Raw genomic sequence first — 107,591 nt, 5'->3', positions numbered from 1 at the left:
GCTTTGTTGTAGGTGGGCCAGTTGGTGATTTTGAACTTTTGCTTTGCCACGGAACGGTCTGTGTTGTCGGGAGGATGCGTGATCTGATCCTTCAACTCAGCAAAAGTTCGATTTATTCAACAAAGCCAGAGGATAACTATCGCTCCAGCGTTTGTTACTGCTATGCCATTTGCGGGCAAACGTTCCAAACGTGTAGGTCCCGGACGTTTGTGCCTGCGCTTCTTTTTGCTCTGCCTTTGGATCTATCTTCTGCCCTAACAGCTTCTTCGCTTCGTCATGCTTAGCGCGGACTTCAGCCAGTTTGACTGAAGGCCAGGCGCCGAAAGCCAGACGATCTTCTTTTTTGTCAGCGGGACGGCGATATTTCATACATAAGTATTGGGAGCCTTTAGGCGTGACCTCAAGATACAGCCCGCCGCCATCAGCGATTTGATAGGTTTAGGTTTGGCTGTTTCGATCTGGCGGGCGTTGAGCTTCATTTTATGAGCACAATTTCTATCGGAGTGGAAATACCTCTAATTCTGCTCACCGATAACCGGATTATAACGGATATGCTCGGACGGATTTGAGCCAAAAAAAAGCCTTTCGGCTTTAATTTTAGAAACTTGCGGACTGTTATGGAAGTTATCGTATCTTTAAATGGTGCCGAAGGCCGGACTCGAACCGGCACGTATTTCTACGGTTGATTTTGAATCAACTGCGTCTACCGATTTCGCCACTTCGGCACAGAAGAGGATGCGGAAAACGTGGTGGATTATACCGTTACATGCGCAGCGCGCAACCCCCTTTCACCGGGTTATGCGCTAAGCGGTGAAAAAAACAGCGGAGCATATTGCCTGTCCCGTAAAAATAACAAGACCAGCCGTCGAGCTGGTCTTGTTCGATGTAACAAAATGAAATTTAAGCCACTCTGAGCCTACGCTCTGGTGTAAAGCTTATCACTTACAGTTTGCTTCCCAGTTTGTCTTTCGCCGCGCTGAGTTTATCTTCTGCCTTCTCAGTCAGCCCTGGTTTATGTTCACCGGTCTGAGAATTAAAGGCGTTACCGGTTGTATTCTCATCTTTCGCTGAGACTGCAGCCGCTGGGCTAGCTCCGGGGCTATTTACCGTATTGGCACCACCCGCAGGCGATAATGCTCGTTCGTGTGAGTCAGCCGTATTTTTGTCAATATCTACTTCCTGACGGCGAACAGAATCATTGATGGTTTCAGTACGATCGCTACCGTCAGTACGTACCACCACCTCTTCTTTTACATTAGCCGTTTTGTTAACGACAGGCTGCTCGTGCGATTCGGCGACTTCAACCGTTTTCTCTGACCAGTCAACATCACCGGTTAGCGCTGGTTCGTTTATTGAACGGCGGAAAATATCGGCATGTTGCTCATGCAGTGAAATATCTTCTGATACTTCATCCGTCACGGTATAACGTCGTACGCGTGTCGAACCTTCACTGACCAGACGTTTGCCCACTTCTATTTGCTCTTCAGCCAGACGCAGAATCTCTTCCTCAGATTCATCGCCCGTTAAAGAAGTACGCAATGGCTCACGACTACGATCATCGGTTTCACCCGCAAAATCACGTCCTGCCGTTGGGTTAACTGTCTGACCGACATTCTGCTGCGGCGTATCCGTTAGCGAGCTTTTTATGCGTGACGGCACATCCACTGAATCATGTGAATGAAGAATCGTCATTGCTTTAGCCAGCTCCTCTTCTTCAGCCTGTAGCGTTAACACTACGCCGCCAGTATCCATCGCTTTGGTATAAACATCCGCCTGATCTTCATCAACCGTATGTCCAAACAAACGCTGCCAAATGCTCGGATGTCGAATCGCTTTGCCTTCAGACTGCAGGCGTTCACCACTGATCAAACTAATATCCCGATCAGCAAAGCCTGCTTTCATGAGATTTCTTTTCGCGGCATCGGCCTGAGTTACAGAATCGAACAGTGTTACGATTTTTTCGTGTGCCATGATCATTCCTCTCTTGTGAGCTTTTCATTTACCGATCGTCTTCTTTCTCTATTTTGACCCGCTGTTTACGGCGTGTTACCACCTCCTGAAAAGGCGCGGTCTCCTGCACCTTTCGAATGTGGATCTCTTCCTTAAGCACCAGCTTTCTGACGATTTCAATCTCTTCTTCAACGACCGGCACAATAAGTACGCCATTCTCTTCCCTGATTTCTGGCATCGACTCAACGCGTTGCGCTTTAGCCACATGCTCAACTTCAACCGTTTCCTTATTGAGTAGCGTACTAACCATTTCGTCATGTTCAGTTGTGGAACGGGTTATGCGAACATGACCATCCACAACCTTCTGCTTAGTCACATCAACTTGCTCTTCAGCAAGCTTCAAAGTGATCTCGGCATCTTTATTGTGTTCCGGCTGTTCAGCCATATTCTCTCCCGTTTACCGTTTCAATAAATAAATATTCATCACTTCTTATGAATATTCACCGCAACGACCTGACATAGTTATTAAGCCTAGACAATAAATTTGAGTTAGAAAGTAAAAAGGATATTTTTTATTTAGAAGAGGAATAAAAAGGAATTTTTACAGTTTGATTAAACATATATAAAGCGCAGCGGTTACTCTCCGTTTCATATCCTAAGTTTTTGATAAATATTAGCATTAATCACAACCTATGTCATTGATAAATACTCATCCTCATTGCTTTATCTATTATAAACGCAGCGCGAAATTTACGTTTCCCAGGAATAAACCAGCCCACAGCCAACCAAAAAATGAAGAGATGTTTATTTATATTTCAGAGGTGACACACTTAATAAACTGCGCTACTCCAGTTGAATTGATTTAAATACACTTAATAAGCGTAGCGCTATTGCCTGAAATACCATCAGTTCTTTACAGATTAATCTCAAAAACATTTTTAGTCACAATTTGTTGGAACTTTTATTGTTCAGCTTTCTCTTAACAAGCCAGTAGTAGCAAAAATAATTAAATGTCTGAGGTTGATATGAAAAAAACACAAAATAGCGTTTGGGGATGGGGCTTAGCAGCACTTTTTGTGGCCGGTAGTGCATCGGCGGCAAGCTGGCAGGATCAACTGAGTAGCGCAGCATCGCAACTCAGCCAGCAAAACAGCAGTAATTCCACCAATACAAGTCAGAATAGCGGCCTGTCGCTTTCATCTATTACCGGGCTGCTGAATGGTGGCGATAAAGCGGTCAGCGCCAATAGTATGACCAATGCGGCGGGCGTGATGCAGTACTGTGTCGAACATAATGTAGTGAAAAATAATGTGCAGTCGGTGAAGGATCAGGTTCTCAGTAAGTTAGGGCTGAACACGTCAACGGCACAAGAGCAGAAAACAGATTATCAGCAAGGTGTGGCTGGGCTGTTGAATACTGGCAACGGCCAGCAGCTGAATCTGCAAAGCCTGAGCAACTCTACCATGGGCGAGAAGCTCAAGACTAAAGCTTGTGATGTGGTACTGAAGCAGGGTAAGAACTTTATTTCATAATCTCTGGGTGAGGCAGGCGTACCTGTGTACGCTTCCCTCACCTTTCAGGTAATCTGACCAACGGTCAGTGGCATAAAGCTTCCCGTTTGAGTCAGCAACAGGGCATGTCAGACGGTACGTTTGCAGGCATTCCGGCGTACTTCTGCAGGTCTGCCTGATCAATCCCGTGTATTCTGGAACAGATAACATCCTCTCAGCTGGCGATCTGCCTGCGCTGATGCTCCACCGGTTTGCCGACAAACGACTTACCCGTAATGGCGTTTCCGTTTAACTGACGCCCCGATAAAATCCGTTAAATTTATATGGGATAATGCACCATAACAGCCAGGTAACGAGCCTACTTAATCCGCTGCAAGATGGTGTATCACGTCCACCTCTGAATTGAGCTGTATATCCGGGTAATGCTCCTGCATACCGGTCAGCAGAACCGTATCTGGCCACGCTTCTGACTTACCGAGATAACGTGCCACGGAGAAGAGCGGCATGGTTTTTACCTCAGTCACCCGCACCACCAACGTATCAGAGGCGTTTTCCGCGTTCACATATCGCATCAGGCCGGGCACAATTTTGCGCTCACGCCAGCGGATAGTGTGTCGTTTTCTGCCGGAACGGACTTCAGGAAGCAGACGGGGAACGATCTCAAGGCTCTGCATAATTACTCTCCTGTAAATCTGGTATCAGCGGAATTTATCATAACATCAGGCAACGGACTGACTTATCGCGGGGAATATCAGGCTAGATAAACTGGCAACGCGGTGACAGACCGCTTACTATCCAACGCCTATGGAAATCAACCTCATCGGCTTTATGCCTGCACGACTACCTGTAGCGCTCTCGCCGGGAGCCAGCTTCAAGCTTGTCATGAGTAGCGCTCTGGCAGACGGACGTAAAGGGCTTTTCAGCACCCTGGCCGGCACAGCTCTGGGCATATATACACATGCGCTTTTTATCGGATTCGGTATAACCGCTGTCATTGTCTCGTCTCCCACCGTTTTTGGCAGCTTGAAAATGGCAGGAACGCTTTATCTCCTTTGGTTAGGTGTGATGCTTATCCGCAGCGGCCTGAAAACAAAGCGTATCGAACTTAACAGCAGCCTGTCTTCGGTTACGGTAAGCAAGGCGTGGCTGGCGAATGTTCTGAACCCTAAAGCCATCATGTTCTATCTGACGGTCATTCCACAGTTTGCTGGAAACCAGGGAGGCGTTAGCAATTATTTGACCCTGGCCTCTGTTCACGTAGCAGTGATGAGCCTCTGGCTTATCGCCATCAGTCATGCCCTGATTTTTTAGCCAAAAATATCGATCCACTGCGGCTGAAAAAATATGTCAACTGTGTGGGAGGGCTTCTGCTCATTATTTTTTCTCTGTTCAGCCTAATTGAGTCATTTTCTCCGTTGCTGTATCAGTTATAAATCTTCCCTGATACATCGCTCATCGATCCTTCGGTATAACGTTTACCTGAAGGAGAACATCCTAAGGATCAATCAAAAGAAAGGAATAATAATGATTAAACTGACTGGGCGTTTAGTATGCACAAATAGAGAAGAATCGGAAATTGTCCGTCATTACCTTCCAGAACATAAAAGGCTGACGCATGAAGAGGCCGGATGTATCTCTTTCGACGTAACAGAAACAGCAGATCCGTTGATCTGGCAGGTCGAAGAATGTTTCACGGATAAAGATGCCTTCGATACTCACCAAAAAAGAACGAAGGTTTCAGTTTGGGGTAAAGAAACCGGCGCGATTGCCAGAGAGTATAAAATATTCGACGTTGAGTAGCTGTTAGCAGTCAGGAACCTTCATAGCGGATTATGTATTTTATTTCGCTAATCTGACTGTCGATCATTTCCTTATAGTCGCACGCGCTATATCACTGCGGCGGGCGAGTGAATCGTGCGGACATCATGCAACGCAACCCGTCATTAACACCTGACGTTTCCTAACTGTCCATCCAGCGTTATAGTGAGTTTTTGAATCACACAGGACAGCACGTATGAAAGGCTTCAACATTGCGATTTACTTTGATCCCGATCTCATTAAAGCCTGCGTACATGATCCGGATGGCAGCTATTTCAACAAAAAATTCGAGTACGACGACGGCGTCATTGAAGAGATTTACCAGTGGCTCGATCAGTATGATCCGCACAAAACCCATATCTGCCTGATCGAAAATGAAACCGCAGAATTGCTCGCCGATGAGTTAGTCGACAGCGGCTACCATGTGCATCAAATCACTATGCATCAGTTACTGAGCTGGTTCGCTGCCGAGCCGCCCACAGCACCAGATGGCACACCGATGCGCGCCATGCTGCGTTTTCTTGAGGATGAACATCCACACGAATATCAGTCACGCACGCCACAGACCGAAGCGCTGATGGAGATGTTTGATGAGCTGGATGCGCTGGAAATGGCTGACGATGCGGATGATGAGGACAGCCTGCCCGACGCAATGTTGCGTATCATGAAGAAGCAAAAGGTCAGTGCTACCCGCGCTGCACAGCTTTTGATCCCCGACGTCAACGAACGCATCCGTGAACATTTGATGCAATATCCTGAATTAATGACCCCTGAGATCCTGCAAGACTTCTTCCCGGAACTGCTGGAAGCGCTGGAACGTCCGAAACATTAAACGCATCGCTTTGATTGCTGCGCGTCAGTATCCTGCTGGCGCGCTATTCTCCTGGAGCAGCAAAATGCTGGAGTTATTTAAAGCCATCGGATTGGGGCTGGTGGTTATTTTGCCGCTGGCAAATCCACTCACCACCGTGGCGTTATTTCTTGGCCTTGCGGGCGATATGAGCTATAGCGAGCGCAATCATCAGGCGCTGCAAGCCTCCGTATATGTGTTCGCCATTATGATCGTGGCATGGTACGCCGGTAACGCAGTGCTGCATACTTTCGGTATCTCAATTCCGGGTTTGCGCATCGCCGGGGGCCTGATCGTCGCCTTTATTGGTTTTCGCATGTTGTTCCCGGTTAAACCGGCGGGTCAATCGGTTGAAGCCAAACATAAACAGGATGAACTGGAGGCGAAAAAAGAAAGCGTTAACATCGCCTTTGTTCCTCTGGCGATGCCCAGCACAGCCGGGCCCGGCACTATTGCAATGATTATCAGCTCGGCCTCTACGGTCAGGAGCGGCGTGGATTTTCCTGACTGGGTGCTGACCGTGGCCCCTGTCATCACCTTCTTTCTGGTCAGCGTCATTTTATGGATATCGCTGCGCAGCTCAGGCGGGATTATGAAGCTGGTCGGCAAAGGCGGCATCGAAGCCATTTCGCGTTTGATGGGATTTTTGCTGGTGTGTATGGGCGTGCAGTTTGTAATAAATGGTGTGCTGGAAGTGGCTCACGGCCTGCACGGATAAAAACGGGGCGCTAATGACGCCCCGTTTTCCGTTAAGTACTCAGTATTTAGTGCTCAAATGACTTACGTACTTCCGCTACCTGCTCTTTGCTTACCGCAGGGGCTTTGTTGCTCCAGCCTTGACGAACGAAAGTTGCAAGCTTCGCGACTTCATCATCGCTCAGACGATTGCCGAAGCCCGGCATCGCCAGTTTCGAAGGGGCTTTCTCAGTTGATGGCTGTTGTGCTCCCACCAGAATAGTGTGGATCAACCCGGTTGGATCCTTCGCATTGACAAGAGTCGCCTGATCCAGCTCCGGGAAAATGCCTGCCGCGCCTTTACCGGTGACAAAGTGGCAAGCGCCACAGTTGTCGAGGTACAGACGTTCACCTTCAGTCAGGTTTTTCGCCGTCGTCAGCCTGGCCTCGGTTGCCTGTTGCGCCTGCACGTTATAAGCCTGCAGCGGCGGGTTGCCACCGATAAATTTCAGGTAGGCGGCGATAGCTTTCAGGTCTGCATCGGTCATGTGTGAGCTGCTGTGCTCAATCACCGACTTCATCTCGCCCCCTACTGCGGCTTTGTCGTTACGACCGGTTTGCAGATAATCAACGATCTCCTGCTCGCTCCAGCGCGGCAAGCCACGCAGTGACGGCACATCCCAGTTATTCAGGCTGCCGCCTGCCAGGAATTGATCATCCCTGCTGTCGAGCGCTTTCTCGTTCATGCCAAACCCGCGTGGTGTATGACAGCTACCACAGTGCCCCAGCCCTTCGACAATATACGCACCGCGATTCACTTCTTCAGACGCGCCATCAATCGGCTGGAAGGGCTTATCGGAAGTGAATGCCCAGTTCCAGAAACGCATACCCCAGCGCTGGCTGAACGGAAAGCTCAGCTTGGTTTCCGGCGGCTGCTCAGCGCCTGGCTTCACGCCTTTCATAAAATAGACGTACAGCGCGTGCATATCAGCATCGCTGATCCTGGCGTAATCCGGGTACGGCATCGCCGGATATAAACGCGAACCATCCGGCAGTATGCCTTTACGTACCGCGTCAGAAAACTGCTGTTCGGTGTAATTACCGATACCGTGTTGTTTATCTGGCGTGATATTGGTGGAGAAAATGGTGCCAAGGTTCGACTCAATCGCCAGGCCGCCCGCGTAATCTGGCTTACCCGCAACCGAGTGACATGCCATACAGTCGCCAAGGCGCGATAAATACTCGCCCTGTTTGATCAGTTGAGTTTCATCTTCTGCGTGCGCCTGAACTGCAAAACCGCTGGCCAGCAGTACGGCGTTGGCGAGTAACAATGATTTAAAATTCAGCTTGTTCATGCGCTTATGCCTGTACCAGTGGACCGGGATTTTTCAGATACTGATCTTTGATCGCCTGTGCCGCCATCAGGGTAATCGCACCGATGGTATCGGTCGGGTTTGCCTGGAAGTTTTGCGGGAAAGCGTTGCCGCCCGGCACAAACACGTTGTGCACGTCCCAGCTCTGTAAATATTTATTCAGTGCTGAGGTTTTCGGGTTATCGCCCATTACCGCTCCGCCCACGTTGTGAGTGGAAACGTATTTGGTCAGATCAAAGTCAGCGCCCATTGGCAGGAAGCTCATGCTCATACTGTCTGGATTCAGTTCTTTCGCGATATTGCCCACAATTCCTTTCAGATATTGCTGCAGTTTCAACTCGTTCTCTTTCCAGTTGAACGTCATACGCAGCAGCGGCAAACCGTGGTGATCGTTATAGTTCGGATCCAGATCCAGATAGATGTCACGGTACGACTGGCAGGTCGTCGTGATACTGATCTTCATTGAATGGCCATACCACTCTTCCAGGCCCTCTTTCCAGCCTGCTCCCCAGGTCGGCGTGCCTTTTGGCAGAGCCGCGCTGATTGGCGTTCCCGTGGCCTGTGAACTATGGATCTTCGCACCGCCAAGGAAACCGAGTGAAGGACCATCGAAATTGCCCGGCGAGATGTCGTTGAACATCTGGCCCGTTGCTCCCGCAGTCGCATACGGGTTGAAGTGCTTATCTTTGAAGAATAGCGTCGCGCCGCCGTTCGACAGGAACGCATAGTTACGCCCTACCACACCTTCTTCGGTAATAGGGTTGTACGGCTTGCCAATGCCAGACAGCAACATCAAACGCACGTTATAAAGCTGGAAGCTACTCAGCACCACAATCTTCGCTGGCTGGAAGCATTCATTGCCCTGACCGTCGATATAGATCACACCTTTAGCGGTTTTCTTGTCGTCGTTCAGCACCACTTTGATCACTTCCGCGTTCACTTCATAAGAGAAGTTCGGCATACGCTTCAGGGCATCCATCACGGCCGTTTGCGGTGAGGCTTTAGAGTAGTTCAGGCAGGGATATTTACTGCAATAGCCGCAGTAGTTACACGGTGCGATCTGGTTGCCGTATGGGTTTTTCCATGCGCGAGAAACACACGCTGACGGGTTCGGGAACGGATGATACCCAAGCTTAGCCGCCGCTTCTTTGAACATCACGTTGTTTAACGTATCATCCAGCGCGGGCAGCGGATAAGGCTCAGAGCGCGGGCCTTCAAACGGATCCCCGCCTTCAAGAATGTTGCCGCGCAGGTTGCCGGTATTACCGGACTGACCGCAAATCAGTTCAAATTTATAGAAATATGGTTCGATTTCATCCCAGGTAAACGGGAAATCCATCACACGCATATCTTCCTGCAGGATGCCTGGCTTGTATGCCTCGTCCACGTAAGTTTTCAGCTTGATGTCGGTTGGGGTTGGACGCAGCAGAACTGCCGTCCAGTGCAGACCGGAGCCGCCCACGCCAGTGCCCGGCGCAAACGCGCCCCATTTACGGGTTGGCAGTGCCGTCTGGCTGGTGTTATAGCGAACCGTTACCGCAGCTTCCGCTGGGGTAGCAAATACTTTATTACGTACCGCATACGCATACTCATCCGCCGGTTTTGGATAGGCGAACTCATCATAATCGCGATCGCCGCCGCGCTCTAATGCGCGCACTTCAAGCCCTGCCAGCGCCAGCTCAATGCTCATCAGCGAGCCGGCCCAGCCGAGTCCGCAGACGACGACATCGACTTCTTTTTTAGTAACCTGTGCCATGATAATCCTGTTTCAAATACCTGATTCGGAATGCGCGGTTAAGCGCGTTCGCCCTTCACACTAACCGGGCCTAGCGGATACGGAACGTTGTGCTGTTTCACCCATTCGGTGAAGCTGGCACGCGCACCGGGGAAGCCGATGGCAATCCAGGCTTTCATACCTTTATTGCCGCCGTACATCGGATCGGCGAGGTAACCGTGTTTGGTATCGGAAAGCAGTTGGTTAAAGAATTGCGACGCTTTCAGGTTGGCTTCACCCAACGCTGCGAAGTCGACAGTATTTTTGTTGATCCCGGTCAGCGCGTCGTCTTTCTCTTTCTCAGAAAGCTCATGGAAGGGTTTTTGATAGGTGCTCTGCGCCCACTGATTAACCAGTTTGATGCCCGTCTGGTACATCTGCTGTGGCCGGAAAGGAATCTGGTAACCCATCGTAGCAGGTGCGTGCACGTTAAACGGCCCCTGTAGATAGATTTCGCTGCCAAATTCTTCGCTGTGCAGCTGCTGATCGATAAAAATGGGTACGTTGGTTTCCAGTGCGCCCGGCGCTTTACCTTTGCCGCCCGCCGGAATCAAACGATCGGTGGCCGCTAAAATAAATTGCCACTCTTCAGCACTGAAGAATATGGGTTTGTAATCAGCTAATTCCGGTGCTGCCATTTCTGCGGCCTGCGCTGCAGTTATTCCTTTAAATACCAGGTCACTTAATGGCAAAGCCAATAATGAACCCAGCAGAAATTTACGTCTGGTGGTGGGTTTTTGAAGAAGCATAGCCGCACGACTCTCATCTGCCAGATACCCAAACAGTCACCTTTTTACAAAAAAGTATCATTTTGTGCCCCATAACCTTACTGAAGTAAGACGCAGGGAAAACAGAATAAGCCAACCCATTGCAATCAGGATAATGCCGGATAAAAGTAATAATTATGTGAATGACGAAATATATCGGTTAATAAGCTGGCAATATTAGGGATATAGGCATTTCTAAATGTAAAAAATAAATACTATTTATTTTATAGTGAAATTTAATCAACTGTTGCGCTTAGGTTACAGCGAGGTAACGGACTATCGAGGCAGGAATTTAACTAAAAACCGCACAAACATCGGGGAACAAGACAATATTGTATAAATAACACCCGCAATTATTTCCGTAATGTAATAATCGCGAAAAATAACCGATAAATAAAAATCATACTTCCATACAAGATAACTATTCTCATTAGCAACATTATATTTACTTTTATCGCCTGGCAAACGGTAAATAATCGGGTTGTGATCTAAACCGGAATAAACCGCTTATTCCCTTTCGATTAAAACGCCAGGCAATAACGTTGCTGAGCCTGACGCTTAGAACCTATCCCAAAAGGATTTTATTCCAGACAATGATGCTGCAAGCAAAATGCAGCATCGCCTCGTAGTTTTCGACTTTCTTCTCCCATCGCGTCAGTATGCGGCGAAAGCGATTCATCCAGCTATGCGTTCTTTCCACAACCCAACGATGAGCCCTGAACTCGCTGTTTTTAATTGCCTCAGACTCCTCTTTCCCCGACTGGATATGAGGTTCATAACGACGAGCTTTCAAACAAATTTCCACCCATTCAGCCTCATAGCCTTTGTCCATACACAGATGCAGCCTGCGACCCGGCCTGCCGGTCTGTAGCGCGTCCAGCGTATCTTCAACCAGTTTTATGTCGTGGGTATTTGCCCCTGCGACAGCCAGCGAGAGCGGAAGCCCGTTCCCGTCGGTCATCAGGCTCCGCTTTACTCCCTGCTTCCCCCTGTCAGTCGGGTTGCGACCTGTTTTTTTGAGCCTGCAAGGGGCGATTTTGTCATGCAGCCATCCATCGACAACCATGACCAGTCAATGGCATCCCGCTTCTCGCAGGCAAGCAGCCCGTTTTGCCAGAAGCGTTCAAATACTCCAGCATCCCGCCATTCCTGAAAGCGGCGGTGGGCTGAGCTGGATGAGCAAATATCCGTGGCATTCAGGGCATTCCATTGGCAACCGGTTCTGAGCACAAAGAAAATGGCGTTCATTGCGGCACGATTATCAACACGTCTACGATGCGTGCCCAGCGGATGGTGGGTTTTATGTTCCGGGAGAAGTGGAGCCATTTTCTCCCAGAGTTCATCGCTGATCTGCCACTTGTTGCCCGCCATACTTCGCCCTCAAAAATTGCCATTATTTACGATCTGACAATTCCTTTTGGGATAGGTTCTAAGAATCGACCATTTTGTTATTGGGTCTGTGTTTTGAGATTGTAGCTATGGGCAGATACTGGTATCGCTGACAACTTTGATCTAACCACTGATATATCTACAATCGCCGAAATGGTTTATTAATGAGAAACACTCATGACAGTATGGGAATTACATCTGAAGATCTCATCACCCGGGCTTAGATTACAAGGTGAAGCCCTCTTTGCGTTGACACTATTGCCGGAGATGAAGGAATTGTGTACGATTAATTCGCTAACCGTTGTCATCATGACAACTGCCAATGTTCCGGTGATTTGAGAGGAACGCCTTCGGGTAATCACATGCCAATGTCATCACAACCTGAGAGATGGCGCTTTCGGGCGGTTCAAACCTGTTAACCTTTGCAAACAGGGACCTAATAACCAGGTTAAGGTCCATTCAACTCATCTTCCAGATTTTCATCCCACGGGAAAACGCTTCCCGTACAGGGTGGTTGTTTCCCTGAATCCCGGAGAAGCAACCATGCATTTACTCGATATTATTCATTTTTTTTTCATCGTTACTGAACGCACACTGCATTCATGTGCACCCCGCTCGCGACTGTCAGATTGGTTTTTCCGGTTCAGAGCAGACGCAGAGGCGTTGTGCCTGATTGCTGATGAGCTGAAGCGTGCCAGAGCTTTTATTCCGGCTGAAGATGAAGCGGAAGCAAAGATGCTCACTGAGTGCAGCGTTTACCAGGCCGCCTATTTCTTCTGAGACCGTCAGTACCACGGTATGAAGAAACGCTGTCCCCGTGCATTACTCAGGTATTTAACCAGAACCGGACTGGAGTTTGATGCCACCCGGTGGCAGGAAGGATGCCATGACGGTTTCCGGGAAGCGCGGAAGTCTCAGGCAGATGCGTTTGTACCCTGCTGATCAACCTTTGATTACGTCTGACTGAGTCAGGCATTCATCTCACCCTTAAGGGAACTCAGTTCCCGTCAGGGATGGGTTCCGTCATTCTCTGTCAATACCGATCGAATTCTGACCCACCCTGCCAAAGTAAAACTGACCCACCCCCTTTGAATCATTCGAGCGTTGTTGCTTTCGTTTTCTTCTGGAGTTGACCGCTTTTCAGCTTATCTTTCAGTCGATAGCTTTGGCCGCTGATTTGGGCGATATGCGCATGGTGAAGCAGCCGATCCAGCATCGCTGCCGTCAGTGTCTCGTCATCACCAAACGTTCCGGACCACTGCGTAAACGGCAGGTTGCTGGTCAGGATCACGCTGCCTGACTCATACCGTTTAGCGACTACCTGGAAGAACAGGTTCGCCTCCATTTTACCGAACGGCAGATATCCCACTTCGTCGATGATCAACAGCTTAGGTTTACCTACGACGCGGTTCAGGTAGCCCTTCAGGTCACCCTGACGATGTGACGCCATCAGTTGCAGCATCATGTCGGCGGCGGTAATGAACCGAATGCTTAAACCCGCCATCGCGGCCTTATAGCCAATGGCGGTCGCCAGGTGCGTTTTGCCGACGCCAGAAGGCCCGAGCAGGACAACGTTCTCCTGACGTTCGATAAATGTCAGACCCGCCAACTCCTGGATCTGACTTCGTGGAACGCCACTGGCATAGGCGTAATCGAACTGCTCCAGTGTTTTTATCACCGGCAGGCCTGATAACCGCAAAATGGTCTGGCGACGCCGTTCGTTCTGGCCATCATGCTGGAGCTGCAAAACGGCTTCCAGGAAGTCGGCATGCGTGCCGCTGTTGTCGATGGTCGCCTGTGCCACACCCGGCCACTCTGCCGGCAGGCGGTCGAGCTTGAGTTGCTCGCAGAGCGCGGCAATACGATCATGTTGAAGGTTCATGCTGGCACCTCGAGCAAGGCCTGGTACGTTGCCAGAGGATGTTGCAGGCTCTCGGTCGGCACCGGACGCTGGCTGAGCGCTGGGACAGGTGCAGGCAATGCCAACGTGACCTTCGGTAACGGCAATAGCGCAGCACGCTCGCGCGGCATGCGCTGCTCAGGCGGTACGCCTGTGGTGCCATGCACTCGTGTGTTCGCGACGGTGACCAGCCACTCGCCGATGCGTGTGTTGGCAGCAGGTACATCCAGTACCAGCCCGGCCTGCCGGAAGGTCGCGGTAAGAGGCACGATAAAGCTGTTCTTGAGGTAATGGTTAAACCGCTCAACCTTACCCTTGGTCTTGGCGCGATAGGGTCGGCAGACCTTGGGAGTAAAGGCATACTTCTCGGCGACGTGCATCAACTGCGGGTTCCAGCGATGCTTACCGGGGCCGTAGACATCGCGCTCAATGATGATGGCCTTGGCGTTGTCGAACAGCAGCTGATGCGGCGTCCCGCCGAAGAACCTGAGCGCAGACTCAATGCCGTCACACCAGGCAGCGGAGTCCTGGTTGCTGTAAAACTTGACGAAAGTCGCGCGGCTCCAGCCCAGCGTGGCGACAAAGGCCAGCAATGGGTTATGACCGAGTCTGATGATGGTGAAATCAACTTGCATCTGAAAGCCAGGCTCGGTCTCGAAGCGTGTTACCTCTTCAGTGACGGGCTGCTTAATGGGGTGCAGGAAAGCGGTCAGCATGCTGTAACCACCCTCGTAACCACGCTGACGGATCTCGCGCAGCAGCACACTGGCGGGTATCCAGAGGGGCCTGGCAGCGGCCACGCGCTCAAGGATATAGGTCTTGAACGGGTCAAGCTTGCAGGGGCTGGGTGCGCGAGGCTTGTAGCGCATATCCGCTACGGGCAGCGGGCTACGAATATATCTGCGAACGGTCTCACGAGAGCATGAAAGCTGGCGCGCGATGGCGCGTATCGACATGCCCTGACGGTGTAAAACACTAATCTCCACTCTGGTCTCCAATGTCATCATTGGCAGTGCCTTAAAACTGCCATTTTTACCCTAGGTGGGTCAGATTTACATCGGCAGGTGGGCCAGTTTTACATCGGTAGCGACAATTCTCAAAGGAATCCACCATGAAAGACTCATTTACCAAAGAAGAACTGTTCCACATTTTAGCTAACGAGCGGACTTCTCATCGCATCGAACTGGCCAGAGCGGAAGGTAATCTCATGATGATCGATGCCCTTCAGCGTCTTGGCCTTGTTGACGAATCGGACGATGACAGTTTCCGGAGCATAGACTGGAAACTGGGCGATGTGGCAGCGCAGCTCGCAGAGCTGTCGGTGCGCGGCGAGGTTCCGCCTTCATGGCAGGAGATGTTTGACCGTCTCTGTGAGAAGGGACGGAAACTGAACGAAGCCGTCTGGACGTACTTTTACAACCGGGCGGTTGAAGACGAAGAGTGGCTTATTATGATGGAAAACAGCGAAGCTGCTTTCTGAGTAAAGCCAGCTTATCACTGGTGTACCAACCCATGCGGGGATAAACCTCCCTGCATCTGCGGTGATGGTTTTCTCCGCATTCATCAAGGAGAAAACCATGAGCAGTATAATACTGTTACTTATCAACCGTTCCACGCATGCTCTCAGTCGCCTTTCAGAGGCAATGCGGCAGCAGCAGGCCGAATGGTTCACCAACCGCAGCGGTTACAGCAGTTTCCGCGCCGGTGTCGTTGAGTCTGAAGGCGGTTTTACCGCCATAATTACACGCAGAACGGGCTACAGTTCGCGTGACTGGCAGTACCAGCAACAGGCCAGCACCGGTCAGTTTGCCTCCGCCCGTAAGGCTTTACGGGCAGGCCGGCAGATGGCGCAGCAGATGGCCGGGCTGCGTTACCGCTTCGACTGAATCAGTTCTGACTGATTAACACTTCCCGGAGGGACCTTCCCTCCAGGGGAGGTTTCCTCCTTTTTCTCCGGAGGAAATATGATCCGTTTTACTTCTTATGAGCTTCGTCCGCTGTTTACACAGAACCTGGGTATGAAGCGCCCGCTGATACTTGAAAAGAACCAGGGGATTTATATCCGCGTACCGGATGACAAACGTCCGGGAGAGTGGATGAAAGCCTGGGCTGCAGGCTGCAATTCGTCAAAGGATGCAGACTGGTCTGCACTTGCCGACACACTGATACCCGAACGGGAATTTTCCTTTCAGACCTTTATGGCGCAGAGCATGTTTGATGCCGTGCTGGATGACCATCATGACCTGCTCATTAAGCCCGTTATCAGTGACCTGAATAACGCGCTGACACTTCGTAAAGAAACCCGGCCGCCACTGAAAGTGTATGTGCCGGTGGGCGAATACCGTGACCGGATAGAGTGGCTTTATGACCAGTCGTTACGCCACTACCATGCCTGCGTGGGTGATGCTGAACGTCTCAGCTGGCGTTCACAGGCATGGCGTGTTCTGGACCAGGTGATACGCCTGGACTCAAAACGGGCGAAACCCGCTGACCGGGAGAGGTTTGACCGTGCGGTCGCGAGCGTACGTGACCGTATCCGTTCGGTGATGTCCGACGGGTCCTTACGTTATTACTGATTTTTTTCACTCACCGGTGGCGCATCGTCCGCCACCGGGTGGTGACTCTGTGTACGCCTTCGAGGAACCAGCCCTTCGTGAAGACAAACGCGCGATTTTCCGTGCTTGTCGTTTCGCCCGGGAAGCCTCGGAATATTTACCTGAGCCCCTGAACCGGAATACGGAACAGGCGGCATAACCTGACCCGGTGGCTCCGGCCGCCATCATCCCCCTGAGGGCATCTTCCTCAGGGAGATGTCCTCTTTTCGTTTTAACCGACAAGAGGAGTTTCACAATGTTTTCATGGTGCCATAACCGTCTGGAAATCACTGGTAAATCCGTCTGCCTCGATGTGATGCAGCCCTGGATTGCCGGCACGGAAAAACCGCTCTATCGGCATGCCATCCGGCAGGCCATAAAGCTGTTCCTCGCCGGCTGTGCCGGCATACTTAAGCCCGTAAGGGCGGTGGAGTACGCACCGTATCCGATGCTGACCGCATCCGGCACGGGCGCGCAGATTTCTACCAACCAGGCGTTTCAGCACTTTCTCGAACTGCTGGAACAGGATGCCTGGCTTGATACCAGGACGATCTCCCGCATGGATAAAATCTGGCTGCAGTCCGGCATCGATGCATTGAAATGGGAAGCGATTCCCTTTTCAGCGCGGCAGATAATGGTGCAGCTGATGGTTGTGCACTATGCCGACTGGTTTGGCGTTGCCGGTGCAGGCGGTCAGTTTGATCCGCAGGAGCTCTGGGAATGGCTGAGCATTATGCCTGATACAACCTGTCCCTGTGACATGCTGATGGTGATGCCGTCACGTCTGGCCACGGAGCTGAATGGCGAAAGTGGCCTGTTCACCGGGCTCAGTTCGTCGTCAGAACTTTACATGCAGCTCTTTGGCATGGAGTTCACGGCAGGCCATCAGGCCAACTGGAGCCGCGATGACGTGAGTTCACTTTCGCTGAGCTTTACGTCCCCCTGGTATCCACCGTCAGGTGAGGTCATGGGCGAGCTGTCACAGCTGTTTGACTGTGAAATCCGACACTACTGGATTTCACCGGATGCCGGCACGTCAGGTTACAACTGCTTTGATCGTGGTGACCATGTTGACAGTGGTCCATACCCGACAGAGGAACTGCGGCAGACAGCATCCGGAGACGGGGCACGCATGTACTTGGTGACGCCGGAAACGGCTGTTGTGCCCGCTGCAACAGTAGCGCACTACGGCAGTATCCGCGCATAACACAGACCAGAGCCGGTTTATCCGGCTTCACTGACCGGCCGCAGCGAAAGCTGTGGCCGTTTTTTCACCCTGAAGGGAACATCGTTTCCCTCCGGGAGCGTGTTCCCTTTGCCTGAGGAAGCAGCACGCATGAAAAAAATCATAAATCACGAAAAGGCCTTTCTTTCACTCTTCAGCCGGACGGCACGTTACCACCGCCGGCCCCAAGTGTTTGAAGATTTCATCAGTTGCAGCGTCATCGCACTGGAAAATCGCCTTCAGTTCTGCGAAAAGCGCGAACAGAAGTATTTGCGCATCGTGTCCCGGTATAAAAAGCCTGACGTGGAGAACATGGCGCATCTGCTGGCCCATGTTGTTCATGGCCTTGAGCAGGAGCCAAGTGATTTTCTTGGCCGGATCTTTATGCAGCTGGAGATGGGCGATAAATACCGTGGTCAGTTTTTTACCCCCTGGAGCATCGGTGTGATGATGGCCAGAATGCAGCTCGGCAATGTCGAAGAAAATTTCAGAGACAAGCCATTTATCACACTTTCTGAACCAGCCTGTGGCGCCGGCTGTATGGCGCTGGCACTTGCCTCTGTTTTGCGTGAGGCAGGCTACTCTCCTCATCGTTATTTATGGGTGTCTGCAACCGATATCGATCCGCTGGCAGCAGGGATGGCGTACATACAGTTATCACTGTGCGGGGTTGCTGGCGAAGTAGTAATCGGAAACGCTCTGAGTGACGAGCGCCGCCGGGTACTCAGGACGCCAACCCATTACTGGGCAGGCTGGTCAAGGAGGCTGCAACACCGTAGTCAGGCTAAAAAAATAAACCATGTTCCTGCAACCTGTTAGCACAACCAGACAGACCCTTTCAGGGTCTGTTTTAGCGGGGGCAACTCCAGGTCAGACCGTCAATAGATTTATAGGTACTCTTTGTTTGCATAAGATAGTGATATAAACCTTACCCCTTCTCAATCCAAGAATTATCTGATTGAACTATTGAAAGGAACGTAAAATAAGGTAACATATCCATTCTTTCCCCAAGTCTGATTTGAGTTAATGAATCTGAGGGCGGTAGCGTGCATAAAAGAAAATAGCGTAAATATATTACCATAATAACTCTTTCTTTTTTTGAAACACCATATGTATATCCCCACCCCGATAAAGATGGTCTCTGTATTCTCACTCTGCAGAGTGAATATATGCTAATAATGCCGCGCTTCTGGCTATAATTCACCTCAATCTTACGCACCTCCGCCTGCTTGGAATAATTCAGTGGAAACTGATTTGTATTACAATTATTTATTCCTGAATTAATGTTCATTAGCCATTAATTAATACTGAAGTTAAAATAAGATGTTATTTCGATGTAATATGGGTAGCATTCATCACTATAGTTAATGAATGGTTTATCTGGTCATCATCAATGAGACTTAATAGTAAGAAGATTAAGTCTTGAACTTTAAGTTACATGAAAGAGTTTTTTAGAGTGTATTCACCATGCATAATTCACTGAAAACTGGTCAATACTCATTACATTATCACCACCCATAAAAAATACCAGAAAAAATGAAAGAAGAATATAGTATTGCATTCGAGCACGCCTGGAAGTATTTCGAGTTACATTCTCAGCAGAGAATGACAGTGTTTAATTTTTACATTACAGTCACCACACTTTTAGTAGCTGGAGGGGGGGCGTGCTTACAACAAAGTGGAAAGTTAGTTTATCTCACATCAGTATTTGGTTTTTTTATTTCATTCATGACTCTTATTTTTTACAAATTAGATGCCAGGGTTTCATTTTTAATAAAGAATGCCGAGTTAGCTTTAAAGGAAATAGAAGCTTGCTTTGACAAACCAGCAGTGAAAATATTTACTCAAGATGCAACCTCCCCTCATCTAAATGTAAATATTTTTTCCATGTGGAGCTATGGCAAGTGCTTCAGACTGGCATTCTACATCCTTACCAATGTTGGCTTTATATTTATAATTTCACCACTCGCGGTTAAAGCATTTCAGTAGCCGATTATATGAAACTGTAAAACCTCATAATGGAATAAAAAGATGAATTATACATACTGGCAAAAAAAATCCGATAACCGCTCGAAAGTTTTGAATATAATTTCAAGAGTGAAAAACAAGCAGAAAAGGAACCTTTTGAGGGGATATATTAATAAAGGGAATTTGAATAACCATGAGCTTGATAAGTTGAGAAAAAATAACAGCCTGTCTGACTGCCTGGTCATCGGTTCTGCAATCAAAGGATTATATGGTATTCTGAAAACTGATGAGAAGCCTACAAGCAGTGAATTATACACTATGATTTCATGCTCACCATTATCATGGCAAGAAGAGCTTAGAACCTATCCCAAAAGGAATTGTCAGATCGTAAATAATGGCAATTTTTGAGGGCGAAGTATGGCGGGCAACAAGTGGCAGATCAGCGATGAACTCTGGGAGAAAATGGCTCCACTTCTCCCGGAACATAAAACCCACCATCCGCTGGGCACGCATCGTAGACGTGTTGATAATCGTGCCGCAATGAACGCCATTTTCTTTGTGCTCAGAACCGGTTGCCAATGGAATGCCCTGAATGCCACGGATATTTGCTCATCCAGCTCAGCCCACCGCCGCTTTCAGGAATGGCGGGATGCTGGAGTATTTGAACGCTTCTGGCAAAACGGGCTGCTTGCCTGCGAGAAGCGGGATGCCATTGACTGGTCATGGTTGTCGATGGATGGCTGCATGACAAAATCGCCCCTTGCAGGCTCAAAAAAACAGGTCGCAACCCGACTGACAGGGGGAAGCAGGGAGTAAAGCGGAGCCTGATGACCGACGGGAACGGGCTTCCGCTCTCGCTGGCTGTCGCAGGGGCAAATACCCACGACATAAAACTGGTTGAAGATACGCTGGACGCGCTACAGACCGGCAGGCCGGGTCGCAGGCTGCATCTGTGTATGGACAAAGGCTATGAGGCTGAATGGGTGGAAATTTGTTTGAAAGCTCGTCGTTATGAACCTCATATCCAGTCGGGGAAAGAGGAGTCTGAGGCAATTAAAAACAGCGAGTTCAGGGCTCATCGTTGGGTTGTGGAAAGAACGCATAGCTGGATGAATCGCTTTCGCCGCATACTGACGCGATGGGAGAAGAAAGTCGAAAACTACGAGGCGATGCTGCATTTTGCTTGCAGCATCATTGTCTGGAATAAAATCCTTTTGGGATAGGTTCTTAGTTATATGGTTGGATAGGCTTTGTTGAATAAATCAGCTTCAGGACGAGTGACTCTGTAGCTGACCGGGTTTTCAGGCAATACGCACGCTTTCTGGCATACCAGCCTTCGTTATTTTATTCAGCGCACGCACCATGCCCAAAGCCTCTGCTACCTGACCATCGTAATCACGCAGCGTCAGTGAACCTCCGAACAGTTGCTTTACCCTGTACATGGCCGTCTCCGCTATCGAGCGACGGTTGTAATCTGTTGTCCATTTCCACCGGGCATTACTCCCGGTCAGCCGCTGATTCGCTACTGCACGGTTACGGTCTGCGTACTCTACGGGCCAGTAACCCGCTCCTTTTCGGGGCGGGATGAGGGCACTGATTTTCTTGCGCCGCAGTTCATCGTGACAGAGTCGGGTGTCGTAAGCGCCGTCTGCTGCGGCTGCCCTGATTTTTCTGTGTGTCTGCCGGATAAGACCCGGGAAAGCTTCTGAGTCCGTGACGTTGTTCAGAGACAGGTCCGCGCAGATGACTTCATGTGTTCTGCTGTCAACGGCCAGATGCAGCTTCCGCCAGGTACGACGGCGCTCTTTGCCGTGATTTTTGACTTTCCATTCGCCTTCACCAAAAACCTTCAGCCCGGTGGAATCAATCACCAGGTGTGCGATTTCACCCCGGGTGGGTGTTTTGAAACAGACATTAACCGACTTTGCCCGCTTGCTGACACTGCTGTAATCCGGGCAGCGCAACGGAACGTTCATCAGGGCAAAAATGGAATCATTAAAACCCTGCGCAGCCCGCAGGGTCAGCCGGAACAGGCGTTTAATCATCAGGACGGTGGTGATGGCAAGGTCAGAATAGCGCTGAGGTCTTCCCCGTGATGAAGGCGTTGCCGACTCATACCAGGCATGAGTCGCTTCATCGTCCAGCCAGAAAGTGAGGGAGCCACGGTTGATGAGGGCTTTGTTGTAGGTGGGCCAGTTGGTGATTTTGAACTTTTGCTTTGCCACGGAACGGTCTGTGTTGTCGGGAGGATGCGTGATCTGATCCTTCAACTCAGCAAAAGTTCGATTTATTCAACAAAGCCGGTTGGATATGTTAATTCAGTAGAAAAGTCAGCGATTGAGGCTTTGGGAATTATAAAGTCCCTGTCATCCATTAACCAACTTGATACAATTACCGCTCTTAATTTGATGTTGAAATATGGTGAGGAACATGGAGCTTCAAACTTCCTATCATATAAGCTAGCGTATTTGAGAAGCGCAAGGGAATTATCATCTTCAGAACTAAAAATAGCAACGCAAATAGAAGATGAATTTAAGCACAGAGAAAGGCCAGGATTTCATTTCAGTGCTCTTGAAAACTTAAATTCAAGAATATCATTATTTGTAGTTGCAAGGAGAAGAGTTAGTGCATTGATCGGGAAAGTAAATGGAAATATACGCAAAGCAATCTCACTAAATAACTTTATACCTACTCCAGTATCAATGGGTGATTTATCAGATTACTTACTTAGAGCATCGGAGTCCGCCCTCCTGGATACGATTTATTCAATTATAGTAATATTTAATTTGGATGATGAATTTGAAGATGCAAAAAATGAGTTAAGAAATAGACTTAGCGCCGAATTTCAAAATTGCCTGCATGAATTACTATCATTCACCGCCACAATAGAAAAAACTTCAATAGTAACTGATTACTATCATTCACTTAATGAGGATGGTGATTTTTCTTTGGATTTATATAGAAATGCTGCGGCATTCCTTGAGAGAAAAGATCTAGCGTTATATAGAAACAAACTGGATAAGGTTATTGGCAATAGACTTTTGAGTGAAATAGAAAACAAGCAATGCTCCTTTCTGGATGATTTTCACGAGGAGAAAAAATTACTATTATCTGATGACGGTGAAGAGGTAAAAGGTTCAATTACAATTTCGCTAGATACATTCTATAGAACTTACTTGTTTTTAAAGATCATAAAAAATAAAAGTAACTTATTGTTACTCTCAGGTGAAAACATCAAGTTTATATTCGAGCACACTTTAAGACTTGATACATTACTAACCGAAGATGAGATAACTACTATATATTTAACTGCTCCAGAGGAAACCAAGAGCCTGGTTACTGTTCTTACTCTAGCGTTGTATAGAAAAAAATCAGCAGATCCCGATGTTGACTTCGAGTTTCGAGGGGATTTTATTTCCTATGTTAAGGAAAAATTCAACGGTTCAATTGTAAGTTTCATATCTGATTTACTAGAGAAAAGTCCAGCGATTGCTAGTTATATAGTTGTATCACTCGATGAGGTTACTCTCGAGAAAATGTATGGTTTAGTTTTAAATGCTTCAGATGCCTCTAGCATAAGATGTGATATTTTGAAACTGGTTGGAAAAAAGCTCAATCAAATTGAATACATTATCGAAGCAGAGTCAATTATCACTAGAGAAAAAGTATCGATACTTCAAAAGTATTTTGACAGCAGCAGAATATATGTCGATAGTGTTTCAATGAAAAAGTGGTTAGACAGCAACCCGACTATGTCGACCGAGCAATATCGTTCACTCTACAGTCAATCTGAAGCAATAATATCAACACCTTCAACTAAAGATGGTATTGAATCAAATGTTTTGTACATACAATTAATTAACAGAGGCGATTATCTAATCCCTCAAATTGCAAAGGATGCTTTCGAGCAATTTTGCTTAAATAATGAATTTGGCATTCAGTCATATTTAGGAAGGCGAATTAGACACAACACTTTAGATGGTGTAACTACAGACACTGTTGATTCTGTATTACGAAAACCTGAGCACAGGATAGTATTAGCTAATCTGCAAATGCAGAGAACTGTCGCGTCATGGCTTTCTTCATATAAAGCTATTGTGGATAAATTAAGAAGAGAATACCTTCAGTTTAGAGCAAGCAACTCTTTATTTAATGCAGTAATAGATATCGATGATCCTGCTACAATCGAAAATATACGCCTTTTAACTAATACGTTGCGTTCTACTGGCAGAAGTGAGTTGCTTAACGACCTTATTATTGCATTCTGCTGGAAACAAATAACTCCTCAACTGGAGAATGCAGCTCGATTCATTAGAACAACTCTTCTTCAAGAAGCAAAAGATTCTATTGATAAACATTTTACAGTAAATCATAGCGCTGGAGAGTCACAGATAGTGGCTGAATTGCACGAGGCTGTTAATGAGGTTTTTGTTAAAGTATCTGATTGGTTTCAAGTCCCAGAGACAGGTTTCATTTCTGCTTCAATCAGAAACCTTTGCACAATTATTCTTCTTGAACTCAACAGGAAGAATAAAATCGATTTTAATGGTGAGGCAGTCGATAATAAATATACTGGGATTAGTGTACATCGCCTCTATGATTGTCTTGCTGTGCTGCTTCAAAATGCACATAAGCATGGAGAGGATGACACTATTATAAAGGTAAATGTAAATGCTAAAAAGAATGATTCCGAATCTGTGTTAGAGTCAGTGACAATAGATATAACATCTAAAGTATCACAAGAAAAAATGGAGAAATCTAAGGATAGAATTGAAAAAGCAATCAGTGCCGAAGAGGATGGTAAGGATATGGTTACTGAAGGTTACTCTGGAATAAAGAAAATAAAATTTATTACAAGGGTGAGCGAGGGAGTTCAAACCATGATATTTAAATGTAATAAGTCTGAAAATGAATTAACATTAGGGTTTACAATTCATGCTGAATTAGCAACTGATGATAATCCAACTAATAGTGGTGTGGCAGAATGAGAATACTTCTGGTCGAAGATGAGATTCATAAGAGGGACGAGTTAGTACAATGCATCAAGAGTGTCTATGACATTGAACCCAAAATTGTAGATTGTGTTAATGATGCAGTTCTAACGGTTAGGTCAAATGATAATGATTTAATTATATTGGATATGGCTTTGTCAACTTTTAGTGATCACTCTACCGATAAGAAAAAAGGCCATGACCAAGCTCAAGGCGGGATTGAGGTTTTAAGAGCATTAAAGGCTAGTCGAAAAAAGACTAAAGTAATGATTGTTACTCAATATCCTGATTTTTATATAGGTGGAGTAAAAGTCAAGCTACAAAACTCCCCTAAAGTAGTTGAAGAGAAATACAATCAAATAATGATTGGTGCTGTTTTGTATACATATAAATCAAAGCCAATTTTACAGAGAATAATTTCAATCCTGAGAAAGCATGCATGAAGATAATGCTTATTGAAGATGATAAATCGAAAAAAAGAAATATTTTTGAATTTCTTATTTCTAAAGGGGTTATTGAAAAAGATATAGTTATTGCAGAAAGCATGACGGATTTCACGACAAATCTAAATAAAGATATTGGATTATTCATTATTGATCTAAAACTTCCCAACTTTGACAAAGGAGAAGCCTCTCAAAATGGAAGGGCCATTTTAGAAACAATAATAAAATCGAGTAAGCATGAGTCTCTTCTTTTGGCAATAAGTTCTTACCCTGATGAATTCCCATTACTTAGAGAGTATTATGAATCCCACGGCTGTATTTTATCTGATTATTCAAATAAAAAAGGTTGGCAATCCACATTAGAGCATTTATTAATTCAACTGAAGAAAAACATCACCTTTGACTTTTTGATTTTTTGCGCATTAAGAGAAGAACGCAATCCATACATTACCTTACTAAGCGGTAAAAAGGTTAATCGGAGAGGCATTGATTTTTACGATGTTGATATTGATGGCCTTAAAGGATCTGTTATCCTCCTGCCCGAAATGGGACTGGTAAATGCTTCAATTATTTCTGGTGTTTGCATTGATAGATATAAACCATCAGTAGTTGGGATGAGTGGTATATGTGGGGGGTTTTCTGATAATGCAGAGTTAGGTCAGTTATTAGTTTCAAAAATGGCTTATGAATACCAAGCAGGCAAATGGACTGATGATGGATTTAGACAAGAAGCTTATCAGGTACCGACTGACAACAATACGCTGACAAACCTTGGTATATTGATTGATAGAGACGACTTTCTAGTTGAACTCGAAAGTGGATCTAACTTAAAAGGTCCAACTGAGAGTCATAAACCAAAACTATCAGTTTTTACAAGTGGTTCAGCTGTTATCTCACAAGAAAGCAAATTAACAGAGATACAGTCGTTCCATAGAAAATCTAGTGGTCTGGATATGGAAGTATTTGGCGTTCATCGTGCAGCAGAACTATCTATTACTAAACCATCATGTATTTGTGCAAAAACTGTTGTTGACCTTTGTGATTCAAATAAGTCAGATGACCTTCATTTATATGGATGCTATATTTCCGCAAAGTTCATGATCTTGGCAATAAAGAACCATTTTTTGTCACAGTAATATTGATGCAATTTTTTAACTTTCTGGCTTACCCAACATTCCCATCTCCTAGTGTAAACTTCAGGCTATCGCTGCAAACCTTCGGATACGGTGCTATTTCAGGTAAGAAATCATTATTGCGCAAGCATTGTAACCTTTCTCGAAGTGATAATTTTGATATCCGGATTTTTAGTGCATTGGCTAATTTCAATTACACGGGGGGCATCGCTTCTAGATTGCGTTATGTTTTAATTCCACCGATACCACTTCTCATTAAAGGAAAAAACAGAATGAAGTCCCTTCATTGTGGCGAGGTTCAGAGGGGCTTCTGTACAGAAACTGACGATTGATTCTGAGCTACGGCAGAATATATTTAGCGTGACTGCATCAATGATTGGTAGTTTAATTGTACAGCCAGCGGTCAGGCATACTTCCCGGGTGCATCACGCCTGTTCTGCCGAGTTATAGGAACGGTTCCGGCCCAGCCATGAACTTTACAATGACATTCATCATCCCCCATCTATCTGTTAAATCGGTAACATTTATGATGCGTGGTTCATACATGAAAAAAAGTAATCACCTATGCTAAAACGGGGAGCATGTCGTATTGTCTGCCATAAAATCAGAACCTGAGTACTTCACTTCAATTAAGATCCCCCGTTCTCCCAAAAACCTGCCTGTTGAATTTCTGATACGGTCGATATCATCCCCAACCTGACAAATTGCCTGTGTTTTTGTGAGCCGAACTTGGACATAGCAAGCCATTCAGTACCAAAACTGGTCATGTATTTTTCAACCAGATCTCGGATTTTAAATTTATCCCTCCTAACAATCCTTAATAAAACGTGAGCGCAGCCACAGTAAAATGAGCGTAATTACAAACATGCCTGCCGATACAACCGGTGTCAGCCATGTCTCGGGGACCCGCATAAACTCAGTCAGTTCGGCAGGCAACAGATCAAAGTATGATAAAGCCGATACCAGTGGTGCCATGATGGCCCCCACCGCACCGGCTTCCCCAAATTCAGAGAGAGGGGCCAGCATCATTAATGTGATACAGGTCAGCCATACACTTGCGAGGAAATAAAGAGATTCAGCTTCTGACATGATTACTCCTGTTACTGAGAATGATTTTTTAATCAGAGTTATTTAATATTTTTGCCTCTGGCAACGTCAGGAATTTGTTTCCACAGACGTGATGTCCAGGTTTTCTTAAGATGCTCCGGGTTGGAAGATATATAGGTCGCTGTGATAGCGCTTTGTTGACTGTTCCCCCGAACTTCGAGCGTCAGGCGGTCATTTCCGGCCCAGTTCCGGCTCATGCGGTAGTAGCTGCCCGGCTGTGCCTCCCAACTGGAGCCCTCTGAAATGGCTGATGCTGACCAGCCAGCATTTCCCTGACCGCTGTTGCGCGCGGCGGCGACATCGGTGTCCGATACAAACCCGTAATGCTGTTTCAGACGCATGGCAGCCGTATCCACAGGAACAGAAACAGTGCCTGACGTCCAGGTCACAAAGTCACGCGGTGTCGATTCTTCATTTTCAGTTACTGGTTGCTGACTGGCTGGATTAAGCAACGAATTCAGGCTGCTGAGGCTGAGATCATTTAAGGGGGTATTGCCGCTGCAGCCGGTCAGCATTAATAACAGAGTTGTAAAGGAGACAGCAGAGCGCATTTTTTTCATGGTATTACCCTTTCAGTGACGGGCTGCACGTAGCAGCCCGGAATTATCAGAATGTGAAGGTGAGCTGAGCTGCCGCACCATAAGTGCGGTCGGTGCCGGCCATACCGGTCAGGTCGAGATGGACCACGTTAAAGGGGGAAATGCCGATACCGGCGGTAAACACGTTGTTGTCGCTGTTGCGCATGTCTGCCCGATAGCCCGCGCGCAGCTGGGCCCAGTCCCATGCGTTGAGTTCGGCACCCACACCCGCAAACTGAGCTTTTTCATCAGAGGCAAAGCCGCTGGTAGGGGTCAGATCAACATCAGTCGCCAGCGTGATGAAGCCGTTGCTCCATGATGTACCGACAGTGGCCTGTGGGCGGATTTGAAAAGTGTCCTTCAGACCGTTGATCTCACGGGTCTCCACATTCCGTGAGATCAGATTCTGCCCGGTCAGCCCCAGCATCCATTCCGGCGTCAGCTGTGCGGCGAAGCCGATATCCACGTTGCCGCCAGTTTCGGAGCGCTTCCACTCACCGCTGTGAAAGTCGGAGGTACTGTAGTTATTGATGGAGACGTTGTAGTTCCAGGTATCCACACGCTGGAATTTTGGTGTAATCCCCACCGATACCGGCGTGCCGGCCAGCGTGAACTGATGAGCCATAGCAAGTCCGTATTCACTGACCAGCACCGCCACACCCTCCGCACGCGAAGTCAGCTGGTTAAGGTCGTCCTGGCTGGGTGAGAAAATGCCGGTCTGTACAGCATCGAGGTACGCCAGATCGTGTCCGGTAACCACTGCACTGGCTTTTGCCTGACCCCAGCCTTTGACCACCAGAGCAAAGGGCAGCGTGTCATTCGGAATGGCAATAACTGCCGACACCCCTGCGCTGGCCCGGCCGCTGTTCCCCGAAACATCCTGCAGGGCTTTCTTGAGCTCTGATGCCTGCGCTGCGCTGTTTCCGCTGCCGGCAGCGTCACTCAGGCGATCCCAACTGTCTTTAACGCGGTCAAATCCGTCCTGCAGATTATCCGGATCGCTGACCTGCGCGCCGATATCCGGAAGGATAATGCCAATGTCATCGCTGGCAGCATGGCGCGTCATCAGGGCGGGGTTAACCAGGGCCGCCGCTGCGTAACCGGATGAGGCCACACCCGTGCCGCCCATTGCGTCATTACGCGCTTCGGTCCAGGTGCCGGCTGCATGCGCAGCAGGCATGGCAGTGACCAGCAGCGCCAGCGTGATCCCGTGTGTAATCATCGATAATTTCATCATTTATTTCCTTTCATCAGTTGGTAATGCTCCCAACTTACTGATTTAGTGTATGATGGTGATTTTGAGGTGCTTGCGTGGCTTCCATTTCCATCAGATGTCCTTCCTGCTCCGCTACTGAAAGCGTGGTGCGTAACGGCAAAAGCACTGCCGGACATCAGCGCTATCTCTGCTCTCATTGCCGTAAAACATGGCAACTACAGTTCACTTACACCGCCTCTCAGCCCGGTACGCACCAGACAATCATTGATATGGCCATGAATGGCGTCGGATGTCGCGCCAGTGCACGCATTATGGGCATTGGCCTCAACACGGTTTTACGTCACTTAAAAAACTCAGGCCGCAGTCGGTAACCTCGCGCATACAACCGGGCAGTGATGTGATTGTCTGCGCTGAAATGGACGAACAGTGGGGCTACGTCGGTGCTAAATCACGTCAGCGCTGGCTGTTTTACGCGTATGACAGGATACGGAGGACGGTTGTGGCACACGTCTTCGGTGAACGCACTCTGGCCACACTGGAGCGTCTTCTGAGCCTGCTGTCGGCCTTTGAGGTCGTGGTATGGATGACGGATGGCTGGCCGCTGTATGAATCACGCCTGAAGGGAAAGCTGCACGTTATCAGCAAGCGTTACACTCAGCGCATTGAGCGACATAACCTGAATCTGAGACAACATCTGGCAAGGCTGGGACGGAAGTCACTGTCGTTCTCAAAATCGGTGGAGCTGCATGACAAGGTCATCGGACATTATCTGAACATAAAACACTATCAGTAAGTTGGAGTCATTACCGACAACCCGGGGAGAACAGGCCGGTGCATTATTTCTGGAGTGGGTCAGGGACAGCGTTGAGGACGGCACGCTCAGCGTCAATGAAAAGGACAGTCTGCTGCACGTTCTGGCGCAATTTGTTTTTCTGGTGTCACCGGCCTGTTTTTACCGTCACACCTCAACAGTGGGTGGCGGAGGTACAGATAAGGACAGGCTGCAGAAAAGTTTTGAGGCGCTGAACGTACACCATTCACGAAATGGTAGGGGGTTATTCCATTACCATCAATACGACACGCCGGATAAAAGCGGTCGTTTTACCAAAGTGTCAGGCTACATGATTAACGCTGACATTATTTTTAAAAAAGGGAGCTGTCCTGCGGACAGTATATGGCTTTCAGCGAAGAAATAATCTGCTGAGGTTAATTTAATATTACGAGGTCATTATGGCAGACATTATGACATTTGAAAAAATTCTCGATGACTATTTTTTCAATAAAGTTCTTCGTCGTGCAACTGAATGGAGCTACAAAAAGGTTGTGAGAACGTTCCGGGAATTTTACGGCGATAATATGCTTCCGGAAAATGTAACGCGAATGGATGTTCTGAAATGGCGACGGTATGTTCTGAACGAACAGATGTCCAGCAAGCGGACATGGAATAACAAGGTTGCCCATATGCGGGCAGTATTTAATCATGCCATCACGAACAAACTTATTTCAGCCAGAGAGAATCCGTTTAACCAGGTGATTGTTAAACCCGACATTAAACGCAAAAAAACACTCTCCGGGGAGCAGATGAAGAAAATTGATTTAATCATGGAAAGGAAAATTGAGCTGGAGCAGACGGGTATTCATGATCCGCGGCCAAACGCCCTTGAGCCCGCCTGGTTCTGGATGACGGTCATTGAGACACTGAAGTTCACTGGTATGCGTCAGAATCAGTTGCTGCACATACGGCTGTGTGATGTGGATCTGAAACTGGGCGTCATTGAATTACAGGCTGAAGGCTCTAAAAATCACCGGGAGCATCGTGTGCCGATCACCGCACGGCTGATGCCACGCCTTGAGCATCTGTATCTTATGTCTGTCCAGAAGGGAGCCAAAAAAGGGGAACAGTTATTCAACATCAACCGGTTTACCCCCAAGAAGAAAAGGATTATCCGGGCGAAAAACATGGATCACCTCCCGATGAGGGCTTTTTTCAGGAGACTGTCTAGGGAGTGCCAGTGTGATGTCAGCCCACACAGGTTCAGGCATACAATAGCGACAGACCTGATGAAACGGCCAGAGAGAAGTCTGAATGATGTCCAGATGCTGCTGGGTCATTCCAGCGTCGCGGTAACCCTGGAATATGTCGAAGCAAACATGGATAACCTGAGGCGAAACCTTGAAGCCGCGTATGCAGCTTAGGAGTAATCCTAAGTCAAATTTATAAAGGTTTGATATCTAAAAGGGAAAAAAAGGCCGGTTTTCCTTTACAGATCGTTGACATAGCAGCGATGAGAAGGTAAATACCTGTAACTGAAATTATTGGGATGTGAGAAATCCGGATGGTGCGCTAACACCATCCGGATTCTTAATCCCTAAACCCTCAGATGCAGAACGAAGTGCCTCATGCTGCATGGTGACGGTCAGGGACATTGTCATGCCTGTTAAAGATCTCATCCCTTAACAGACAGGCTCTGAAGTTTGGTGCCCGAACCCGGAATCGAACCAGGGACACGGGGATTTTCAATCCCCTGCTCTACCGACTGAGCTATTCGGGCAACGGGCCGCATTAAACCTTAACTCCCTTGTAGCGTCAAACGCTTTTCACAAAAATAAATTCGACTGACGCCTTTTCCATCAATCACCGGCTGCCACTGAAATATTGCGATCGTTGCCCGGTATATTTTCAGTGCATAAAGACGTTAACCTGATTACCGAACCTCTCCTTAACCAACACAATAAGGTGCGATTCTGGCCTGGCTTAACGTCTGGCGACTTGTCACCCCGTGCCGCGACCGGCGGCAGATTTGCAGTGTGCAGAGCAATACTGATGCCACGGCTAAAAAGCCTGGCCGCCGCGCTGATCAGGGTTTCTGCTGCGCCACCTGTACCGGTGCAGGCGTGGCCGGTGGCAGGAAAATATGGTCAAGGATTTGTCGCATAACCGGGGCTGCCGTGACGCCTTCGCTGCCACCGTTTTCCAGAATCAAAGCTATCGCTACTTTAGGGTCGTTAAAGGGCGCAAACGCGGTATAAAAGATATGGTCGCGTAAGCGAACTGGAATCATTTTGGCGTTATAAGTTTGATTTTGCTTCAGGCTAAATACTTGCGAAGTCCCGCTTTTCGCCGCAATGCCGTATGGCGCAGTGTGAAAATATTTATAGCCGGTGCCGTTTGGCGCATTCGCCATGCCGAACATCGCATGACGCACCAGCGACCAGTAAGGCGATTTAGCATCGCCAACTTGTGCCTGTGGCAGTTTCGGTTGATAGTTCTCCACCAGCTTGCCACGCTGGGTTTTCTCCAGCAGATGCGGGGCAATAACCCGGCCATTGTTAATCAACGTGACCATCGCTTTTACCATCTGGATCGGCGTGGCAACCCAGTATCCTTGCCCAATGCCCACCGATATAGTATCCCCCTGATACCAGGGTTTTTTATGCACCTTCTGCTTCCAGTCACGACTCGGCAACAAGCCGTTGTACTCTTCATGCAAGTCGATGCCGGTGGATTTGCCATAGCCAAACTGGCTGAGCATGGTATGAATGCGATCAATCCCCATCATAAACGCCACCTGATAAAAGAAGGTATCGGCAGATTCCTCAATGGCTTTGGTGACGTCCAGCATACCGTGGCCAGATTTTTTCCAGTCACGATAACGACGATCCGTGCCCGGTAAAGTCCAGGTTGGCGCACCGAAAAAGGTCGTTTGGGGAGTAATGACTTTCGTCAGTAACGCTGACATCGCCATATAGGGTTTCACCGTTGAAGCAGGCGGATACAGGCCCTGCGTCACACGGTTTATCAGCGGCAGACTTTTATCCTGCAATAGCGTTTCGTAGGCTTTGTAGCTAATGCCTTTTACGAATGGATTGGGATCGTAGCTGGGACTGGACACCATCGCCAACACCGAGCCATCGTGGGGATCTTCAACCAACAGCGCGGCACGTTGACCCGCCAGCAAACTTTCAATGTACTGTTGCAGATGAAGATCCAGCGTCAGCGTAATATTCTTACCGGCAACCGGCGGCACCTCTTTTAACACCCGCACGATGCGTCCGTGATTATCGACTTCTACTTCCTGATACCCTGGCTTACCGTGCAGCACCGACTCGTAATAGCCCTCAATCCCCTGCTTTCCGATGTTGTGGTCGGCGGCGTAGTTTTCAGCGATGCCCGCTTTATTTAATCTTTTGGCATCGTTATCGTTAATTTTCGAGACATAACCGACCACGTGCGCCAGATCGGCACCATAAGGATATTGGCGATCCTGATAGGTATCAATACTGACGCCCGTGAAGTTAAACTGATTTACCGAGAAGCGAGCAACCTGTTCATCCGTAAGTTCTTCTTTAAGGATCAGGGGCTTGTAGCGGCTGCTCTGTTTTAGCATGCGCTGAAAGCTGTCTATTTCGTCTGGCGTGAGATCGATCAGCGGCGTCAGCGCCTTGAGCGTGGCCTGCATATTCTCAATTTTATAGGGCGTCAACGTGATGTCGTACCAGGTGACGTTGCGCACTAATGGGATGCCGTTACGATCGTAAATCAGCCCACGCGTCGGCGCAATTGGAATCATTTTGATGTCGTTCTGGTTAGATCGCGTCTGATAATAACTGTGATCGCGCACCTGTAGGCGATAAAGATTAACGCCCAAAATAGTGAAACAGATAACAACCAGAATAAAAGCCACCGCTGCACGGCGAACAAACAGCTTTTCTTCAGCTTCGAAATTACGAAAATTCATCAGGAGGTATTAATTATTGGCGGTTTATGTTTATTTTTAATTGTCGACTTAATGATAAAGGGCATGAAAGCCAGTGCCAGTACGAAGATGCACAAGCCTGGGCAAAAGTGTGTCATTTAGTGAAGATGTTACTGAAGAAACGTAAACGCGAAAGAGAAATGCAGGCACCTCAGGAGAAATGCCTGCGCCCTGCGGCGCAGACACTCATTAAGCTCAATCGCCCAGCAAGACAGATTCCAGCGCGATTTTAATCATGTCGTTAAACGTGGTTTGTCGCTCAGCCGCCGTCGTCTGTTCATGGGTACGGATATGGTCCGACACGGTGCAGATAGTCAGCGCTTTCGCCCCAAATTCCGCGGCTACGCCATAGATGCCTGCCGCTTCCATCTCCACGCCAAGAATGCCGTATTTCTCCATAACGTCGAACATCTGCGGGTCTGGCGTATAAAACAGATCGGCAGAGAAGATGTTACCGACGCGTGCCTCAACGCCCAGCGTTTTCGCCGCATCCACAGCGTTACGCACCAGATCAAAATCAGCAATAGCCGCAAAGTCATGGTCTTTAAAACGCATGCGATTCACTTTCGAATCGGTACATGCTCCCATGCCAATGACGATGTCACGCAGTTTTACATCCGCCCGCACCGCGCCGCATGAGCCCACACGAATAATTTTTTTCACGCCGAAATCGGTGATCAGTTCTTTGGTGTAGATCGAGCAGGATGGGATGCCCATACCGTGACCCATCACCGAGATTTTGCGCCCTTTGTAGGTGCCAGTATAACCCAGCATACCGCGCACATTATTCACTTCAACCGGATTGTCCAGAAAGGTTTCAGCGATGTGCTTAGCACGCAGCGGATCGCCGGGCATCAGTACGACGTCTGCGAAATCACCCATTTCTGCATTAATGTGAGGCGTTGCCATTGTTCATATCCTTTTTAAAATGGTCGATGTTTTTATAGCATGTTCTTGCCGTAGTCCATGCTGGACAGGCCAAAATAGTGCGCAATGGTTTGACCAATATCAGCAAACGTTTCGCGGTAGCCGAGCGAGCCGGGTTCCACTTTCGGGCCGTAGATCAAAACTGGAATGTGCTCACGCGTATGTTCGGTGCCTTGCCAGGTGGGATCGCAACCGTGATCGGCGGTTAAAATCAGAATGTCATCTTCGCCTACCAGCGCCATCAGCTCCGGCAAACGTCGATCAAACAGCTCCAGCCCTCCGGCATAGCCAGCGACATCGCGACGGTGACCCCAGGTTGAGTCGAAATCAACAAAATTAGTGAAAACAATGGATTGATCCGGCGCGTGCTTCATTTCTTCAATCGTGGCATCAAACAGCGCGTCGAGGCCGGTGGCTTTGACTTTTTTGGTGATACCCTGTTCGGCGTAAATATCCGCGATTTTACCAACAGAAATCACGTGGCCGCCCTTCTCATCCACCAACTTTTTCAGCATGGTGGATGACGGCGGTTCCACGGCTAAATCGTGGCGGTTGCCAGTACGTTCAAAATGACCCGCTTTATCACCCACAAACGGACGGGCAATGACACGACCAATGTTATAGCCGCCTTCCGTTAACTCCTCACGTGCAATTTCACACAGCGCATACAGCCGATCCAGCCCAAAGGTCTCTTCATGGCAGGCGATCTGGAACACGGAATCTGCGGAGGTGTAGAAAATCGGTTTGCCCGATTTCATGTGCTCTTCGCCCAACTGGTCGAGGATCACCGTACCCGAGGAGTGGCAGTTGCCAAGGTAGCCAGGCAAATCGGCACGCTCTACCAGTTTATCCAGCAGTTCCTGTGGAAAGCTGTTTTCTTTGTCGCTGAAATAGCCCCAGTCGAACAAGGCTGGCACACCGGCAATTTCCCAGTGACCAGACGGTGTATCTTTACCCGACGAGATTTCGCTGGCGTAAGCATACGCGCCGGTGATTTTTGCCTCAGGATCGAGGCCTGGCGGGAAGCGGCCGGTAGATAACTCTGCCGCTTTACCCAGGCCTAATGCCGTCAGGTTTGGCAGATGAAGCGGGCCTTTGCGACCTTTGTCAGCTTCACCGTTAAAGCAGGCTTCGGCGATATGACCTAACGTGTCCGAACCTGCGTCACCGAATTTGTCGGCGTCCTTGCTGGAGCCGATTCCGAAAGAATCGAGAACCATTATAAATGCACGTTTCATGCAAGCCTCCTGCGCTTGTGCGCGTGACAAGTCAAAAAAAGCGATCAGATCAGTATACCTGAATGTTTTGTGACTGGCACCGGTTGTAATCTTTAACCTGCTTCAGTCACGCGGCGATAAACCACCGGCGTGGCTGCGGGTGCGCTGTCGCTAAGGGTGATGGCGGCTTTCACTGCTTTCGCTGCCTGTTGCCAACAGGCTTCGCTGCTGGCATGAATCACCGCCAGCGGTCGCTGCGTATCAGCGCGTTCGCCAAGCCTAATCATATCGCTCAGACCAACGCTGTAATCGATGCTGTCACTGGCGCGTTGCCGCCCGCCGCCCATCGCGACAACAGCCAGGCCAAGCGCCCGCGTATCCATGCTGCTGACAATGCCTGGCTCATCGGCATATACCGCTTTGCTCAGCATGGATGCAGGAAGGTAAGTATCATGGCGCTCGACAAAATCACTGGGGCCATTCTGCGCCGCCACCATGCGAGCAAACACCTCGGCAGCTTTGCCATTATCCAGTACCTGCATCAATTTTTGGCGGGCCTGTGCATCGTCTGTTGCCAGCTTGCCGGAAATCAGCATCTCGCTGCATAGCGCCAGTGTCACTTCAAGCAAGCGCGGATTACGCTGCTGACCGGTCAGGAAACGCACCGCTTCGCGCACTTCCAGCGCATTTCCGGCACTGGAGGCTAACACCTGGTTCATATCGGTAAGCAGCGCGGTGGTTTGACAACCTGCACCGTTTGCCACACCAACAATCGCCTGCGCGAGATTTTCTGAAGCTTCCCAGGTCGGCATAAAAGCACCAGAGCCGACTTTCACATCCATGACCAGCGCATCCAGCCCTTCAGCAAGCTTCTTCGCCAGAATCGAGGCGGTGATCAGCGGAATGGAGTCAACCGTGGCGGTAATATCCCGCGTGGCATAGAAACGCTTGTCAGCCGGTGCCAGTGAATGAGTCTGGCCGATAATCGCGACACCCACGTCTTTGATGATTTGGCGGAAACGATCCTCGCCTGGAAAGATGTCAAGACCAGGGATGGCTTCCAGTTTGTCCAGCGTACCGCCGGTATGGCCCAGACCGCGTCCGGAAATCATCGGAATGTAACCGCCGCACGCGGCTACCATTGGGCCTAGCATCAGCGAGGTGACATCGCCAACGCCGCCGGTTGAGTGTTTGTCTACGACTGGTCCGTTCAGATTCAGCGATTTCCAGTTCAGCACCGTGCCGGAATCGCGCATTGCCATGGTCAATGCGACACGTTCGGGCAACGACATATCATGGAAATAGATCGTCATCGCCAGCGCGGCAATCTGACCTTCAGAAACGCTGTTATCGCGCACCCCATTAATAAAGAAGCGGATTTCTTCTTCATTCAGCGTATGGCCGTCACGTTTTTTACGAATAATTTCTTGTGGCAAGAACAAGGTAAGCCCCCTTACGCAGGGAAGTGTCGGTGTTGAAAAGGCGGTCAGCGACCGCCTGAAAATGTTAGTAACCGGACTGGCTGGTTTCGCTGTTGTAACCCAGCGTATTTAACAGGTTCGACAGCAGGCTGGAGGCACCGAAACGGAAATGACGCGCATCGGCCCAGTCTGCACTTAAAATATCTTCCGCCAGTTGCAGATAAATCGCAGCATCTTCCGCCGTACGCACACCACCAGCCGGTTTAAAACCAACCTGCTGCTGCACGCCTTTATCACGGATGACGCTCATCATGATTTTCGCGACTTCCGGGGTGGCGTTGACCGGCACTTTGCCGGTTGAGGTTTTAATGAAGTCAGCGCCCGCATCAATCGCTATTTCTGACGCCTGACGGATCAATGCTTCTTCTTTTAACTCACCGGTTTCGATAATAACTTTCAGCAGCACGTTCGCTGCCGCACAGGCTTCTTTACAGGCGCTAACCAGGTCAAAACCGACCTGCGAATTACCGCCGATCAGAGCGCGATAAGGGAATACCACATCCACTTCGTCTGCGCCGTAAGCGATGGCAGCGCGCGTTTCAGCCAGCGCAATTTCAATATCGTCATTACCATGCGGAAAGTTGGTGACAGTGGCAATGCGAATTTCAGGCGTGCCCTGTTCACGCAGGGTTTTGCGCGCGATGGGAATAAAACGGGGATAGATGCAAATCGCCGCTGTGTTTCCAGCGGGGGATTTTGCCTGATGACAAAGCGCAGTCACTTTTGCGTCGGTGTCATCGTCATTCAATGTCGTTAAATCCATCAGTTTCAACGCACGCAGTGCTTGCGCTTTAATCTCGGTCATGATGCTCTCCAACAGGCTCGGATGCGGCCTACAGGCAGGCCGACTGAATGTGATAATAATAACAATTGCTGCCTAATCTTTATGTGTTACAAGTCACATCAAAGTAAAGAATGGCTGCAATGGTATTATCAATGTAGTGAGTTAAATCACAAATGTTGCGATAACAGCACAATTATACGCCAGTGCGGGCAGTGTTACTATTATCACATTTATGGCGTAACTATACTGCTGTAACTATGCCGTTAATGCCGCGAATGCTCTTTAGCACAGCGCATTACCCGACCGAGGCAGGCAATCAGGGATTAGCGGGAGAAGCGAAACACCGTTTGGCTGTTCTGCCACAGCGCATCGGCAATTTGCCGGGGCGATTCAGAACGCAGGTTGCATAGCGCTTCCCATACCAAACGCGCACGTTCAGGGCGATTCGGCTGCCCCTGAAAACCGTGCAGCGGCATATCTGGCGCGTCGGTTTCCAGTAATAGTGATTCGAGCGGTAGCTGAGCGATCGTCTGACGGGTTTTGCTGGCGCGTTCATAAGTAATAGTGCCACCCACGCCAATCGCATAACCGAGTTTGATAAATGCCTGCGCCTGTTGCAGGCTACCGGCGAAACCATGCACTACCCCGCGACGGGGTAAATCGTGCCGACGCAGATGCTGCGCCAGTTTGTCATGGGTACGACGCGAATGCAGGATGACCGGCAAATCGTAATGTTTCGCCAGTTTTAACTGGCTATCAAGCAAACGCTCCTGCCTGTCAAACTGCGGATCGTCGCGATAGAGATCCAAACCGATTTCTCCGATCGCCACCAGTTTTTCAGGCGACTGCCTGAGATAATCTTCCAGCGCCTCCAGATGAATGTCCTGATGCGCCTCAATCGCGATGGGATGCAGTCCAAGCGCCGCATACAGCGCCGGATGATCGGCGGCGAGCTGGCAAATTATGCCGAAACGGCTGGCGTCCACCGCTGGCACAATGATTTTCTCAACCCCCGCCTCGGCGGCACGCGCAATGCTTGGTCCGGTCTCGTCAAGAAAGGGGGGAAAATCAAAGTGGCAATGGGTGTCGATAAATCTCATGCTAATGAACCTTTATCGTAATCGGCGTCGTTACCGGCCAACGGCGGCGTGATGATGAGACGCGTATCAGGCGCATTCGCCACTGGCGCGGGTGGCGTGACGGTGGCGTAACGCATAAACGGTTCGGCATCGCTCAGCCACTGGCCCAGCGTGGCAAGAAAGTAACGTCCGCAGCGACGTCCTAAATGGTAATCCTGATTCAGCGCTGACACGCGACTGCCCAATGCATTACTGGCCAGCGCGCGCGGTGGGAATATTTCAATGATACGTAAATTGCCAGGCGGTTGCTCAATGTATTGCTGAATCTCCTGATAACTCTGCTCATGCTGGTGCAGTATGTTAATCATCGGTTGCAACGCACTGTCGCTCAGCCAGCGTTCCATACGCTTAATCCATTTGGGCGTATAGGTCATTTGCGACGGTACGGTGCGAATCACCACAATGGTATCAGCCCCGCGCTTAGCCGCTTCACGCACCGGAATCGCATCGCTAATGCCGCCGTCCAGATAGCTGATCCCTTCAAGATCCACACCAGGCCGGTAGAAGCCGGGAATCGCGCTTGATGCTTTAATAATGTCCAGCCAGTTATCATTCGTTGGAGCAAAGTAGCTGGGCGAGTAATCGTCAGTGCGGCAGGCGCACATGTAAAATTCGCGACCGCTGGTAAACAGCGTTTGCGCTGTGGCCATTTCAAGCGGAAATTCACTGCGGGTGATGTCAATTAACCAGTCGAGATCGATCAGATGACCGCCGCGAACAAAACGCAGCGGGTCGAAGAACAGTTTGTTGGTGGTATAACGCGTGATAACGCGACGGGCATAGCCGGGTTGGGCACAGACAAAAGCAGACAGATTTTGCGCCCCCGCCGAGGTGCCTAGCATTAAATGAAAGGGATTAAAGTTAGCGCGCTGGAATTCATCCAATACGCCAGCGGTAAAGATACCGCGCTGGCCGCCACCTTCACACACTAACGCTATTTTTTTAGCTTTGAACGGCGTCAGCGCCAGGGGTTCGATCGCCCCGAGTGTAACTGGAACGCGTATACCCAATGTCTGAACCTCTGATGAATTTCTCTATCGGGTATGCAGGATGTCTTTCCGTTGACGTTCAGCAGCATCCCGGAGAACCAGTCATGTTGTCCTTTGACCGGGTAGAATGCTTTACGCCTTCTCCCCTCTGTAGCACCGTGTTCGCTATCCTTACGCTGCGTGTCACGCTACAGATGACTGGCCTCCGCTGTATGCTATTGCATTATGCCACCGGACTCATCGGTCAAAGTTTTTTACGGCCAGTAAACAGGCTGATGAGGAACAGGATAATACCAACGACGAAGACAACTTTAGCTGCCCATGCTGCGGTACCGGCTAAGCCACCAAAACCTAAAGCTGCGGCAATCAGCGCGATAACCAGAAAAATAATGCCCCAACGAAACATAAGCCTCTCCTTTACCATAGTGAAAATCGAACTGCTTATTTCATCCCATGACGGGTGATTTTTATCTGTGCGGCACCCGAAGGTGTCGCACATTTACCATTAAGATTTAACCGCCAGGTCATTCTTAACGCTTTTCACGCCTTCAATTGCTTTTGCAATGCTTTCAGCGCGATCCGACTGTGCCTTATTCGCTACCGTGCCTGAAAGCTGAACCACGCCGTCGGTGGTTTCAACTTTCACGTTACGCGACGGCACGATGTCGTCTGCTAATAGCTTAGCTTTAATTTCGCTGGTGGTTGCTGCATCACCCGCATAACCTTTCAGTGACTGAGATTTGCTGTCCCGAACGTGTAGTTTATCGCTGACGGATTTAACACCTTCTACCTTCTGCACCACGGCCACAGCCTTTTCGGCCTGATCCTGTGAAGTGACAAAACCGCTTAACGTCACCACGCCCTGATGCGTCTTGACTGAAATATCCGTACTTTTAATCGCTTCGTCATCCACCAGTGCTGCTTTCGCCTTGGCGGTCACGCCACTGTCATCCATATAACCATCGACTTTTTTCATAGAACTATCGATCTTAGAACCCGCACTATCTGTAGTTTGCTGTGCTTTTTGCGACAGCGACTCGTCAGCCAGCGCGCTGCCACTCAGCAGAGCAGAACCCACCATTGCGGCAATAAAGGTTTTAGCAATCTTAGTTTTGTTCATCGATATATTCCTTCTATCCGTTAATTCACTCACAACCGTGAGCGCGACAGTAGCAAACGGCGCTACTGCAATGCTGGGCGAAGGCAAAAAAAGTATTCTTCGCCGCCCGACAGAATAATGATAGTTGATATTTTGTGCTTTGCTGGAGTAACTGGTTGATAGCGCGCCAAAATAGGCAAAAAGAAGGATTTTTAGGAGGAGTCTGTAGCAGCAAAAACAGGGCCATTCACAGATAGAATGGCCCAACATCAGTCGATTAATGCTCGCGTGTTTTACGGAATTTAACCTCGGGATAACGTTCCTGAGTGATATTTAAATTCACCATAGTGGGGGCGATATAAGTCAGATTATCGCCGCCATCAAGAGCGAGATTGGCCTCATTTTTACGCTGAAATTCGTCGAATTTCTTCGCATCGCTGCATTCAACCCAACGCGCGGTTGACACATTGATCGCTTCATACAGCGCTTCAACGTTATATTCACTTTTCAGGCGCGCTACCACCACGTCGAATTGCAGCACACCAACAGCGCCTACGATCAGATCGTTATTATGCACCGGGCGGAACACCTGTACCGCGCCCTCTTCCGACAGCTGGACCAGCCCTTTCAGCAGCTGTTTCTGCCTGAGAGGATCGCGCAGACGAATACGGCGGAACAGCTCTGGCGCAAAGTTCGGTATTCCGGTGAACTTCATATTTTCACCCTGGGTAAAGGTGTCGCCAATCTGAATAGTGCCGTGGTTATGCAAACCGATAATATCGCCCGGATAGGCTTCTTCGACGTGAGAACGGTCGCCCGCCATAAAGGTCAACGCATCCGCAATGACCACATCTTTTCCGGTACGGACCTGGCGCAGCTTCATGCCTTTTTCATATTTGCCGGATACCACACGCATAAACGCCACACGGTCACGGTGTTTCGGGTCCATATTGGCCTGGATCTTAAACACAAAGCCAGTGAACTTCTCTTCTTTGGCTTCTACGGTGCGGCTGTCGGTTTGGCGTGGCAATGGCGTCGGTGCCCAGGAAACCAGGCCATCCAGCATATGATCTACACCAAAGTTACCCAGCGCGGTGCCGAAAAATACTGGCGATAATTCACCATTCAGAAAAGCTTCACGCTCGAATTCGTGCGACGCGCCTTGCACCAGTTCGAGTTCATCACGTAACTGGGCCGCTAACTCTTCACCGACCGCCGCATCCAGCTCTGGGTTAGCCAGGCCTTTCACTACGCGCACGTCCTGAATAGTGTGACCTTTACCGCTCTGATACAGATAGGTTTCGTCGTTATAAAGGTGGTAAACGCCTTTGAACAGCTTGCCACAGCCAATCGGCCAGGTAATCGGTGCGCAGGCAATCTTCAGCTCGTTTTCAACTTCATCCAGCAACTCCATGGGATCGCGAATATCACGGTCGAGTTTATTCATGAAGGTCAGGATCGGCGTATCACGCAGCCGTGTTACTTCCATCAGTTTGCGGGTACGATCTTCAACGCCTTTTGCGGCGTCAATGACCATCAAACAGCAGTCAACCGCCGTCAGCGTACGATAAGTATCTTCAGAGAAGTCTTCGTGTCCTGGTGTATCCAGCAGATTAACCAGGCTTTCACGATACGGGAACTGCATCACCGAGGTGGTAATAGAGATCCCGCGCTGCTTCTCCATTTCCATCCAGTCGGATTTAGCGTGCTGGTTTGAACCACGGCCTTTTACCGTACCAGCCGTCTGGATAGCCTGTCCAAATAGCAATACTTTTTCGGTAATCGTCGTTTTACCGGCATCGGGGTGCGAGATGATCGCGAAGGTGCGGCGGCGTGCCACCTCTTCTAAAAAGGGATTAGACATGGAATTCTTCTCAACGGAGCAGTGCGGTGGCAGTTTGCCAGGCGCTGCAGGTAAATCACGATGGCCGGCAGAACTTTACCGGCAGGTAATCGGTGCCGAATGCGACTATTTTTCGTCGGCGTTTAAGCACGAAGTTACATTGGCGGCGATCCCGGTTACCCAGTCAGCATTTAGGCGGCATAGCATACAATATTTTGTCCGTGCGGCCTACAGGTGGTGACATCGCTTGTTTGCCCTTACGTTAACCTTCGGTTTGCGAATAAAGAGAAGGATAAGAACAGCACGGTGGCACGACAAGGGGCCAGCAAAGAAGAGGTTAAAAACGGACAAAAATGATAATCGCTCGCATTCAATTCCCGAAATAATTCTTTTTAAATCAAAGAGATAATATTTAATTTTTAAAGAAAAAAGCTTCACTTCACTCACCGCTTTGATGCATACTTTATCGTCTCTCACCTGCTTAATTCGCCTATTAAAAGGACGCGACCATGCTGACCGCTGAAATGACTGGACGTTTAAACGACCAGCTAAACCTGGAATTTTTCTCTGCCAATCTTTATCTGCAAATGAGCGCCTGGTGCAGCGACAAAGGCTTTGAGGGTGCTGCCGCCTTCCTGAAAGAACACTCTCGCGAAGAAATGCAGCATATGCAGCGTCTGTTCGATTATCTGAGCGATACCGGCGCGATGCCCGTTCTCGGCACCATCGCCGCCCCGCCGGTGGCCTACAACTCGCTGACCGAGCTGTTTCAACAAACGCTGGAGCACGAGCAGCTGATCACCGCAAAAATTAACGAGCTGGCACACGCAGCGATGTCTACCCAGGATTACTCCACCTTTAACTTCCTGCAATGGTATGTTTCCGAGCAGCATGAAGAAGAAAAACTGTTCAAAACCGTGCTGGATAAACTGGCACTGGTGGGTGACAGCGGTAACGCTCTGTTCCTGATCGATAAGGATCTGGCCCGCATGAACGCTGAAAGTCACCACGACGCGTAAAAACCCGAAGCCCGCCTTACGAGGTGGGCTTGTGATTATTACGTTTGCAACACAACATAATGCAGTGAAAAAAGCTGCGTTCTGGCAGTCGCCAGTTTTTATGAATGCTTACCCGCAGCCGTAAAAAATGCGCTAAACGGCGTCTTCTCCCGCTGACGGAGGAAGATAAGGACGAGAATAAGCCCGGCACCGCCTGTGCCTTACTGGTGCGCCGACAGCTTCGCAATCGGTGTCCAGATTGCCGTCATAGCCCCCTCATTACCGGTAAACGGATCGCGCGTTGGTAGCGGAACCTGATTTACCTGCTCCAGCGACTGTCGGAGCCTGTCTGGTTCATCTCGCCGTGTTTCAGGCGACATCCCTTCCGGATAGGCGCCCACAGCAATAAAATCGTCGCTGGCATGAATTTGTTTATGACCGACACCCGCTGGAATTAATACTGCATCCCCCGCCCGTAACGTCACCATGCGTCCGCTGTCGCCACCAAACAGCACTTCCGCCCAGCCTGCTGCTACGCCAAGTAATTCATGTGTATTCGGATGATAATGCGTATAGGGGAAGATCGGATAACGCCATGCCGGCGGCCAGCCGTTTTGCGCAAACGTTTTTTCAAACCATGCGGTAATATCTTGCTGATCTTCTGGCACCACGCGTGGCCAGATAATTAGCGGTAAGGGGTTATTAGGGACGCCGCCCGACGGGTTGGATAACAACAGATGCTGAGGATTAGCAGACGCCCCGGCCGAAAAAGTGCCTGCAGCAAAGGACATCAGTAACATCAGACTGGAGGTTTTAGCACTCATACATGTTCTCCGGTTTTTGCTTAAGTGTGACAAAGAGCGGGAATAAAGCAATGTGCTCAAACCGACAAAAATTACATAATCCCCTGAATTAATTTACTAAAGCTAAATATCTTATTATCTTTCCTGTCACGCTGACGTTAATACAAGCAACATCCCCAACCCTGTCAGGCAAACTGTTATATAAAAAATGTTCAAATCTGTGTCTGCTCGCCTTGACTGTTATCTGTTTTAATCGTTAACAGATGACAGTGAGGTGAAAAATGCACGACATAAAACAAATCCTGATTGACGAGATCGCTCTGCTAAATCGCGAAGAACGTCGCGACAATTTGCCGCGGTTTAGCCTGTCTTTTTTAAAAAATCATCCAGGTCTTTGGGCGGTGATGTATCTGTGCTACGGCTTATGCGTTGCGTTGATTTTCTCTACCGAAATGCTCGGCTGGCCGGCGTTTTGGTTTGCCACCGCCTTTGTGCTGGTGATGAGTTTTTTGATGTTGCTGGATATTAATCCGAAGTATCGCTTTGAGGATATTGATGCGCTGGATCTGCGCGTTTGCTACAACGGTGAATGGTATTATGTGCAGCCGGTACGCGAGCAAGCGGTGTCGCGCATCTTATCCCTGCCCGAAACGCCAGAGCGGGTGAAAAGCGGTATCCAGCGCCTGCTGAAGCAAAAAGGCGAAGTGGATTTTTATGACATTTATTACCTGACATGGGGAAACAAGGAAGCGGCGAGCGTTTAAGGCTGCACCATTTCTGCCATTAACTTACCCAGTGTGACGATTGCCGCCTCGGCCCGAACATCCCACGGCCAGGCGGTATTCAGGCGAAAACAGTGACTAAACTGTTTCTCCGCCGAAAATAACTCCCCTGGGGCAATGCTAATCCGTACCGATAACGCACGTTGATAAAGCTGCGTTGTATTGATGCTGTCCGGCAACGTCACCCATAAAAAATAGCCACCAGCCGCTTCGCTTACCGTTGAATGCGCCGGTAACACCTTCAATAAAGCCTGTCGCACCATCTGCTGGCGCTTTGCCAGCGTCTGACGTAAACGCTTTAAATGCGTGTCGTAGCGGCGGGTTGCCAGAAAATCTGCCAGCGCCAGTTGCATCGGCGCGCTGGTAGAAAGGGTGCTCATTAGCTGTAAGCGCTGAATGCGCTGCGCATGTTGTCCTGCCGCCACCCACCCTACGCGGAATCCTGCCACCAGTGACTTGGAAAACGAGCCGCAGTGTAAAACATTGCCCTGCCGATCCCAGGCTTTAGCGGGCAGCGGTGGAGTAGTGCCACTCCAGAGTTCAGCATACACATCATCCTCAATCAGCGGCACCTGATGACGGGCAAGCAGTGCCACCAGCTGCTGCTTACGCTCAGAGGTTAAGGTTACGCCAAGCGGATTCTGTAGTGACGTCATCAACCAGCAAGCTTTTACCGGCCAGCGCTGTAAGGCGTCCTCCAGCTGCTCCAGATTGATGCCGCGTTGCGTATCAACTGGAATCGCCAACGCTTTCAGCTTCAGCCTTTCAATCGCCTGTAGCGCGCCATAAAAGCTGGGCTGTTCGATTACGACATAATCACCCGGTTCCGTTAACGATTGCAGACTGAGATTCAGGGCTTCCAGCGCGCCGCTGGTAATGACGATCTCATCGGGGGAGAGCGTAATGCCTTGCCGGGCATAACGTTGTGCTAACAGCTGACGCAAGCTGGCATTGCCAGGCGGTAAATTATGCAGCGCATCGGTCGGCGTAAGCTGGTGCGAAACATTTGCCAGCGAGCGCATCAACTGACGTTGCGGGAACAGGGCAGGATCGGGGAAAGCCGATCCAAACGGCACAATGTGGGGATCACGGGTCGCCTGTAATACATCAAATACGAAATCGTTAATATCGACTTTTTCGCTGATGGCCACGCGCAGTGGTTTGGCAGCCAGCGCACGTGGCGCAACGTAATAACCCGACTGCGGGCGCGAAATAATCCAGCCCTGGCTTTCCAGTAATTCGTAAGCGTGCAGCACAGTCATCAGGCTCAGACCTTGCTGCGCAACCTGCTGACGCAGTGACGGCAAACGCGTACCGGGGGGCCAGATACCGGCCTCGATTTGCTGCTGAACGTCCTCTATTAATCGCTGGTATTTCGCCACAGGCACGGCTCCTTTTTTATCTGCCTGATTCTACCTTGCATGACATCAGAAGCCAGCCGTTAACCCATTATTCTCATCCACAAAGTTATTTAGCTCTCCGATTTTTTCCGGTGGGATCGGTTTACCCAGCAAATATCCCTGCAATGTATTACAACCCAGACCAGTTAAAAACGCTTGCTGCTCGGCGGTTTCCACCCCTTCTGCCACCACTTTTAGCTGTAGCGACTGTGCCAGCGCAACAATAGCGGACACAATGGTTGCCCCCTCGGTTTGATGTTGCAGTTCATGGACAAACGCCCGATCAATTTTTAACTCACTAGCCGGTAAACGCTTCAAATACAGCAGACTGGAATAACCCGTACCAAAGTCATCAATGGAAGCTTTTACCCCGAATTGCGTCAGTTCCGTCAGGATGCGCACACTCTCATCCGGGTCGCGCATGGCGGTGGTTTCGGTCACTTCCAGCGTCAGTAATTCTGGTGGAATTTCGTATTTTGCCAGCGCGTCGATAACCGTTTCCACCAGGGCGCTCTGCTCGAATTGCAGCGCCGACAAATTCACCGCCACCGACCAGTGCGGGTGGCCTTGCAGATGCCACTGGCGTAGCTGACGACAGGCTTCGTTAATCACCCAATGGCCAATATTGACGATCATACCGGTCTTTTCTGCCATCGGCAGGAAGTGATCCGGCATCAGCAGTCCGCGTGTCGGATGCTGCCAGCGCAATAAAGCTTCGAAGCCGAGAATCGGCCCGCGTGGCGCGCAATACTTCGGCTGATAGAACAGCCGCAGCTCGTTATTATCCATGGCCTGCCACAGATCGTTATTCAACTGTAGCTGGCTCTGCGCCTGGGTATTCATTGACGGCTGGAAGAAAGTGTAACCATTGCGACCGTTATTCTTGGTATGGTACATCGCGGCATCGGCATTGAACATTAACTCACGCTCATCAATACCATCGTCTGGATACACCGCTATACCGATACTCAGGGACACCGTCAGCTCATAGCGAGAAATAGTGAACGGGCGGTCAATCGCCTTCACCAGCTTGTCGGCCATCGCTGCCGCGTCGTTAGGGTCATCAATCTCAAGCAGCAACACAAATTCATCGCCTCCAGGACGCGCCAGCGTGTAATAACCGTTCATCTGCTGATTCATACGTTCCGTCACGCCGATCAGCAGATTGTCGCCAATATGGTGACCAAAGGCGTCATTAACGGCCTTGAAACCATCCAAATCCATAAACATCAGCGCAAAATGGCTACGCTCACGACTGGCCTTGTTGATCGCCTGCTCCAGTCGATCTTCCAGCAAAATGCGATTCGGCAAACGCGTCAGGTTATCGTGCAATGCCAGCTGAGCCAGTTCCCGGTTCGCTTCAGCCAGCGAACTGGCAAGCATGAAGGTTCGCGCCTGCATACGTGCATCCAGCATCGACACCACTAACATGATGCCGAGAATAGTGATTGCGACGACGGTGACCAAAATCATCAGCCAGTTACCGTTTACGCCCGCCTGGGTTGAATGGCTGTGCAACGGAAATTCAGCGGCCATCATGCCGGTATAATGCATGCCGGCAATGGCTAATCCCATTACCCCCGATGCGCCAAAGCGCAGCACGATAACGCGGCTGGAGGTGCTATCGCGTAAATTAAACGCCAGCCATAACGCCACGCCGGAAGCCACTAATGCAATCACGACAGAAGCCGCAACCCAGCCCCAGAGCCAGACGATACCATGCGTAAACATTAGCGCCGCCATGCCGGTATAGTGCATTGCCGCCACGCCTGTCCCCATAATGAGCGCCCCCCCCATTAAGCGGCGCAGCGGCAACTCGCCCTGACAAACCAGCCATAAGGCAAAAATAGAGGCGCATACCGCAATCGCCGCCGAAATCACAGTCAGCGCTGGGCTGTAGTACATCACCCTACTCATGCTCATCGATAGCATGCCAATAAAGTGCATAGCCCAGATACCGATACCCATGGCAAAACCGCCGCCCAACAACCAGAATTTGGCTGTTTTGCCGGTCGATATTGCCACTCGCCCCGCCATATCCAGCGCGGTAAACGAAGCCAGCATCGCGACCAGAATCGAAACCATAACGATAAAAGCGTTGTATGAAATTACTATCATACTGATTTCCCGGATAAAGACGCGCAAACAGCTGTGGCGTTGGTCGTTAAAAGTGATACAAAGATTGCTTTGTTGTACATGTTATCGGCAATGCTAAGCACTTCATTAGACAGCTACAATGAAAGAGTTTGATGTCGGGAGCAGCTAACGACCCTCACCGGACTTCGGTTAAAGACGTCAGACAGGTGGGCAGCAAGCCGGGGAGAAGAGTGGAGATCATAAATTCACCGACACGGTCAGCGGGTGTGGGTTTACCCAGAAAGTAACCCTGCATGGCGTCGAAGCCCAGCCCCGTTAACAATCGCTGCTGTTCTTCGGTTTCGACACCTTCTGCCACCATGCGCAAATTCAGGCTCTGCGCCAGCGTGAGCATTGCGCTGACTACGGTGGCATCCTCGCTATCCGCCCGCAGACAGTTAATAAAGTTGCGATCGATTTTTAGTTCGCTGGCTTCGAGATGTTTCAGGTGCAGCAGGTTGGCGTAGCCGATACCAAAATTATCAATGGCTATTTTGACGCCCAACTGTTGCAGCTCACGGATGCGTTGCTGGCTAAACTGCGGATCGCGCATCACGATGGCTTCGGTGATTTCCAACATAAGCGCGCCACGCGGCAAATGATGATGCGCCAGAGTCTGCGTTACGGTATCGAGCAGATCGCGTTGATGAAACTGCAGCGCCGACAGATTTACCGATACCGTCCAGTTGCTGTTGCCCTCATTGTGCCATTGTCTGAGCTGACGACAGGCTTCATTAATTACCCAGTTGCCCAGCGCCACAATCTGGCCGGTTTTCTCGGCTCTTGGCAGAAACAGATCCGGCATTAGCAACCCACGCGTCGGATGCTGCCAGCGCAGCAACGCTTCAAAACCGATCAGCTCGCTGCCGCTGGCACGAAACTTCGGTTGATAAAACAGGCGCATTTCCTGGCGTTCAATCGCTTTCCACAGATCGTTCGCCAGCTCCAGCTGATGCTGCGCGCTGGTGCTCATTGCGGGCTCAAACAGGCTCCAGCCGTTGCGGCCTCTGTGTTTAGTGTGATACATCGCGGAGTCAGCATTGAACATCAGCTCTTGCCTGTTGCGGCCGTGCTGTGGGAATACGGCAATGCCGACACTCAACGAAACGTTCAGCAAATAGCAGTCCAGCTCAAACGATGCCTCAATCACTTTCACAAGTTTCTGCGCCAGTTCGCTGGCACGTTGTTCATTACCGTTCTCGAACATCAGTACAAATTCATCGCCGCCTAATCGCGCCAGCATCATCCTGTCCGTGAGCTGACTGCATAGACGTTCTGCCACCGCAATCAATAAACGGTCGCCGACATGATGTCCCCACGTGTCGTTTACCGCCTTAAACCCATCGAGATCCATGTACATCACTGCAAAGTTGCCATCGTGCAGCGTTGCCTGTTTAATCGCGTTCTGCAGTTGCTGCTCAAGCATTACGCGATTGGGTAAAGCAGTAAGGTTGTCGTGCATTGCCCGCTGGTGAAGTTCGCGATTAGCCCGATTAAGTTTGGCTGCAAGGCGGGCAGCCCGCAGTTGCGCATCCAGCATTGAACTCAATAAGGTCACGCCGAGAATCGAGAGCGTAATGACGGTCACCCATACTGCCAGCTCCTCGTTGCTGACGCCGTGCCTGTGCATACTGCTGGCGCTATTAAATTCTGCCGCCGCCATGCCGACGTAATGCATTCCGGCAATAGCCACGCCCATCACCAGCGATGCCAGCCCACGCATCAGGAACAGATTTTTTTCTCCCTGACGCAGATGAAAAGCCAGCCACAGCGCCGCGCCCGAAGCGATAAATGCAATCAATACGGATAACGCCACCAGCGAATAATTCCAGTGCGGAGCGGGATCGATTAATAGCGCATGCATGCCAAGGTAATGCATTGTTACCACGCCTGTGCCAAGGATCAGGCTGCCACGCAGTTGACGACGGCGCGTTAAGTGATTTCCATTAACCGTCTGGCCGAAAGCCAGTATCGAGGCCACAATAGCTATCGCCAGCGAAATTGCCGTAAGCCGCACGTCATAGTGCATATCCATGGGCATCATCATCGCCAGCATACCAATGAAGTGCATTGCCCAGATGCCAATCCCCATTGCCGTACCACTCACCACCAGCCATAAGCGCGCCAGCCAACCGCGCGAAACGGCTACGCGTCCCGCCGTATCAAGGGCTGTAAAAGAGGCAATAAAAGCGACGATCAGCGAAACGCAAATCAGAACGCCGTCCCAGGTGACTAGCAACATATGCAACTCCTCACCACCTGCTACGCGCAGGTGCTGTGTATGTCTTAAACGGTCAAACTAAAAAAACACCGCGAAGGTGAAAATGTTTCGCTTCCGGGTGATAAGCGCTTACAGGCCAGTCAAAGCTGTCCTTCGATTGCAGGACTTTTTATTTACATTGCTTATGGCCACTCAGGCAAATTGTAAAAATGTCTGATAGGTATACGAACATATCACCGAAGCCGTCAGGGCGGTAGTAGGCTAAATAATTCTGACTTTACTTTTCTTTCCTCCTTGCAATACCCTGTGATTACTGAGTTATCAGCGGCAACGCGTAAGAGATTAACGAAAAAGCCTCACTGAATTTCACATGTGCGATTTCACTGATATATAGTTAATAAAATTGATGTAAACTAATCAACCCATGACTAAGAATTTTTTTATCGCAACAGCGCCATCCAGGAAAGTTAACACGGATTTCTCATTTTCTTTTGGTTTTTATTATTAAGCAGCATAGGGTAAAAAAATCATCGGCACTGGATAATCAATAAGGACTAATGATGAAATTCAAGCGCTTTCTACTGGCTGCTACTCTGGCCACAGCCACTCCGTCGGTGGCATTAGCGGCCACCACTACCGGCACCATCAACGCTACGCTGACTTTAACCACCGGTTGCCTGGTGAATGGCCAGTCGGCCACCACTGGCGTTAACTTCGGTACGTTAGACTTCGGGAGTAGGGCGGCCACCTTTGATACGCTGAATGCCACCCTGGTTGGTGCATCGGGAAACGGTATTTACGTGCGTTGCACAACCGGTCAAACCTATAACGTTCAGGTAACCAGCAGCAATACCGCGCCGGATACTGTGTATGGCACGGTTTCAGCATCGCCCCGCTATCTACTACTCGGGTCGGATAATACCCAGGGCATCGCTTACACTTTGTACAGCGATGCCGCGCTCAGCACCGCTATCGCTGATAATACTGACATCGCTCCCAGCGGAACCATCGATGCCACGCTTGGCACGAATTATGCCATTTACGGACAGGTGGTCGGCGGCGACTTTAACCCGGTTATTCCAGCGGGAACCTATACCGATACGATTAATGTCGCTGTGAATTACTGAGCCGCACTTTGAGTATGGTTAGGTGACCGCCTTTGCGATCGCACGTGGTTTGTCGCTGTTGTTGTGGAGTGCTGGAGCCTGGGGCATTACCACCAGCTCAACCACATTTCAGGTCTCTGCGTCTATTGTGGCAGGCTGCGTGATTTCTGGTACGACGACCGGCGAATTTGGCACGCTTGATTTCGGTACGCAACCCGGCGTAGCGACCAACAGCGTTAGCGCCAGTTATGTTCAAAGTAGTACCCTTAAACTTGCCTGTACGCCGGGTACCGCGCTGAGTATGTCCCTCAATGGCGGCAACAATTACACCTCTACACGTAACATGAAGCTCACCAACAGCACCAGTACCGTGCCCTATTACCTCTACACCAATGCGGCTCATACCAATGCCATTCCGGTTGGGCAAGCCGTGGCACTGACCTATGACGACTCCAACAACATAATCTTACCGATTTACGGCTTACTGCAATTGCCTGGCCCGACGCGCGCCGGGTTGTATACCGATACGCTCACCGTCACGCTGACCTGGTGATGCAAAGTGCTAAGGAGCTTTATCATGCGTTTACCACGCGCCCTGTTTTTGTTATTCACCTTAATGCTGATCCCACAAACGCAGGCAGCCAATTCAGTGATGATTTGGCCAATCGATCCCACGATCAATCCCGATGATAAAGCCAGTGAGCTGTGGCTGGAAAATCGCGGCAACGCCACCACGCTGATGCAGGTCCGTATCTTCGAATGGCAGCAAGTCAATCATAAGGAACAGTATCAAACCCAGCAGCAGGTCGTTGCCAGTCCACCGCTGGTGCGCATTGAGCCAGGGCAAAGGCAGTTAATTCGCCTGATCAAACAAACGCCTCCTGCCGCCGGTAAAGAGCAGGCATATCGCGTGGTGTTAGATGAAATTCCTACCCCGCGCTCCGCAGGGGATAACCAGGCCGGGCTGAATTTTCAAATGCGCTATTCAGTGCCCCTTTTTGTGTATGGTAATGGCATAGACCGCGACAGTACCAAACCAGACCTTAGCTGGCAGGTGGTGACTGTGGGTAAAGAGCGCTATCTGCAATTAACCAATCGCGGCAACGGCCACGCGCGGCTCAGCAATCTGGCTATTGGTGGACGCAAACTCGGTCACGGCTTGTTTGGTTATGTACTCGCGAACAGCAGTAACCGCTGGCCGCTTAACACAGCTGTCAGCGGCGAACTGACAGCCGGGATGAATAAAGGCCAATGGCGTAGCGCTGCCAGCCGCTAAAAAAGCTGACAATGCGTTTTTCACCTCATCCGCTCGCGCTGGCTATTAGCCTGTTTTACCTGACACCCGGTTCACTTCGGGCGGAGACGTTTTCGTCTCTACCGCCGCCGCCCAGCCTGAATAACAGCGCCAGCGGTCAGCAGTACATGCTGGAATTAATCGTTAATCAGCAAGCACGCGGGGATATTGTGCCGGTCGAACAGCGTAACAATCATTTCTATTTGCGGGCCGGGGATTTACAGCGCGCGGGCATTCCCGCTGAAAAATTCCGGGGCCAGCAACAGATCGATGTGAATCAGATGACAGAGGTGAAAGTCGAATACGACGCAAACCGCCAGCGCCTGCTGCTCAGCGTACCGCCCGGTTGGCTACCGAGTCAGACTCTTGGCGAATCCCGTAATAGCCCACGTTATCCGGGCCGCACCAGCACCGGCGCGCTAATGAATTACGATCTCTACGTCACACGCACGGATTCCTCCGGCACGCGGCTTTCCGCCTGGAACGAATGGCGTTTTTTTGGCAGCGCTGGCCAGTTTTCCAGCAACGGCGTCTGGCAACAGCAGATTGAAGGTGGGAAGCGCTATCAGAATGACGGTTATATCCGCTACGACACCTGGTGGAGCAACGAATATGAAAACGCCATTGTGAGCTGGCGGGCAGGCGATTTGGTAACCGACGCGCTGTCGTGGAGCAGCAGCGTGCGTCTTGGCGGATTGCAGGCTGGTCGTGATTTCAGCGTGCGTCCCGACTTAATCACCTATCCGCTACCCGCCTTTTCCGGTCAGGCGGCAGTGCCTTCCACCGTCGATCTGTTCGTGAACGGTTATCGCTCCAGCCAGGCCAATGTCCAGCCGGGTCCATGGTCACTGACTAATGTACCTTTTGTGAATGGTGCAGGCGATGCGGTCATTACCACCACCGACGCCGTAGGCCGCCAGGTTGTCACTACCCTGCCTTTTTATGTCTCCAGCAGCCTTTTGAAATCGGGCCTGACTGATTATTCGTTCTCGGCGGGTGCGGTGCGTGAAAACTACGGTATCAAAAATTTCGATTATGGCGCAGCGGCGGCAAGCGGCTCATATCGCTACGGTTTGACTGACTGGCTGACACTGGAAAGCCACGCCGAAGGCGGTGACAATCTGGCGATGGGCGGCATAGGTACGCTGTTTAAAACCGGTAGCTGGGGCGTGGTAAACAGTGCGGTTGCACAAAGCCAGTATGAAGGCAGGCCGGGCACACAATATAGCTGGGGGTATCAGTACAACAACCGCTGGTTTAGCCTCGGCACCCAGCACATCATTCGCAATGCAGACTTCGGGAATCTGGCGTTATTAAGTAATCAGAGCGGTAGCAATACGCAAACCCGTTACAGCCTGGCGCGCCGCACTTCACAATACAGCGCCAGCCTGTCGCTCAAACGCTATGGCAGCATTGGGGCGGCTTATATCGACATCGCCAGTGGCGATGATGAACGCACGCGCCTGTGGAATCTGTCGTGGAGTAAAACCTTGTGGGAAAACGCCAGCCTGTATGTTTCGGCCAGCCGCGATCAGGAGCAAGGCGAATGGAGCGGCGCGGTATCGCTGGTGATCCCGTTTGGTGAGCACAGCAGTGCTTCGGTCAGTATGGAGCGCGATCAGCAAGGGCAAAACAGCCAGCGCGTTTATCTGTCACGTGCGATGCCGAGCGATGGAGGAATGGCATGGGATGCCTCCTGGGCTAATCAGGGCGGTGACAGCGGCGATTATCGTCAGGGCAGCCTGCGCTATCGCAACAATAAAATCGATACCTCCGCCGGGTTTTATGGCGATGAGGACAACACGACGCAATGGGCAGATTTAACGGGCTCGCTGGTGTTAATGGATAAGCAGGTCTTTGCCGCAAACACCATTAATGATGCCTTTGTGGTGGTGAAAACCAATTATCCTGACGTCAACGTGCGTTACGAAAATCAGTCAATGGGACGCACCGACAAAAATGGCTATCTGCTGGTGCCCTCAATCAGCAGTTATTACCCGGCCAAATATGACATCGACACCCTGGATTTACCTGCCGATATGACCACGCCAAAAGTAGAACAACGCTTTGCCGTGAAGCGTCAGAGCGGCTTTGTGCTCGATTTTCCTGTTGAGCGTTTACGCGCCGCCAGCGTGATCCTCCATGACAGCGCGGGTAATGCTATTCCTGTATCCAGCCAGGTGCTACGCAAAGGGCAAGCCACGGGCTATGTCGGTTTTGACGGCATCGCGTGGATGGAAAATTTAACCGCTAATAATCCTGTCCGCATTGAAACACCCGATGGCCGCACCTGTGATACCAACCTGATTATTGCTGACGGACAACCGCAGGCGTTGAAAACTTATGGCCCGCTGACCTGTCCGCTCCTCCCTGCGCCATCGGGTACGCCGGTGGCTAATCCTGATAACGCTACCTCTGGAATTACGCCATGAAAAAAATACTGTTACTGCTGGGATGGCTGCTGTTTCCCTGGTGGGGATACGCAGCCTGTAATTTGCCCGCCTCTTCTGCCAGTTTTGGTTCGGTAACAACGTTTGTAGCAAACACCACGGTGAGCTCGACCTCGACTAACGCTAACGTTAACTGCGGCGCCGGTGCGGCACTGTCGTTGTTATCCGGTAACCAAATCACTTTTCAGCTAACCGGCGCGAGCAACAACAATGGTACACGCGGCACGTTGAAGCGCAGCGGTGACGCCGGCACCGATAACATCCCTGTACGTCTGTGTACCGATAGCGCCTGTGCCAGTGAGTTAACCCTTGGTGGCGCCGCTTATGCTTATAACTCTACCACCCTGATTAACCTGGCGGGTTTGCTGGGAAGTTTAAACTTCGCTATTCCGGTTTATCTGCGCACCGTGGCTGGACAAACGGTTGCTGCCGGAACCTACACGCTGACGCTGAACATGGCGGTAACCTATAACGTTTGTACCAGCATTGGGCTGCTTGGCGCCTGTCTGACGCCGCAAACTGGCAGTGGCGTCATCCCCATCACCGTAACGGCGATTCTGAGCAACGACTGTACCGCCATCACCGCGCCAAATATCAGTTTCGGCAGCGCACCGCTGGTAGGCAGTTTCTCCGCCGTATCTCAGACGATTAATGTGCTTTGCAGCAAAGGCAGTACCTATACGGTAGGATTAAGCAATGGCAACTACGCATCAGGTAGCATAAGGAATATGGCGAGTGGCACTCAACGGCTGAGCTATGAGATTTATAAAGGTTCCACCAGCGATCGCTGGGGACCGAGTGGCTCTGAACGCTGGAGCAGTGACGCTTCAACCAGCGTGACGAGCGATGGATTAACGCGCGGTTTCAATTACACCGCGCGCGTTTTAACTACGCAAAGCACGCCGCCAGCGGGCGACTACACCGACAGCGTGGTGGTGGATCTCGCCTTCTAAGCGTTAACGGGCGCGCCGCTGTGGCGCGTCTGATATTGCTTCACCATCCGCCCAATCAGCAATGTCCCGATCAATCCGCACACTGCCGCAAACGTCAGCCAAACGCCGGGCATGGCTTTATTGCCAGTTGCGTGGATCAGGTAGCTAGAAACCGCGGGCGTGAAGCCACCAAACAGCGCGGTCGCCAGACTGTACGCCAGCGAGAAACCCGCCGCGCGTACCTCAGCAGGCATGATTTCTGCCAGATAAACCACCATCGCCCCGTTATAGCTGGCATACAGAAACGACAGCCACAGTTCGGTTTCCAGTAAATGGGCGAAGCTGGCAGAACCCACTAACCAATGCAGCACTGGCCAGGTTGTCACAATCATCAAAATAGTGAAAAGGATTAACAAAGGGCGACGGCCTACCCGGTCCGACAGCGCCCCCATCAGCGGCAGCCAAATCAGGTTAGAAATGCCGACGCACAGCGTCACGAGGAAGCTCTGCTTGTCAGTCATCATTAATACGGTTTTACCGAAAGTTGGGGTAAAAGCGGTAATCATGTAAAACATCACGGTCGTGGTCACGGCCATGAGCATCCCGGCCAGTACCAGCGCCCAGTTACTGGCGACCGAACGCATAATTTCGCTCATGCTGGGATGGTGTTTGCGCTGGCTGAAAGCTTCAGTTTCTTCCAGCAGACGACGAATCCAGAACAGGAACGGCACGATCATACAGCCTATAACGAACGGGATACGCCAGCCCCATTCGGTTACGACCTCTTTGCCAAACAGATGATTAAGCAGCAAACCAAGCAGCGCAGCAAAGATCACCGCCACCTGCTGACTGCCGGATTGCCAACTGACAAAGAAGCCTTTGCGCCCTTTTGGCGCCACTTCCGCCAGATAAACCGACACACCACCCAGCTCGACCCCCGCCGAGAAGCCCTGCAATAAGCGCCCCAGCAAAATGAGTACCGGAGATAGCGCGCCTAACGTAGCATATCCCGGCACCAGCGCAATGGTTAATGTACCGAACGCCATCAGACCCAGCGTCAGCAGTAAACCTTTACGGCGTCCATGATGGTCAATGTAAGCGCCGAGAATAATTGCGCCAAGTGGACGCATCAGAAAACCCGCGCCAAACGTCATTAGTGTGAGCATTAATGAGGTAAAGGGGTTATCGCCAGGAAAGAAGGTTTTGGCGATCGCGCTAGCATAGTAGCCGAAAACCATAAAATCATACATTTCGAGGAAATTACCGCTGGTCACGGTAAAGATGGTGCGTGCTGCACCTTTAGGTTTTTGTAAAGACTGGCTCCGACTCATATTCGCTTCCTGGGTTTTTTATCCCTTTTTAGCGCAGTTACCGGCTATTTAACGTGACCTAACTCACCATTCCAATTTACAAAAGTGTGTTTATAAGTAACAAAAAATTAACACGAAAAAATTTATGCCGATGAATCGCCGTGTTGGATTAAAACAAAAAAGGGTGCCCAGCGGCACCCTTTCCTTACGTTTCGAAACGTTACTTCTTCATAGTTTCCATACCCATCAAGCCAATCTTTAAATAACCCGCGGTACGCAATTGATCCATCACGCTCATCAGTGTCTCGTAATCCACGCTTTTATCGGCCTGGAAGAAGATGGTGGTCTCCTTGTTACCTTCCGTCTGGCTGGTCAATACGCTCACCAAATTTTCTGGCGTGACCTGATCGTTACCGACATACAGCTGTTTATCCGCTTTAATTGACAGGTAAACGGGTTTCTCCGGACGCGGCTGCGGGGCACTGGTGGAAGCAGGCAAATTGACCCGCACATCCACGGTTGCCAGCGGCGCGGCGACCATAAAGATAATCAACAAAACCAGCATCACGTCGATAAACGGCGTCACGTTGATTTCATGCATTTCACCGTCGGTGTCCAGGTCGTCATTTAATCGCATCGCCATAAGAACTTATCCTAAGCGCAGTTTCTGAGCAGCAGCAGGACGAGCAACCTCAGGCTGAGTAGTCACGTTTCCCAGATCAATATCGCGGCTTTGCAACAGCATGATTTGTGCAGCAACGTCACCCAGCGAGGCTTTATAGCTGGCAATCATACGCGCAAAGACGTTATAAATCACAACGGCAGGAATAGCGGCGATCAGGCCAATTGCCGTTGCCAGCAGCGCTTCTGCGATGCCCGGCGCAACCACCGCCAGATTAGTCGTTTGAGTTTTAGCAATGCCGATGAAACTGTTCATAATGCCCCAGACGGTACCGAACAGGCCGATAAACGGCGATACCGAACCGATAGTGGCGAGGAATCCATTACCGCGTCCCGCGTGACGGCTGAAGGCGGCAACGCGACGCTCCAGGCGAAAGCTGGTGCGATCTTTAATACCGTTGGTATCATCGGTGCCGGCGGAAAGCGCTAATTCGTTTTGCGCATCATTCAGCAACACGCCGCTGTGGCTGTTGCTATTGAACTGTTGAGCTGCCTGCGCGGCGTCATGAAGATTCCGGGCTTCGCCCAGCGCTAATTGTTCGCGTTTCAGACGACGTTTTGCAGCGCTCAGTTCGGCGAATTTACCGAAGAAGATAGCCCACGTCACAACTGAGGCCAACAACAGGCCGATCATCACTACCTTTACCACGACATCGGCATGTTGATACATGCCCCAAACGGAGAGATCCGTTTGCATCAAATCACTGGCTACCACGCTGCTTCTCCAACTCATGTGCACGGATGCGGAACAAGGGCGAATAATAGCAAAAAACAAGCGAATTGATAGTAGTTCTCATTACTATTTACAAATGAGAGGAGATTTTTTTCATTTCAGGCTGTTCGCTTTCACACCGGTTTAGGCAATTGTTTTAAAATTGTGATATTGGATATGAATTTATTAAAACAACGTTTTAAAATGTGAGCTAATTCATCCAATCGTAATCGTTTCGTTTTCCCCCGCCGCAATTTCTCTATGCTGGCTCCACGCGGCTACTTCTTCCTGCCCCTGATAATCAATGCGCCGCCCCTTCCTGCCCCTAATTTGCTGGAGAAACAGAATGACGCTGAAAAAATTATTACTCGCAGTTTCGTTATCTTCCGCTGCGGCTTTTTGCCCTGCGGTGGTTTCCGCCAAAGTGATTAAAGTGGCTGAAGTTCAGCCAGCAGGTTATCCCACAGTAGTTGCGCTTGAACATATGGGCGAGAAACTTAAAAAAGCAACCGACGGGCGCTTAGAGATGAAAGTTTATGCGGGCGGGGTGCTGGGTGATGAAGATCAAACCCTACAGCAAGTCCAGCTCGGCGCGATCGATATGATCCGCGTCTCGCTCGCTCCCGTCACCACTATCGCGCCAGAGACCAGCGTTTTAACTTTACCGTATGTGTTCCGCGACGAAGATCATATGCATAAAGTTCTGGACGGCGCTATTGGCAAGCAGATCGTCAATAACTTCGACAACGATCCCAACGCGCGCATGATCTTCCTGGGCTGGACCGATGCGGGTGTGCGCAACATGATTACCAAAAAGCCCATTAAGAAACCTGAAGATCTGAAAGGCATGAAGATCCGCGTACAAAACAGCGCGATTTCACTGGCCACGCTAAAAGCGATGGGAGCAAATCCGGTCGCGATGGGCGTGAGCGAAGTATTCAGCGCCATGCAAACCGGCGTGGTTGATGGCACCGAAAACAACCCGCCAACCTTTGTCGCCCATAACTATCTGCCGGTTGCTAAAAATTACACGTTGACGGGCCACTTCATTCAGCCGGAAATGATCCTGTATTCCAAACCGTTATGGGATCGTCTGTCTGCTGATGATCAGGCGCTGCTGAAAAAGTTAGGTAAAGAGGCGCAGGATGAAGAGCGTCAGCTATGGGCAACTTATACCCAGCAGTCGATAGAAAAAATGAAAGCGGGCGGCGTGACGTTTCAGGAAACCGATCGTGATTACTTTATCAAAGCCACGCAGCCGGTACGTGATCAGTTTGCCGGTAAGTATCAGGATCTAATGAAGCAGATCGCCGATGTGAAATAACCCTTCCCGTGTCATGCTGAACCATGACGCCTTAATTCAGGTATCGATAATGACTGCATATTCTCGTCTGATGGATGGGCTCTATCTGCTGTGCATGACAATCGCCGCCATCGCGCTGATGATCATGGTGACGGTGATCCCAATCGGCATTTTTGCCCGCTACGTATTAAATAGCGCCCTTTCCTGGCCCGAACCGGTGGCCATCATTTGCATGATTATTTTTACCTTTATTGGGGCGCCGGTTGGTTTTCGCGCGGGGACGCATATCTGCGTATCGATGATGACCGATCGCCTGTCGCCTGCAGCGCAGCGCCTGCTGTTACGGGTTTGCGATCTGCTGATGATCGCGACTTGCGTCATCATCTTCCGCGCCAGCTACAACCTGTGTGAAGCGATGTGGGTGCAATCGCTCGCCTCTTTTCCCACAGTGACTTACGGCGAAATGTATCTGCCCATTCCCATTGGCGCGATCTTCACGTTGTTATTTGTGGTGGAGCGACTGATTAATGGCGATCAACGTCAGCGCCCTATCGTGATCCTTGGCGGCACACACTAAGCGGAGCATAAAATGGATGCACTGATTTTAATCGGCAGCCTGGTGGCGTTGCTGTTGCTGGGCTTTCCGGTGGCGTTTGCCGTCGGCCTGAGCGCATTTATCGGCGCATGGTGGATCGATCTGCCACTGGAAGCCGTAGTGATTCAAATCACCAATGGCATTAATAAATTTTCTCTGCTGACCATTCCGTTCTTTATTCTTGCGGGAGCGATTATGGCGGAAGGCGGCATCGCCCGACGGCTGGTGAATTTCGCCTATATTTTTGTGGGCTTTATTCGCGGTGGCTTGTCGCTGGTGAATATTGTCGCTTCAACCTTTTTTGGCGCAATTTCGGGATCGTCGGTCGCCGACACGGCCTCCATTGGTTCGGTGATGGTTCCGCAGATGGAGGAGAAAGGCTATCCGCGTGATTTTGCCGCCGCCGTGACGGCCAGCGGTTCGGTGCAGGCAGTATTAATCCCGCCAAGCCACAACTCGGTAATTTATTCGTTAGCCACTGGCGGCGTGGTGACCATTTCGTCATTGTTTGTCGCCGGTATCATTCCGGCTCTGATGCTGGGTTTGTGCCTGATGATCATGTGCCTCTGCTTTGCACATAAACGGGGCTACCCCAAAGGCGAGCGTATTGCTTTTAAACAGGCGCTAAGCATTTTCTTCGACGCATTCTGGGGCCTGTTTACCATTGTCATTATTCTTGGCGGCATTTTATCGGGTATTTTTACCGCTTCGGAATCGGCGGCCATTGCCTGCTTATGGGCGTTCTTCGTCACCATGTTTATTTACCGCGACTTTAAATGGAGTCAGTTACATATCCTGCTGTTCCGTACCATCAAAACAGTGACCATCGTTATGGTGCTGATTGCTTTTGCTGCCGGATTTGGTGCGGTAATGACCTTTATGCAATTACCGACCCTTATCACTGAAGCTTTTACCAGCTTCTCCAGTAATAAATACGTCATCCTGATGTGCGTTAATTTTCTGCTGCTGGTGGTTGGCACGCTGATGGATATGGCCCCCCTGATTCTGATCCTGACGCCGGTGCTGCTGCCAGTGGCAACCGAGTTAGGCATTAATCCGATACATTTCGGTATGATCATGCTAACCAACCTTGGCATCGGCTTAATCACACCGCCGGTTGGCACAGTATTATTCGTTGCCAGTGCGGTCAGTAAACAGAAGATTGAACAAGTGGTCAGCGCCATGCTGCCGTTCTACGGCATGCTGTTTGTGGTGCTGATGTTAATCACCTATATCCCGGCAATATCACTTTGGTTACCGCGACTGATGGGCATGATGTAGTGCGATAAAAAACAGGCTGGGCGGGCCTGTTTTTTGCTATACCGCCTGCTGATAATCATTATTCAGGCTCAACCTAGCAGACAGTTTCATGTTAACGTGAAACCTTTGTTGGACGCGGCAAGGCAGACCTTAATGACAACCAAAAAGATTGATACCACGCTGGTTAGCGCAGGACGCAGCAAGCGGTACACTCAAGGCGCGGTAAACAGCGTCATTCAACGTGCTTCTTCATTGGTTTTTGACACTGTAGCGGATAAGAAAAACGCCACCGCCGGACGTGCCAAAGGCGAGCTGTTTTATGGCCGTCGCGGCACCCTGACGCATTTCGCGTTACAGGATGCGATGACCGAACTGGAAGGCGGCGCAGGATGTGCACTGTATCCGTGCGGCGCGGCCGCCGTTTCAAACGCTATCCTGGCATTTGTCGAAGCCGGTGATCATGTATTGATGAGCGGCGCGGTGTACGAGCCGACACAAGATTTTTGCGACAAAATTCTCAGTAAGCTCCAGGTATCTACTACCTATTTTGATCACTGCATCGGCAGTGAAATAGGCGCGTTAGTGCAGCCTAATACACGCGTGGTGTTCCTCGAATCTCCGGCCTCGATCACCATGGAAGTGCAAGATGTTCCTTCAATCGTTGCTGCGGTTCGCGCCAAAGCACCCGACGCTATTATCATCATCGACAATACCTGGGCGGCGGGAATTTTGTTTAACGCGCTGGCGCACGGTGTGGATATATCTATTCAGGCGGGGACTAAATATCTTATTGGTCACAGCGACGCGATGATTGGTACGGCAGTCGCCAATGCACGCTGCTGGGATCAGCTTCGTGAGAATTCATATTTAATGGGCCAGATGATTGATGCAGATACCGCTTATCTGGCTAGCCGCGGACTGCGTACGCTGGGTACGCGTTTGCGCCAGCATGAGGACAGCGGCATTCAGGTGGCTGAATGGCTGGCGGCGCGCCCTGAAGTAGCACGCGTTAATCATCCGGCGCTGGCACAATGCAAAGGCCATGAATTCTGGCAACGTGATTTTACCGGCAGTAGCGGACTGTTTTCGTTTGTAATGAAAGAGAAACTGAGCAGAGAGCAGCTGGCGCGTTATCTCGATCACTTCCATCATTTCAGCATGGCGTATTCATGGGGCGGCTATGAATCGCTGATTCTGGCGAACCAGCCCGAAGAGCTGGCTGCGATTCGCCCGGCTGGTGGCGTGGATTTTGCTGGCACGCTGGTGCGTCTACATATTGGTCTGGAACATGTCGATGACTTGCTTGCCGACCTTGCGGCGGGCTTTGCGCGCCTGGCGCGATAATTAACCTCAACAAAAACTAAACCACGCGGTGGCAACCGGCTGAGATAAACCTTGTCCGGCGGGTTAACCGCTAAAATAGAAGCCTTGTGACTCGATGGGATAGCAGATGGGTGTTTTACACGAGATTGTCCACGCGCTCTGGCATCAGGACTTTGCCGCGCTGGCTAATCCAGATGTGGTATGGGTAGTTTACGGCGTGATGTTTCTGACGCTGTTTTTGGAAAATGGTCTGTTACCCGCTTCGTTTCTTCCGGGCGATAGCCTGCTGCTGTTGGCTGGGGCTATGGTCGCCAAAGGCGTGATGGATTTTGTGCCTACTCTGGTGATTTTAACCACCGCCGCCAGTCTTGGCTGCTGGCTGAGTTATCTCCAGGGCCGCTGGCTGGGAAACACCAGAATTGTTAAAAGCTGGTTATTGCATCTACCCGCCCAGTATCACCAGCGCGCCTGGAATATGTTTAATCGTCACGGTCTGATGGCATTGCTGGTTGGTCGTTTTCTCGCTTTCGTTCGCACCATTTTACCTACCATGGCGGGCATTTCCGGCCTGAAAAATGGGCGTTTTCAACTTTTTAACTGGCTGAGCGGGGTACTGTGGGTGGGCATCGTAGTAGCGTTCGGTTATGGTATTAGCCAGGTACCGTTTATAAAGCGTCATGAAGATCAGGTCATGGCCGTTTTGATGATTTTGCCAATGGTTTTGTTGTTTCTTGGCCTGGCGGGCAGCATTGTGGTTATCTGGAAAAAACGCCGCCAGAGCAAAGCCTGACATCCTGTCAGGCAGGATGCGTCAGACAGACGGTTCTGCCACCGTCTGGCGCACACGATTTACCTCTTCCCCCGGCGTCACGCCAAAATAGCGCTTAAACTCCCGCGAAAACTGTGAGGGGCTTTCATAGCCAACCCGCACCGCCGCCACGCTGGCCTTCAGGCCATCGTGCAACATCAATAAGCGCGCCTGATGTAGCCGATAGCGTTTCAGATACTGCAAAGGTGAAGTCTGTGTTACCGCCTTGAAGTTGTGGTGAAACGCCGACACGCTCATATTTACTTCGGCCGCCAGGGTGTCAACGCTGAGGTTATCGCGGTAATGATTTTCGATGCGGCGCAGCGCCCGCGCAATCTGGCTGAACTGCGTCTGACGACTGACCAGCGACAGCAGCGCGCCGCCACACGGGCCGGTCAGCACGTAATAAATGATTTCTCGCACAATTTGCGGGCCGAGCACCCTGGCGTCTCGCGGCTGCACCATAATATCCAGCAGGCGTTCTGCGGCGCACAGCATCGGCTCGGTCAGCCACGCTGAATGGATGCCAGAGGTTTGCGGCTGCGGCTGGAAACTCTCATCGTCGCCAATTTCAATCAACAGATCCTGTAGGCTGGCAGTATCAACATTCAGGCAAATGCCAGCTATCGGCTGTTCAGGCGAGGCCCAGGTTTCGCATTCTACCGGTAGCGGCACGGTCAGCATCAAATATTTCGTTGCGTCGTACTGAAAAACGGTGCTGCCGAGGTAGCCGGTTTTACTGCCCTGAAACAAGATAACGATGCCGGGCTGGTACATCATCGGTGTACGCGGGCGATACTGACTGGCATAGATCAGAGAAACATTTTCCACCGGGCACAAACGGTTGCGATTGTGCGTCATTAACGCCACCACCTGTTGCGCCAGCTGATGGCAAAGAGCGTCGTGCGCCATACACTTGCCTTAATCATAAAAGCATTTAGTCTGCCGCCAGTCTGCCTGAATCGCCAGCAAAAAAGAGGATCAGGCAAGAAGCAAACAGAATCAGGCAGTGCAAAAGCGCTATTTACCTGGCAGGCTAAAAAGCAGCCTCTAAATTGTTGACTAGACTTAAGCACATTGAAAGACACAGGTTAACTGCAACAGATAGGAGCGTTTATGGCAGATCAACCCATTATCAAACTGCACGACGGTAGCATGATGCCGCAACTGGGACTCGGCGTGTGGCAGGCCAGCATGGAAGATGCACGCAAAGCGGTGCTTAAAGCGCTGGATGTCGGCTACCGCTCCATTGATACCGCCGCCGCCTATAAAAATGAAGAAGCCATTGGGCAGGCGTTGCAGGAAACTGACGTGACGCGTGAGGACATTTTTGTCACCACCAAGCTGTGAAATGACGATCAACAAAACGTACAGCAGGCGATAGAAACCAGCCTTAAAAAGCTTCAGTTAGATCAGGTTGATCTCTATTTGATGCACTGGCCGTGCCCGGAAAAAGATCACTATGTTGATGCCTGGAAACAGATGATCGAACTGCAACAGCAAGGCCTGACCACGAGCATCGGCGTATGTAATTTTCATGAGGCTCATCTTAAACGCTTGCTGGATGAAACGGGCGTGACGCCGGTGGTGAACCAGATTGAGCTGCATCCGATGCTGCAACAGCGCACGCTGCATGCATGGAACGCCATGCATCAAATTCAGACTGAATCCTGGAGCCCGCTGGCACAGGGCGGTAAAGGCGTATTTGATCAAGCGATTATTAAAGAGCTGGCGAAGAAGTACGGAAAAACGGCGGCACAAATTGTGATTCGCTGGCATCTCGACAGCGGTCTGGTGGTGATCCCGAAATCCGTGACGCCTGAACGTATCGAAGAGAACTTTAAGGTGTTTGATTTCCGGCTGGACAAGCATGAAGTGAGCGAGATTGCCAGACTGGACAGCGGCAATCGTTTGGGTCCGAACCCCGACTCTTTCAACGGCTAAATCTGACGCCCCGGCTTATATTTTGCCGGGGCGGATTTAATTTGTTGCCTGTACCAGCAACTGCCCCGCTGTACCGCGATCGGCAAGTTCCAGCGTCTGGCTGTAATAGACAAACGGAAAGTGCTCTGACGAACTTTGCGGGAAACTCACCATCAGTTCCACTTCGCCATCTACCCAGACCGTATCTTTCCAGCCACGATCTTCGCCCATCGGCTGTGCGCCGTTGACGCGTTTAATCAGAAACATCACGCCCTGAATATGTAACGCCTGTGGACGATCGGCATGCAGAAACCAGCGCTCAAAGGTGCCCTGCTGCGTGGCGGTATCGATGCGGTTCATGTCCCATATCGCGCCATTAATACCGGGCATGCTGTCGCCAAGGCGGAATTCACGCGTGCGTACCGCAACCCCATCAATAATTTGGTCAGCCAGCAGCCGCATCGGCAGATTATCGGTGACTAGCGGCAATAAACCGGTTGGACGTAGCGTTAAAATCAGCGTTGAGGTCAGGATCGAGGAAGGTTCAAAGAAACCCCGCAGTCGGTCCATAATACCCGCCGCCGCGCCTGCCGTGATCGACACGTCATCGCCTTGTGACATATCTACCAATACTTCACGCCGTTCACCCGGCGCAAGCGTCAACCGTTGCACCGCCACCGGAGCAGGCAAGAAACCCTGATCGCTGGCAATTACGGTAAAGGGGCGATTATCACTCAGGCTCATGTCATAACGGCGCGCATTAGAGGCATTGAGTAAACGCAGGCGTACCCAGCCACGCGACACCTCCACAAACGGATTGCGCACCCCATTCACTAACAGCGTATCCCCCAGGAAACCACCCTCCTGCGGCGGATCGTAAACGGGCGTAGCGAAGTTATCGAGGCGCTTGTCCTGAATAATCACCGGAAAATCATCCACGCCGTAATGCTTCGGCAACGGTAATTGCTTACTCAGCTCGTCTTCGATCAGCCACATGCCCGCTAAGCCGTTATACACATGCGCTGCCATATGATTTGGCGTGTTGGCGTGATACCAGCAGGTTGCAGCCCCCTGACGAACTGGCAATACCGGCGCCCAGTCAGCACCCGCCGACATCATGCGCGGTGCGCCTCCCATCAGTGCGCCCGGTAATTGCAAGCCACTCACGGTCATTGCCACCGGTTCGTTGAGGCGGTTGCTGTAAATCAGCTTGACGGCATCGCCACTGTAAACGCGCACCGTCGGCCCGAGATACATGCCGTTAATGCCCCATACCGGCGCTTTATTATTGTTGCCGTTAAATGACCAATGACTGCGCTGCAAAGTCAGAAACAGCGGCTGACCACGACGCGATTCAATCAACGGTGGAACAGGGAGGGGTGTTTCTCCACTGTCATTTGAGGCGGCACGAGCCGCGTGAGGTATAGCACCGGCGCTAAGCGCCACTCCAGCAGAAAGCTGGATGAACTGACGTCTGCTGAAAGACATAAAACTTCTGACCTTTTACGCGTGGCGCTAAAACGCCAACCCTGTTTTTATTGCTGTATTTGCTGTGCTGCATTCATGGCAGCGGGAACAATCGCGCTGCCGTTGGCATCCCTGCAGGATAGTCGGCAATTGATGCGCCGGTCAGTTTTTACCGTTTTTTTCGCGTTCTTCGACTTCGGCGTTAAGCTCTTCCAGCTTCGCCGCCATCAATTCACTGCAATGCGTTGCCAGCTTGCGCACCGACGTGGCTTCAAATTGCTTCACATCGACCGGCGGCAGCATTTCAACGATCACCAGACCGTTTTTCAGACGGTTGAGGTTAATCTTTCCATGCGTGTTGGAAACCACAATCGGAATGACTGGCACGCCTGCGGCAACGGCTGCATGAAACGCCCCCGTTTTAAACGGCAGCAGACCGCGCCCCCGGCTACGGGTTCCTTCCGGGAACATCCAGAACGAAATACGCTTTTTGTTAAACTGATCCACCAGCTTTCCGATGGTGCCGTGCGCTTTGGCGCGGTTGTCACGATCGATAAGCAGGTTACCGGCCAGCCAGTAAAGCAGGCCAAAAAACGGCACCCACAGCAGGCTTTTTTTGCCTACCGTTACCGTCGTTGGCTGCACAATTTTGGCGGCAGTAATCATGTCGTAGTTATTCTGATGGTTGGCGATGTAAATCGCGTTACCGTAATTTTCCGCTCCCTGCGGCTTTCTTAATTCAACTTTAACACCAAATACTGTCGACAATTTGCCGAACAGATGACCAAAGGTGGCGACATGGCGCGGATTGCGTGGCGAAAACAGGCACCAGATACAACCGAAAACACACACCAGTATTGAGTAAATAACCACGAAAATAGTACGCAGTATTAGTAACATAGCTTCCTCATTGTCCCGTAACTGACGCCAGTGTCAGTCCGGTTGCTTATTCTTCGCTATCCGTATTACCCGGACGCGCCGGGGTATCCAGCTCCACGCGATCAATTTTTTGCAGGCCGCGTGGCAACAGCGTGCCCCGACGACCGCGATCGGCGCGGAATTTTTGCAGTTCTGCACTGCGCAACGGCAATTTACGCTTACCAACATACAGCGTGACGTTGCTGCCTGGCGGCAAAATCATTAGCCACGCCAGCCTGTCCTGACCCGCTGCGGCTTCTGCTGACGGAATTGAGATAATCTTGTTGCCTTTGCCTTTCGACATTTGCGGCAGCTCGCCGACCGGGAACATCAGCATCCGTCCCGCCTGGGTGATCGCCAGCAGCATGTCATCTTCATGATGAACCGCCATAGGCGTCATCACACGCGCATTATCTGGCAGCGTCAGTAACGCTTTACCGGCACGATTACGCGACACCAGATCGCTGAAAGTACAGATGAAACCGTAGCCCGCATCTGAAGCCATTAACAATTTTTGATCGTCGGGCTCCATCAGCACCTGCTCCACCACCGCGCCCGGCGGCGGCGTCAGCTTGCCCGTTAACGGCTCGCCCTGACCGCGTGCGGAAGGCAACGATGTCGGATCCAGCGTGTAACTGCGGCCAGTTGAATCGATAAACGCCACGGGCTGATTGCTCTTGCCGCGCGCCGCTGCCAGATAACTGTCGCCCGCTTTGTAACTCAAACCATTAGGATCGATGTCATGACCTTTGGCGCTGCGTACCCAGCCCATCTGCGACAGCACAATGGTGACAGGCTCAGACGGCACCAGCTCCGTTTCGCTCAATGCTTTGGCTTCTGCACGCTCACGCAGCGGTGAACGGCGATCGTCGCCGTAACGGGCGCTGTCGGCCTGCAACTCTTTCTTCAGTAGCGTATTCATCTTACGTTCGGAAGCCAGAATCGCCTGCAGCTGATCGCGCTCTTTTTCCAGCTCGCTCTGCTCGCCACGAATCTTCGTCTCTTCTAACTTCGCCAAATGGCGCAGTTTCAGCTCAAGGATCGCTTCGGCCTGCGTTTCGCTAATATCAAAACGTGACATCAATACCGGTTTCGGCTCATCCTCGCTACGAATAATATGGATGACTTCATCAATATTGAGGAACGCGACCAGCAAACCTTCAAGGATATGCAAACGACGCAGCACACGCTCTAAACGATGATTCAGACGACGGCGCACGGTATCGCGGCGGAACACCAGCCATTCGGAGAGGATTTCCAGCAGGTTTTTCACCGCCGGACGGTTATCCAGCCCGATCATGTTTAGGTTAACGCGATAACTTTTTTCCAGATCGGTAGTGGCGAACAGATGGTTCATTACCTGATCAAGATCGACACGATTGGATCGCGGCACGATCACCAGACGCGTTGGGTTCTCATGATCGGATTCGTCACGAAGATCCTCAACCATCGGCAGCTTTTTGTTGCGCATCTGACTGGCAATCTGTTCCAGCACGCGCGCCCCTGAAACCTGATGCGGCAGGGCGCTGATCACAACTTCGCCCTCTTCTTTCTTATACACGGCACGCTGACGAATGGAACCACGACCGTTCTGGTAAATTTTACGGATTTCGTCGCGCGGGGTGATGATCTCCGCTTCGGTCGGAAAATCAGGCCCCTGTACAATACCCAGCAGCTCGTCAAGCGTGGTTTTGGGGTTATCAATCAGGGTGATGGCCGCCTGGGCGACTTCTCGTAAATTATGTGGCGGGATGTCGGTCGCCATGCCGACAGCAATGCCGGTGGTGCCGTTTAACAGGATATTTGGCAGACGCGCCGGCAACATTTTCGGCTCTTGCATCGTGCCGTCAAAGTTAGGCGTGTAATCTACCGTGCCCTGACCTAGCTCACTTAGCAGTACTTCGGCATATTTCGACAGGCGCGATTCGGTATAACGCATCGCGGCGAATGATTTAGGATCGTCCGGTGCGCCCCAGTTACCTTGCCCATCCACCAGCGGATAGCGATAAGAGAACGGCTGCGCCATTAATACCATCGCTTCATAGCAGGCGCTGTCGCCGTGCGGATGGTATTTACCCAGCACGTCACCCACGGTACGCGCGGATTTTTTAAACTTCGCGCTGGCGTTCAGCCCCAGTTCCGACATGGCGTAAACAATGCGCCGCTGCACCGGCTTTAAACCGTCACCAATATAAGGTAAGGCTCGGTCCATAATGACGTACATCGAATAGTTTAAGTACGCATTCTCGGTAAACGTGTGCAAGGCAAGACGCTCTGCACCATCCTGCGTCAATTCACTCATTAAGCTCTCATCCTCACATCGTGTCTTACAACGGCAAGACACCCGGCGGTTGTTTGGCGAGGATAGTACCTTATTCGTCAGATTTAGTCACAGGGGAAGCATGATGCAGCACGCTAAGAATTAACATCTGCTTTTATGTGACACACTTCGAAAATAAAAAACAGAATGAGACAACGTTCACACAATAATTTCCGCTGTTAATTGTGATCGCGTTCGCAATTAAACCTCCACAAGCGTTCATCGTATTAAACCTGTCCCATTAGCCGGACAACATTTAGTATTGTTGTCATTCCCATCCCCGCCTAAGTTTAAATCCAGCCACGACGAAAAATTTTTATTTCATGCTTTTCTTCAGATTTATTTTACCCACGCTAAAGCAGCGTTAAAGGAATAAATCGCTCTGTTTTAAAGATAAGGTGATTCAATGCAAAAATTGACGTCAAGACAATATCGCCTGCTGAAATTATTGCTACAGCACAGTGCGCCACTGGCCTTGCCTCAGCTGGCGCACCAGTTGGATGTATCCGAGAAAAGTATTTATCGCGATCTGCAAAACATCGAGCCCTGGCTGACGGACTGGCACATTGTGCTGGAAAAATTACCGGGTCGAAGCCTGCGTTTGCACATCGGCGACATGCAGCAAAGAACGCAGCTGGAGCAGCGTTTATCCAGCGAAGAGAACTGGTCAGAAGGTTTCAGTAATAATGCCCGGCGGGTGAAAATTGCCTCTCAGCTATTAAGTGAAGCACCGCGCGAAACCTCCATCAGCAAGCTTTCTGAACGCTATTTTATCAGCCATGCCTCAATCGTGAATGATTTGAAAGTGATTGAGGAGTGGCTGCAACCGCTGGATTTGCTGCTTGTGCGCAGCCAGAGCGGCACGCATGTTGAGGGCAGCGAACAGGCGCTTCGTCAGGCAATGGTTTCGCTAATTAATGTTGTGATGCAGCATCATGTTGCCAGCAATACGCTTGAGCCACGCCTCGATCCCGGCAGTTATCAGGCGTTAATTCATTACTTTGGTGAGCAGGATGTCGCTTTTGTCCAGGCATTGCTGCAACAGATGGAGCAGCAACTAAGTTATCCCCTGAGCGATGCGTATTACATCAATCTCTGTACGCATATACTGATCATGATGCACCGCATGGCACAGGGCAATGCCCTGTCGCTGCCCGCGGCGCTGAGTTCACAGGAGCTGGACAGCCGTATTTTGCTGATTGCCCGTCAAATGGTGACGCGCATTGAACAGCGTATTCAGGCCGCCTTGCCCGCAGATGAAGTTGGTTTTATTTATCAATATATCGTTTCTTCTGGCATTGTGATGGAAGAACACGGAAATGAAACGCCAACACAATATCAATTTTCCAGTAAAGAGTCGTTAAAAATAACGAACGAATTAATTCACTGCTTTTCAGAATTAATTCAACGTGACCTGTCCCAGGACCGGTTATTATTTGAAGGCTTGCTGATTCATATTAAACCGCTTATTAATCGCCTTAAATACCACATCCATATCCGTAATCCTTTACTTGATGATATTAAAAATGAACTAAGCGAGATATTTTCGCTGACACAACGCGCCATGTGCCTGACTGCTAAACGCTTCCAGCTGTCGCCGGTCGCAGACGACGAAGTGGGGTATCTCTGCGTTCATTTCCAGGCTGCACTGGAGCGGCAAATTGCCCACAAGCGCATCCTTGTGGTGTGCTCCAGCGGAGTCGGCACCTCGCACCTGCTCAAAAGCCGCATTCTGCGCGCCTTCCCGGACTGGATTATCGTCGGTGTGGTTTCTGCCAGCAATATGAGCCGCTTTTGCCAACAGGAAACGGTGGATTTAGTCATTACCACTATTCATCTCGAAGCTAACGCTTTACCGATGGTTTACGTTACCGCCTTTTTCAACGATGACGATATTCGGCGGGTGACAGAAGCAATGATTGGCAGCCAGCTGCCGCACTCTGCGCATTGCGCTATGGCAGAACATTAATTGAATGAGGTCTGACTGATGGATATTTCCCGCATTCTCAACCCGCGTCGCGTAAATCTTGCGCTGCAAGCCACCAGCAAAGAAGAAGCCATTACTGAATTAACCGAGCTGCTTTATCAGGACGGAGCCATCAGCGACAAGCAGACGTTTATGGATGATGTCTGGCTGCGTGAGGCAGAAGGTTCTACCGGTTTTGAAAATCATATTGCAATTCCACACGGTAAGTCAGCCGCCGTACTGCATACCACACTGGCGATTGGCCGCACACAGCACGACATTCCGTGGGAAACGCTGGATGACAGTGAAGTGCGCTGCATTATTTTGTTTGCAGTGCGGCTCGAAGATCAGAACACCACCCATATTCGCCTGTTGTCGCAGGTGGCCAGCGCGCTGGCCGATGATGAGGTGATAGCCCAGCTGCTGGCTGAAAGCGACCCCAGCAAAATTATCCGGCTGTTTAGTCAGTACGCCGAAACCGACCTCTGTTAACCCTGAATATCGAGGTACACCATGAATATCGTCTGTGTTGCCGCCTGCACGGCGGGCATCGCGCATACCTATATTGCGCGCGAAAAACTGATTAAAGGTGCGCATGCGCTCGGTCATACCATTCACGTCGAAACTCAAGGCACCATCGGCACCGAAAATGCCCTGAGTCACGAGGACATTGCCGCAGCCGACGTGGTGATCCTCGCCGTTGACGTGAAGATCAAGGGGGAAGAACGCTTCCGTGGCAAACCTGTTGTCAGGGTGAAAACCGAAGTGGTGATCAAATCACCGGTGAAATTCCTTGAGAAAGTGGCGGATTCACTGGCGCGCGCGTGAGGAGAACCAGCATGACGACTATCAAACGGCAATATGGCCAGGAGATCAAAGGACACCTACTGACCGGCATATCATGGATGATCCCGCTGATTGTTGCCGCCGGGATCTGTATCGCGCTCGGTCAGGTGATCGGTGGGCCTGACGTTGGCAAGCAAACCGGCAGTATTGCCTGGATGCTGAATCAGATCGGCGGATGGGGTATGGGCCTGATCGTGCCGCTGATCAGCGCGGCGATCGCTTAATCAATTGCCGATCGCCCCGGCTTTGCGCCCGGTCTGATCGTTGGCTTTATCTGCGGGCAGATCGGTACGGGATTTATTGGCGGTATCCTCGGCGGTTTTCTGGGGGGGTACACGGTCTTGTTGCTGCGCCGCACCATCAAACTGCCGCAATCAATGCAGGGATTAATGCCGATTATGGTGTTGCCATTGCTCAGCATCATCATTGCCGGACTGCTGATGATGACGTTTATCGGGCAACCGATTGTCTGGTTGCAGAAAGCCCTGGTTGCTCTGCTGGAATCCATGCAGGGAGGCTCAAAATTTGTTATGGGCGCGATTCTTGGCGCGATGGCCACGTTTGACTTTGGCGGGCCCATTAACAAAACCATGTCGCTCTTTGCCGATGGCATGCTGGTTGATGGCATTTATGGCCCGGAAGCGGTGAAATTTATCGGTTCGATAATTCCACCGTTTGGCATCACCCTTTCCTGTCTGTTGACGCGACATAAATACACTCAGGCGGAAAAAGAGGCGCTGAAGGCGGCGTTTCCCATGGGCATATGCATGATCACTGAAGGCGTAATCCCCATCGCTGCTCGCGACCTGTTCCGTGTGGTGGGCAGTTGTGTGGTGGCATCGTCAATTGCCGGAGGCTTGGTCATGGTATGGGGCGTGGAAGCGCCGGTGCCGCATGGCGGTATGTTTGTAGTGCCGCTATTCACTAAGCCGTGGCTGTTCTGTGTCGCGCTTGGCATTGGCACAGCGATCTGCGGCGTAATGCTGTCCGTTCTGAAAAAAACCGTTACTCAGGCAGATGAAGAGTTTGACGATGTGGAAGATCACAACGTCCGTGACGACGACATTAAATTTACTCTGGAATAAGGGGGGTACTATGTACGCGGCAATGAACGAACTGATTACTCAGGCAGCCCGCAAAAAATACGCGGTGCTGGCCATTAACTGCTTCAATCTTGAAACCGCCCGTGCCGCCATCCAGGCTGCCGGGCAGCAGCATGCGCCGCTGATCCTCAATGTTTATCAAGGCCACAGCACACATTTTCCGCCAGCCGTTGCAGTCCCGCTGATTCAGGCGCTGGCAGCGGAGGCCAGCGTCCCGATTGCGCTAGCGCTTGACCATGGCAAGGCATTTCCGCTGATTGGCCAGGCATTTCGTGCCGGTTTTACCGGCTTGATGATTGACGCTTCCTCTGAACCGCTGGCGGAAAATATTCGCCAGACGACACAGGTAGTGAATATGGCGCATACCGCAGGCGTTTGCGTTGAGGGCGAACTCGGCCATATTGCCGATGCTCCTACCTACGAACTGGCGGATGCGGCAGTCAAAATGACTCAGGTTGCTGACGTCATACCTTTTGTAACGCAGACCGGGGTTGACTTGCTGGCGGTGTCGGTTGGCACCGCGCATGGGCTTTATCCCGCTGGCGTTAAGCCACACATTGATTTTCAGCGCCTGGCTGAACTGCATGCTATATCACCGGTTCCCCTGGCGTTACACGGCGGTAGCGGCACACCCGCCGATGCTATTCGTCGCGTGAGTCAGTATGGTGTTGCCAAGATGAATGTTGGCGCGGCGGTATTTGATGCCGGAAAGCTGGCGCTACAGCAGGCACTCAAACAGCACCCCAGCGCCGAACTGGCAGATCTACAGGCGTTCATGGAATCCGCCTGCCGGGAAGTCATCACCGAATATCTGAGCTGGTCAGGCGCGGCTAATCAGGCCTGACATAACTTCATTACACCTTAAAAAAGCCTGTGTCTGCACAGGCGCGAGATCCCTTTGTCGTAAAACCTAGCTAAGGAAGTATTAACATGTTGATTTCAATGAAAAAAATGTTAAACCCTACGCGTGAACACCGCTTTGCTATTGGCGCATTTAACGTTGCTGACAGCTGTTTTATTCGTGCCGTAGTAGAAGAAGCTGAAGCCACTCACACACCGGCGATTATCTCCATTCATCCCAGTGAACTGGCATTCGTGACCGATGAATTCTTTGGCTACGTGCGTGAACGCACGCTAAAAAGCAAAATTCCCTTTACGCTGCATCTCGACCATGGTGCTTCAGTGGCGCAGGTATTGCGGGCTATTCAATGCGGTTTCACCTCGGTAATGATCGACGGCTCGTTACTGCCATATGAAGAGAACGTGGCGCTAACTAAAGAAGTGGTAAAACTGGCGCATGCGGTAGGTGTGTCGGTAGAAGGTGAACTTGGTACGATCGGTGACACCGGCACCACGGTAGAAGGCGGCGTCAGCAAAGTAATCTATACCGATCCAGCCCAGGCCGAAGATTACGTACAGCGCACCGGCGTGGATACGCTGGCGGTGGCAATTGGTACGGCCCATGGCATTTATCCCAAAGATATGAAGCCTGAATTACAGATGCATATCCTTAAAGCGATCTCGCAGCGGTTGACTATCCCGCTGGTGCTGCATGGCGGCTCGGCCAATCCCGATACGGAAATTGCAGAAGCGGTAACGCTGGGCGTGGGCAAAATCAATATTTCCAGTGATATGAAATTTGCTTACTTCCAAAAAGTGCGCGACGTTCTGACGCGTGAAACCTGGTGGGATCCAAACGTCATTTATCCTGAAGCAATTGATGCTGCCAAAGCGGTGATTCGTTACAAGATGAACCTGTTCGGCGGCTTAGGAAAAGCGAATTTATACTGAATGAGAAAGCCGGATTGTTCCGGCTTTTTTTGCGTTTAATTTGGCGGTTAATAATGCCATGACTGCTTTGATTATTGCTTAATGCGCAAAAGTATTGTGATCAATTACCCATTTTTAACTTACCGCTTCGCGCGTAAGCTGTGCTCCATATTCGAGAAACGGAGCAAAAAATAATGAGCAAGATTCTTATCATCGACGGCGGAAAAACGTTTGCCCACTCCAAAGGCGAACTCAATCATACCTTAACCGATGCCGCCGCCAGCCAGCTGCGTGACCTGGGACACGACGTTACCGTAACTGTTGCTGACAGCGATTATGTGGTCGCTGAAGAAGTACAGAAATACCTCGACAGTGATGTAGTGATTTATCAAATGCCGGGCTGGTGGATGGGCGAGCCCTGGACGGTTAAGCGTTATATCGATGAGGTTTTTACCGAAGGCCACGGTTCTTTGTATGCCAGCGATGGCCGTACTCGCTCCGATAGCACAAAAAAATACGGTTCCGGTGGACTGATCCAGGGGAAAAAATATATGTTGTCCCTGACCTGGAACGCGCCGCTGGAAGCCTTTGTCGAGCCTGAGCAATTCTTTGAAGGCGTTGGCGTTGACGGCCTGTATCTGCATTTCCATAAAGCCAATCAGTTCCTCGGTATGGAAGCGTTGCCGACCTTTATTTGCAATGACGTAATTAAACAGCCCGATATTCCACGCGATATTGCGCGTTATCGGACTCATCTCAGCCAGATCTTTGCTTAAATAAACGTTCGCTGCGAAAGAGGAAACGCGCATGTTAACTGTTGTTGCTGAAATTTGTGTGAAACCAGGCCGCCGCCAGGTGGTGCTGGATGCTATCCAGCAATTGATTCCCACCGTGCTAGATGAAGAAGGCTGTCACCAATATGATGCGCTGGTTGATCATCAGGCACAGGTGCCATGGAAACACAATTTGCCGGATTCAATCTTCATGCTGGAGAAGTGGGAGTCGCTGCGCCATCTGGAGCAGCATCAGCAAATGCTGCATATGGAAGAGCATCGGGGACGGATTAAAGACGATGTGGTGGATGTGAAAATTTTAGTGCTGGAACCCACCGCGTAATTCCCTTTTGCTGGGAACGAGAGCGACAAAACCTTGCCAACTGGCAAGGTTTTTTACATCAAACTGATATGGTTCTGCCGTTCATGCGCCAGGCCTGTCAAAAAAGTTGCTGCTCCTGTATTTGTTCGCACAAAAAGTCTAAAAAACAGGTAATACGAGAGGAAAGCGTGGCGTTGCGATAATACACGGCGTGAACCGGTAGACGTAATTCGCGCGTTTCATCTGGCAATATTTGCACTAACCGACCAGCAGCGCGATCCGCCCGGCTGACAAAGTCAGACAAACGAGCAATACCTTGCCCCGACAGCGCTAGCTGACGAATAGTTTCGCCGCTAGACGCAGCAAGGGTGGGTTTAATCCGTAAGAATTCATCTTTTTGCTGCCAGACAGGCCAGACGTTATGCGCATCCAGTTGGCTAAAGCCAATTAACTGATGTGCCTCCAGCGCGGCAACGCTGTCTGGCGTGCCGTGTCGCGACAAATATTCAGGGCTGGCAACTAAACATATCAGGCTGCTGCCTAACACGCGCGCACGCATGGTCGAGTCGCGCAGATCGCCAATGCGAATGGCTATATCGGTTTGTTGTTCTAACAGATCGATCAGCATATCGTCGGTATTGAGTTCCAGCTGAATCAGCGGGTATCGTTTTCGAAACTCGCCCACCAGCGGCACGATGACGTGCAGCATAAAGGGAGCCGCTGCGTTGATGCGTAATCGCCCCGAGGGTATTTCTCGCCGATGGGCGATATGCTCCTCCGCTTGCTCTACCGAAGCAAGAATCTGGCGGGCATGTTCGAGGAAAACCTGTCCCTCTTCAGTCAACGCCAGCCGGCGCGTTGTGCGAAGCAGTAAGGTGGTTTGCAGCTTACTTTCAAGACGACTCAACGCGCGACTAATACCAGAACTGGACTGTTCTAGCTGTTCCGCCGCTGCGGTAATCGAGCCGGTATCAACGACTGCAACCCAAGCGTGCAGCTCTTCCAGCGTTATTTTCACTCTCCATTTTCCTTAAACAGTCCCCCGCCCGCGGCCAGTTTTAGCATATTTCGCCCAGATTCCCTCTCGCCCCTGGCCCCGCCTGTCAGCACCGCTCCAGCGTTTATCGCAGGTAGAGTTTCATCGATGGGTTAAAGCCAGAAATAATCAGGGACGCCTTAGCGTCCCGGTGAATCACACTTCGATGTCGGCCATATCGCCTTTTTCCTGCAACCAGTTGCGTCGATCTTCTGAACGCTTTTTGGCCAGCAGCATATCCATCATCCGCAACGTCTGTTCGACGTTTTCTTCGCTGATAGTCAGCTGCACCAGCCGTCGTGTATTGGGATCAAGCGTGGTTTCACGTAGCTGCAGCGGGTTCATTTCACCCAGGCCTTTAAAGCGCTGAACGTTAGGCTTGCCCTTCTTACGCTTTAATTGATCCAGCACGCCCTCTTTCTCATCTTCATCCAGCGCATAGTAAACTTCTTTGCCCAGATCGATACGGTAAAGCGGCGGCATGGCGACATAAACGTGGCCGTTTTTTACCAGCGAACGGAAATGTTTGACGAACAGCGCGCAAAGCAGGGTGGCAATATGCAAACCATCGGAGTCGGCATCAGCGAGAATGCAGATTTTCCCGTAACGCAGCTGGCTGAGATCTTCGCTGTCTGGATCGATACCGATCGCTACCGAAATATCATGCACTTCCTGCGACGCCAGCACCTCATCGGAAGAGACCTCCCAGGTGTTCAGGATCTTACCTTTCAGGGGCATGATTGCCTGATATTCACGATCGCGTGCCTGCTTAGCGGATCCGCCTGCTGAATCCCCTTCCACCAAAAAAAGCTCGGTTTTATTGAGATCCTGCGCGGTGCAATCTGCCAGCTTACCGGGTAATGCCGGGCCGCTGGTAAGTTTTTTACGCACGACTTTTTTGGCTGCGCGCATACGACGCTGAGCGCTGGAAATCGCCAACTCCGCCAGCTGTTCCGCTGCCTGCACGTTCTGGTTCAGCCACAGGCTAAATGCATCTTTTACGACACCCGAGACAAAGGCCGCACACTGGCGGGAAGAGAGGCGCTCTTTTGTTTGTCCGGCAAACTGCGGATCCTGCATTTTGACCGATAACACATAAGCACAACGATCCCAAATATCTTCAGCTGAAAGCTTTACGCCGCGTGGCAGAATATTGCGGTATTCACAAAACTCGCGCATCGCATCCAGTAATCCCTGGCGCAGGCCATTCACATGGGTGCCGCCCTGCATGGTGGGGATCAGGTTGACGTAGCTTTCTGTCAGCAGCTCACCGCCTTCTGGCAGCCACAACAACGCCCAATCCACGGCTTCGACATCACCGGAAAAGGTGCCAACAAACGGATGCTCTGGCAGTGTCGGTAAACCGTTTACCGCTTCGCAGAGATAATCCGTTAAACCATCTTCGTAAAACCAGCGTTGTTCGGTGTTATTAAGTTTGTCTTTAAAAACAATTTCGACGCCGGGACATAATACGGCTTTAGCTTTCAGCAGATGCGTTAAGCGTGAAACTGAAAAACGTGGGCTGTCGAAGAAGCTTTCATCTGGCCAAAAATGCACGCGCGTGCCGGTATTGCGCTTTCCTACGGTGCCGGTCACCGTAAGATCCTGCACCTTGTCACCGTTTTCGAACGCCATGTCATAGATTTCGCCATTGCGACGAACAGTAACTTCTACACGTTTAGACAGGGCGTTAACCACGGAAATCCCCACGCCATGCAGGCCGCCGGAAAACTGATAGTTTTTGTTGGAGAATTTACCGCCCGCATGTAGGCGACACAGGATCAGTTCAACCGCAGGCACGCCTTCCTCGGGATGTATATCCACCGGCATGCCGCGTCCGTCATCAATCACTTCCAGTGACTGATCGGCGTGCAGAATCACCTCAACCCGCTTTGCGTGACCTGCCAGCGCTTCGTCAACGCTGTTATCAATCACTTCCTGACCCAAATGGTTTGGCCGCGTCGTATCGGTGTACATTCCCGGACGACGGCGAACTGGCTCAAGGCCAGTCAGGACCTCAATGGCATCCGCGTTATAGTTTGATTGACTCATGGTAAATGTCTGATTAGAAGGGTGAAATAGTTGCGATTTCCGCATCACTCAAGGATGATTCAAGCCCAGAAAATCCAGAATTTGCGGGAAATGGCGTTCGAATCCGATAAAAGCATGATTGCCGCCCTCTTCTACCGTGTGACGACATGCGCTGTAATAGTCGAGCGCCTGACGGTAATCGAGCACTTCATCGCCGGTTTGTTGCAGCAGCCACACTAGATCCGGTGCTTCCAGCGGGTCAATCTGCATAACTTTCAGATCGTAAATGTGCCGAGACTCTAACACATATTGCTGACCGGTGTAGGGATTCTGATTGTCGCCCAGAAAATCCACCAGCAACTCAAAAGGCCGCACGGCAGGGTTTACCACCACCGCTGGCAGCATAAAACATTGCGATAGCCAGGTTGCGTAATAGCCGCCTAACGAGGAGCCAACCAGGCCGAGCATCTCTCCGCTACGACTCATCACAATCTCTTCCAGCATGACGGCCGCTTCAGCAGGAAAGGTGGGGAGCTGCGGAACAATCATTTCAATATCAGGATGATACTTCGCCAGCCAGTGATGAAACTGGGTCGCTTTTGCCGATCGCGGCGAGCTGTTAAAACCGTGTAGATAAAGCAGCGCCGCCATTCATCAATACCCTTCTGAATCTAAATCGGGGCGAAACGCGTCAGTTTGCAGCCGCTCAACTTCAGTTTCCGCTTTGCCTTCTGGATGCAGCGTAAACCAGCGCCAGCCGGGCGCGACCGTATCGATAGTGAAATTAGTACAGTGCGGTTTGAACTGCACGCAGGTGGAAGGGGTGGCTAATACCCGACGCCCGTGCCAGTCAACATCCATCTCCTGATGAATATGACCACACACTAATGTCTGCGCCAGCGGATAGTTTTGCAGTACGGCATCCAGTTGGTGTGGATTACGCAGGCTGTGCTGATCAAGCCAGGTACAGCCAGACGCCAGCGGATGATGATGAAGCAATATTAACGTGTGACGTTCAGGGTAGCGTGCCAGCGTTTTCTCTAGCCATTCCAGCTGATAGTCGCTCAGCATACCGTGCGGGACGCCAAACACCTGACTATCCAGCAGCACGAGTTGCCAGTTTTCACCCAACAACACGTGCTTAGCAGGATTAATTTTCTTTTCTGCCAGGGTGTTGACCATCGCTGGCTGAAAGTCATGATTTCCAGGCAGCCAGACGCAAGGACCTGGCAAACGTGCAATACCCTCAGCAAAGTGCTGATAGGCTTCAACGGAGTGATCCTGAGCGAGATCGCCGGTCGCAATAACAAGGTCATAGTCGCGTTGCTGTTCGGTGATCGCCGCTAAAACGGCATCAAAGCTTGCCCAGGTATTCACGCCCAGTAGCGATTCGTGTTTTCCTGCGAAAAGATGGGTATCCGTAATTTGTAATATCCTGATTTCGGACCCTTTTGCCGCCGGAATTGTTAGCAGGCTATCCAAAGCGTTTCCTTCGTCTCCACGCTATTTAACGCATTATATGCATTCAGCAAACCGGTACTGCCATTGCGCCACGTGCCAGACAGTAGCGCAACCAGTCCGCGAGGAACTGATTTATTTGGTGTTTCTCGTCGCGCTGATGCAGTTTTTTATTAGGATAATCATAGCGCGCTTTAAAACGATAGATCTGCTGAGTAGAACACACTTCAGCGACCATCGCGTCATGGTACAACCTTACCGACATAGAAGGCAGGTTCCAGTAGCTGACTGACGGCGCGATCTGCCGTATTTCCACCAGCGTGGTGTAGCGCGTCGACTCTTCAATGGTCAGCTGGTAACGGGCGTCACTCACCTGATAAACCACCGATGCATCCGCCTCGTCACTACGCGGCAGCAGGCGACGCAACTGAGCGAAATTGGTTTCGCACAGCCGCATCATTTCTGGGAAATCAGGGGTATAACGCTGTCTCATTTTTGTGCCCATTCTTCTCTTAATTTCTCATGGTGCAACGCCAGCCATTGCAGCGCGATGACAGACGCGGCGTTATCAATAATCCCCTGTTCCACCCAGCGATAAGCCTGTTCGCGGCTTACCACATGGACGAGAATATCCTCATTCTCTTCCTCCAGACCATGGCATCCTTGTGCCTGGCTGGCATCCACTTCGCCGACCAAAATCGACAACCTTTCGCTGGTGCCGCCGGGGCTGGAAAAATAATTGAGCATGGGCTTTACCCGCCCAACCTGTAAACCAGCCTCTTCGATCGCTTCACGACGCACCACCTGCTCTACGCTTTCCCCTGGATCGATAATCCCGGCCACCATTTCCAGCAACCATGGCGTGGAACCGACATCATAAGCAGGGATGCGGATCTGTTCGATCAGCACCACTTCATCACGTAAGGGATCATAAGGTAGCAGGACGGCGGCATGTCCGCGCTCAAAAACTTCGCGCTGCACTTCCGCACTCATCTCGCCATTAAAACGACGATGGCGAAAGCGATAGCGTACAACCGAAAAAAAACCATCGTAGACTATTTCGCGTGCAATAATTTCTACATCGTTTTTTGTGAAAGTCACAGGGGATTTTTTTTCTTCCGTCATCGTCTGGTTCCTTATGCAGATTGGGATGGAGCGAATAAAAGCCAACCCTTATGCTCCATCCGAGTGGTTGTTTCTGAATTATTTAAGTAAATTAGGGGCAGAAGGCACGTTCAGCCAACTTATCACACAGTTGCACTCTGCTAGAATCGGCGATAATTTTTTTGGCTTACCCGGCAGCGCGACCACTGTAATTTGCTGCAACAAAAGGAATGCAAATGAAAAAACTGCTCCCATTTTTTATTGGGCTGAGCCTGGGCGGTTTCAGCTTCGCCAGCCAGGCAGAAGATCTGCTTCAGGTTTATCAACAAGCGCGACTGAGCAACCCGGACCTACGCAGCGCTGCGGCGGATCGTGATTCAGCTTTCGAGAAAATCAACGAAGCACGTAGCCCATTATTACCACAACTCGGTTTGGGTGCAGATTACACCTACACTAACGGTTACCGTGACAGCAGCGGCGTTCACTCCAACACCACCAGCGGATCACTGCAATTAACGCAGACCATCTTTGACATGTCAAAATGGCGCGCCCTGACGTTACAGGAAAAAACCGCTGGCATTCAGGATGTCACTTATCAGGTTGCCCAGCAGGATCTGATTCTGAACACCGCTACCGCCTACTTCAATGTATTGAAAGCGATTGATACTCTTTCTTACACCGAAGCGCAGAAACAGTCGATTTATCGTGAATTAGATCAAACTACGCAACGTTTTAATGTTGGCCTGGTTGCGATTACTGACGTGCAAAACGCCCGCGCGCAATATGACAGCGTGTTAGCAAGCGAAGTTACCGCGCGTAACAACCTCGACAATATGGTTGAAGCGCTGCGTCAAATCACCGGCATGGATTACCTGTCGCTGGCGTCACTGAATATTGATCGCTTTAAAACCAGCAAAACCGAAGCCGTTAGTTCGCTGTTAAAACAAGCGGAAAGCCGTAACCTGACCTTACTGTCTGCGCGCCTGAACCAGGATTTAGCGCGTGAACAGATCCGTTATGCTGAAACCGGCCACATGCCAACGCTGGATTTAACTGCGTCAACCGGCATGTCTAACAGCAAATACGGCGGCAGCCGCGCAAACCAGTCTACCTCTTCAACCGACTCCATCACCGGTTCGAATCAGGTTGGTTTAAGTTTCTCTTTGCCATTGTATAGCGGTGGTTCGGTCACTTCACAGGTTAAGCAGGCACAATACAACTTTGTTAGCGCCAGTGAGCAGTTAGAAAGCGCTCACCGTTCCGCTGTGCAAACCGTGCGTTCTTCTTATAATAATGTGAATGCCTCGGTCAGTAGTATCGCCGCCTATCAACAAGCGGTTGTTTCTGCGCAAAGCTCACTGGATGCGTCGGAAGCCGGTTACCAGGTAGGAACACGTACTATCGTTGATGTGTTAGATGCGACCACCACCTTGTATAACGCCAAGCAGCAGCTTTCGGATGCGCGTTACAGTTATCTCATCAACCAACTGAATATCAGCTATGCGCTGGGTACGCTTAATGAGCAAAACCTGCAAATGCTGAACAGCCAGTTGGGCAAAGAGATTTCGACTTCGCCTGAAACCGTTGCCCCTGAAAATTCGCAGCAAACGGCACGCGTGGATAATGGTCCGTCAACCAACGCATCGCCAGTGACAGCGCGCTCTGCTGGCGCCAGAAATACCAGAAATCCATTCAGTAATTAACCTTGATTCGGGTCGCTTTGCGGCCCGCTTCTCTATTAAACGTATAGCTACGTAAATATCCCTTTAGCATCAGGCCCTCCGCTTCAATTTTCACCGCTCATCCCCTATCCTAAGCGCTAACTTTGGGTACAGGATCACAATAATGAAACGGACTAAATCCATTCGCTATGCCGCCTTTCGTAAGAGCTGGCAAGCAAGACACTTAACGCCGGTAGCTATTGCCGTTACGGCAGTATTTATGCTGGCTGGCTGCGAACAGAATGACGAAACCGTGTCGCTCTACCAAAATGCCGATGATTGTGCGAAAGCTAATCCAGGCCAGAGCGCGCAATGCACCACGGCTTATAACAATGCCCGAAAAGAAGCTGAACGCACAGCACCGAAATATGCAACCCGTGAAGATTGCGTAGCGGAATTTGGTGAAAACCAGTGCCAGCAAACGCCGGCTCAGGCGGGCGCTGGCACCAGTAACGCAGAATCACACCAGGGCGGCAGCTTCTGGATGCCACTGATGGCGGGCTACATGATGGGCCGCATGATGGGCGGCGGCGCAGGCTTTGCGCAGCAACCCCTTTTCTCGCCAAAATCAGCTAACAGTCCGGCGAAAGGCCAGTTTGTTGATGCTTCTGGCCGCAATTATGGTTCTGCTACCTCAGGCCGTACCATGAACGTGCCAAAAACGGCGTTAGCACCAAAACCTGCAACAACCTCGACCATTACGCGTGGTGGCTTCGGCGAAACCGTCGCTAAACAAAGTTCAATGCAGCGCAGCGCTACCGGTACATCAAGCCGCTCGCTGGGAGGTTAACGCAGTCATATGCAACGCATTGCTATTTCCGAACGCCCAGGCTGGCGAGAAAAAGCCACCGAATTTGGTTTCCGCTTTCATACTATGCATGGCGAGCCTTACTGGTGTGAAGATGCTTATTATCAATTCACGCTGGCGCAAATCGAACAGCTCGAAGAGACCACGGCAGAACTGCATCAAATGTGTTTGCAGGTGGTAGAGAAAGTGGTAAACAGCGAGGCGTTGCTCACTAAGTTTCGCATTACTAAACATACCTGGGATTTTGTTCGTGACTCATGGCAACAGCGTCAACCCTCGCTTTATTCACGCCTCGATCTGGCCTGGGACGGTAAAGGCGACGCCATGCTGCTGGAAAACAATGCCGATACGCCCACCTCGCTATATGAAGCGGCATTTTTTCAGTGGCTTTGGCTGGAAGATCAGCTAAACGCCGGCCAGTTACCGCCAGGCAGCGATCAGTTTAATAGCTTGCAGGAGAAGCTAATTGAGCGCTTCGCCAGTCTTCATCAGCAGCACGGATTTAACTGGCTACATTTCGCCTGTTGTCGCGACACTGACGAAGATCGCGGTACTGTGCAATACCTACAGGATTGCGCCACAGAAGCTGGTTTACCGAGCGAATTCCTCTTTATTGATGAGATTGGCCTGGGTGAGAAAGGCGAATTTACGGATGCTCACGATCAGGTTATCAGTAATTTGTTTAAGCTCTACCCCTGGGAATTTATGCTGCGTGAGATGTTTTCTACCAAGCTGGCGGACGCGGGCGTGCGCTGGTTAGAACCCGCCTGGAAAAGTATTCTGTCGAACAAAGCGTTGCTACCTATGCTATGGCAGATGTTCCCGAACCATCCGAATCTGTTGCCCGCCTACTTTGCTGAGGATCAAGTGCCGCCAATGGCGAAATACGTGGTTAAGCCCCTTTTCTCACGCGAAGGAGCCAATATCCGTATTGTGGAAAACGGAACGGAAATCGCGCGCGTTGACGGCCCGTACGGCGAAGAAGGCATGATCGTGCAGGCGTTTCATCCGTTGCCGAAATTTGGTGACAGCTACACGCTGATTGGTAGCTGGTTAATTGACGATCAACCTGCCGGGATTGGCTTACGTGAAGATCGCGATTTGATCACTCAGGATCTTTCCCGCTTCTATCCGCACGCATTTATTGAGTAGCTTTTAACAGGCCAGCTCGCTGGCCATATTTTTAACCAACCTGAACAGACAGCATGCTGATAGCGCCTAATTCCATACCATCAATTGGGATGGTGATCGGCTCATCAGGTTGCCGCGCGCCTAAAACATACAGCAGCGGTAGATAGTGTTCTGGTGTCGGGTTCGACAATGTTGCCCCTTCATGCTGCATAAAATTCACCAGTGGATGCGTTTCAGCATGGCTTTGTACATCAATATTATCCCGCACAAACTGGTTAAAGCTGTTTGCCCAGGGATAAACATCGTCGCCCCCGCCCCAGCGCACCATTCGCAGATTATGGACCACATTGCCGCTCGCCACGATCATTACTCCTTGATCGCGCAATATCGCCAGCTTACGTCCCAGCTCAAAATGCCAGGCTGCGGGTTTTGTCTTGTCCACGCTCAGCTGAACCACCGGTATATCCGCTTCGGGATACATTTTGATCAATACGCCCCAGGCGCCATGATCCAGTCCCCACTCCTGGTCAAGTTGCACCGGTGTGGGAGCCAGCAATTCGGCGATTTCTTCTGCCAGCGCCGGCGAGCCTGGGGCTGGATAGCGGGTATCAAACAGGGCCTGTGGAAAGCCGCCAAAATCGTGAATAGTGCGCGGAGATGCCATTGCTGTAACCAGGGTTCCGCGCGTGTACCAGTGTGCAGAAATAGCAAGAATGGCACGCGGGCGCGGCAACGTTTTTCCTGCCTTGCGCCAGAACGCGGTATAACGGTTTTCTTCCAGCACGTTCATCGGGCTGCCATGACCCAAAAACAGGGCGGGCATACGTAACGGACTCATAAATTTTCTCCACCAAAGCCGCTTTCATGGTGGATACGATACGCCGTTTAAGCGGTTAATCACGCGGATAAGCATGATGATGATCATCAGAGAATTTGAATAAGTGAGCCCGACAATTCTTTACCTGACAAAACTCGATATTGAGTAAGTTTAACAGTAGTTTATTGGGAATAATTATCATTAAGGAGAGCACAATGCCATTACCTTTACTGCTTACCATACTGGCAGGCGGCGCCACCTTTATCGGTGCTTTATTGGGTGTGATGGGACAAAAACCTTCCAACCGCGTATTGGCATTTTCCCTTGGATTTGCTGCTGGCATCATGCTTTTGATCGCTTTAATGGAAATGCTGCCAGCCGCACTTCATGCGCAGGGCATGTCGCCATTACTGGGTTATGGCATGTTTATGCTGGGTTTGCTGGGCTATTTTGCTTTGGATCGCCTGTTACCGCACCAGCACCCACAAGATTTAACAACAGGTCGCCACCACCCGAAAAACCTGCGTCGTACCGCGATTTTACTTACGTTAGGCATTAGCCTGCATAACTTCCCTGAAGGTATTGCAACCTATGTCACAGCCAGCAGTGACAGGGAGCTCGGCATGGGCATTGCGCTGGCGGTAGCCATTCACAACATTCCTGAAGGGCTGGCAGTGGCGGGCCCAATGTATGCGGCCACAGGCTCAAAAATGAAAGCGATCTTCTGGGCCTGCGTATCGGGTATGGCGGAAATTTTAGGTGGGGTGATCGCCTTTATGCTGCTGGGGCCATTAGTCTCGCCAGTGATAATTGCTGCTGTCATGGCAGCCGTTGCTGGCATTATGGTTGCCTTATCAGTAGATGAGTTGATGCCGCTGGCACGTGAAATCGATCCACATAATAATCCAGGCTACGGTGTACTCTGCGGTATGTCGGTGATGGGTTTAAGCCTGACGTTGTTGCAAACCGCTGGCATCGGCTGAACAAAGCAACGTTTGTTCAGCAAAGCGCTGTTATTTTTTCATGTCAGGCTGTCGCGCCCTACCGCGAAGAATGGTAGGGATCAGCGGCTTACTGCCACACATTTATGCATAATGCGCCACTTCTCACCTGTCATAGGTAACTTCTTTGATAACTATATTTTTACGCTAGTCGGTAAAAAACAGGCCGGAAAACCGGCCTGTTTTATGGATGGCAAATGCTGCTTAGCTGGCCTGACGGGCCTCGCGATCGCGGCGGTAAGCCACTAAATCTTCAATAGTTACCACTGGCATATCATGCTGTTTCGCAAACAGGATGACTTCCGGCGCATGTGCCATAGAGCCATCATCATTCGTCAGCTCGCACAATACGCCTGCGGGTTTAAAACCTGCCAGCGTCACCAAATCAATAGTCGCCTCTGTGTGTCCACCACGCGTTAATACGCCACCGTCACGCGCACGCAACGGGAATACATGGCCGGGGCGATTCAAATCGCTGGGCTTCGCATGATCAGCGACAGCCGCGCGAATAGTCGTGATGCGATCTTTAGCTGAAACACCGGTTGTAACGCCTTCCGCTGCTTCAATAGTGACGGTAAAACCGGTGCCGTAAGCGCTGGTGTTGTTCTCCACCATCATGGGCAAATCAAGCTGCCGACGGCGTTCTTCCGTCAGGCACAGACAAACAATCCCGCTTCCATGACGAATAGTCAGCGCCATTTGTTCAACTGTCATGGTTTCGGCGGCGAAGATCATATCGCCTTCGTTTTCACGATTTTCATCGTCCAGTACCATCACCCCGCGTCTGTCACGCAGTGCTGCAATGGCTCGTTCTACACGCTGTTCCGGCGTGCCAAATTCAGAAAGTAGCGTCTGATTCATGGTAATAAAACCTTTTAAATGTATTGGGTTACCAGAATCAGGGCGTGCTTAGGAGTGACGTCAACAGACGTAGCAATAACGTGGCGTGGGCAAAAGCCCTGCAAATATCGTTACCCTCTCCCATCCGGACTTTAACCGTCGGCCCCGGAATTACACCGGATCTGCTGACCTTCATAATGGATTATGAAGCGCTCGCGGGCTTTCAGCTTACGCTGATTTACCGCCGGTGGGGAATTTCGCCCCGCCCTGAGAATAAGCGAATTTACTATAGCGCCGATCATCTGGAGCGGCAATCAACAAAACGGCAAATGCTTTGGCATTTCCTGCGTTACCGATTTCAGGTTAAACCTTTTCATTTCTGGCATTACACTTAGCAGATATTGAGCAGATATTAAGTGCGCACAACTGCTGTCCTCAGCAACCCGTAACCAGGAAATAATCATGATCGACACGAAAAAAATTGAACAAATTGCACGCCAGGTCCATGAAGCGATGCCAAAAGGAATTCGTGAGTTTGGTGACGATGTCGAAAAGAAAATTCGTCAGGCACTGACGGCACAATTGACGCGTATGGATTTGGTCAACCGTGAAGAGTTTGATGTGCAAACGCAGGTACTGCTACGCACGCGAGAAAAACTGGCCGCGCTGGAGCAACGTCTGGCGCAACTGGAAAGTCAAAACGCTCCGGTTCCAGCGGTTACGACGACACCAGACTCAACCGTTACGAAAACAGAAATTACGCCAGAGTAAACAGAAAGCGGGAGGGGACTGCTCCCGCTTGTTACAACACTTAGTTGCCGCGAATGGTCTTAATGATGTTGGTCGTAGAGATGCCATCTTCAAAATTTAGCACCTGCACGTCACCGCCATTGGCCCAGACTTCTTTGCTTCCTGCAATATCTTCAGGTTTGTAATCGCCACCTTTTACCAGTAGATCGGGCAGCACACCGGCAATTAAACGCTGCGGCGTATCTTCTTCGAATGCCACAACCCAATCCACCGCTTCCAACGCACCTAATACAATCATGCGATTTTCCAGTGGATTGACCGGACGACTATCGCCTTTCAAACGCCGGGTTGACGCATCGCTGTTTACCGCAACAATCAGGCGGTCGCCCAGTTTACGTGCATTGGCAAGGTAGGAAACGTGGCCAGCATGAAGAATGTCGAACACGCCATTGGTCATCACCACTTTTTCACCGCGCTGGCGTGCCATTTCGATAGCGTCTTTGAGCTCCGCTTCGCTCATGATGCCGAAGCCTTGCTCCGGACGCGCATGAATAGCATTCTCAAGCTCGACCGTGCTTACCGTTGAGGTGCCCAGTTTGCCTACCACCACGCCCGCGGCGGCGTTGGCAAGAAAACAGGCCTCTTCCAGCAAATCACCTGCGGCTAAGGCTGCCGCCAGCACACCAATAACCGTGTCACCCGCGCCAGTTACGTCATACACTTCTTGCGCCTGAGTGGGTAAGTGTAGTGGTGTTTTGCCTGGCTGAAGCAACATCATGCCATTTTCAGAACGCGTTATCAGTAGCGCCGACAAGTCATAATCTGCAATCAACTGCATGCCGCGTGTGACAATTTCATCTTCGCTTTTACACTTCCCCACTACCGCTTCAAATTCTGAAAAATTTGGCGTCAGTAATGTCGCGCCACGATAGCGTGAAAAATCAGTGCCTTTCGGATCGATTAATACCGGCACTTTCGCTTCACGTGCAAGAGTAATCATGGTCTGCACGCTGCTTAACACGCCTTTCGCGTAATCAGACAGTACCAGCGCCCCCGCAGCCGCTAAGGACTGGCGCATACGTTGATGAATGGGCTCAGGATCGACCTGCTCAAAACCCTCTTCAAAATCAAGACGGATAAGTTGTTGATTACGGGAAAGTACCCGCAGTTTAGTAATGGTAGGATGGCTTTTAACTGCCACGAAGTCACAGTTAACGTTGACGTCTTTAAGCGTATTACTTAATACGCGTGCCGCATCGTCCTCACCCGTCAGGCCGATCAAGCGTGATGTCGCGCCGAGAGCAGCGATATTCATCGCCACGTTCGCCGCACCGCCAGGGCGCTCTTCAACTGTATCCACTTTGACCACCGGGACCGGTGCTTCAGGCGAAATACGGCTGGTTGGACCATACCAGTAACGGTCTAACATCACATCGCCAACGACCAGCACCGAGGCTTGACCGAATGCGGGCAGAGTCACTTTCATTCCAGACACTCCAGACTGCTGTAAAAATAGTGCGCGGATAATATCACAGTTGTGAATGGCGCTATCAGCCACGCGCTCAGAGAGAAACTGGCGAGACCAACCAGTATTGCCAGCTGTGTTTCACCGTTTGCCGTTCAGCCACAAACGCTTCAGGATCAACGTGGCCAGGCAACGCCTGTAATGCCAGGTGATGCAACGCATCACGCAGCGTAACGTATGCCTGCGTCAGCGCTTGTGCTTCAGCCTCTGGCATTATTTGATACGTTGCCATTAGCTCGAAAATCCGCACGTTATCCGACCAGCGTGATAATGCAGGTTGTTGTGCGGCGTAGCGTAAGACAAGATATTGCGCAATGAATTCAATATCGGTAATACCACCTTCATCGGCCTTAATATCCCAGCGCCCTTTGTGCTTATTGCTGAGGTGCGTTCGCATTTTTTCGCGCATTTCCCGCACTTCGGTTTGCAGTTTACTGGCTTCACGCGGTAGACATAGCACTCCGCGGCGAATGACGTTGAAGCGAGCCCCGGAAGATGATTCGCCGAAAACAACGCGAGCGCGTACTAACGCCTGATGCTCCCATGTCCAGGCCTCATGATGCTGATAATCATTAAAGGCCGTAAAAGTACTAACGAGCATGCCGGCCGCGCCAGACGGACGCAGGCGAGCATCAACCTCGTACAGAACGCCGGATGGAGTACGGGTACTGAACAAATGCATTACCCGCTGCGCCAGACGCAGGTAAAACTGGCGGCCATCAATGCTACGCGCACCGTTGGTTACCGCATTCAACGGACAATCGTGCAGGAACACCAAATCGAGATCGGAGCTGTAACCCAGTTCCCAGCCACCCAACTTGCCGTAGCCTAATACCGCAAAACCGCGTTCGTTATCATCCTTAAGATGCGAAGGACGTCCGTAACGTTGCAGCATCATATTCCACGCCTGCTGGACCACCGACTCGATGATAGCTTCTGCAAGCCAGGTTAAGTGATCGCTCACTTTCATCACCGGCAATGTCTCAGCGATGTCTGCCGCTGCAATACGCAAAAGCTGCGCCTGCTTAAACTGACGTAACGCTTCAAGCTGTTGCTCTTCGTCATCAGTGGGAATGCGCATCAGATACTGACGCAACTCATCACGATACGCATCGGTCGCGGTGGGCTGATACAGCGTGGCGGGGTCAAGCAGTTCGTCCAGTAGTAAAGGATGACGAGCCAGCTGACTGGCAACCATGGGTGAAGCGGCACAAAGACGAATTAAATGGCGAAGCGCACCATGATATTCGGTTAACAATTCAAGGTAAGTGCTGCGTGTTATCACACCCAGTAGCAATGGCGTTAAACGACTAAAGGTTATCGCTGCATCCTGGCGTGGACACACTTCACTCAGCAAACGCGGCATAAGCTGATCAAGTGCCTGACGTCCACGTGGTCCAATGGTGCGACGGTTTATATCCTGACGAAACGCGTCCAGTGTTTGCTGTAGCGATCGCCGCTGTTCGTCATTCAGTTGCGGCATGAGTGCCGCCAGTTCGTTATCTTCCAGCGTGTCCTGCCATAACACGGTGAATTCAGCCAGTTCGCGCTGATCGCCAATCTCCGGCGTATCTTCGCCAATTAATTCATCAAATATGGCGCGTACGGCAGACATATGCCTGTCCAGCTGCTCAATTAATGTCGCCCAGCTGTCCGTGTTCATCGCCCATGCCAGACGTACACGATGAAGTTCTTCGTCAGGTAAGGTTTGGGTTTGCTCATCGGCAAGACTTTGCAGCAAGTTTTCCAGGCGGCGTAAAAACCGATAAGCGTTGCGGAGGGTATCTACCTGCTCTGTGGGTAATAACGCCAGCTCTTGTATTGCTGAAAGCGTGGGCATCAGGGCGCGTAACTGAAGTGAGCGTTCACGTCCGCCCCGGATTAACTGAAAGACCTGCACAATAAATTCGGTTTCACGGATACCACCTGCACCGAGTTTGATATTGTTTTTCAGGCCACGCCGCCGTACTTCACGCGTAATCATACTTTTCATATTACGCAGCGCCTGAATCACGCTGAAGTCGATATAGCGCCGATAAACAAAGGGCCGCAGCATCTGCTGTAATTCCTGGCTCCAGCGATCCTGGTTATCCCCCATCAGACGTGCCTTGACCATGGCATAACGTTCCCAGTCACGGCCTTGCTCCTGATAGTAATCCTCCAGCGCGGCAAAGCTCAGCACCAAAGGTCCGCTGTCGCCAAACGGGCGCAGGCGCATATCAACGCGATAAACGAAACCATCCATGGTGGGCTGGTCGAGTACTTTGATTAGCCGCTGTCCCATACGGGTGAAGAACTGGGCGTTATCAAGCTCCCGACGTCCTCCGCGCGTCACGCCGTTTTCGGGCCAGGCAAAGATGAGATCAATGTCAGATGAGAAGTTGAGTTCTCCCCCACCAAGCTTGCCCATGCCGAGGATTAACATCGGCTGAGCCTCGCCTTTCGCATTGCATGGCGTGCCGAAGTCCTGACAACAATCCCGATACACCCAGTCGCGCGCCTGGCCGATAAGCACTTCGGCTAATACGCTCAACTGTTGCAGAGTCTGTTCAGTTGTTGCGTGCTGCAAACTCTGCATCCATGCAATGCGAACCAGCATGCGGCGGCGAAACAGACGCAGCACCCGTATCAATGCTGCTTCGCTATCTACTCCCTGCATATCCAGCGCCAGCCAGTCAGCATAATGTTGCCACTCATCAGCCTGCGGTGGCTGTTGCTGGATAGCCTGCCACCAGTCAGGATGCTGTTGCAAATTTTCTACGACAAAATCGCTGAACGCGAGGCCAGCGGCCTGCTCTATGCTTAACGAAGCAGAAGGCACGTTCAACTGCCCGGCGGCCTTTTCAGCCTGCGAGAGTAACAATGCGGGTAATGCTGGCAACATATTCTCTCCCTGCTTGTGTGTGCAAAGTTAGCGTGGCGCGCTACTGCTCTTCCAAAAAACAGGCTGCTTAATGGCCTGCCCGGCCAGCCACGGTAAATCGTTTTTCGCCTGTGACTGAATCGCAAGTTGCAACTGTTGCCATCGACCCAGCCAAATCGCCACCGCCTCTGATGAATACGCACCAGCCAGCAAGTGAACCGTTAATAGCTGGCGCGCAAGGCGCGTCGCTTTGTCATTAAATTCGTTGGGCTGCATAACCGAAAGAAATGTCTCTTTTAGATCGGCGTTGATACGCGCCAGCATAATATCGCTGAAGCGCTTAAAGGATGCCTGAAGCTTGGCCTGGCCTTTTTCATCACTCCATTGCTGCCACTGAGATTCAGCCAACCAGTGAGTAAGTGCTAACTGGGTATCAACAGAAAGCGCGGAAAAACAGAATGTCTGCGCTTCCACTTCATCGTGAACTAACGTCTCTTCTAACAGGGTGAGTTTCTGGCGCAACTCGCTGCTGGCCTTACGTGGCACGACCGCGCCGAATACAGCAAAGGCCTTACGCAAAGCCTCCAGTGCTTCACGCACCGCATCCTGTGCTGAAGCATCGCCACGCAGCCAGACTTCTTCGTGATATTGCCAGTGGTTAAGCCCGGCGGATAGCGCAGCAACCATCCCCTCTTCTACCGTTGCCTTTGCATCGGTTTTCAGCACCGGGAAAGCGCGCACAGGGCGTGGCGGGTTACCTTGCGCCAGGTGATAACCGCGCGCCGCTTTGCTCAGGCTACCGAGTCGTAGCCCGCCCATCGTCACCAGCTGTTGCGCAAAAAGCAGTATATCGCTACGCTGCCCTTGCTTTAGTTCCAGCTCGACTTCAAATAACGATTCGCTGAGTTGTTCAGTCGCGACTTCACCGCGATCAAATGCAATTTCGATTTCGCTGCCGCCAAACGTAATCAGCCAAATTTCGCGCTGGAAATGCGTACTGAAAAGCGGTTGCAAACGCTGCTGTAATGCAACTACATCGGTTCCCTGTGGCCAGATTTCAGCGGGCAGTTGCGCTATATCCAGTTTCGCCTTATCCAGTGCGACGTTATATTCCCGACGCTGATGCAAACCGCCTAATGTTTTGCCGCCGCCTTTGAGCGTCATTTCATAACGTTTATCAACGCCACGGATGCGTAGCCCCATGTCCCAACGACGCAGTTGATTGTCATCCGTTTCGAAATAGACATTGGTTAACTCGCGTGGAGCCTGATACTGGTGCGGCCATGCCGCGAGCGTTGCTGCCAATTTTTCAACAGCATTTGATGTCGCAATGAACTTTAGTTCTGTTTCAATGGTCATAATTTTTATTCAATACGCCGCTGGCACTGAGAGGGTTTAACCCGCATATTCCACGTCACAATCAGTAAATTACTCTGATTGCAGTCTGAGTCTAAAGGGTATACCAGGCGAAGAGTAATGCACAGAAGCCAGGCTGTCTCTGCTTTCTTTGCACTTTCGCAGCCCTTTTTGCAGGTAAATGAGACCAGGATAGTTCCCATTCAGATTTATGCGATGCCTCTCCAGACTGTGCCAGTAAATTTTTAGTCATCAAGCAAATACGAAATTTAATGAAAAAAATCACACTCGCTGGAATTACTTTGCTGGCTCTCAGTGCCCTTGCTCCTGCCCACGCCGACGAAAAACGCTATATCTCTGACGAATTATCAACCTGGGTTCGCAGCGGGCCTGGCGATCAGTATCGCCTGCTCGGTAAGCTGAACGCGGGTGAAGAAGTGCAGTTGCTGCAGACCAATAACGATACAAATTATGGGCAGATCCGTGATGCGGAAGGCCGTACCACCTGGATTCCCTTATCGCAGCTGAGCGCGAGACCAAGCCTGCGCACGCGCGTGCCGCAGCTTGAGCAGCAGGTTAAAGATCTCACTGATAAGCTGGGTAATATCGATAACAGCTGGAATCAACGCACCTCAGAGATGCAGAACAAAGTCGCGAAGAGCGATAGCGTGATCGCTGGGCTAAAAGATGAAAATCAAAAACTGAAAAACGAGCTGATCGTCGCGCAGAAAAAAGTCAGTGCGGCTAACGTCCAGCTAGATGACAAGCAGCGCACCATTATTATGCAGTGGTTTATGTATGGCGGCGGCGTACTTGGCGTTGGACTGCTGTTGGGCCTGTTATTACCGCATATGATTCCCAGCCGTAAGAAAAAAGATCGCTGGATGAACTAATGCTTATCTGATTGTTTTAGAAAGGGGATCGATAGATGCCCTTTTTCGCATGCCTGCAATCTGATGAATATGTGCAACAATAGAGCAACATGCACGCCGGGATTCAGGAGCAGGATGCCCACAGGCGCGCAAGTCACTTATTTACCTCTGGAGTTGTTGAGTGAAGACGTTTCTTGTAGGCGGCGCGGTACGTGATGCACTGTTGAACCTGCCGGTTAAAGACAAAGACTGGGTAGTGGTTGGCGCCACGCCTGAGGCCATGCTTGAGCAGGGCTATCAGCAGGTTGGCCGCGATTTCCCGGTTTTTCTGCATCCGAAAAGCCGTGAAGAATATGCACTGGCCCGCACTGAGCGGAAAAACGGAAAAGGCTATACCGGCTTTGTGACCTGGTCAGCCCCCGATGTGACGCTGGAGCAAGATCTGCAGCGACGCGATTTGACGATTAATGCCATCGCACAAACCGAAGAAGGGCAGCTTTTCGATCCTTATCACGGCCAACGCGATATTGCTGAACGCACATTGCGCCATGTTTCTGCGGCTTTTAATGAAGATCCGCTGCGCGTGTTACGTGTGGCGCGGTTTGCTGCCCGTTTCGCCCACCTTAATTTCCGCATTGCTGATGAAACACAGTCTTTAATGCGGACGATGGTGGAAAGTGGCGAACTGGCTGCGTTAACCCCCGAACGTGTATGGAAAGAAACCGAAAAAGCCCTTACATCGCATAATCCCCAGGTGTATTTTCAGGTGCTGCGTGATTGCGGCGCGCTTAACGTATTGTTCCCGGAGATTGATAACCTGTTCGGAATTCCGGCACCAGCGAAATGGCACCCAGAAATTGATACTGGCGTACATACTCTAATGACCCTGGCGATGGCTGCAGCCTTATCTGATTCGATTGAAGTGCGATTTGCCACGCTATTCCATGACATTGGTAAGGCCCTGACTCCGCCTGAAAAATGGCCAAGCCATCACGGCCATGGTCCGGCTGGCGTGCCGATGGTGGCAGCCTTGTGCCAGCGCCTGCGCGTACCCAATGCCATTCGCGACCTGGCATTGGTAGTCACCGAGTTTCATGACATTGTGCACACCATTGAGCGTCAGTCAGCGGATTCGTTAATTTCATTATTTGATCGCATTGATGCCTGGCGCAAACCACAGCGCGTGGAGCAAATGGCGCTCACCAGCGAAGCCGATGCGCGTGGTCGGGCGGGGTTAGAGAGCATGGCCTATCCACAGGGTGATTATTTGCGTCGCGCTTTTGCCCTGGCGCAGGCCGTACCAACCAAAGCGGTTATTGATGCGGGATTTAAAGGAATCGAAGTGCGGGAAGAACTGACGCGTCGGCGTATTACCGCCGTCGCGGAAGGGATTGCGGCTTCGCGGCCAGCCTGACTGGCCGCGATAGGCTTTACATAAATACCGCGTAAACCGCAGCGGCAACGATGAAACGATAAACTGCAAATGAAACGAACGAGATTCGTTTGATCAGCTCAAGAAAAACTTTGATGGCAATCATCGCGACCACGAAAGCGGTAAGAAAACCGACCGTAAACATCGGCAAATCGTTCATGGTCAGGAAGCCAATGCTCTTGTAAAGATCCAGGCCGGTTGCGCCAATCATCATCGGTACAGCCAGGATGAACGAGAACTCAGAGGCCGCATAGCGACTCACGCCCATCAGCATCCCGCCAGAGATAGTCGCGCCCGAACGTGAAAAGCCAGGCCACAGCGCCAGACACTGGAAGCAGCCAATCATAAACGCCTGACGATAAGTGATGTCGTCAATTCCCACCGACTTTGGCTGTTTGGGTTTAAGGTACTCTGCGGCCAGTAGCAGCACACCGCCCACCACTAACGCATACATTACGTTTATGGGATTAAATAATGTTTTGATTTGGTCATGCAGGGCCAGGCCTATCACTACCGCCGGCACCATACCGAGCAGAATGTGAATTAATGTTAAATGTCCGCTGCCAATACCTTCATGCTTTACTTCACCAAAGCGAATGCCGATTAAGCCAAACAGACGACGCCAGAACATCACCACTACCGCCAGAATCGATCCTAGCTGAATCACGACTTCAAACGTCTCAGCCGTTTCCCCTTCAAAGCCCAGCAGGTGGCCCACTATAATCATGTGCCCTGTGGAAGATACCGGTAAAAACTCCGTTAGCCCTTCCACAACGCCCAGGATTGCAGCTACCCAAAGCTGATGAATGTCTGCCATCAAATTTTCCCTCTGTCCGTATGAAACCTACTAAAAAGACGGTAATCCAAAGCTATCGTCTTAAATTTTGCCGGCTTTCGTCTGAATAAAACCTTCAGGTTTTTGTTTATTTCACGCTAAACAACGAAACGGCACTTGCTATGACAAACAATAATTTGGTTTGGTTTCACTGTGATGGCAATCACATCGAATTTATTTAGGAATAGTCCCGCGCTCAATTCGCACGCCAACCTGCGCCGCCTGCGCTACAGCCCCCGGTTTGGCTACCTTTATGCGCACGCCCGGCGAATTGAAACGGTTCATCAACAGATCCGCAATTTCTTCAGCCACCCGTTCGACAAGCGCAAAACGGCTGCCGGTTAAATGCGTCAGGATAGCTTCGGACACGTCGGCATAGCTCAGACACGCTTTTACATCATCGCTGATTGCCGCGAGTCGGTTGTCCCATGCCATTTCGACATCGAGCACCAGCTTCTGCTGAATGCCCTGTTCCCAGTCGTAAACGCCAATGGTGGTGAACACCGTGAGTTGTTCTATAAATACAATATCCATGATGTCAGTCTCTGTTTTTGGCTAAGCCGGATACCACTTCCGACAGATTATGCGTATTATCCACGGTTGAAGTGAACAAAACGACCCTAAAGGAAACGGTACTTTGTTATGAGTGCTATCGCGCTTGGTATGATTATTTTCGCGTATCTTTGCGGTTCGATTTCCAGTGCGATTCTGGTTTGCAAACTCGCTGGTCTGCCCGATCCCCGCGCACACGGTTCAGGTAATCCTGGCGCGACCAATGTATTACGCATTGGCGGCAAAGCAGCGGCTGCCTGCGTGCTGATCTTCGATGTGCTGAAAGGTATGGTGCCGGTTTGGCTGGCCTATGAGTTACACATCACGCCGCTTTATTTAGGCTTAACGGCAATTGCCGCCTGCCTTGGCCACATTTATCCGGTATTTTTTCGTTTTCGTGGCGGTAAAGGGGTGGCGACAGCATTTGGTGCGATCGCGCCGATTGGCTGGGATTTAACAGGATTGATGACCGGCACCTGGCTGTTGACTGTGCTGTTGAGCGGCTATTCATCGCTAGGGGCGATTGTCAGCGCGCTGATTGCTCCGTTCTACGTTTGGTGGTTCAAACCGCAGTTTACTTTTCCGGTTTCGATGCTTTCTTGTCTTATATTGTTGCGACATCACGACAATATTCAGCGCTTATGGCGCGGGCAGGAAACCCGGGTCTGGAAGCGTAAGAAGAAACGCAAACCGTAAAAAAGCCGGCGAACCGGCTTTTCTCACATCAGATAGCGGGTAATTCGGCCAGCGGCCAACGCGGACGAACGCTCACCCCCAATGCGCCGCGCGTTCCGCCTTTCAGACGCACCATGCCTGCATAAGCAATCATTGCGCCATTATCGGTGCAAAACTCAGGGCGCGCGTAGAAAACTTCTCCCCCACGTTTTTGCATCATAAGGGCCATCTGTTCGCGCAACGTGCGATTGGCGCTGACTCCCCCTGCAATCACCAGCCGCTTAAAGCCCGTTTGATCTAAGGCTCGTTTGCACTTAATTGACAAGGTATCAACGACTGCATCTTCAAACGCGCGCGCAATATCTGCACGCGTTTGAGCATCATCATTGTTGTCGCGAATAGTATTGGCTGCAAAGGTTTTCAGGCCGGAGAAACTAAAGTCCAGACCTGGGCGATCGGTCATTGGACGTGGAAACGTAAAACGCCCGCTCGTGCCTTGCTGCGCCATTTTTGACAACATCGGACCGCCGGGATAATCAAGGCCCAGTAGTTTAGCGGTTTTATCAAAAGCTTCGCCTGCGGCATCATCAATTGACTCGCCCAGCAGTTCGTATTCACCGATGCCGGTTACGCTAATCAGCTGCGTATGGCCGCCAGAAACTAACAGTGCAACAAACGGGAACGAGGGTGGATTATCTTCCAGCATCGGTGCCAGCAAATGTCCTTCCATATGATGTACCGGCACCGCCGGAACTTTCCAGGCAAAAGCCAGCGCGCGACCAACAGTCGCGCCAACCAGCAGCGCCCCGACCAGGCCTGGCCCTGCGGTATACGCCACTGCATCAATTTGTTGCGGCTGTAAATTAGCCTGTTTCAGCGCGGCCTGAATCAGCGGAACCGTTTTACGCACGTGATCGCGTGAGGCCAGTTCCGGCACCACGCCGCCGTAATCGGCGTGCAGTTTCACCTGGCTATAAAGCTGATTAGCCAGCAACCCGGCCTCGTCATCATAAATTGCGATGCCGGTTTCATCGCACGACGTTTCAATACCCAGAATTCGCATTTGTCACCTCTTTCTTGCGGCGCGCAGTTTAGCACAGCAAATGTGCAGACAGAGCGGCCACTCCTTGCAAAAAGTGATTTTCTGCCGCCTGAGTAGTGCGCTATACTCTCGCTCCTGAAAAAAACTGGCAGCCGCAAAGGCAAACGCTCCTGTTGGTTTCAAATTATACATGGTGCTTTACAAACCAACGCGAGTTGGAGTAACATGCTGCACCATTTTGAAATGTGCTGGCGCCGCAGTCAGCAGCAAAAACCGAATTTTATTGAGGTGAGAGTTACATGCCGGTAATTAAAGTACGTGAAAACGAGCCGTTCGACGTAGCACTGCGTCGCTTTAAGCGTTCCTGCGAAAAAGCAGGCGTTCTGGCTGAAGTTCGTCGTCGTGAATTCTATGAAAAACCGACTACCGAACGTAAGCGCGCTAAAGCGTCTGCTGTTAAACGTCACGCCAAGAAACTGGCTCGCGAAAACGCACGCCGCACTCGTCTGTACTAAGTTCTCCTGGAGGTTCGCCTCCACCGTGTGATACACGCAGACCGAGTCAAGTAAAAGGCCGTGCTTTCCGAAAGGAAGCGCGGCTTGTTGTCGTTTATGAGCTAAAAATTTGGGGCATATGGCTGGACGAATTCCACGCGTATTTATCAATGATTTGCTTGCCCGCACGGACATCGTGGATCTTATCGATGCCCGCGTTAAGCTGAAAAAGCAGGGTAAGAACTTCCACGCGTGTTGTCCTTTCCATAACGAAAAAACGCCCTCTTTTACCGTAAACGGCGAAAAACAGTTTTATCACTGTTTCGGCTGTGGTGCTCACGGCAACGCTATCGATTTTTTGATGAACTATGATCGTCTCGAGTTTGTTGAAAGTATCGAAGAGTTAGCCACTTCCCATGGTCTGGAAGTGCCTTATGAAGCTGGCAGCGGGCCAACGCCGATGGAACGTCATCAGCGGCAAAGTCTTTATCAACTGATGGATAACCTGAATGGTTTTTATCAGCAAGGCCTGCAGCAGTCCAGTGCACAGCCTGCACGCGATTATCTGGATCGCCGCGGTCTGAGTCCCGCTATCATTAATCATTTCGCGATTGGCTATGCGCCGGCCGGTTGGGACAATGTTCTCAAACGTTTCGGTAAGCAACCAGACGATCGTGAATCGTTAATGGAAGCCGGCATGTTAGTGACCAATGATAAAGGCCGGACCTATGACCGCTTTCGCGAGCGTGTGATGTTTCCGATTCGCGATAAGCGAGGCCGTGTCATTGGTTTTGGTGGACGCGTATTAGGTAACGACACGCCTAAATACCTTAACTCGCCAGAAACACCGATTTTTCATAAAGGCCGTCAGCTTTATGGCCTGTATGAAGCGCTGAAAAATCATCCTGAGCCGGCCCGCCTGTTGGTGGTTGAAGGCTATATGGATGTCGTCGCACTGGCGCAGTTTGGGGTTGATTACGCCGTAGCTTCGCTTGGCACATCAACTACCGCCGAACATATTCAACTGCTGTTTCGCAGTACCGACAATGTCATTTGTTGTTATGACGGCGATCGAGCGGGTCGCGAAGCAGCATGGCGTGCGCTCGAAACAGCATTGCCTTATATGAATGATGGTCGTCAGCTACGCTTTATGTTCTTGCCGGATGGTGAAGATCCCGACACGTTGATACGCCAAGAGGGTAAAAACGCATTTGAAGCGCGTATGGATCAGGCAATGCCGCTCTCCTCTTTTTTGTTTGATTCTTTGCTGCCGCAGGTTGATCTCAGCTCACGCGACGGTAAAGCGCGTTTAAGCACGCTGGCGCTGCCATTGATTTCGCAGATCCCCGGTGAAACCTTGCGTATTTATATGCGCCAGGAACTGGGTAATAAGCTCGGTATTTTGGATGACAATCAGCTCGAAAAGCTGATGCCCAGGCTGGCTGCAAGCGGAGCGGCACCGGTTGCCCCCCCGCTTAAACGCACGACCATGCGCGTGCTGGTCGCTTTGCTGATACAAAATCCGCAGCTGGCGAACGGGGTTCCATCACTTGACGGGCTGGCCGAATCGAAAATGGCCGGTTTACCGTTGTTTGTCGAGTTAGTCAGCCGGTGTAACGAGAATCCTGGCTTGACCACCGGGCAGCTACTAGAGTTATATCGCGGAACAAATTTTAGCCAGACGCTTGAAACTTTGGCAATCTGGAACCACATGATAGTAGATGAAGAAGCCGAAGCCGTGTTTCAGGATTCGCTGGCCAGTGTTTACGACGCCGCGCTGGAACAACGCCTTGAAGCGTTAATCGCACGGGATCGTACCCAGGGTTTAAGCGCTGAGGAGCGCCGCGAATTCTGGGCATTAAACCAGGCGCTGGCAAAAAAATAACAGTTTTATCTGGCTTGCTTTTCGGAACCACAAAAAAGCGGGCCGGCATGATTTACAGACTTACCTACAATTTAGGGTCGCTGGTGTCGTCGCCAGGCCCGACATAAATATCGTTCCAGAGGCGCCGCCATTGCTGCGCTGCCAGCGCGCAATAACCGGAGCGTGCTGAAGTACGTAAGGGTGATGAGCACTGCAAATGGCAAGTAAGGCAGCCTCGGACAGTAAAAATTTGCGGCTTAAGTGCCGATAACTGATGGGCATAGCCCACGCCGCGATGAGGGCAGCGGCAATAATACAACGCCTTCACTGCTATCGTTGGCTCGCTGCCGACCGACACCAATCTAATTAACAGAAGTGTGGATACCGTCTTATGGAGCAAAACCCGCAGTCACAGCTCAAGCTTCTTGTCACCCGTGGTAAGGAGCAAGGCTATCTGACCTATGCTGAGGTCAATGACCATCTGCCGGAAGATATCGTCGACTCCGATCAGATCGAAGACATCATCCAGATGATTAACGACATGGGCATCCAGGTAGTTGAAGAAGCCCCGGATGCTGACGATCTGATGCTGAACGAAAACAGCTCCGATACTGACGAAGATGCCGCGGAAGCCGCCGCTCAGGTATTATCCAGCGTTGAATCTGAAATTGGTCGCACCACTGACCCGGTGCGCATGTACATGCGCGAAATGGGTACCGTTGAACTTCTGACGCGTGAAGGCGAAATCGACATCGCTAAGCGTATTGAAGATGGTATTAACCAGGTTCAATGCTCCGTTGCTGAATACCCGGAAGCGATCACCTATCTGCTGGATCAGTACGACAAAGTTGAAGCAGGTGAGTCACGCCTGTCCGATTTGATCACTGGTTTCGTCGATCCCAATGCTGAAGAAGATATTGCGACGACCGCAACGCACGTCGGTTCTGAATTGTCCGAAGCAGATCGTGACGATGAAGAAGAAGATGAAGAAGATGACGACGACAGCTCCGATGACGATAACTCAATCGACCCGGAACTGGCGCGTGAGAAGTTTTCTGACCTGCGCATGCAGTACGAAACCACGCGTACCGCCATTAAAAGCAAAGGCCGCAGCCACGCTGATGCCGTCGCCGAAATTCAGAATCTTTCTGACGTATTCAAACAGTTCCGCCTGGTACCGAAGCAGTTCGATTACCTGGTGAACAATATGCGTGAAATGATGGAACGTGTCCGTACTCAGGAACGTTTGATTATGAAGCTATGTATTGAACTGTGCAAAATGCCGAAGAAAAACTTCATCACCCTGTTCACTGGCAACGAAACCAATGAAAGCTGGTTTAAAGCGGCGCTGGCAATGAATAAGCCGTGGTCTGAGAAGCTGTTAGAAGTGCAGGATGACGTCATGCGCTCCCTGCAGAAGCTGGCACAGATTGAAGAAGAAACCGGCCTGACCATTGAACAAGTAAAAGATATTAACCGTCGCATGTCGATTGGTGAAGCCAAAGCGCGTCGTGCGAAGAAAGAGATGGTGGAAGCCAACTTGCGTCTGGTGATTTCAATCGCCAAAAAATACACCAACCGTGGCCTGCAGTTCCTTGACCTGATTCAGGAAGGTAATATCGGTTTGATGAAAGCGGTTGATAAATTTGAATATCGTCGTGGTTATAAGTTCTCAACTTACGCCACATGGTGGATCCGCCAGGCCATTACCCGTTCTATCGCTGACCAGGCACGTACCATCCGTATTCCGGTGCATATGATTGAGACCATCAACAAGCTCAACCGTATTTCGCGTCAGATGTTACAGGAAATGGGCCGTGAGCCGACGCCTGAAGAACTGGCTGAGCGCATGCTGATGCCGGAAGATAAAATTCGCAAAGTGCTGAAAATTGCTAAAGAGCCAATCTCCATGGAAACGCCGATTGGCGATGATGAAGATTCGCATCTGGGCGATTTTATCGAAGACACCACGTTAGAGTTACCGCTGGATTCGGCTACCTCAGAGAGTCTGCGTTCTGCCACTCACGACGTGTTGGCTGGCCTGACAGCACGTGAAGCTAAGGTTCTGCGTATGCGTTTCGGTATTGACATGAACACTGACCACACGCTGGAAGAAGTGGGCAAGCAGTTCGATGTTACGCGTGAACGTATTCGTCAGATCGAGGCTAAAGCATTGCGTAAATTGCGCCATCCAAGCCGCTCGGAAGTGCTACGCAGCTTCCTGGATGATTAAGCCGTTAAAACCCCGGTTCGCCGGGGTTTTTTATATTGATGGCTAATATGTATTAGTCGCGACTTGATCTGACACTGGACCTTGAAAGGTTGAGAGTTACCGGTTTTGATATGGGTGTCTAATCCTTATAC

97 protein-coding genes, 2 tRNA genes, 6 pseudogenes and 1 riboswitch are annotated in these 107,591 nt (G+C 50.8%); of the genes and pseudogenes, 53 read left to right on the top strand and 52 right to left on the bottom strand.

The window, feature by feature from the left end:
* The 5 genes and pseudogenes from H2P46_RS23470 to H2P46_RS19180 all read right to left on the bottom strand — a co-directional run.
* On the bottom strand, positions 1–95 hold a 95-nt coding region (locus H2P46_RS23470), incomplete at its 3' end, for a hypothetical protein (RefSeq protein WP_238939003.1).
* Positions 96–132: 37 nt separating this feature from the next.
* Positions 133–479, bottom strand: a pseudogene (locus H2P46_RS19195) (integrase arm-type DNA-binding domain-containing protein); the annotation flags it as partial.
* Positions 480–640: 161 nt separating this feature from the next.
* Positions 641–725, bottom strand: a tRNA-Leu gene (locus H2P46_RS19190).
* A 217-nt stretch (positions 726–942) separates the two neighbouring features.
* Positions 943–1,971, bottom strand: a complete 1,029-nt coding sequence (locus H2P46_RS19185; RefSeq protein WP_193406449.1) for a YsnF/AvaK domain-containing protein — start codon at positions 1,969–1,971, stop codon at positions 943–945.
* A 28-nt stretch (positions 1,972–1,999) separates the two neighbouring features.
* Positions 2,000–2,395, bottom strand: coding sequence for a DUF2382 domain-containing protein (locus H2P46_RS19180; RefSeq protein WP_193406448.1), 396 nt, complete (start codon positions 2,393–2,395; stop codon positions 2,000–2,002).
* Between the two features lie 580 nt (positions 2,396–2,975).
* Between H2P46_RS19180 and H2P46_RS19175 the strand changes: the two genes are divergently transcribed.
* Entirely contained in the window at positions 2,976–3,482 is a 507-nt protein-coding gene (locus tag H2P46_RS19175) for a YjjA family protein (RefSeq protein ID WP_193406447.1), read from the top strand.
* Positions 3,483–3,823: 341 nt separating this feature from the next.
* On the opposite strand, the gene H2P46_RS19170 is transcribed toward H2P46_RS19175, so the two are convergent.
* Positions 3,824–4,135 (bottom strand): ASCH domain-containing protein, encoded by a 312-nt coding sequence (locus H2P46_RS19170; protein ID WP_193406446.1) that lies wholly within the window; start codon positions 4,133–4,135, stop codon positions 3,824–3,826.
* 130 nt (positions 4,136–4,265) lie between these two features.
* Between H2P46_RS19170 and H2P46_RS19165 the strand changes: the two are divergent.
* The 4 genes and pseudogenes from H2P46_RS19165 (at position 4,266) to H2P46_RS19150 (ending at position 6,847) form a co-directional block, all read left to right on the top strand.
* A pseudogene (locus H2P46_RS19165) lies at positions 4,266–4,894 on the top strand (LysE family translocator).
* Between the two features lie 91 nt (positions 4,895–4,985).
* The gene (locus H2P46_RS19160; protein ID WP_193406445.1) at positions 4,986–5,261 is read left to right on the top strand and encodes a putative quinol monooxygenase; all 276 of its coding nucleotides are present in this window, start codon (positions 4,986–4,988) and stop codon (positions 5,259–5,261) included.
* A gap of 214 nt (positions 5,262–5,475) precedes the next feature.
* Positions 5,476–6,111, top strand: a complete 636-nt coding sequence (locus H2P46_RS19155; RefSeq protein ID WP_193406444.1) for a hypothetical protein — start codon at positions 5,476–5,478, stop codon at positions 6,109–6,111.
* 64 nt (positions 6,112–6,175) lie between these two features.
* Positions 6,176–6,847 carry a MarC family NAAT transporter gene (locus H2P46_RS19150; protein WP_193406443.1) on the top strand — a complete coding sequence of 224 codons (672 nt, stop codon included), beginning with the start codon at positions 6,176–6,178 and terminating at the stop codon, positions 6,845–6,847.
* Positions 6,848–6,893: 46 nt separating this feature from the next.
* On the opposite strand, the gene H2P46_RS19145 is transcribed toward H2P46_RS19150, so the two are convergent.
* From H2P46_RS19145 to H2P46_RS19130, 4 genes are all read right to left on the bottom strand, one after another.
* A complete protein-coding gene (locus H2P46_RS19145; RefSeq protein WP_193406442.1) occupies positions 6,894–8,159 on the bottom strand; it encodes a c-type cytochrome in 1,266 nt (421 codons plus the stop codon).
* A gap of 4 nt (positions 8,160–8,163) precedes the next feature.
* Positions 8,164–9,933, bottom strand: coding sequence for a GMC family oxidoreductase (locus H2P46_RS19140; protein WP_193406441.1), 1,770 nt, complete (start codon positions 9,931–9,933; stop codon positions 8,164–8,166).
* Between the two features lie 38 nt (positions 9,934–9,971).
* The gene (locus H2P46_RS19135) at positions 9,972–10,700 is read right to left on the bottom strand and encodes a gluconate 2-dehydrogenase subunit 3 family protein (protein WP_193406440.1); all 729 of its coding nucleotides are present in this window, start codon (positions 10,698–10,700) and stop codon (positions 9,972–9,974) included.
* A 583-nt stretch (positions 10,701–11,283) separates the two neighbouring features.
* Positions 11,284–12,089 (bottom strand): IS5 family transposase gene (locus tag H2P46_RS19130; RefSeq protein WP_193403474.1). Its coding sequence is split into 2 segments (ribosomal slippage): positions 11,284–11,736 and positions 11,739–12,089, totalling 804 coding nucleotides; the frame shifts between segments, so codons are not numbered across the junction.
* Positions 12,090–12,617: 528 nt separating this feature from the next.
* Here H2P46_RS19130 and H2P46_RS23090 point away from each other — a divergent pair.
* The gene (locus H2P46_RS23090) at positions 12,618–12,887 is read left to right on the top strand and encodes a hypothetical protein (protein ID WP_238939038.1); all 270 of its coding nucleotides are present in this window, start codon (positions 12,618–12,620) and stop codon (positions 12,885–12,887) included.
* Between the two features lie 313 nt (positions 12,888–13,200).
* Here H2P46_RS23090 and istB read toward each other — a convergent pair whose 3' ends face one another.
* Both istB and istA read right to left on the bottom strand, forming a co-directional pair.
* Entirely contained in the window at positions 13,201–13,989 is a 789-nt protein-coding gene (gene istB, locus H2P46_RS19120) for an IS21-like element helper ATPase IstB (RefSeq protein ID WP_193403211.1), read from the bottom strand.
* Entirely contained in the window at positions 13,986–15,014 is a 1,029-nt protein-coding gene (gene istA / locus H2P46_RS19115) for an IS21 family transposase (protein WP_193403210.1), read from the bottom strand. Before istA ends, istB begins: the two co-directional genes overlap by 4 nt.
* A 104-nt stretch (positions 15,015–15,118) precedes the next feature.
* Here istA and H2P46_RS19110 point away from each other — a divergent pair, with 104 nt between their 5' ends.
* The 9 genes and pseudogenes from H2P46_RS19110 (at position 15,119) to H2P46_RS19075 (ending at position 21,017) form a co-directional block, all read left to right on the top strand.
* Positions 15,119–15,487, top strand: a complete 369-nt coding sequence (locus H2P46_RS19110; RefSeq protein ID WP_193406439.1) for a hypothetical protein — start codon at positions 15,119–15,121, stop codon at positions 15,485–15,487.
* Positions 15,488–15,584: 97 nt separating this feature from the next.
* Positions 15,585–15,893 carry a hypothetical protein gene (locus tag H2P46_RS19105; RefSeq protein ID WP_193406438.1) on the top strand — a complete coding sequence of 103 codons (309 nt, stop codon included), beginning with the start codon at positions 15,585–15,587 and terminating at the stop codon, positions 15,891–15,893.
* A 78-nt stretch (positions 15,894–15,971) separates the two neighbouring features.
* Positions 15,972–16,583 (top strand): hypothetical protein, encoded by a 612-nt coding sequence (locus H2P46_RS19100; RefSeq protein WP_193406437.1) that lies wholly within the window; start codon positions 15,972–15,974, stop codon positions 16,581–16,583.
* Between the two features lie 70 nt (positions 16,584–16,653).
* Positions 16,654–16,761: pseudogene (locus H2P46_RS23085) on the top strand (DNA primase); the annotation flags it as partial.
* Between the two features lie 96 nt (positions 16,762–16,857).
* A complete protein-coding gene (locus H2P46_RS19095) occupies positions 16,858–17,808 on the top strand; it encodes a DUF1281 domain-containing protein (protein WP_193406436.1) in 951 nt (316 codons plus the stop codon).
* Positions 17,809–17,937: 129 nt separating this feature from the next.
* Positions 17,938–18,645: a DNA methyltransferase family protein gene (locus H2P46_RS19090; RefSeq protein ID WP_193406435.1), complete on the top strand. Its 708-nt coding sequence runs from the start codon at positions 17,938–17,940 to the stop codon at positions 18,643–18,645.
* A 717-nt stretch (positions 18,646–19,362) separates the two neighbouring features.
* Positions 19,363–19,815 (top strand): RipA family octameric membrane protein, encoded by a 453-nt coding sequence (locus H2P46_RS19085; protein ID WP_193406434.1) that lies wholly within the window; start codon positions 19,363–19,365, stop codon positions 19,813–19,815.
* Positions 19,816–19,857: 42 nt separating this feature from the next.
* Positions 19,858–20,202 (top strand): hypothetical protein, encoded by a 345-nt coding sequence (locus tag H2P46_RS19080; protein WP_193406433.1) that lies wholly within the window; start codon positions 19,858–19,860, stop codon positions 20,200–20,202.
* 9 nt (positions 20,203–20,211) lie between these two features.
* Positions 20,212–21,017 (top strand): annotated as a pseudogene (locus tag H2P46_RS19075) (IS5 family transposase).
* 78 nt (positions 21,018–21,095) lie between these two features.
* Here H2P46_RS19075 and H2P46_RS19070 read toward each other — a convergent pair.
* Complete coding sequence (locus H2P46_RS19070; protein WP_193406432.1) at positions 21,096–22,064, bottom strand: IS5 family transposase; 969 nt, start codon at positions 22,062–22,064, stop codon at positions 21,096–21,098.
* Between H2P46_RS19070 and H2P46_RS23080 the strand changes: the two genes are divergently transcribed.
* Genes H2P46_RS23080 through H2P46_RS19055 form a run of 3 tightly spaced genes read left to right on the top strand, consistent with a single transcriptional unit; the run spans position 22,044 to position 26,364 of the window.
* A complete protein-coding gene (locus tag H2P46_RS23080; RefSeq protein WP_238939037.1) occupies positions 22,044–24,782 on the top strand; it encodes a hypothetical protein in 2,739 nt (912 codons plus the stop codon). The genes H2P46_RS19070 and H2P46_RS23080 overlap by 21 nt on opposite strands.
* Positions 24,779–25,228 (top strand): response regulator, encoded by a 450-nt coding sequence (locus H2P46_RS19060; protein ID WP_193406431.1) that lies wholly within the window; start codon positions 24,779–24,781, stop codon positions 25,226–25,228. The genes H2P46_RS23080 and H2P46_RS19060 overlap by 4 nt, the downstream gene beginning before the upstream one ends.
* Positions 25,229–25,233: 5 nt before the next feature.
* Positions 25,234–26,364 (top strand): 5'-methylthioadenosine/S-adenosylhomocysteine nucleosidase family protein, encoded by a 1,131-nt coding sequence (locus H2P46_RS19055; RefSeq protein WP_202987521.1) that lies wholly within the window; start codon positions 25,234–25,236, stop codon positions 26,362–26,364.
* A gap of 804 nt (positions 26,365–27,168) precedes the next feature.
* On the opposite strand, the gene H2P46_RS19050 is transcribed toward H2P46_RS19055, so the two are convergent.
* From H2P46_RS19050 to H2P46_RS19040, 3 genes are read right to left on the bottom strand one after another with little or no spacing between them, the layout of a single operon-like run.
* Entirely contained in the window at positions 27,169–27,450 is a 282-nt protein-coding gene (locus H2P46_RS19050; protein WP_193406429.1) for a hypothetical protein, read from the bottom strand.
* A gap of 38 nt (positions 27,451–27,488) precedes the next feature.
* Positions 27,489–28,028: a hypothetical protein gene (locus tag H2P46_RS19045; protein WP_193406428.1), complete on the bottom strand. Its 540-nt coding sequence runs from the start codon at positions 28,026–28,028 to the stop codon at positions 27,489–27,491.
* Between the two features lie 46 nt (positions 28,029–28,074).
* Positions 28,075–29,283 carry a conjugal transfer protein TraF gene (locus H2P46_RS19040; RefSeq protein WP_193406427.1) on the bottom strand — a complete coding sequence of 403 codons (1,209 nt, stop codon included), beginning with the start codon at positions 29,281–29,283 and terminating at the stop codon, positions 28,075–28,077.
* A gap of 74 nt (positions 29,284–29,357) precedes the next feature.
* On the opposite strand from H2P46_RS19040, the gene H2P46_RS19035 reads away from it, so the two are divergent.
* The 3 genes from H2P46_RS19035 to H2P46_RS19025 all read left to right on the top strand — a co-directional run bounded on the left by H2P46_RS19035 (position 29,358) and on the right by H2P46_RS19025 (position 31,458).
* Positions 29,358–30,055 (top strand): IS1 family transposase gene (locus tag H2P46_RS19035; protein ID WP_338103662.1). Its coding sequence is split into 2 segments (ribosomal slippage): positions 29,358–29,607 and positions 29,607–30,055, totalling 699 coding nucleotides; the frame shifts between segments, so codons are not numbered across the junction.
* A 1-nt stretch (position 30,056) separates the two neighbouring features.
* A complete protein-coding gene (locus tag H2P46_RS19030; protein WP_420846549.1) occupies positions 30,057–30,458 on the top strand; it encodes a conjugal transfer nickase/helicase domain-containing protein in 402 nt (133 codons plus the stop codon).
* Positions 30,459–30,492: 34 nt separating this feature from the next.
* Positions 30,493–31,458 (top strand): tyrosine-type recombinase/integrase, encoded by a 966-nt coding sequence (locus H2P46_RS19025; RefSeq protein WP_193406426.1) that lies wholly within the window; start codon positions 30,493–30,495, stop codon positions 31,456–31,458.
* 280 nt (positions 31,459–31,738) lie between these two features.
* On the opposite strand, the gene H2P46_RS19020 is transcribed toward H2P46_RS19025, so the two are convergent.
* The 11 genes from H2P46_RS19020 to prfC form a co-directional block, all read right to left on the bottom strand.
* A tRNA-Phe gene (locus H2P46_RS19020) sits at positions 31,739–31,814 on the bottom strand.
* 306 nt (positions 31,815–32,120) lie between these two features.
* Positions 32,121–34,001, bottom strand: a complete 1,881-nt coding sequence (mrdA, locus tag H2P46_RS19015; protein WP_193406425.1) for a penicillin-binding protein 2 — start codon at positions 33,999–34,001, stop codon at positions 32,121–32,123.
* Between the two features lie 213 nt (positions 34,002–34,214).
* Positions 34,215–34,928, bottom strand: a complete 714-nt coding sequence (gene deoD / locus H2P46_RS19010; RefSeq protein WP_193406424.1) for a purine-nucleoside phosphorylase — start codon at positions 34,926–34,928, stop codon at positions 34,215–34,217.
* Positions 34,929–34,960: 32 nt separating this feature from the next.
* A complete protein-coding gene (gene deoB / locus H2P46_RS19005) occupies positions 34,961–36,184 on the bottom strand; it encodes a phosphopentomutase (RefSeq protein ID WP_193406423.1) in 1,224 nt (407 codons plus the stop codon).
* A gap of 92 nt (positions 36,185–36,276) precedes the next feature.
* On the bottom strand, positions 36,277–37,605 hold the full coding sequence (gene deoA, locus H2P46_RS19000) for a thymidine phosphorylase (protein WP_193406422.1): 1,329 nt from the start codon (positions 37,603–37,605) through the stop codon (positions 36,277–36,279).
* A gap of 64 nt (positions 37,606–37,669) precedes the next feature.
* Positions 37,670–38,449: a deoxyribose-phosphate aldolase gene (gene deoC, locus H2P46_RS18995; RefSeq protein WP_193406421.1), complete on the bottom strand. Its 780-nt coding sequence runs from the start codon at positions 38,447–38,449 to the stop codon at positions 37,670–37,672.
* Between the two features lie 302 nt (positions 38,450–38,751).
* Complete coding sequence (locus H2P46_RS18990) at positions 38,752–39,528, bottom strand: TatD family hydrolase (protein WP_193406420.1); 777 nt, start codon at positions 39,526–39,528, stop codon at positions 38,752–38,754.
* Complete coding sequence (locus tag H2P46_RS18985; protein ID WP_193406419.1) at positions 39,525–40,577, bottom strand: patatin-like phospholipase family protein; 1,053 nt, start codon at positions 40,575–40,577, stop codon at positions 39,525–39,527. The genes H2P46_RS18990 and H2P46_RS18985 overlap by 4 nt, the downstream gene beginning before the upstream one ends.
* 223 nt (positions 40,578–40,800) lie before the next feature.
* Positions 40,801–40,962, bottom strand: a complete 162-nt coding sequence (locus H2P46_RS18980; protein WP_003848537.1) for a DUF1328 domain-containing protein — start codon at positions 40,960–40,962, stop codon at positions 40,801–40,803.
* A 99-nt stretch (positions 40,963–41,061) separates the two neighbouring features.
* A complete protein-coding gene (gene osmY / locus H2P46_RS18975; RefSeq protein WP_193406418.1) occupies positions 41,062–41,676 on the bottom strand; it encodes a molecular chaperone OsmY in 615 nt (204 codons plus the stop codon).
* 256 nt (positions 41,677–41,932) lie between these two features.
* Positions 41,933–43,519, bottom strand: coding sequence for a peptide chain release factor 3 (gene prfC / locus H2P46_RS18970; RefSeq protein WP_193406417.1), 1,587 nt, complete (start codon positions 43,517–43,519; stop codon positions 41,933–41,935).
* A 488-nt stretch (positions 43,520–44,007) separates the two neighbouring features.
* On the opposite strand from prfC, the gene ftnA reads away from it, so the two are divergent.
* Positions 44,008–44,517: a non-heme ferritin gene (ftnA, locus tag H2P46_RS18965; RefSeq protein ID WP_193406416.1), complete on the top strand. Its 510-nt coding sequence runs from the start codon at positions 44,008–44,010 to the stop codon at positions 44,515–44,517.
* Between the two features lie 200 nt (positions 44,518–44,717).
* Here ftnA and H2P46_RS18960 read toward each other — a convergent pair whose 3' ends face one another.
* Positions 44,718–45,320 carry a cupin domain-containing protein gene (locus H2P46_RS18960; protein ID WP_193406415.1) on the bottom strand — a complete coding sequence of 201 codons (603 nt, stop codon included), beginning with the start codon at positions 45,318–45,320 and terminating at the stop codon, positions 44,718–44,720.
* Between the two features lie 260 nt (positions 45,321–45,580).
* Here H2P46_RS18960 and H2P46_RS18955 point away from each other — a divergent pair, with 260 nt between their 5' ends.
* The gene (locus tag H2P46_RS18955; protein ID WP_193406414.1) at positions 45,581–46,063 is read left to right on the top strand and encodes a YlaC family protein; all 483 of its coding nucleotides are present in this window, start codon (positions 45,581–45,583) and stop codon (positions 46,061–46,063) included.
* Here H2P46_RS18955 and H2P46_RS18950 read toward each other — a convergent pair.
* The 3 genes from H2P46_RS18950 to H2P46_RS18940 form a co-directional block, all read right to left on the bottom strand.
* Positions 46,060–47,463, bottom strand: coding sequence for an aminotransferase-like domain-containing protein (locus H2P46_RS18950; RefSeq protein WP_193406413.1), 1,404 nt, complete (start codon positions 47,461–47,463; stop codon positions 46,060–46,062). The genes H2P46_RS18955 and H2P46_RS18950 overlap by 4 nt on opposite strands.
* A 45-nt stretch (positions 47,464–47,508) precedes the next feature.
* Complete coding sequence (locus H2P46_RS18945; protein WP_193406412.1) at positions 47,509–49,599, bottom strand: putative bifunctional diguanylate cyclase/phosphodiesterase; 2,091 nt, start codon at positions 49,597–49,599, stop codon at positions 47,509–47,511.
* A 154-nt stretch (positions 49,600–49,753) separates the two neighbouring features.
* Positions 49,754–51,859: a putative bifunctional diguanylate cyclase/phosphodiesterase gene (locus H2P46_RS18940; RefSeq protein ID WP_193406411.1), complete on the bottom strand. Its 2,106-nt coding sequence runs from the start codon at positions 51,857–51,859 to the stop codon at positions 49,754–49,756.
* 539 nt (positions 51,860–52,398) lie between these two features.
* On the opposite strand from H2P46_RS18940, the gene H2P46_RS18935 reads away from it, so the two are divergent.
* The 5 genes from H2P46_RS18935 to H2P46_RS18915 are packed head-to-tail and all read left to right on the top strand — an operon-like array spanning position 52,399 to position 57,641.
* A complete protein-coding gene (locus tag H2P46_RS18935) occupies positions 52,399–52,965 on the top strand; it encodes a spore coat protein U domain-containing protein (RefSeq protein ID WP_193406451.1) in 567 nt (188 codons plus the stop codon).
* A gap of 22 nt (positions 52,966–52,987) precedes the next feature.
* Positions 52,988–53,497 (top strand): spore coat protein U domain-containing protein, encoded by a 510-nt coding sequence (locus H2P46_RS18930; RefSeq protein ID WP_193406410.1) that lies wholly within the window; start codon positions 52,988–52,990, stop codon positions 53,495–53,497.
* A gap of 24 nt (positions 53,498–53,521) precedes the next feature.
* A complete protein-coding gene (locus H2P46_RS18925; protein ID WP_193406409.1) occupies positions 53,522–54,220 on the top strand; it encodes a fimbrial biogenesis chaperone in 699 nt (232 codons plus the stop codon).
* An 11-nt stretch (positions 54,221–54,231) separates the two neighbouring features.
* A complete protein-coding gene (locus tag H2P46_RS18920; protein WP_193406408.1) occupies positions 54,232–56,670 on the top strand; it encodes a fimbria/pilus outer membrane usher protein in 2,439 nt (812 codons plus the stop codon).
* On the top strand, positions 56,667–57,641 hold the full coding sequence (locus H2P46_RS18915) for a Csu type fimbrial protein (protein ID WP_193406407.1): 975 nt from the start codon (positions 56,667–56,669) through the stop codon (positions 57,639–57,641). The genes H2P46_RS18920 and H2P46_RS18915 overlap by 4 nt, the downstream gene beginning before the upstream one ends.
* On the opposite strand, the gene tcuC is transcribed toward H2P46_RS18915, so the two are convergent.
* The 3 genes from tcuC to exbB all read right to left on the bottom strand — a co-directional run bounded on the left by tcuC (position 57,638) and on the right by exbB (position 60,308).
* Complete coding sequence (gene tcuC / locus H2P46_RS18910) at positions 57,638–58,951, bottom strand: MFS transporter (RefSeq protein WP_193406406.1); 1,314 nt, start codon at positions 58,949–58,951, stop codon at positions 57,638–57,640. The genes H2P46_RS18915 and tcuC overlap by 4 nt on opposite strands.
* A 199-nt stretch (positions 58,952–59,150) precedes the next feature.
* Positions 59,151–59,573, bottom strand: coding sequence for a TonB system transport protein ExbD (gene exbD / locus H2P46_RS18905; RefSeq protein ID WP_193406405.1), 423 nt, complete (start codon positions 59,571–59,573; stop codon positions 59,151–59,153).
* Between the two features lie 6 nt (positions 59,574–59,579).
* Positions 59,580–60,308 carry a tol-pal system-associated acyl-CoA thioesterase gene (gene exbB / locus H2P46_RS18900; protein WP_193406450.1) on the bottom strand — a complete coding sequence of 243 codons (729 nt, stop codon included), beginning with the start codon at positions 60,306–60,308 and terminating at the stop codon, positions 59,580–59,582.
* A gap of 361 nt (positions 60,309–60,669) precedes the next feature.
* Here exbB and H2P46_RS18895 point away from each other — a divergent pair, with 361 nt between their 5' ends.
* The 5 genes from H2P46_RS18895 to H2P46_RS18875 all read left to right on the top strand — a co-directional run bounded on the left by H2P46_RS18895 (position 60,670) and on the right by H2P46_RS18875 (position 65,594).
* Positions 60,670–61,647 (top strand): TRAP transporter substrate-binding protein, encoded by a 978-nt coding sequence (locus H2P46_RS18895; protein ID WP_193406404.1) that lies wholly within the window; start codon positions 60,670–60,672, stop codon positions 61,645–61,647.
* Between the two features lie 49 nt (positions 61,648–61,696).
* On the top strand, positions 61,697–62,203 hold the full coding sequence (locus tag H2P46_RS18890) for a TRAP transporter small permease (RefSeq protein ID WP_193406403.1): 507 nt from the start codon (positions 61,697–61,699) through the stop codon (positions 62,201–62,203).
* Positions 62,204–62,215: 12 nt separating this feature from the next.
* Complete coding sequence (locus tag H2P46_RS18885; protein ID WP_193406402.1) at positions 62,216–63,502, top strand: TRAP transporter large permease; 1,287 nt, start codon at positions 62,216–62,218, stop codon at positions 63,500–63,502.
* Between the two features lie 132 nt (positions 63,503–63,634).
* Positions 63,635–64,825 (top strand): cystathionine beta-lyase, encoded by a 1,191-nt coding sequence (metC, locus tag H2P46_RS18880; protein WP_193406401.1) that lies wholly within the window; start codon positions 63,635–63,637, stop codon positions 64,823–64,825.
* Between the two features lie 106 nt (positions 64,826–64,931).
* Complete coding sequence (locus H2P46_RS18875) at positions 64,932–65,594, top strand: DedA family protein (RefSeq protein ID WP_193406400.1); 663 nt, start codon at positions 64,932–64,934, stop codon at positions 65,592–65,594.
* Positions 65,595–65,615: 21 nt separating this feature from the next.
* Here H2P46_RS18875 and H2P46_RS18870 read toward each other — a convergent pair whose 3' ends face one another.
* Positions 65,616–66,524 (bottom strand): AraC family transcriptional regulator, encoded by a 909-nt coding sequence (locus H2P46_RS18870; RefSeq protein WP_193406399.1) that lies wholly within the window; start codon positions 66,522–66,524, stop codon positions 65,616–65,618.
* 204 nt (positions 66,525–66,728) lie between these two features.
* Between H2P46_RS18870 and dkgA the strand changes: the two are divergent.
* Positions 66,729–67,556 (top strand): annotated as a pseudogene (dkgA, locus tag H2P46_RS18865) (2,5-didehydrogluconate reductase DkgA).
* A 36-nt stretch (positions 67,557–67,592) separates the two neighbouring features.
* Here the strand turns inward: dkgA and ftsP are convergent.
* The 3 genes from ftsP to parC form a co-directional block, all read right to left on the bottom strand.
* The gene (gene ftsP / locus H2P46_RS18860; RefSeq protein ID WP_193406398.1) at positions 67,593–69,023 is read right to left on the bottom strand and encodes a cell division protein FtsP; all 1,431 of its coding nucleotides are present in this window, start codon (positions 69,021–69,023) and stop codon (positions 67,593–67,595) included.
* Positions 69,024–69,164: 141 nt separating this feature from the next.
* Entirely contained in the window at positions 69,165–69,902 is a 738-nt protein-coding gene (locus tag H2P46_RS18855; RefSeq protein WP_193406397.1) for a 1-acylglycerol-3-phosphate O-acyltransferase, read from the bottom strand.
* Between the two features lie 46 nt (positions 69,903–69,948).
* Complete coding sequence (parC, locus tag H2P46_RS18850; RefSeq protein WP_193406396.1) at positions 69,949–72,222, bottom strand: DNA topoisomerase IV subunit A; 2,274 nt, start codon at positions 72,220–72,222, stop codon at positions 69,949–69,951.
* A 424-nt stretch (positions 72,223–72,646) separates the two neighbouring features.
* On the opposite strand from parC, the gene H2P46_RS18845 reads away from it, so the two are divergent.
* The 8 genes and pseudogenes from H2P46_RS18845 to H2P46_RS18810 all read left to right on the top strand — a co-directional run bounded on the left by H2P46_RS18845 (position 72,647) and on the right by H2P46_RS18810 (position 79,041).
* On the top strand, positions 72,647–74,209 hold the full coding sequence (locus H2P46_RS18845; protein ID WP_193406395.1) for a BglG family transcription antiterminator: 1,563 nt from the start codon (positions 72,647–72,649) through the stop codon (positions 74,207–74,209).
* Positions 74,210–74,227: 18 nt separating this feature from the next.
* On the top strand, positions 74,228–74,698 hold the full coding sequence (locus tag H2P46_RS18840) for a PTS sugar transporter subunit IIA (protein ID WP_193406394.1): 471 nt from the start codon (positions 74,228–74,230) through the stop codon (positions 74,696–74,698).
* A gap of 21 nt (positions 74,699–74,719) precedes the next feature.
* Positions 74,720–75,034: a PTS fructose transporter subunit IIB gene (locus H2P46_RS18835; RefSeq protein WP_193406393.1), complete on the top strand. Its 315-nt coding sequence runs from the start codon at positions 74,720–74,722 to the stop codon at positions 75,032–75,034.
* Between the two features lie 11 nt (positions 75,035–75,045).
* A pseudogene (locus tag H2P46_RS18830) lies at positions 75,046–76,137 on the top strand (PTS fructose transporter subunit IIC).
* Between the two features lie 10 nt (positions 76,138–76,147).
* Positions 76,148–76,999 carry a class II fructose-bisphosphate aldolase gene (locus tag H2P46_RS18825; protein WP_193406392.1) on the top strand — a complete coding sequence of 284 codons (852 nt, stop codon included), beginning with the start codon at positions 76,148–76,150 and terminating at the stop codon, positions 76,997–76,999.
* Positions 77,000–77,085: 86 nt separating this feature from the next.
* Positions 77,086–77,946: a ketose-bisphosphate aldolase gene (locus H2P46_RS18820; RefSeq protein ID WP_193406391.1), complete on the top strand. Its 861-nt coding sequence runs from the start codon at positions 77,086–77,088 to the stop codon at positions 77,944–77,946.
* Positions 77,947–78,119: 173 nt separating this feature from the next.
* Positions 78,120–78,701, top strand: a complete 582-nt coding sequence (locus H2P46_RS18815) for an NAD(P)H-dependent oxidoreductase (protein ID WP_193406390.1) — start codon at positions 78,120–78,122, stop codon at positions 78,699–78,701.
* A gap of 31 nt (positions 78,702–78,732) precedes the next feature.
* Positions 78,733–79,041: a putative quinol monooxygenase gene (locus tag H2P46_RS18810; protein WP_193406389.1), complete on the top strand. Its 309-nt coding sequence runs from the start codon at positions 78,733–78,735 to the stop codon at positions 79,039–79,041.
* 97 nt (positions 79,042–79,138) lie between these two features.
* On the opposite strand, the gene H2P46_RS18805 is transcribed toward H2P46_RS18810, so the two are convergent.
* The 6 genes from H2P46_RS18805 to nudF all read right to left on the bottom strand — a co-directional run bounded on the left by H2P46_RS18805 (position 79,139) and on the right by nudF (position 84,670).
* A complete protein-coding gene (locus tag H2P46_RS18805) occupies positions 79,139–80,038 on the bottom strand; it encodes a LysR substrate-binding domain-containing protein (protein WP_193406388.1) in 900 nt (299 codons plus the stop codon).
* Positions 80,039–80,212: 174 nt separating this feature from the next.
* Positions 80,213–82,108 (bottom strand): DNA topoisomerase IV subunit B, encoded by a 1,896-nt coding sequence (parE, locus tag H2P46_RS18800; RefSeq protein WP_193406387.1) that lies wholly within the window; start codon positions 82,106–82,108, stop codon positions 80,213–80,215.
* 48 nt (positions 82,109–82,156) lie between these two features.
* The gene (yqiA, locus tag H2P46_RS18795) at positions 82,157–82,738 is read right to left on the bottom strand and encodes an esterase YqiA (protein ID WP_193406386.1); all 582 of its coding nucleotides are present in this window, start codon (positions 82,736–82,738) and stop codon (positions 82,157–82,159) included.
* Between the two features lie 3 nt (positions 82,739–82,741).
* The gene (cpdA, locus tag H2P46_RS18790; RefSeq protein WP_193406385.1) at positions 82,742–83,569 is read right to left on the bottom strand and encodes a 3',5'-cyclic-AMP phosphodiesterase; all 828 of its coding nucleotides are present in this window, start codon (positions 83,567–83,569) and stop codon (positions 82,742–82,744) included.
* A gap of 43 nt (positions 83,570–83,612) precedes the next feature.
* A complete protein-coding gene (locus H2P46_RS18785) occupies positions 83,613–84,038 on the bottom strand; it encodes a DUF1249 family protein (RefSeq protein ID WP_193406384.1) in 426 nt (141 codons plus the stop codon).
* Positions 84,035–84,670 carry an ADP-ribose diphosphatase gene (nudF, locus tag H2P46_RS18780; RefSeq protein ID WP_193406383.1) on the bottom strand — a complete coding sequence of 212 codons (636 nt, stop codon included), beginning with the start codon at positions 84,668–84,670 and terminating at the stop codon, positions 84,035–84,037. The genes H2P46_RS18785 and nudF overlap by 4 nt, the downstream gene beginning before the upstream one ends.
* A gap of 215 nt (positions 84,671–84,885) precedes the next feature.
* Here nudF and tolC point away from each other — a divergent pair, with 215 nt between their 5' ends.
* The 3 genes from tolC (at position 84,886) to H2P46_RS18765 (ending at position 88,330) form a co-directional block, all read left to right on the top strand.
* A complete protein-coding gene (gene tolC / locus H2P46_RS18775; RefSeq protein ID WP_193406382.1) occupies positions 84,886–86,352 on the top strand; it encodes an outer membrane channel protein TolC in 1,467 nt (488 codons plus the stop codon).
* Positions 86,353–86,494: 142 nt separating this feature from the next.
* On the top strand, positions 86,495–87,160 hold the full coding sequence (locus H2P46_RS18770; RefSeq protein WP_193406381.1) for a DUF1190 family protein: 666 nt from the start codon (positions 86,495–86,497) through the stop codon (positions 87,158–87,160).
* A 9-nt stretch (positions 87,161–87,169) separates the two neighbouring features.
* Positions 87,170–88,330, top strand: coding sequence for a glutathionylspermidine synthase family protein (locus tag H2P46_RS18765; RefSeq protein ID WP_193406380.1), 1,161 nt, complete (start codon positions 87,170–87,172; stop codon positions 88,328–88,330).
* A gap of 31 nt (positions 88,331–88,361) precedes the next feature.
* On the opposite strand, the gene ygiD is transcribed toward H2P46_RS18765, so the two are convergent.
* Positions 88,362–89,147 carry a 4,5-DOPA-extradiol-dioxygenase gene (gene ygiD, locus H2P46_RS18760; RefSeq protein WP_193406379.1) on the bottom strand — a complete coding sequence of 262 codons (786 nt, stop codon included), beginning with the start codon at positions 89,145–89,147 and terminating at the stop codon, positions 88,362–88,364.
* A 194-nt stretch (positions 89,148–89,341) separates the two neighbouring features.
* Here ygiD and zupT point away from each other — a divergent pair, with 194 nt between their 5' ends.
* Positions 89,342–90,109 (top strand): zinc transporter ZupT, encoded by a 768-nt coding sequence (zupT, locus tag H2P46_RS18755; RefSeq protein WP_193406378.1) that lies wholly within the window; start codon positions 89,342–89,344, stop codon positions 90,107–90,109.
* 222 nt (positions 90,110–90,331) lie between these two features.
* On the opposite strand, the gene ribB is transcribed toward zupT, so the two are convergent.
* The gene (gene ribB, locus H2P46_RS18750) at positions 90,332–90,988 is read right to left on the bottom strand and encodes a 3,4-dihydroxy-2-butanone-4-phosphate synthase (RefSeq protein WP_193406377.1); all 657 of its coding nucleotides are present in this window, start codon (positions 90,986–90,988) and stop codon (positions 90,332–90,334) included.
* A gap of 108 nt (positions 90,989–91,096) precedes the next feature.
* A riboswitch (FMN riboswitch) is annotated at positions 91,097–91,246 on the bottom strand.
* Between the two features lie 183 nt (positions 91,247–91,429).
* On the opposite strand from ribB, the gene ubiK reads away from it, so the two are divergent.
* Positions 91,430–91,738, top strand: coding sequence for a ubiquinone biosynthesis accessory factor UbiK (gene ubiK, locus H2P46_RS18745; protein WP_193406376.1), 309 nt, complete (start codon positions 91,430–91,432; stop codon positions 91,736–91,738).
* Positions 91,739–91,778: 40 nt separating this feature from the next.
* On the opposite strand, the gene hldE is transcribed toward ubiK, so the two are convergent.
* The 3 genes from hldE to H2P46_RS18730 form a co-directional block, all read right to left on the bottom strand.
* Positions 91,779–93,203 carry a bifunctional D-glycero-beta-D-manno-heptose-7-phosphate kinase/D-glycero-beta-D-manno-heptose 1-phosphate adenylyltransferase HldE gene (gene hldE, locus H2P46_RS18740; protein ID WP_193406375.1) on the bottom strand — a complete coding sequence of 475 codons (1,425 nt, stop codon included), beginning with the start codon at positions 93,201–93,203 and terminating at the stop codon, positions 91,779–91,781.
* Between the two features lie 76 nt (positions 93,204–93,279).
* Entirely contained in the window at positions 93,280–96,126 is a 2,847-nt protein-coding gene (gene glnE / locus H2P46_RS18735) for a bifunctional [glutamate--ammonia ligase]-adenylyl-L-tyrosine phosphorylase/[glutamate--ammonia-ligase] adenylyltransferase (protein WP_193406374.1), read from the bottom strand.
* A 27-nt stretch (positions 96,127–96,153) separates the two neighbouring features.
* Entirely contained in the window at positions 96,154–97,464 is a 1,311-nt protein-coding gene (locus tag H2P46_RS18730) for a CYTH domain-containing protein (protein ID WP_193406373.1), read from the bottom strand.
* A 269-nt stretch (positions 97,465–97,733) separates the two neighbouring features.
* Here H2P46_RS18730 and H2P46_RS18725 point away from each other — a divergent pair, with 269 nt between their 5' ends.
* Both H2P46_RS18725 and H2P46_RS18720 read left to right on the top strand, forming a co-directional pair.
* Positions 97,734–98,354 carry a TIGR04211 family SH3 domain-containing protein gene (locus H2P46_RS18725; RefSeq protein WP_193406372.1) on the top strand — a complete coding sequence of 207 codons (621 nt, stop codon included), beginning with the start codon at positions 97,734–97,736 and terminating at the stop codon, positions 98,352–98,354.
* Between the two features lie 160 nt (positions 98,355–98,514).
* Positions 98,515–99,747: a multifunctional CCA addition/repair protein gene (locus tag H2P46_RS18720; RefSeq protein ID WP_193406371.1), complete on the top strand. Its 1,233-nt coding sequence runs from the start codon at positions 98,515–98,517 to the stop codon at positions 99,745–99,747.
* 16 nt (positions 99,748–99,763) lie between these two features.
* On the opposite strand, the gene bacA is transcribed toward H2P46_RS18720, so the two are convergent.
* Together bacA and folB are read right to left on the bottom strand one after the other, a co-directional pair.
* Positions 99,764–100,582, bottom strand: coding sequence for an undecaprenyl-diphosphate phosphatase (gene bacA / locus H2P46_RS18715; RefSeq protein ID WP_193406370.1), 819 nt, complete (start codon positions 100,580–100,582; stop codon positions 99,764–99,766).
* A 192-nt stretch (positions 100,583–100,774) separates the two neighbouring features.
* A complete protein-coding gene (gene folB, locus H2P46_RS18710; RefSeq protein ID WP_193406369.1) occupies positions 100,775–101,134 on the bottom strand; it encodes a bifunctional dihydroneopterin aldolase/7,8-dihydroneopterin epimerase in 360 nt (119 codons plus the stop codon).
* A 108-nt stretch (positions 101,135–101,242) separates the two neighbouring features.
* On the opposite strand from folB, the gene plsY reads away from it, so the two are divergent.
* Entirely contained in the window at positions 101,243–101,848 is a 606-nt protein-coding gene (gene plsY, locus H2P46_RS18705; protein ID WP_193406368.1) for a glycerol-3-phosphate 1-O-acyltransferase PlsY, read from the top strand.
* A 28-nt stretch (positions 101,849–101,876) separates the two neighbouring features.
* On the opposite strand, the gene tsaD is transcribed toward plsY, so the two are convergent.
* Complete coding sequence (gene tsaD / locus H2P46_RS18700) at positions 101,877–102,890, bottom strand: tRNA (adenosine(37)-N6)-threonylcarbamoyltransferase complex transferase subunit TsaD (protein ID WP_193406367.1); 1,014 nt, start codon at positions 102,888–102,890, stop codon at positions 101,877–101,879.
* A 278-nt stretch (positions 102,891–103,168) separates the two neighbouring features.
* Here tsaD and rpsU point away from each other — a divergent pair, with 278 nt between their 5' ends.
* The 3 genes from rpsU (at position 103,169) to rpoD (ending at position 107,460) form a co-directional block, all read left to right on the top strand.
* Positions 103,169–103,384 (top strand): 30S ribosomal protein S21, encoded by a 216-nt coding sequence (gene rpsU, locus H2P46_RS18695; protein ID WP_001144069.1) that lies wholly within the window; start codon positions 103,169–103,171, stop codon positions 103,382–103,384.
* 118 nt (positions 103,385–103,502) lie between these two features.
* Positions 103,503–105,248: a DNA primase gene (gene dnaG, locus H2P46_RS18690; protein WP_193406366.1), complete on the top strand. Its 1,746-nt coding sequence runs from the start codon at positions 103,503–103,505 to the stop codon at positions 105,246–105,248.
* A gap of 370 nt (positions 105,249–105,618) precedes the next feature.
* On the top strand, positions 105,619–107,460 hold the full coding sequence (gene rpoD / locus H2P46_RS18685; RefSeq protein ID WP_193406365.1) for an RNA polymerase sigma factor RpoD: 1,842 nt from the start codon (positions 105,619–105,621) through the stop codon (positions 107,458–107,460).
* Positions 107,461–107,591: the final 131 nt, after the last annotated feature.

It is taken from the genome of Mixta mediterraneensis, assembly GCF_014946725.1.
Taxonomy (GTDB): domain Bacteria; phylum Pseudomonadota; class Gammaproteobacteria; order Enterobacterales; family Enterobacteriaceae; genus Pantoea; species Pantoea mediterraneensis.
Note: the sequence above shows the minus strand (reverse complement) of the source record. Positions and strands in the feature narration are given on the sequence as shown.

Coding starts and splice junctions, on each gene's coding strand:
- H2P46_RS19185 (WP_193406449.1), bottom strand. CDS start 1,971: ATGGCACACGAAAAAATCGTAACACTGTTCGATTCTGTAACTCAGGCC.
- H2P46_RS19180 (WP_193406448.1), bottom strand. CDS start 2,395: ATGGCTGAACAGCCGGAACACAATAAAGATGCCGAGATCACTTTGAAG.
- H2P46_RS19175 (WP_193406447.1), top strand. CDS start 2,976: ATGAAAAAAACACAAAATAGCGTTTGGGGATGGGGCTTAGCAGCACTT.
- H2P46_RS19170 (WP_193406446.1), bottom strand. CDS start 4,135: ATGCAGAGCCTTGAGATCGTTCCCCGTCTGCTTCCTGAAGTCCGTTCC.
- H2P46_RS19160 (WP_193406445.1), top strand. CDS start 4,986: ATGATTAAACTGACTGGGCGTTTAGTATGCACAAATAGAGAAGAATCG.
- H2P46_RS19155 (WP_193406444.1), top strand. CDS start 5,476: ATGAAAGGCTTCAACATTGCGATTTACTTTGATCCCGATCTCATTAAA.
- H2P46_RS19150 (WP_193406443.1), top strand. CDS start 6,176: ATGCTGGAGTTATTTAAAGCCATCGGATTGGGGCTGGTGGTTATTTTG.
- H2P46_RS19145 (WP_193406442.1), bottom strand. CDS start 8,159: ATGAACAAGCTGAATTTTAAATCATTGTTACTCGCCAACGCCGTACTG.
- H2P46_RS19140 (WP_193406441.1), bottom strand. CDS start 9,933: ATGGCACAGGTTACTAAAAAAGAAGTCGATGTCGTCGTCTGCGGACTC.
- H2P46_RS19135 (WP_193406440.1), bottom strand. CDS start 10,700: ATGCTTCTTCAAAAACCCACCACCAGACGTAAATTTCTGCTGGGTTCA.
- istB (WP_193403211.1), bottom strand. CDS start 13,989: ATGAACCTTCAACATGATCGTATTGCCGCGCTCTGCGAGCAACTCAAG.
- istA (WP_193403210.1), bottom strand. CDS start 15,014: ATGATGACATTGGAGACCAGAGTGGAGATTAGTGTTTTACACCGTCAG.
- H2P46_RS19110 (WP_193406439.1), top strand. CDS start 15,119: ATGAAAGACTCATTTACCAAAGAAGAACTGTTCCACATTTTAGCTAAC.
- H2P46_RS19105 (WP_193406438.1), top strand. CDS start 15,585: ATGAGCAGTATAATACTGTTACTTATCAACCGTTCCACGCATGCTCTC.
- H2P46_RS19100 (WP_193406437.1), top strand. CDS start 15,972: ATGATCCGTTTTACTTCTTATGAGCTTCGTCCGCTGTTTACACAGAAC.
- H2P46_RS19095 (WP_193406436.1), top strand. CDS start 16,858: ATGTTTTCATGGTGCCATAACCGTCTGGAAATCACTGGTAAATCCGTC.
- H2P46_RS19090 (WP_193406435.1), top strand. CDS start 17,938: ATGAAAAAAATCATAAATCACGAAAAGGCCTTTCTTTCACTCTTCAGC.
- H2P46_RS19085 (WP_193406434.1), top strand. CDS start 19,363: ATGAAAGAAGAATATAGTATTGCATTCGAGCACGCCTGGAAGTATTTC.
- H2P46_RS19080 (WP_193406433.1), top strand. CDS start 19,858: ATGAATTATACATACTGGCAAAAAAAATCCGATAACCGCTCGAAAGTT.
- H2P46_RS23080 (WP_238939037.1), top strand. CDS start 22,044: ATGCGTGATCTGATCCTTCAACTCAGCAAAAGTTCGATTTATTCAACA.
- H2P46_RS19060 (WP_193406431.1), top strand. CDS start 24,779: ATGAGAATACTTCTGGTCGAAGATGAGATTCATAAGAGGGACGAGTTA.
- H2P46_RS19055 (WP_202987521.1), top strand. CDS start 25,234: ATGCTTATTGAAGATGATAAATCGAAAAAAAGAAATATTTTTGAATTT.
- H2P46_RS19050 (WP_193406429.1), bottom strand. CDS start 27,450: ATGTCAGAAGCTGAATCTCTTTATTTCCTCGCAAGTGTATGGCTGACC.
- H2P46_RS19045 (WP_193406428.1), bottom strand. CDS start 28,028: ATGAAAAAAATGCGCTCTGCTGTCTCCTTTACAACTCTGTTATTAATG.
- H2P46_RS19040 (WP_193406427.1), bottom strand. CDS start 29,283: ATGATGAAATTATCGATGATTACACACGGGATCACGCTGGCGCTGCTG.
- H2P46_RS19025 (WP_193406426.1), top strand. CDS start 30,493: ATGGCAGACATTATGACATTTGAAAAAATTCTCGATGACTATTTTTTC.
- mrdA (WP_193406425.1), bottom strand. CDS start 34,001: ATGAATTTTCGTAATTTCGAAGCTGAAGAAAAGCTGTTTGTTCGCCGT.
- deoD (WP_193406424.1), bottom strand. CDS start 34,928: ATGGCAACGCCTCACATTAATGCAGAAATGGGTGATTTCGCAGACGTC.
- deoB (WP_193406423.1), bottom strand. CDS start 36,184: ATGAAACGTGCATTTATAATGGTTCTCGATTCTTTCGGAATCGGCTCC.
- deoC (WP_193406421.1), bottom strand. CDS start 38,449: ATGACCGAGATTAAAGCGCAAGCACTGCGTGCGTTGAAACTGATGGAT.
- H2P46_RS18990 (WP_193406420.1), bottom strand. CDS start 39,528: ATGAGATTTATCGACACCCATTGCCACTTTGATTTTCCCCCCTTTCTT.
- H2P46_RS18980 (WP_003848537.1), bottom strand. CDS start 40,962: ATGTTTCGTTGGGGCATTATTTTTCTGGTTATCGCGCTGATTGCCGCA.
- osmY (WP_193406418.1), bottom strand. CDS start 41,676: ATGAACAAAACTAAGATTGCTAAAACCTTTATTGCCGCAATGGTGGGT.
- prfC (WP_193406417.1), bottom strand. CDS start 43,519: ATGTCTAATCCCTTTTTAGAAGAGGTGGCACGCCGCCGCACCTTCGCG.
- ftnA (WP_193406416.1), top strand. CDS start 44,008: ATGCTGACCGCTGAAATGACTGGACGTTTAAACGACCAGCTAAACCTG.
- H2P46_RS18960 (WP_193406415.1), bottom strand. CDS start 45,320: ATGAGTGCTAAAACCTCCAGTCTGATGTTACTGATGTCCTTTGCTGCA.
- H2P46_RS18955 (WP_193406414.1), top strand. CDS start 45,581: ATGCACGACATAAAACAAATCCTGATTGACGAGATCGCTCTGCTAAAT.
- H2P46_RS18945 (WP_193406412.1), bottom strand. CDS start 49,599: ATGATAGTAATTTCATACAACGCTTTTATCGTTATGGTTTCGATTCTG.
- H2P46_RS18940 (WP_193406411.1), bottom strand. CDS start 51,859: ATGTTGCTAGTCACCTGGGACGGCGTTCTGATTTGCGTTTCGCTGATC.
- H2P46_RS18935 (WP_193406451.1), top strand. CDS start 52,399: ATGAAATTCAAGCGCTTTCTACTGGCTGCTACTCTGGCCACAGCCACT.
- H2P46_RS18925 (WP_193406409.1), top strand. CDS start 53,522: ATGCGTTTACCACGCGCCCTGTTTTTGTTATTCACCTTAATGCTGATC.
- H2P46_RS18920 (WP_193406408.1), top strand. CDS start 54,232: ATGCGTTTTTCACCTCATCCGCTCGCGCTGGCTATTAGCCTGTTTTAC.
- H2P46_RS18915 (WP_193406407.1), top strand. CDS start 56,667: ATGAAAAAAATACTGTTACTGCTGGGATGGCTGCTGTTTCCCTGGTGG.
- tcuC (WP_193406406.1), bottom strand. CDS start 58,951: ATGAGTCGGAGCCAGTCTTTACAAAAACCTAAAGGTGCAGCACGCACC.
- exbD (WP_193406405.1), bottom strand. CDS start 59,573: ATGGCGATGCGATTAAATGACGACCTGGACACCGACGGTGAAATGCAT.
- exbB (WP_193406450.1), bottom strand. CDS start 60,308: ATGCAAACGGATCTCTCCGTTTGGGGCATGTATCAACATGCCGATGTC.
- H2P46_RS18895 (WP_193406404.1), top strand. CDS start 60,670: ATGACGCTGAAAAAATTATTACTCGCAGTTTCGTTATCTTCCGCTGCG.
- H2P46_RS18890 (WP_193406403.1), top strand. CDS start 61,697: ATGACTGCATATTCTCGTCTGATGGATGGGCTCTATCTGCTGTGCATG.
- H2P46_RS18885 (WP_193406402.1), top strand. CDS start 62,216: ATGGATGCACTGATTTTAATCGGCAGCCTGGTGGCGTTGCTGTTGCTG.
- metC (WP_193406401.1), top strand. CDS start 63,635: ATGACAACCAAAAAGATTGATACCACGCTGGTTAGCGCAGGACGCAGC.
- H2P46_RS18875 (WP_193406400.1), top strand. CDS start 64,932: ATGGGTGTTTTACACGAGATTGTCCACGCGCTCTGGCATCAGGACTTT.
- H2P46_RS18870 (WP_193406399.1), bottom strand. CDS start 66,524: ATGGCGCACGACGCTCTTTGCCATCAGCTGGCGCAACAGGTGGTGGCG.
- ftsP (WP_193406398.1), bottom strand. CDS start 69,023: ATGTCTTTCAGCAGACGTCAGTTCATCCAGCTTTCTGCTGGAGTGGCG.
- H2P46_RS18855 (WP_193406397.1), bottom strand. CDS start 69,902: ATGTTACTAATACTGCGTACTATTTTCGTGGTTATTTACTCAATACTG.
- parC (WP_193406396.1), bottom strand. CDS start 72,222: ATGAGTGAATTGACGCAGGATGGTGCAGAGCGTCTTGCCTTGCACACG.
- H2P46_RS18845 (WP_193406395.1), top strand. CDS start 72,647: ATGCAAAAATTGACGTCAAGACAATATCGCCTGCTGAAATTATTGCTA.
- H2P46_RS18840 (WP_193406394.1), top strand. CDS start 74,228: ATGGATATTTCCCGCATTCTCAACCCGCGTCGCGTAAATCTTGCGCTG.
- H2P46_RS18835 (WP_193406393.1), top strand. CDS start 74,720: ATGAATATCGTCTGTGTTGCCGCCTGCACGGCGGGCATCGCGCATACC.
- H2P46_RS18825 (WP_193406392.1), top strand. CDS start 76,148: ATGTACGCGGCAATGAACGAACTGATTACTCAGGCAGCCCGCAAAAAA.
- H2P46_RS18820 (WP_193406391.1), top strand. CDS start 77,086: ATGTTGATTTCAATGAAAAAAATGTTAAACCCTACGCGTGAACACCGC.
- H2P46_RS18815 (WP_193406390.1), top strand. CDS start 78,120: ATGAGCAAGATTCTTATCATCGACGGCGGAAAAACGTTTGCCCACTCC.
- H2P46_RS18810 (WP_193406389.1), top strand. CDS start 78,733: ATGTTAACTGTTGTTGCTGAAATTTGTGTGAAACCAGGCCGCCGCCAG.
- parE (WP_193406387.1), bottom strand. CDS start 82,108: ATGAGTCAATCAAACTATAACGCGGATGCCATTGAGGTCCTGACTGGC.
- yqiA (WP_193406386.1), bottom strand. CDS start 82,738: ATGGCGGCGCTGCTTTATCTACACGGTTTTAACAGCTCGCCGCGATCG.
- H2P46_RS18785 (WP_193406384.1), bottom strand. CDS start 84,038: ATGAGACAGCGTTATACCCCTGATTTCCCAGAAATGATGCGGCTGTGC.
- nudF (WP_193406383.1), bottom strand. CDS start 84,670: ATGACGGAAGAAAAAAAATCCCCTGTGACTTTCACAAAAAACGATGTA.
- tolC (WP_193406382.1), top strand. CDS start 84,886: ATGAAAAAACTGCTCCCATTTTTTATTGGGCTGAGCCTGGGCGGTTTC.
- H2P46_RS18770 (WP_193406381.1), top strand. CDS start 86,495: ATGAAACGGACTAAATCCATTCGCTATGCCGCCTTTCGTAAGAGCTGG.
- H2P46_RS18765 (WP_193406380.1), top strand. CDS start 87,170: ATGCAACGCATTGCTATTTCCGAACGCCCAGGCTGGCGAGAAAAAGCC.
- ygiD (WP_193406379.1), bottom strand. CDS start 89,147: ATGAGTCCGTTACGTATGCCCGCCCTGTTTTTGGGTCATGGCAGCCCG.
- zupT (WP_193406378.1), top strand. CDS start 89,342: ATGCCATTACCTTTACTGCTTACCATACTGGCAGGCGGCGCCACCTTT.
- ribB (WP_193406377.1), bottom strand. CDS start 90,988: ATGAATCAGACGCTACTTTCTGAATTTGGCACGCCGGAACAGCGTGTA.
- ubiK (WP_193406376.1), top strand. CDS start 91,430: ATGATCGACACGAAAAAAATTGAACAAATTGCACGCCAGGTCCATGAA.
- hldE (WP_193406375.1), bottom strand. CDS start 93,203: ATGAAAGTGACTCTGCCCGCATTCGGTCAAGCCTCGGTGCTGGTCGTT.
- glnE (WP_193406374.1), bottom strand. CDS start 96,126: ATGTTGCCAGCATTACCCGCATTGTTACTCTCGCAGGCTGAAAAGGCC.
- H2P46_RS18730 (WP_193406373.1), bottom strand. CDS start 97,464: ATGACCATTGAAACAGAACTAAAGTTCATTGCGACATCAAATGCTGTT.
- H2P46_RS18725 (WP_193406372.1), top strand. CDS start 97,734: ATGAAAAAAATCACACTCGCTGGAATTACTTTGCTGGCTCTCAGTGCC.
- bacA (WP_193406370.1), bottom strand. CDS start 100,582: ATGGCAGACATTCATCAGCTTTGGGTAGCTGCAATCCTGGGCGTTGTG.
- folB (WP_193406369.1), bottom strand. CDS start 101,134: ATGGATATTGTATTTATAGAACAACTCACGGTGTTCACCACCATTGGC.
- plsY (WP_193406368.1), top strand. CDS start 101,243: ATGAGTGCTATCGCGCTTGGTATGATTATTTTCGCGTATCTTTGCGGT.
- tsaD (WP_193406367.1), bottom strand. CDS start 102,890: ATGCGAATTCTGGGTATTGAAACGTCGTGCGATGAAACCGGCATCGCA.
- rpsU (WP_001144069.1), top strand. CDS start 103,169: ATGCCGGTAATTAAAGTACGTGAAAACGAGCCGTTCGACGTAGCACTG.
- dnaG (WP_193406366.1), top strand. CDS start 103,503: ATGGCTGGACGAATTCCACGCGTATTTATCAATGATTTGCTTGCCCGC.
- rpoD (WP_193406365.1), top strand. CDS start 105,619: ATGGAGCAAAACCCGCAGTCACAGCTCAAGCTTCTTGTCACCCGTGGT.